This is a genomic window from Natrinema sp. H-ect1 (assembly GCF_041821105.1).
Lineage (GTDB): Archaea > Halobacteriota > Halobacteria > Halobacteriales > Natrialbaceae > Natrinema > Natrinema thermotolerans.
The window spans coordinates 558925-670536 of sequence record NZ_JBGUBA010000001.1; the positions used below are offsets into that span (position 1 = coordinate 558925).

Annotated in this window: 114 protein-coding genes, 2 tRNA genes and 1 pseudogene (2 of these 117 cut by a window edge); 68 read left to right on the forward strand and 49 right to left on the reverse strand. The window is 65.7% G+C overall.

Features of this window, described 5'->3' with window-relative positions; translation table 11 throughout:
• The 3 genes from truD to ACERIM_RS02860 all read left to right on the forward strand — a co-directional run.
• Window positions 1–818, forward strand: partial view of a tRNA pseudouridine(13) synthase TruD gene (gene truD / locus ACERIM_RS02850; RefSeq protein ID WP_373631145.1) — the 3' portion only. Its footprint begins 559 nt before the window's first position; only the last 818 of its 1377 coding nucleotides appear in the window; its start codon lies off the left edge, out of view; it ends in the stop codon at window positions 816–818.
• 147 nt (window positions 819–965) lie between these two features.
• The gene (locus tag ACERIM_RS02855; RefSeq protein WP_373631146.1) at window positions 966–1262 is read left to right on the forward strand and encodes a hypothetical protein; all 297 of its coding nucleotides are present in this window, start codon (window positions 966–968) and stop codon (window positions 1260–1262) included.
• Window positions 1256–1591 carry a hypothetical protein gene (locus ACERIM_RS02860; protein ID WP_373631148.1) on the forward strand — a complete coding sequence of 112 codons (336 nt, stop codon included), beginning with the start codon at window positions 1256–1258 and terminating at the stop codon, window positions 1589–1591. The genes ACERIM_RS02855 and ACERIM_RS02860 overlap by 7 nt, the downstream gene beginning before the upstream one ends.
• 43 nt (window positions 1592–1634) lie before the next feature.
• On the opposite strand, the gene ACERIM_RS02865 is transcribed toward ACERIM_RS02860, so the two are convergent.
• A complete protein-coding gene (locus ACERIM_RS02865; RefSeq protein ID WP_373631150.1) occupies window positions 1635–2156 on the reverse strand; it encodes a hypothetical protein in 522 nt (173 codons plus the stop codon).
• 150 nt (window positions 2157–2306) lie between these two features.
• Here ACERIM_RS02865 and surE (ACERIM_RS02870) point away from each other — a divergent pair, with 150 nt between their 5' ends.
• The 12 genes and pseudogenes from surE (ACERIM_RS02870) (at window position 2307) to ACERIM_RS02925 (ending at window position 12200) form a co-directional block, all read left to right on the forward strand.
• Complete coding sequence (surE, locus tag ACERIM_RS02870; RefSeq protein WP_373631151.1) at window positions 2307–3146, forward strand: 5'/3'-nucleotidase SurE; 840 nt, start codon at window positions 2307–2309, stop codon at window positions 3144–3146.
• Window positions 3147–3227: 81 nt separating this feature from the next.
• Window positions 3228–5051 carry a type II/IV secretion system ATPase subunit gene (locus tag ACERIM_RS02875; protein ID WP_373631152.1) on the forward strand — a complete coding sequence of 608 codons (1824 nt, stop codon included), beginning with the start codon at window positions 3228–3230 and terminating at the stop codon, window positions 5049–5051.
• 3 nt (window positions 5052–5054) lie between these two features.
• Window positions 5055–7340: a type II secretion system F family protein gene (locus ACERIM_RS02880; RefSeq protein ID WP_373631154.1), complete on the forward strand. Its 2286-nt coding sequence runs from the start codon at window positions 5055–5057 to the stop codon at window positions 7338–7340.
• Between the two features lie 2 nt (window positions 7341–7342).
• Window positions 7343–8914 carry an Ig-like domain-containing protein gene (locus ACERIM_RS02885; protein WP_373631155.1) on the forward strand — a complete coding sequence of 524 codons (1572 nt, stop codon included), beginning with the start codon at window positions 7343–7345 and terminating at the stop codon, window positions 8912–8914.
• Between the two features lie 81 nt (window positions 8915–8995).
• Window positions 8996–9751 (forward strand): DUF2103 domain-containing protein, encoded by a 756-nt coding sequence (locus ACERIM_RS02890; protein ID WP_006649460.1) that lies wholly within the window; start codon window positions 8996–8998, stop codon window positions 9749–9751.
• Window positions 9752–9888: 137 nt separating this feature from the next.
• Window positions 9889–10095: a hypothetical protein gene (locus ACERIM_RS02895; protein WP_006649459.1), complete on the forward strand. Its 207-nt coding sequence runs from the start codon at window positions 9889–9891 to the stop codon at window positions 10093–10095.
• Window positions 10096–10170: 75 nt separating this feature from the next.
• Window positions 10171–10437 (forward strand): hypothetical protein, encoded by a 267-nt coding sequence (locus ACERIM_RS02900; RefSeq protein ID WP_006181150.1) that lies wholly within the window; start codon window positions 10171–10173, stop codon window positions 10435–10437.
• An 18-nt stretch (window positions 10438–10455) separates the two neighbouring features.
• Window positions 10456–10590, forward strand: coding sequence for a DNA-directed RNA polymerase subunit P (locus ACERIM_RS02905; RefSeq protein WP_006181151.1), 135 nt, complete (start codon window positions 10456–10458; stop codon window positions 10588–10590).
• Window position 10591: 1 nt separating this feature from the next.
• Window positions 10592–10858: a KEOPS complex subunit Pcc1 gene (locus ACERIM_RS02910; protein ID WP_006181152.1), complete on the forward strand. Its 267-nt coding sequence runs from the start codon at window positions 10592–10594 to the stop codon at window positions 10856–10858.
• Between the two features lie 60 nt (window positions 10859–10918).
• Window positions 10919–11467 (forward strand): annotated as a pseudogene (locus ACERIM_RS02915) (DUF2243 domain-containing protein).
• A gap of 85 nt (window positions 11468–11552) precedes the next feature.
• Window positions 11553–11945: a prefoldin subunit beta gene (locus ACERIM_RS02920; protein WP_015299147.1), complete on the forward strand. Its 393-nt coding sequence runs from the start codon at window positions 11553–11555 to the stop codon at window positions 11943–11945.
• Window positions 11946–12200, forward strand: a complete 255-nt coding sequence (locus tag ACERIM_RS02925) for a hypothetical protein (RefSeq protein WP_006649455.1) — start codon at window positions 11946–11948, stop codon at window positions 12198–12200.
• A 39-nt stretch (window positions 12201–12239) separates the two neighbouring features.
• Here the strand turns inward: ACERIM_RS02925 and ACERIM_RS02930 are convergent, their stop codons facing one another.
• The 6 genes from ACERIM_RS02930 to ACERIM_RS02955 form a co-directional block, all read right to left on the reverse strand.
• The gene (locus ACERIM_RS02930) at window positions 12240–12680 is read right to left on the reverse strand and encodes a hypothetical protein (RefSeq protein WP_373631157.1); all 441 of its coding nucleotides are present in this window, start codon (window positions 12678–12680) and stop codon (window positions 12240–12242) included.
• Between the two features lie 84 nt (window positions 12681–12764).
• Entirely contained in the window at window positions 12765–15092 is a 2328-nt protein-coding gene (locus ACERIM_RS02935; RefSeq protein WP_373631159.1) for an LUD domain-containing protein, read from the reverse strand.
• A 1-nt stretch (window position 15093) separates the two neighbouring features.
• Window positions 15094–15600 carry an LUD domain-containing protein gene (locus ACERIM_RS02940; protein WP_006649452.1) on the reverse strand — a complete coding sequence of 169 codons (507 nt, stop codon included), beginning with the start codon at window positions 15598–15600 and terminating at the stop codon, window positions 15094–15096.
• 173 nt (window positions 15601–15773) lie between these two features.
• Window positions 15774–17084, reverse strand: a complete 1311-nt coding sequence (locus ACERIM_RS02945) for a hypothetical protein (protein ID WP_373631160.1) — start codon at window positions 17082–17084, stop codon at window positions 15774–15776.
• Complete coding sequence (locus ACERIM_RS02950) at window positions 17081–17761, reverse strand: hypothetical protein (protein WP_373631161.1); 681 nt, start codon at window positions 17759–17761, stop codon at window positions 17081–17083. The genes ACERIM_RS02945 and ACERIM_RS02950 overlap by 4 nt, the downstream gene beginning before the upstream one ends.
• 157 nt (window positions 17762–17918) lie before the next feature.
• Complete coding sequence (locus ACERIM_RS02955; RefSeq protein WP_049964768.1) at window positions 17919–18473, reverse strand: GMP synthase subunit A; 555 nt, start codon at window positions 18471–18473, stop codon at window positions 17919–17921.
• Window positions 18474–18619: 146 nt separating this feature from the next.
• On the opposite strand from ACERIM_RS02955, the gene ACERIM_RS02960 reads away from it, so the two are divergent.
• The 4 genes from ACERIM_RS02960 (at window position 18620) to ACERIM_RS02975 (ending at window position 19919) form a co-directional block, all read left to right on the forward strand.
• Window positions 18620–18841: a hypothetical protein gene (locus ACERIM_RS02960; RefSeq protein WP_049905680.1), complete on the forward strand. Its 222-nt coding sequence runs from the start codon at window positions 18620–18622 to the stop codon at window positions 18839–18841.
• Window positions 18842–18920: 79 nt separating this feature from the next.
• On the forward strand, window positions 18921–19058 hold the full coding sequence (locus ACERIM_RS02965) for a hypothetical protein (RefSeq protein WP_006649447.1): 138 nt from the start codon (window positions 18921–18923) through the stop codon (window positions 19056–19058).
• Between the two features lie 173 nt (window positions 19059–19231).
• Window positions 19232–19642 carry a hypothetical protein gene (locus ACERIM_RS02970; RefSeq protein ID WP_373631163.1) on the forward strand — a complete coding sequence of 137 codons (411 nt, stop codon included), beginning with the start codon at window positions 19232–19234 and terminating at the stop codon, window positions 19640–19642.
• Window positions 19643–19670: 28 nt separating this feature from the next.
• Window positions 19671–19919: a DUF6684 family protein gene (locus tag ACERIM_RS02975; RefSeq protein WP_006181165.1), complete on the forward strand. Its 249-nt coding sequence runs from the start codon at window positions 19671–19673 to the stop codon at window positions 19917–19919.
• A gap of 1 nt (window position 19920) precedes the next feature.
• Here the strand turns inward: ACERIM_RS02975 and ACERIM_RS02980 are convergent, their stop codons facing one another.
• Both ACERIM_RS02980 and ACERIM_RS02985 read right to left on the reverse strand, forming a co-directional pair.
• On the reverse strand, window positions 19921–20058 hold the full coding sequence (locus ACERIM_RS02980) for a hypothetical protein (RefSeq protein WP_006649445.1): 138 nt from the start codon (window positions 20056–20058) through the stop codon (window positions 19921–19923).
• A gap of 125 nt (window positions 20059–20183) precedes the next feature.
• Window positions 20184–20924: an NAD(P)H-binding protein gene (locus ACERIM_RS02985; protein WP_049964771.1), complete on the reverse strand. Its 741-nt coding sequence runs from the start codon at window positions 20922–20924 to the stop codon at window positions 20184–20186.
• Window positions 20925–21193: 269 nt separating this feature from the next.
• Between ACERIM_RS02985 and ACERIM_RS02990 the strand changes: the two genes are divergently transcribed.
• The 6 genes from ACERIM_RS02990 to ACERIM_RS03015 all read left to right on the forward strand — a co-directional run bounded on the left by ACERIM_RS02990 (window position 21194) and on the right by ACERIM_RS03015 (window position 27173).
• Window positions 21194–22159, forward strand: coding sequence for an MBL fold metallo-hydrolase (locus ACERIM_RS02990; protein ID WP_373631164.1), 966 nt, complete (start codon window positions 21194–21196; stop codon window positions 22157–22159).
• Between the two features lie 308 nt (window positions 22160–22467).
• Window positions 22468–23727, forward strand: a complete 1260-nt coding sequence (locus ACERIM_RS02995; RefSeq protein ID WP_006649442.1) for an ABC transporter substrate-binding protein — start codon at window positions 22468–22470, stop codon at window positions 23725–23727.
• A 3-nt stretch (window positions 23728–23730) separates the two neighbouring features.
• On the forward strand, window positions 23731–24621 hold the full coding sequence (locus ACERIM_RS03000; RefSeq protein ID WP_006649441.1) for a branched-chain amino acid ABC transporter permease: 891 nt from the start codon (window positions 23731–23733) through the stop codon (window positions 24619–24621).
• Window positions 24614–25732 carry a branched-chain amino acid ABC transporter permease gene (locus ACERIM_RS03005; RefSeq protein WP_006649440.1) on the forward strand — a complete coding sequence of 373 codons (1119 nt, stop codon included), beginning with the start codon at window positions 24614–24616 and terminating at the stop codon, window positions 25730–25732. The genes ACERIM_RS03000 and ACERIM_RS03005 overlap by 8 nt, the downstream gene beginning before the upstream one ends.
• On the forward strand, window positions 25729–26457 hold the full coding sequence (locus ACERIM_RS03010; RefSeq protein WP_373631166.1) for an ABC transporter ATP-binding protein: 729 nt from the start codon (window positions 25729–25731) through the stop codon (window positions 26455–26457). The genes ACERIM_RS03005 and ACERIM_RS03010 overlap by 4 nt, the downstream gene beginning before the upstream one ends.
• On the forward strand, window positions 26457–27173 hold the full coding sequence (locus tag ACERIM_RS03015; protein ID WP_373631168.1) for an ABC transporter ATP-binding protein: 717 nt from the start codon (window positions 26457–26459) through the stop codon (window positions 27171–27173). Before ACERIM_RS03010 ends, ACERIM_RS03015 begins: the two co-directional genes overlap by 1 nt.
• A gap of 50 nt (window positions 27174–27223) precedes the next feature.
• Here the strand turns inward: ACERIM_RS03015 and ACERIM_RS03020 are convergent, their stop codons facing one another.
• Window positions 27224–27700 (reverse strand): acyl-CoA thioesterase, encoded by a 477-nt coding sequence (locus ACERIM_RS03020; protein ID WP_373631169.1) that lies wholly within the window; start codon window positions 27698–27700, stop codon window positions 27224–27226.
• A 126-nt stretch (window positions 27701–27826) separates the two neighbouring features.
• Here ACERIM_RS03020 and ACERIM_RS03025 point away from each other — a divergent pair, with 126 nt between their 5' ends.
• From ACERIM_RS03025 to ACERIM_RS03035, 3 genes are all read left to right on the forward strand, one after another.
• The gene (locus ACERIM_RS03025; protein ID WP_373631170.1) at window positions 27827–27964 is read left to right on the forward strand and encodes a transporter; all 138 of its coding nucleotides are present in this window, start codon (window positions 27827–27829) and stop codon (window positions 27962–27964) included.
• A gap of 92 nt (window positions 27965–28056) precedes the next feature.
• A complete protein-coding gene (locus ACERIM_RS03030; protein WP_373631172.1) occupies window positions 28057–29355 on the forward strand; it encodes an NAD(P)/FAD-dependent oxidoreductase in 1299 nt (432 codons plus the stop codon).
• A 176-nt stretch (window positions 29356–29531) separates the two neighbouring features.
• Entirely contained in the window at window positions 29532–29744 is a 213-nt protein-coding gene (locus ACERIM_RS03035) for a hypothetical protein (protein WP_373631174.1), read from the forward strand.
• On the opposite strand, the gene ACERIM_RS03040 is transcribed toward ACERIM_RS03035, so the two are convergent.
• The gene (locus ACERIM_RS03040; RefSeq protein WP_373631175.1) at window positions 29745–30461 is read right to left on the reverse strand and encodes a metallophosphoesterase; all 717 of its coding nucleotides are present in this window, start codon (window positions 30459–30461) and stop codon (window positions 29745–29747) included.
• A complete protein-coding gene (artA, locus tag ACERIM_RS03045; protein WP_049905668.1) occupies window positions 30458–31531 on the reverse strand; it encodes an archaeosortase A in 1074 nt (357 codons plus the stop codon). Before artA ends, ACERIM_RS03040 begins: the two co-directional genes overlap by 4 nt.
• A 141-nt stretch (window positions 31532–31672) precedes the next feature.
• Here artA and ACERIM_RS03050 point away from each other — a divergent pair, with 141 nt between their 5' ends.
• Complete coding sequence (locus tag ACERIM_RS03050) at window positions 31673–32452, forward strand: MarR family transcriptional regulator (RefSeq protein WP_373631176.1); 780 nt, start codon at window positions 31673–31675, stop codon at window positions 32450–32452.
• A 344-nt stretch (window positions 32453–32796) separates the two neighbouring features.
• Here ACERIM_RS03050 and ACERIM_RS03055 read toward each other — a convergent pair whose 3' ends face one another.
• The 5 genes from ACERIM_RS03055 to ACERIM_RS03075 are packed head-to-tail and all read right to left on the reverse strand — an operon-like array spanning window position 32797 to window position 35005.
• Window positions 32797–33564: a proteasome assembly chaperone family protein gene (locus tag ACERIM_RS03055; RefSeq protein WP_006649431.1), complete on the reverse strand. Its 768-nt coding sequence runs from the start codon at window positions 33562–33564 to the stop codon at window positions 32797–32799.
• A 7-nt stretch (window positions 33565–33571) separates the two neighbouring features.
• Window positions 33572–33751 (reverse strand): RNA-protein complex protein Nop10, encoded by a 180-nt coding sequence (locus ACERIM_RS03060; protein ID WP_006649430.1) that lies wholly within the window; start codon window positions 33749–33751, stop codon window positions 33572–33574.
• Window positions 33748–34548 (reverse strand): translation initiation factor IF-2 subunit alpha, encoded by an 801-nt coding sequence (locus ACERIM_RS03065; protein WP_049964781.1) that lies wholly within the window; start codon window positions 34546–34548, stop codon window positions 33748–33750. Before ACERIM_RS03065 ends, ACERIM_RS03060 begins: the two co-directional genes overlap by 4 nt.
• The gene (locus tag ACERIM_RS03070; protein ID WP_006181191.1) at window positions 34545–34718 is read right to left on the reverse strand and encodes a 30S ribosomal protein S27e; all 174 of its coding nucleotides are present in this window, start codon (window positions 34716–34718) and stop codon (window positions 34545–34547) included. The genes ACERIM_RS03065 and ACERIM_RS03070 overlap by 4 nt, the downstream gene beginning before the upstream one ends.
• A 5-nt stretch (window positions 34719–34723) precedes the next feature.
• Complete coding sequence (locus ACERIM_RS03075; RefSeq protein ID WP_006181192.1) at window positions 34724–35005, reverse strand: 50S ribosomal protein L44e; 282 nt, start codon at window positions 35003–35005, stop codon at window positions 34724–34726.
• 165 nt (window positions 35006–35170) lie between these two features.
• Between ACERIM_RS03075 and ACERIM_RS03080 the strand changes: the two genes are divergently transcribed.
• The 3 genes from ACERIM_RS03080 to ACERIM_RS03090 all read left to right on the forward strand — a co-directional run bounded on the left by ACERIM_RS03080 (window position 35171) and on the right by ACERIM_RS03090 (window position 36210).
• A complete protein-coding gene (locus tag ACERIM_RS03080) occupies window positions 35171–35449 on the forward strand; it encodes an HAH_0734 family protein (RefSeq protein ID WP_006181193.1) in 279 nt (92 codons plus the stop codon).
• 173 nt (window positions 35450–35622) lie between these two features.
• Window positions 35623–36069 carry a GtrA family protein gene (locus ACERIM_RS03085; protein WP_006181194.1) on the forward strand — a complete coding sequence of 149 codons (447 nt, stop codon included), beginning with the start codon at window positions 35623–35625 and terminating at the stop codon, window positions 36067–36069.
• Between the two features lie 66 nt (window positions 36070–36135).
• Window positions 36136–36210: transfer RNA gene (locus ACERIM_RS03090), tRNA-Met, on the forward strand.
• A 266-nt stretch (window positions 36211–36476) separates the two neighbouring features.
• On the opposite strand, the gene ACERIM_RS03095 is transcribed toward ACERIM_RS03090, so the two are convergent.
• From ACERIM_RS03095 to coaBC, 12 genes are all read right to left on the reverse strand, one after another.
• Window positions 36477–37253, reverse strand: a complete 777-nt coding sequence (locus ACERIM_RS03095; protein WP_373631177.1) for an acetoacetate decarboxylase family protein — start codon at window positions 37251–37253, stop codon at window positions 36477–36479.
• Window positions 37254–37259: 6 nt separating this feature from the next.
• Window positions 37260–38627 (reverse strand): alpha/beta fold hydrolase, encoded by a 1368-nt coding sequence (locus tag ACERIM_RS03100; protein WP_373631178.1) that lies wholly within the window; start codon window positions 38625–38627, stop codon window positions 37260–37262.
• 422 nt (window positions 38628–39049) lie between these two features.
• Window positions 39050–39568 carry a hypothetical protein gene (locus ACERIM_RS03105; RefSeq protein ID WP_006649424.1) on the reverse strand — a complete coding sequence of 173 codons (519 nt, stop codon included), beginning with the start codon at window positions 39566–39568 and terminating at the stop codon, window positions 39050–39052.
• Between the two features lie 50 nt (window positions 39569–39618).
• Window positions 39619–40062, reverse strand: a complete 444-nt coding sequence (locus tag ACERIM_RS03110) for a hypothetical protein (protein ID WP_049905675.1) — start codon at window positions 40060–40062, stop codon at window positions 39619–39621.
• Window positions 40063–40064: 2 nt separating this feature from the next.
• Complete coding sequence (locus tag ACERIM_RS03115) at window positions 40065–41417, reverse strand: ABC transporter ATP-binding protein (RefSeq protein WP_373631179.1); 1353 nt, start codon at window positions 41415–41417, stop codon at window positions 40065–40067.
• Complete coding sequence (locus ACERIM_RS03120) at window positions 41414–42751, reverse strand: ABC transporter ATP-binding protein (protein ID WP_373631180.1); 1338 nt, start codon at window positions 42749–42751, stop codon at window positions 41414–41416. Before ACERIM_RS03120 ends, ACERIM_RS03115 begins: the two co-directional genes overlap by 4 nt.
• The gene (locus ACERIM_RS03125; protein WP_373631181.1) at window positions 42751–44484 is read right to left on the reverse strand and encodes an ABC transporter permease; all 1734 of its coding nucleotides are present in this window, start codon (window positions 44482–44484) and stop codon (window positions 42751–42753) included. The genes ACERIM_RS03120 and ACERIM_RS03125 overlap by 1 nt, the downstream gene beginning before the upstream one ends.
• Window positions 44481–45509 (reverse strand): ABC transporter permease, encoded by a 1029-nt coding sequence (locus ACERIM_RS03130; RefSeq protein WP_373631183.1) that lies wholly within the window; start codon window positions 45507–45509, stop codon window positions 44481–44483. Before ACERIM_RS03130 ends, ACERIM_RS03125 begins: the two co-directional genes overlap by 4 nt.
• A gap of 140 nt (window positions 45510–45649) precedes the next feature.
• Window positions 45650–47422 (reverse strand): ABC transporter substrate-binding protein, encoded by a 1773-nt coding sequence (locus ACERIM_RS03135; RefSeq protein ID WP_373631185.1) that lies wholly within the window; start codon window positions 47420–47422, stop codon window positions 45650–45652.
• A 239-nt stretch (window positions 47423–47661) separates the two neighbouring features.
• Window positions 47662–48231: a hypoxanthine/guanine phosphoribosyltransferase gene (gene hpt / locus ACERIM_RS03140; RefSeq protein WP_006181204.1), complete on the reverse strand. Its 570-nt coding sequence runs from the start codon at window positions 48229–48231 to the stop codon at window positions 47662–47664.
• Between the two features lie 116 nt (window positions 48232–48347).
• Window positions 48348–48983 (reverse strand): hypothetical protein, encoded by a 636-nt coding sequence (locus ACERIM_RS03145; protein WP_006649417.1) that lies wholly within the window; start codon window positions 48981–48983, stop codon window positions 48348–48350.
• A gap of 112 nt (window positions 48984–49095) precedes the next feature.
• Window positions 49096–50268 (reverse strand): bifunctional phosphopantothenoylcysteine decarboxylase/phosphopantothenate--cysteine ligase CoaBC, encoded by a 1173-nt coding sequence (gene coaBC, locus ACERIM_RS03150; protein WP_373631399.1) that lies wholly within the window; start codon window positions 50266–50268, stop codon window positions 49096–49098.
• Window positions 50269–50383: 115 nt separating this feature from the next.
• Between coaBC and ACERIM_RS03155 the strand changes: the two genes are divergently transcribed.
• Window positions 50384–50785, forward strand: a complete 402-nt coding sequence (locus ACERIM_RS03155; RefSeq protein ID WP_006649415.1) for a type IV pilin — start codon at window positions 50384–50386, stop codon at window positions 50783–50785.
• A 90-nt stretch (window positions 50786–50875) separates the two neighbouring features.
• Here the strand turns inward: ACERIM_RS03155 and ACERIM_RS03160 are convergent, their stop codons facing one another.
• Entirely contained in the window at window positions 50876–51610 is a 735-nt protein-coding gene (locus tag ACERIM_RS03160; RefSeq protein ID WP_373631187.1) for an FAD-binding protein, read from the reverse strand.
• Between the two features lie 183 nt (window positions 51611–51793).
• Between ACERIM_RS03160 and ACERIM_RS03165 the strand changes: the two genes are divergently transcribed.
• From ACERIM_RS03165 to trkA, 3 genes are all read left to right on the forward strand, one after another.
• Window positions 51794–52990: a M48 family metalloprotease gene (locus tag ACERIM_RS03165; RefSeq protein ID WP_373631190.1), complete on the forward strand. Its 1197-nt coding sequence runs from the start codon at window positions 51794–51796 to the stop codon at window positions 52988–52990.
• Window positions 52991–53063: 73 nt separating this feature from the next.
• Window positions 53064–53585, forward strand: a complete 522-nt coding sequence (locus tag ACERIM_RS03170) for an SRPBCC family protein (RefSeq protein WP_006649412.1) — start codon at window positions 53064–53066, stop codon at window positions 53583–53585.
• Window positions 53586–53721: 136 nt separating this feature from the next.
• Entirely contained in the window at window positions 53722–55059 is a 1338-nt protein-coding gene (trkA, locus tag ACERIM_RS03175) for a Trk system potassium transporter TrkA (protein WP_006649411.1), read from the forward strand.
• Window positions 55060–55063: 4 nt separating this feature from the next.
• On the opposite strand, the gene ACERIM_RS03180 is transcribed toward trkA, so the two are convergent.
• Complete coding sequence (locus ACERIM_RS03180; RefSeq protein WP_373631191.1) at window positions 55064–56116, reverse strand: NAD(P)/FAD-dependent oxidoreductase; 1053 nt, start codon at window positions 56114–56116, stop codon at window positions 55064–55066.
• A 198-nt stretch (window positions 56117–56314) separates the two neighbouring features.
• Here ACERIM_RS03180 and ACERIM_RS03185 point away from each other — a divergent pair, with 198 nt between their 5' ends.
• The 6 genes from ACERIM_RS03185 (at window position 56315) to ACERIM_RS03210 (ending at window position 61918) form a co-directional block, all read left to right on the forward strand.
• Window positions 56315–57085, forward strand: a complete 771-nt coding sequence (locus ACERIM_RS03185; protein ID WP_373631193.1) for a prephenate dehydrogenase — start codon at window positions 56315–56317, stop codon at window positions 57083–57085.
• Complete coding sequence (locus ACERIM_RS03190) at window positions 57078–58625, forward strand: small ribosomal subunit Rsm22 family protein (RefSeq protein WP_373631194.1); 1548 nt, start codon at window positions 57078–57080, stop codon at window positions 58623–58625. Before ACERIM_RS03185 ends, ACERIM_RS03190 begins: the two co-directional genes overlap by 8 nt.
• Window positions 58626–58676: 51 nt before the next feature.
• Window positions 58677–59483, forward strand: a complete 807-nt coding sequence (gene surE / locus ACERIM_RS03195; RefSeq protein ID WP_373631195.1) for a 5'/3'-nucleotidase SurE — start codon at window positions 58677–58679, stop codon at window positions 59481–59483.
• 296 nt (window positions 59484–59779) lie between these two features.
• Window positions 59780–60172 (forward strand): hypothetical protein, encoded by a 393-nt coding sequence (locus ACERIM_RS03200; RefSeq protein WP_006181220.1) that lies wholly within the window; start codon window positions 59780–59782, stop codon window positions 60170–60172.
• Between the two features lie 251 nt (window positions 60173–60423).
• Window positions 60424–60609, forward strand: coding sequence for a hypothetical protein (locus ACERIM_RS03205; RefSeq protein WP_049964802.1), 186 nt, complete (start codon window positions 60424–60426; stop codon window positions 60607–60609).
• 391 nt (window positions 60610–61000) lie between these two features.
• On the forward strand, window positions 61001–61918 hold the full coding sequence (locus ACERIM_RS03210) for a carboxypeptidase regulatory-like domain-containing protein (protein WP_373631196.1): 918 nt from the start codon (window positions 61001–61003) through the stop codon (window positions 61916–61918).
• 656 nt (window positions 61919–62574) lie between these two features.
• On the opposite strand, the gene glmS is transcribed toward ACERIM_RS03210, so the two are convergent.
• Complete coding sequence (gene glmS, locus ACERIM_RS03215; protein WP_373631197.1) at window positions 62575–64383, reverse strand: glutamine--fructose-6-phosphate transaminase (isomerizing); 1809 nt, start codon at window positions 64381–64383, stop codon at window positions 62575–62577.
• A 679-nt stretch (window positions 64384–65062) separates the two neighbouring features.
• Window positions 65063–65695 carry a winged helix-turn-helix transcriptional regulator gene (locus ACERIM_RS03220; protein WP_006650307.1) on the reverse strand — a complete coding sequence of 211 codons (633 nt, stop codon included), beginning with the start codon at window positions 65693–65695 and terminating at the stop codon, window positions 65063–65065.
• A 362-nt stretch (window positions 65696–66057) separates the two neighbouring features.
• Between ACERIM_RS03220 and ACERIM_RS03225 the strand changes: the two genes are divergently transcribed.
• From ACERIM_RS03225 to ACERIM_RS03240, 4 genes are all read left to right on the forward strand, one after another.
• Window positions 66058–67458, forward strand: a complete 1401-nt coding sequence (locus ACERIM_RS03225; protein WP_373631199.1) for a nucleotide sugar dehydrogenase — start codon at window positions 66058–66060, stop codon at window positions 67456–67458.
• 113 nt (window positions 67459–67571) lie between these two features.
• The gene (locus ACERIM_RS03230; RefSeq protein WP_006650305.1) at window positions 67572–68645 is read left to right on the forward strand and encodes a DUF354 domain-containing protein; all 1074 of its coding nucleotides are present in this window, start codon (window positions 67572–67574) and stop codon (window positions 68643–68645) included.
• Window positions 68642–69604, forward strand: a complete 963-nt coding sequence (locus ACERIM_RS03235) for a glycosyltransferase (protein WP_373631200.1) — start codon at window positions 68642–68644, stop codon at window positions 69602–69604. The genes ACERIM_RS03230 and ACERIM_RS03235 overlap by 4 nt, the downstream gene beginning before the upstream one ends.
• Complete coding sequence (locus ACERIM_RS03240) at window positions 69594–71573, forward strand: hypothetical protein (RefSeq protein WP_373631202.1); 1980 nt, start codon at window positions 69594–69596, stop codon at window positions 71571–71573. Before ACERIM_RS03235 ends, ACERIM_RS03240 begins: the two co-directional genes overlap by 11 nt.
• Before the next feature lie 348 nt (window positions 71574–71921).
• Here the strand turns inward: ACERIM_RS03240 and ACERIM_RS03245 are convergent, their stop codons facing one another.
• Both ACERIM_RS03245 and ACERIM_RS03250 read right to left on the reverse strand, forming a co-directional pair.
• Entirely contained in the window at window positions 71922–72500 is a 579-nt protein-coding gene (locus ACERIM_RS03245; protein ID WP_373631203.1) for a metal-dependent hydrolase, read from the reverse strand.
• Window positions 72501–73490, reverse strand: coding sequence for a DUF1616 domain-containing protein (locus tag ACERIM_RS03250; RefSeq protein WP_373631204.1), 990 nt, complete (start codon window positions 73488–73490; stop codon window positions 72501–72503).
• A gap of 381 nt (window positions 73491–73871) precedes the next feature.
• Between ACERIM_RS03250 and ACERIM_RS03255 the strand changes: the two genes are divergently transcribed.
• Entirely contained in the window at window positions 73872–74483 is a 612-nt protein-coding gene (locus tag ACERIM_RS03255; RefSeq protein ID WP_373631205.1) for a hypothetical protein, read from the forward strand.
• Here the strand turns inward: ACERIM_RS03255 and ACERIM_RS03260 are convergent.
• Window positions 74476–75024 (reverse strand): hypothetical protein, encoded by a 549-nt coding sequence (locus tag ACERIM_RS03260; protein ID WP_233274312.1) that lies wholly within the window; start codon window positions 75022–75024, stop codon window positions 74476–74478. The genes ACERIM_RS03255 and ACERIM_RS03260 overlap by 8 nt on opposite strands.
• A 146-nt stretch (window positions 75025–75170) precedes the next feature.
• A complete protein-coding gene (locus ACERIM_RS03265; protein WP_373631207.1) occupies window positions 75171–76874 on the reverse strand; it encodes an asparagine synthase-related protein in 1704 nt (567 codons plus the stop codon).
• A 215-nt stretch (window positions 76875–77089) separates the two neighbouring features.
• Between ACERIM_RS03265 and ACERIM_RS03270 the strand changes: the two genes are divergently transcribed.
• Entirely contained in the window at window positions 77090–78418 is a 1329-nt protein-coding gene (locus ACERIM_RS03270) for a polysaccharide deacetylase family protein (RefSeq protein WP_373631208.1), read from the forward strand.
• A gap of 112 nt (window positions 78419–78530) precedes the next feature.
• Here ACERIM_RS03270 and ACERIM_RS03275 read toward each other — a convergent pair whose 3' ends face one another.
• Window positions 78531–79709 carry a PKD domain-containing protein gene (locus ACERIM_RS03275; RefSeq protein ID WP_373631210.1) on the reverse strand — a complete coding sequence of 393 codons (1179 nt, stop codon included), beginning with the start codon at window positions 79707–79709 and terminating at the stop codon, window positions 78531–78533.
• A gap of 141 nt (window positions 79710–79850) precedes the next feature.
• Entirely contained in the window at window positions 79851–80825 is a 975-nt protein-coding gene (locus tag ACERIM_RS03280) for a glycosyltransferase family 2 protein (RefSeq protein ID WP_373631212.1), read from the reverse strand.
• A gap of 181 nt (window positions 80826–81006) precedes the next feature.
• Between ACERIM_RS03280 and ACERIM_RS03285 the strand changes: the two genes are divergently transcribed.
• Window positions 81007–82287, forward strand: coding sequence for a hypothetical protein (locus ACERIM_RS03285; protein ID WP_373631213.1), 1281 nt, complete (start codon window positions 81007–81009; stop codon window positions 82285–82287).
• Window positions 82287–83345: a glycosyltransferase family 2 protein gene (locus ACERIM_RS03290; RefSeq protein WP_373631215.1), complete on the forward strand. Its 1059-nt coding sequence runs from the start codon at window positions 82287–82289 to the stop codon at window positions 83343–83345. The genes ACERIM_RS03285 and ACERIM_RS03290 overlap by 1 nt, the downstream gene beginning before the upstream one ends.
• Window positions 83346–83470: 125 nt before the next feature.
• On the opposite strand, the gene ACERIM_RS03295 is transcribed toward ACERIM_RS03290, so the two are convergent.
• From ACERIM_RS03295 to glmM, 5 genes are all read right to left on the reverse strand, one after another.
• Entirely contained in the window at window positions 83471–85108 is a 1638-nt protein-coding gene (locus tag ACERIM_RS03295) for a flippase (protein ID WP_373631216.1), read from the reverse strand.
• A 192-nt stretch (window positions 85109–85300) separates the two neighbouring features.
• Window positions 85301–86950 (reverse strand): right-handed parallel beta-helix repeat-containing protein, encoded by a 1650-nt coding sequence (locus tag ACERIM_RS03300; protein WP_373631217.1) that lies wholly within the window; start codon window positions 86948–86950, stop codon window positions 85301–85303.
• 280 nt (window positions 86951–87230) lie between these two features.
• Window positions 87231–87905, reverse strand: a complete 675-nt coding sequence (locus tag ACERIM_RS03305) for a helix-turn-helix domain-containing protein (RefSeq protein WP_006181242.1) — start codon at window positions 87903–87905, stop codon at window positions 87231–87233.
• Between the two features lie 92 nt (window positions 87906–87997).
• Entirely contained in the window at window positions 87998–89680 is a 1683-nt protein-coding gene (locus tag ACERIM_RS03310; protein WP_373631219.1) for an alkaline phosphatase family protein, read from the reverse strand.
• Window positions 89681–89877: 197 nt separating this feature from the next.
• Complete coding sequence (gene glmM, locus ACERIM_RS03315; RefSeq protein WP_373631220.1) at window positions 89878–91215, reverse strand: phosphoglucosamine mutase; 1338 nt, start codon at window positions 91213–91215, stop codon at window positions 89878–89880.
• A gap of 328 nt (window positions 91216–91543) precedes the next feature.
• On the opposite strand from glmM, the gene ACERIM_RS03320 reads away from it, so the two are divergent.
• Complete coding sequence (locus ACERIM_RS03320) at window positions 91544–92089, forward strand: cupin domain-containing protein (protein WP_373631222.1); 546 nt, start codon at window positions 91544–91546, stop codon at window positions 92087–92089.
• Window positions 92090–92192: 103 nt separating this feature from the next.
• On the opposite strand, the gene ACERIM_RS03325 is transcribed toward ACERIM_RS03320, so the two are convergent.
• From ACERIM_RS03325 to ACERIM_RS03345, 5 genes are all read right to left on the reverse strand, one after another.
• A tRNA-Gln gene (locus ACERIM_RS03325) sits at window positions 92193–92295 on the reverse strand.
• 100 nt (window positions 92296–92395) lie between these two features.
• On the reverse strand, window positions 92396–93145 hold the full coding sequence (locus ACERIM_RS03330; RefSeq protein WP_373631223.1) for an HNH endonuclease: 750 nt from the start codon (window positions 93143–93145) through the stop codon (window positions 92396–92398).
• Between the two features lie 88 nt (window positions 93146–93233).
• A complete protein-coding gene (locus ACERIM_RS03335) occupies window positions 93234–94379 on the reverse strand; it encodes a pyridoxal phosphate-dependent aminotransferase (protein WP_049964826.1) in 1146 nt (381 codons plus the stop codon).
• On the reverse strand, window positions 94376–94798 hold the full coding sequence (gene ribH, locus ACERIM_RS03340; protein WP_006650286.1) for a 6,7-dimethyl-8-ribityllumazine synthase: 423 nt from the start codon (window positions 94796–94798) through the stop codon (window positions 94376–94378). Before ribH ends, ACERIM_RS03335 begins: the two co-directional genes overlap by 4 nt.
• A 100-nt stretch (window positions 94799–94898) precedes the next feature.
• The gene (locus ACERIM_RS03345) at window positions 94899–95732 is read right to left on the reverse strand and encodes a DUF4097 domain-containing protein (protein ID WP_373631225.1); all 834 of its coding nucleotides are present in this window, start codon (window positions 95730–95732) and stop codon (window positions 94899–94901) included.
• Window positions 95733–95879: 147 nt separating this feature from the next.
• Between ACERIM_RS03345 and ACERIM_RS03350 the strand changes: the two genes are divergently transcribed.
• From ACERIM_RS03350 to ACERIM_RS03430, 17 genes are all read left to right on the forward strand, one after another.
• Window positions 95880–97082, forward strand: a complete 1203-nt coding sequence (locus ACERIM_RS03350; RefSeq protein ID WP_373631226.1) for a 5-(carboxyamino)imidazole ribonucleotide synthase — start codon at window positions 95880–95882, stop codon at window positions 97080–97082.
• A gap of 102 nt (window positions 97083–97184) precedes the next feature.
• Window positions 97185–97496 (forward strand): hypothetical protein, encoded by a 312-nt coding sequence (locus tag ACERIM_RS03355; protein ID WP_006650283.1) that lies wholly within the window; start codon window positions 97185–97187, stop codon window positions 97494–97496.
• Window positions 97497–97548: 52 nt separating this feature from the next.
• Window positions 97549–98190, forward strand: a complete 642-nt coding sequence (locus ACERIM_RS03360; protein WP_373631228.1) for an AIR carboxylase family protein — start codon at window positions 97549–97551, stop codon at window positions 98188–98190.
• A 274-nt stretch (window positions 98191–98464) separates the two neighbouring features.
• The gene (locus ACERIM_RS03365; RefSeq protein WP_006650281.1) at window positions 98465–98872 is read left to right on the forward strand and encodes an NADH-quinone oxidoreductase subunit A; all 408 of its coding nucleotides are present in this window, start codon (window positions 98465–98467) and stop codon (window positions 98870–98872) included.
• Window positions 98869–99576, forward strand: a complete 708-nt coding sequence (locus ACERIM_RS03370) for an NADH-quinone oxidoreductase subunit B (protein WP_006650280.1) — start codon at window positions 98869–98871, stop codon at window positions 99574–99576. Before ACERIM_RS03365 ends, ACERIM_RS03370 begins: the two co-directional genes overlap by 4 nt.
• Entirely contained in the window at window positions 99573–101228 is a 1656-nt protein-coding gene (locus ACERIM_RS03375) for an NADH-quinone oxidoreductase subunit D (protein WP_373631230.1), read from the forward strand. Before ACERIM_RS03370 ends, ACERIM_RS03375 begins: the two co-directional genes overlap by 4 nt.
• Before the next feature lies 1 nt (window position 101229).
• The gene (locus ACERIM_RS03380) at window positions 101230–102327 is read left to right on the forward strand and encodes a complex I subunit 1 family protein (protein WP_006650278.1); all 1098 of its coding nucleotides are present in this window, start codon (window positions 101230–101232) and stop codon (window positions 102325–102327) included.
• Complete coding sequence (locus ACERIM_RS03385) at window positions 102324–102785, forward strand: NADH-quinone oxidoreductase subunit I (RefSeq protein ID WP_006181257.1); 462 nt, start codon at window positions 102324–102326, stop codon at window positions 102783–102785. The genes ACERIM_RS03380 and ACERIM_RS03385 overlap by 4 nt, the downstream gene beginning before the upstream one ends.
• Window positions 102786–102826: 41 nt before the next feature.
• A complete protein-coding gene (locus ACERIM_RS03390) occupies window positions 102827–103099 on the forward strand; it encodes an NADH-quinone oxidoreductase subunit J (RefSeq protein WP_006650277.1) in 273 nt (90 codons plus the stop codon).
• On the forward strand, window positions 103096–103491 hold the full coding sequence (locus ACERIM_RS03395; RefSeq protein ID WP_373631233.1) for a hypothetical protein: 396 nt from the start codon (window positions 103096–103098) through the stop codon (window positions 103489–103491). The genes ACERIM_RS03390 and ACERIM_RS03395 overlap by 4 nt, the downstream gene beginning before the upstream one ends.
• On the forward strand, window positions 103488–103793 hold the full coding sequence (gene nuoK, locus ACERIM_RS03400) for an NADH-quinone oxidoreductase subunit NuoK (RefSeq protein ID WP_006181260.1): 306 nt from the start codon (window positions 103488–103490) through the stop codon (window positions 103791–103793). The genes ACERIM_RS03395 and nuoK overlap by 4 nt, the downstream gene beginning before the upstream one ends.
• 1 nt (window position 103794) lies before the next feature.
• Window positions 103795–105852 (forward strand): NADH-quinone oxidoreductase subunit L, encoded by a 2058-nt coding sequence (nuoL, locus tag ACERIM_RS03405; protein ID WP_373631234.1) that lies wholly within the window; start codon window positions 103795–103797, stop codon window positions 105850–105852.
• Complete coding sequence (locus tag ACERIM_RS03410; protein ID WP_006650274.1) at window positions 105849–107372, forward strand: NuoM family protein; 1524 nt, start codon at window positions 105849–105851, stop codon at window positions 107370–107372. Before nuoL ends, ACERIM_RS03410 begins: the two co-directional genes overlap by 4 nt.
• Window positions 107372–108898, forward strand: coding sequence for an NADH-quinone oxidoreductase subunit N (locus ACERIM_RS03415; RefSeq protein WP_373631236.1), 1527 nt, complete (start codon window positions 107372–107374; stop codon window positions 108896–108898). Before ACERIM_RS03410 ends, ACERIM_RS03415 begins: the two co-directional genes overlap by 1 nt.
• A gap of 46 nt (window positions 108899–108944) precedes the next feature.
• The gene (locus ACERIM_RS03420; RefSeq protein WP_373631238.1) at window positions 108945–110441 is read left to right on the forward strand and encodes a DHH family phosphoesterase; all 1497 of its coding nucleotides are present in this window, start codon (window positions 108945–108947) and stop codon (window positions 110439–110441) included.
• 272 nt (window positions 110442–110713) lie between these two features.
• Window positions 110714–111055, forward strand: coding sequence for a DUF4870 domain-containing protein (locus ACERIM_RS03425; RefSeq protein ID WP_373631240.1), 342 nt, complete (start codon window positions 110714–110716; stop codon window positions 111053–111055).
• Window positions 111056–111138: 83 nt separating this feature from the next.
• Window positions 111139–111612: the 5' portion of a CBS domain-containing protein gene (locus tag ACERIM_RS03430; protein ID WP_373631241.1), read on the forward strand. It continues 354 nt past the right edge of the window; only the first 474 of its 828 coding nucleotides appear in the window; it begins with the start codon at window positions 111139–111141; the stop codon falls past the right edge of the window.

Here is a 111612-nt window from a genome sequence, read left to right on the forward strand (position 1 = left end):
TCCCCAACTTCTTCGGTCAGCAGCGCTTCGGTAGCCGTCGGCCGGTCACGCACAAGGTCGGCCTCGCGATCGCTCGCGACGACTGGGAGGGCGCAGTGATGGCCTACCTCGGGAACCCAACCGACGCGGAGCCGGCGGGGACCCAGGAGGCTCGTGCGTTCGTTGCGGAGACCCGCGACTGGCAGGAAGCCCTCGAGCGCGTGCCGCACCGCCTGCGCTACGAGCGGTCGATGATCCACGCGCTCGCCGAACACGACGGCGAGCCGGGGCCCGACCAGTACAGGGAGGCCCTCGAGCGGGTGCCCTCGAACCTCCAGCGGCTGTTCGTCCACGCGGCCCAGTCCTACGCGTTCAACCTGATGCTCTCCGAGCGCCTCGAGCGCGGCCTGCCCTTCGACCGGCCCGTCGAGGGCGACGTAGTCTGCTTTTCGGACACCGACGCGCCCGACGGGCTCGCACTGCCTGACACCGACCGGCTCCAGCGGGTCGACGAGCGTCGCGTCGACTCGGTGACCCGCCACTGCGAGCGCGGCCGGGCGTTCGTCACCGCGCCGCTGGTCGGCACCGAGACGGAACTGGCCGACGGCGAGCAGGGCGAGATCGAACGCGCCGTCCTCGACGACCTCGGCCTCGAGCCGGCGGACTTCGACCTGCCCGGGGAGTTCGGCTCGACCGGCACCCGGCGGGCGATCCTCCTGCGGACCGATCTCGGCCTCGAGACCGAGCCGCTGACGCTCGAGTTCGCGCTGCCGAAGGGGTCGTACGCGACCGTCCTCTCCCGGGAGTTCCTGAAAGTCGATCCGATCGACCTCGGGTAAGGCGGGGCTCGAGGCGGAACCGTGCGCTCGAGGCGGCAGTCGTCGTCCGAACGGCCGCGGCGAAGCTTTTAGCACGGTGTCACGAGAAGGAGACGACGAAATGGTCCTCACACGGAATCGATCGGTAAATCGAGGTGGCTGCCCAGCATGATCGGCACGAGCGAGAGCCGCGAGATCGTCGACTGGGAGAAGACGACGGAGGACGGGCGAACGGTGTACGTCATCGAGTACAGCGAGCCGGTCCCGGAGCCGACGGGCCGATCGAAGACGCTGTTCGGCGCGGGCAGCGGCGGGACAGTCCCGGCGGGCGAGCAGTACTTCGAGATGCCCGACGGCGAACGGATTCCCGCGAACGAGGCCGCATTCGACGCCGACGGAACGACGCTGCGGGTCCGCCGCGAGCGCTCGGTGGTCGATCGGCTCCGGCGCTACCTGCCATGGTGACGACCCTCGAGGTGGGTGCGACGGTCATGGCCGGACTGCTCCTCGCGCAGGGCTTGCTGGGAGTCGCCGAGCAGCGACTCTACACGGACGCACAGCGCGCCGGTTCCCCGCTGGTCGTGCGACTCAATCTCTTCGGCTCGCTGCTGGCAGTCGGGATCGGAGTCCTCGCTGCGGCGTGGATACGACGTCGTGGCCTGCCGTCCCCGTGGCACTTCCTGCTTCTCAACGTCTGGCTGTTGCTGACCGTGTTCCTCCGGATCGCGACCTACCGAGCGACCGGCGTCTCGCACAGCCCCGTGATCGACCGGGTCGCCGCGCGGCTGTTCTGACTCGCGGGATCGTCGGCCCGCTGCCATCGCTCGGGCGCGGCGATCAGCCGAGATAGCCCTGCAGCACCGCGCCGAAGCCGGCGGCACCGATACAGAGCGCGAGGAGACCACCGACGCCGGTGACCGCGAGCGCGCCGCTGATCGCCGCGGCGACGAGCAGCCGTTTGAGCCACTCGTCGTTGCGCCCGACCAGCCGATCGGCGATGGCGAGATACGCGATCGCGCCGCCGACCGCCCAGACGAGATACGCCAGCAGGAACAGCGGAATCGCCACGACGATCCCGACGATCGTAACGACGAGCAGCAGTATCAACAGCCCGATCGCAAGCAGCGACACGATGCCGTAGAGGAACGACCCGAACGGGTCCGCGAGGACGTCGTCCATCATCCGGCCCGTGTAGTCGGGCGCGATCGCGACGAGGATCGCGCCGACGACGAGCGTCGTCAGGGCAGCCGTGATCGCACCCCCGAGGAGGCTGTCGGTCGTCCCGACGTCGATGTCGATCCCGGGATCGACCTGCATGATCACCGCGACTGCGAGGGTCGGCCAATCGAACCCGATCATATTGCCGGAACGTCCGGTTGGAATATAAACGGTCGTATCGCTTTGGCACTGGCCCGAGCCGCCGACCCGTTCGTTCGCGCGCGGTCTCCCCGGGGGAATCGACTTCGCTGAACCGAACAGCTACGTAGCTCGCCCCCAATCCACCAGCCAATGGAACTGGACTCGGACCCGCACATCCTCCTGACGAATGACGACGGGATCGACGCGCCCGGCATCCGGGCGCTCCACGACGCGCTCTCGGCGGTCGGCGAGGTGACCGTCATCGCGCCGGACCGGAACCGGAGCGCCGTCGGCCGGTCGCTGTCCTACGGGCGGACGAACTCCTCGAGCGGCGGCGATCTCGAGTTGGACCTCGAGGCCGACTCCTTTACCGCGCCGGTCCCCCACACCGATCACGAACTCGGTTACGCGGTCGACGGCACCCCCTGTGACTGCGCTATCGTCGGTGCGAAAGGACTCGAGCCGAACCCCGATATCGTCGTCTCGGGCTGTAACGAAGGGGCGAACCTCGGCGCGTACGTCTTCTCCCGTTCGGGGACCGTCAGCGCCGCCATGGAGGCCGCGTTCCTCGGGACGCCGTCGATCGCCGTCTCGCTGGACACGCTGGGCTACGACGACGACCTCGAGCCGGCGGCCTTCGAGCGGGCGGGCGAGATCACCGCCGACCTCGTGGCCGGCGCACCCGGAACCGGCCTCTTCGATCGCGTGGATTACCTGAACGTCAACGTCCCGCGTCCCGATCGGGAGCCCAACGGTCACGCGCTGACCCGGCCGACCGAGGTCTACGAGATGGATGCCGCCTTCGAGAACGGCCGGTTCCAGCTGACCAACCGCCTCTGGCAACAGATGGCAAACCGGGACATCCCCGACGGCGAGGATACCGACCGCCACGCCGTCCTCGAGAACGAGGTGTCGGTCTCGCCGCTACGGGTCCCCTACGAGGTCGTCGACACGAATCCGGTTCGGAACGTCCTCGCCGATATCCTGTAGCTGGAGACTGTCGCGGCAGCCGGACCTTCATCGGCCATGACGGTTTAGGTGGTCCGGTCACAAGGGAGACGCAGTTCATCGATGCCGGACGGCAACCATTCGACAGGAGACGGGACCCCAAGCCGCGTTCCCTCGAACCCGCCCAGCGACATCGGCCCGGCCTCGAGCCTCGAGGACGATGGCGACGCCGGCGCTGACGACGCGCTCGAGACGGGGACTGGCCCGGATCCGACCTCGGCCATTGCCCCGGACGACTCCCGATCTGCGGACGCGATCAGAGACGCCGTCCTCGCCGACGTTCGCGCGTCCTTCGACGACCGGCCCGCGGACGCGTTTCCGGGGCGGCCCTCCGACGCGTTCATCGACGAGGAGTTCTTCGATTTCGGCTATCTCGAGGACTACGAGGAGGTCGAGCGCTACTGGGTGAACCGTCCCTACGCCTACGTGACGATCCTCTACGACGAGGCGACCAACACCAACCGGTATCACGTCGTCGAGCCCGACTTAGACGAGTTCGAGGAGTACGTCCGCGAGGACCTCATCCGATCGCTGCGCAGCGACCTGCTGTACAAGGAGTTCGACGGCGAGATCGACCGGGCGGCGACCTTCGACGAGGAGGTCCCTCGCGTCATGCGCGAACACGCGGCTACCGTCGGCGACGGCTCGCTCCACCAGCTGCTGTACTACCTGCGCCGGGACTTCGTGAGCTACGGGAAGATCGACCCCATCATGCGCGACCGGGGCGTCGAGGACGTCTCCTGTGACGGCGCGGACCGGCCGGTCTTCGTCTACCATCACGGCTACCGGGACCTGCGGACGAACCTCTCCTTTAGTGACGAGCGTCTGAGCGCCTACGTCGTCCGGCTCGCCCAGCGGGCCGGCAAACACCTCTCGGTGGCCGATCCGCTCGTCGACGCCGCCCTGCCCGACGGCTCCCGCGTCCAGCTGACGCTGGGCGGCGAGGTGACCACCGGCGGGCCGAACTTCACCGTCCGGAAGTTCGCCGACGTGCCCTTTACGCCCGTGGATCTGGTCAACTGGGGCACCTTCAGCCTCGAGGGGATGGCCTACCTCTGGCTGGCCGTCGAGAACAACGCCTCCGTGCTGTTCGCCGGCGGCACCGGCTCGGGCAAGACGACGAGTCTCAACGCCGTCTCGATGTTCGTCCCGCCCGAGAGCAAGGTCGTCTCGATCGAGGACACGCCGGAGCTGACCCTGCCTCACGACAACTGGATTCAAAGCGTCACCCGCGAGGGGGTCACCGCCGGCGGCCGCGGCTCCGTCTCGATGTTCGACCTCCTGCAGGCCGCCCTGCGCCAGCGACCGGAGTACCTCGTCATCGGGGAGATCCGGACCGAGACCGACGTCGCCCTGACCTTCTTCCAGTCGATCGCCACCGGCCACACGGCCTACACGACCTTCCACGCCGACTCAGTGCGCGGCCTGCTGAGCCGCTTGCAAAACGAGCCACTGAACGTCCCCACGGGGATGATCGGTAACCTAGACATCGTCTCCATCCAGCGCCAGACGACACAGGAGGGGAAACGCGTCAGGCGAAACCGTCGGCTCGTCGAGTTCGGCCACCACGAGGACGGTGGCGATGGGGTCGACCCCCACGAGGTGTTCCGATACGAGCCCGCATCCGACGGGTTCGAGCGGAGCGCCGACTCGCGAGTCCTCGATCGGATCGCTGACCAGCGGGGCTGGTCCCACGGCCGCATCGAGCGCGAACTCGAGCGTCGGGAGGCCGTCCTCGAGTACCTCCTCGACGAGGAGATCACCGACTACGAGCGCGTCGCCCGCGTGATTCAGGGGTTCATCCGGGACCCGGAGTACGTTCTGGAGGAGGTCCGCGCCGGCGATCTCGACCCCGAGACCATCGCGGTAACGGAGGCCGACGACTGAGCCGTGACCGACCGTGACCGAACCGAAGACGCGCCCGACCGCGACGCCGCGCCCATGGCCGAGGACCCCGCCTTCCGCGAACCGGCGGTCGACGAGGAGACGGCCGAGGCCGTCCTCGAGGACGCGTTCGACGACGGCCCGAACCCGCTTGAAGCAGGGGACGGTGATCGGACCACCGGCGACGACGGCGACGCGGAACGCGACGAGTCGGAGGCGGCCGCGCTGTTCGACGCGCTCGAGGGTGACGGGCGAGGCGACCGCCGCGAGGCCGAGCCGGAACCGGAGGAGGCGCTCAGCCAGCCCCTCCTCGAGGAGCGCCAGCTCGGCGCGGAGGAGCGACTCGAGTTGCGCGAGGCCTATGGGCGGGTCCGAGCGTTCTTCAAGACGCGGCCGGAGCGATATCGCGGGCTACAACGGCGGCTCAAGCAGGCCCGGATCCGGGCCACCTACGACACGTATCTGACCGACAGCGTCGGACTTGCCGCGATCGCGGCGATCGGCGCGTGGGTCGTCGCGTTCCTCGCGCTCCTCGGGTTGGCGCTTACCGGGACGCTGGCCGACGTACTGGGGCCGGTGTTCGGCCTCGCCGGTATCACTCGCGATGTCTTCCTGACGGCCCCGCTGCTCGTGGCGGGGCTGGTAGTGCCGGTCGTCTGTTCGACCGTCGCCGCAAGCGCCGTCTGGATCGGTCGGAACTACTACTACCCGCGCACCGTCGTCGCGGCGCGACGCCGCAGCATCGCGTTGAACCTCCCCTACGCGATCACGTTCATGTACGCGCTGACCAGCGGCGGGATGAACGTCATCGAAGTCTGTCGCCGACTGGGCGACAGCGAGGCGGTCTACGGCGAGGTGGCAAACGAGTTCGACCTCGTCGTCCGCGAGATCGACCTGTTCGGCAACGACCTGTTGGGGGCGCTCGACAACGTCCGGACGCTGACCCCCAGCGACGAGTTCCGCCGGTTCCTCGACGACCTGCTGGGCGTCATCGAGTCCGGCGGCGATCTCGAGACGTTCCTCGAGGCGGAATCCGAGGAAGCCATCGACGACGCACTCGAGGCCCAATCGTCGTTCATCGAGACGCTGGGGATGCTCAGCGAGGTGTTCGTCGTCGCGTTCGTCGCCGCACCGCTGTTTCTGATCGTCGTCCTGATGGTCGTGAGCTTCCTCGGCGCGGAGACGGTCGGCGCGATAGCCGTCCTCGTCTACGTCGGCTTCCCGCTGGCGATGGTCGGTTTCTTACTGCTCGTCGATCTGCTCTCGCGGCCGTTCGAGGTGCCGACGGCCACGCTCGCGGATGCGGACGACCGGACGATCGATCCCGAGGCCGTCGCCGACGACCCGCGGTTCGCGGCCTACGAACGGGCCAAGCGCGATACCGGCGTCCGGGCGTTCCTGTCGGACCCGTTCCGGGCGATCCGACGCCAGCCGCGGCTCTCGCTGGCGGTGACGGTGCCCGCCGGCCTCGCCGTCGCCGGCCTCGCGATCCGGTCCGGGATGGCTGAACCGACCGTCGCCGGGGTCCTCGCGGCCCCGCTGCAGTCGACCGTCGGGCTGGCCGTCGCGCCGCTGGTGACCGCGACCGCACCGCTTGCAGTCCTTCACGAGCGCGAGCGCCGGCGGACCGAGACGATCACTGAGCGGTTCCCCGACGTGTTGGGCATCCTCGCCAGCGCGAACCAGATGGGGGTCGACGTCGTCGACGCCTTCGAACTGGTCACGCGGTGGGCCAGCGGGACGCTCGCGGTCGAACTCCGTCGTGTCCGCAACGACGTCGCGTGGAACCACGACCTGACCGGTGCCCTGCTTTCCTTCGCCGACCGGCTGAACGTCCCCCAGCTTACCCGGACGATGACGCTGGTCGCCGAGGGAAGCCGCTCGAGCGGCGACCTCCACGGCCTGCTCGAGATCGCGGCGAAAAACACCCGGGCACAGGCGAAGATCGCCCGGGAGCGCCGTCGCGAGGTCGGTTCCTACGTGGCGATCGTCGTGATCGGGTTTCTGGTCTACCTGCTGGTGATCGTCATGATCAGCGCGAGCTACCTGACGCCGATCGCGGAGTTGGCCGCCGAGTCGGACGCGACGGCGGCCACGGCGGAGAGTCCGGTTTCGCTGGGTGACATTCCCGTCGATGCCTACGAGGCCCTCTTCCTCCACTCGGCGCTCATTCAGGGGTTCGGGAGCGGACTCATCGCGGGGAAATTAGCCGACAACGACGTCGTCAGCGGCCTCAAGTACGGGCTGGGACTGGTCGTCCTCACCGTCGTCGCGTTCTACCTCCTGGTGTAACCATGATGGGACCTCACTCCGACGACCGGCACGGCACCGACTCGCGACCGATCGGGCGGTTCGGCGGCCCCGGATCGGGCTCAAATGCCGATCGGGCCGTCTCGCCGGTAATCGGCGCGATCCTGATGTTCGCGCTCGCGCTCGCCTTGCTCGCGCTCCTCCAGACGACGGCGATCCCCGCACTGAACGAAAACCTCGAGTTCCAGCACAACGACCGGGTCCGAAGCGATCTGGGCGAGGTCGACGGAGCCGTCGATCGGGTGGCCGCGTCCGGCAACGGGGAGACGGTCGCGATCGGGGCCGGACTCCGTTATCCGCCGCGGCTGTTCTTCGTCAACCCGCCGCCGGCGTCCGGGACCGTGCGGACGACCGACGCCGGGACCGTCGCGATCGACAACGCCGCGGCGGCCGGCGAGACCGGCGACTACTGGAACGGCACGCCGCAGACGTTCGGCACCCGCGCGCTCGAGTTCGTCCCCGACTACAACGAGTACGGGGGCGCACCGACGACCGTCGTGGAGCCGTGGGTCCGCTACGACCGGTTCGACGAGCGAGCCGTCACGCGGTCCGAGCAGGACCTCGTCGACGGTCGCCGGCTCGACCTCGTCGCGCTCGAGGGCGAGCGGTCGGTCTCGCGGGCGGACGACGTTTCGGTCGACGTCGACCCGACCAGCGCGCCGGCCCGGACGGTGACGGTTAGCGACCGAGGCGAGCCGATCACGCTGACGCTGCCGAGCCGGCTCTCCGAGGACGAGTGGCGGGACCTCCTCGCGGCCGAACTCGATCCCGCGGGCGATTCCGATGACGACCGGTACGTCACGAGCGTGGACTGTCAAGCGGCCCCGCCCGATCCCTGCGGACAGGTGACCCTGACCCTCGAGGAAGGGGCGACCTACGAACTCCGGCTCGGGGCGGTCGCGGTCGGCAGCGGAGCGAGCCCCGAGGGGGCCGCGTATCTCACCGACATCGAAGGAACGGCGACGGCGATCCCTGAAAGCGGCCGCCAGCGACTGGTTGTCGAGGCCCGCGACCGGTTCGACAACCCCGTCAGCGGCGTGACGGTAACCGGCAGCCTCGCCGGTGACGGAACGGTTCGGCCGGTCGAGCCGGTCACCGACGCCGAGGGTCGGGCGACGTTCGTCTACGAGGCCCCGGCCGACGTGGACGGGACCCGCGACGTCGAGGCGACCCTGCGGTTCGGCGACGGATCCGCACGGACCGTGCCCTTCGACGTTCGGGTGATGGACCGCGGCAACGGCGACGCGTCGTCCGTCGCGCCCAGTGCGACGATCACCGACGTAGTCGCGAATACCGGCGGGAACGACCGCTACGACGTCACGCTCAACGCGACCGACGTCAACGGGGACCTCGCAGGGGCCACGTTCGAACTGCGGGATCCCGACACCGGAACGCTCATCGAACGGGTCGAACGAAGCCTGCGCGGCGACGCGGACACCGCGAGCGCGAGACTAACGGCACGCGGGACCGACCGCCGCAGGAGCTACCGGATCGTCGCGACCGTCACCGACGGGGCCGGCAACGTCGCGAGTGACGAGCGGATCGTCAGCGGCTGACGCCAGCCGCGGCAACGGGCGACCGCCACCGTGCCCGTTCGAACGCAAGTCTGTTTTAGGTCCGTCCCCTCAACGGCGAGTATGGAGTGTCGTCACTGCGCGTCGCCCCTCGAGAAACCCGGGGACTTCTGTCTGGTCTGCCGGGAGGCGAACACGGAAGCGATCGTCCTCGAGGCGGCACGCGACAGGGCGACGATTACGATGCTCGCCGGCGAGCCCGACGAGCGCGATCCGGACGCAACCGACCCCGAGGACCTGGTCCTCGGGGAGACGACGATCACGACGACGCCGGAAGACGGCGAGAACGAGCCGATCGAACTCCGGAACTTCGCGGGGCTGATCGGCGACGAGATCCGCCGCAAGCGCCCCGAGGAGGTCTACGCCGGCGGGACGCGGGCGGTGATCCGCGCCGTCCGCGAGGACGTCCACCACCCGTTCTACCGGGTCGACGACGACGATCCCGTGCAGGCGGTCCTCGAGCGCCGCGGCAATCGTGCGCTCGACGTCGTCGAGACGCCGCCGGCCGAGAAGATCGGCGGCAGCCACTCGACGCTGATCGGGGGCCGAACGGGGATGAGCGCCATCCAGACCGTCGCCGGCCACCCACACGTCAAGAAGGTGATTCCCGGCCCCATCGACGCCGGCGGCAAGGGCTCCCAGTCAGGCATGCGCGCGAAGGTGACCCGTGCCGACGACGGCGGCAACGTTCGCATGCTGCTCCGAGACGGTTCGAGCGTCCAGGAGAACCGCGTCGTCACGACCGCCCGCGACCGCGAGATGGGCGAGCGCATCCGCGAGGACTTGAACGACGTCCTCTCGGACGCGGAGTTTCAGTGACCGCGACGGACCGACTCCGCCGCCGGTCGTCCGGCCGTGACTCTCTCGAGGCAAGTATTGTACCGAATCGATGGAGGAGTCAGTTCCTGCTGGTTGTCGGAGTCTTAATGGGGCGGTCGTAATTAGATATAATTAGCATGCTCGAGCGACCGGACGCGGTACTGACGCTGATCCCCCTGCTGGCAGTCAGCGGCCTCGGGATTCGGACGCTACTTGCGGCCCCGACCGTCGGGACGGGGCTGGTCACTGCACCGCTTGCCGTGGCCGGCTACCTCGCCGCGCTCGCCGTCGTCTTTCTGGAACTGCTCGCGTGGCCGATCGCCGAACGGGTCGGCGGCTCGTGATCGCCGACACGGGGAGTGCAGGGATCGGTGCGACTCAACAGGTTTAAGAATCCGCTGCCGATAGTGACGGTCACTATGGCCAAGAAAGGAAGCGTCGGTAGCGCCGGCCGCTTCGGTGCCCGCTACGGTCGCGTCGCGCGACGCCGCGTCAGCGAGATCGAAGACGACATGGAAAACGCCGAGGTCGACGGCGACGACGTCACCCGCGTCGGGACCGGCATCTGGAAGAACGAGGAGACCGGCAAGGTCTTTACCGGCGGTGCCTACCGCCCCGAGACCCCCGCCGGCCGCACCGCCCAGCGCTCGATCCGCGCTGCCCTCGCAGAGGACGACGACGAATAACTCCCTTCGGTACTCAGTATGAGTTACAAATGCTCCCGCTGTAAACGCGACGTCCAACTCGACGAGTACGGCGGCGTCCGCTGTCCCTACTGCGGCCACCGCGTCCTCCTGAAGGAACGCAGCCGCGACGTCAAGGAAGTCGACGTTCAGTAACGTGGCCGCCCACGAGGCGACCCTCGAGTTCGACTACGACCGGCCATCGCGGGCCGCGCTCGTCGCCGAATCGGTCGCCCGCGAGATCGGCGAGATCGACGACGACCGCTCGCGGACGACCCTCGAACGGACGGACTCGCGCGTTCTCGTCGAGATCGACGCGGACGACGTCATCGCCCTTCGTGCGGCGTTGAACACCTGGTTCTCGCTGATCGACGTCGCGGAACGGACAGCCGACGTCGGCGAGACGGCACTCGAGTCCCGATAGCTCTACGTCCCCTGTACCGGCAGGCAACGGGGTCTTCGTTCCCGTCACCGAACCCGCCCTATGGCCGACCGGAACGGAACGTGGCTCGGGCTCGACGCCGCCGCCAAGCCGCTGGTGATCGCCGGGCTCGCACTCGGCATCGGGCTGGGCGGGTTTTTCGACGGCATCGTCTTTCACCAGATCCTCCAGATCCACAACATGCTCTCGTCGTATCCGGACGCGAGCGTCGCGACTGATCTGGAACTCAACGTGATGGCCGACGGGATCTTCCACCTCGCGACCTACACCTTCACGATCATGGGCGTGGTCCTCCTGTTTCGCGCGTGGCGGCTGCCGTCGGTACCCGGGTCCGGACGAACGCTGCTCGGCGCGTCGATCATGGGCTGGGGCGTGTTCAACCTCGTCGAGGGGCTCGTCGACCACCAGCTACTCGGACTCCACCACGTCTGGCCCGCCGGCCCCGGCCCACTCTTGCTGTGAGACATGCTCTTCCTGCTGTGGGGGCTACTCTTCCTGGGCGGCGGCTACCTCGTGATCCGAACCGACAGTGTGGCCGCGCCGACGGCCGGCGACGACGCCGTCGCGGCCGACGGGCGTGGCCCTGAGTAACGCGGCTCGGGCGGGCGTCGACCGGTTGCGATCGGACCGGAAGACAAAGCTGGTCTTTATCAGTCCGGAGGGCGACGGTCGAGACATGCAAGGAAATCTGCCTCCTGAAGCCCAGGAGAAAATCGAGCAGCTCCAGGACCTGCAGGAGACGGCACAGGAAGTCGCCGTCCAGAAGCAGGAAGCCGAATCGAACCTCACCGAGGCCAAGAACGCCCTCGACGAACTCGAGAACATCGACGAAGGGACGACGATGTACCGAAACGTCGGCGAACTCCTCGTCGAGACCGACTACGAGCAGGCCGAGGAGGACCTCGACGAGAAGGTCGACTCGCTCGAGATCCGCCTCGAGACCTTAGAGAAGCAGGAAGAGCGCGTACAGGACCAGTTCGAGAGCCTGCAGGAGGAACTCGAGGATATGCTCGGCGGCATGGGCGGCGGACCGGCCGGCCCCGGCGGCCCGGGCGCTGGCGGCGCGTAAATGTCACCTGACGAGCCGTCCGACGAGACCGTCGTCCGGACGGCCGCCGACGCCGCGGAGGGCGTCATCTTTTCACAGTACAAACAGTCCGACGTGCGCGATTACGACGTCACCGTCGTCTTCGAGGACGGCGTCTTGGAAGTCGACGTCTACCTCAACGCGCCGGAGGGCGAGGACGAGCCCGACCCCGAGCGGGTCGCCGACGACGCCGCGCTCACTGCGCGACAGGCCGTCGACGACCTGTTCGAGGCCTAACGGCTCACCTCAGCGGTCGGGATCGCCCCTTCTCTCGACTCACCGATCCAGAGAACCGCTACCGACGAACGCGAGTCCGATGGCACCGACGAGCAGCACTACGCTCGCGACGGACTCCGGGAGGGGACCGATGGAGTCACCGACGTACCCGACCGCAACGAGTGCCGCTACGACAGCGGCGGGGATCGGATGTGCCACCAGTTGTTGTTCGAAGGCTCTGAGCCGCCAGTACACCATCTCGAGGCTCGAGGCGACGGTCGCCCCGAGCGGCCGGTTCCCGTCGGGGTTTTCGGCCGGTTCGAACGCCTCGAGATCGCTGTCCTCGACGGTGACGATTTCGCCGGTGTTGACCCGCCGGCCGTCGGCGTCGCCGACCCGGAGCAGGGTCACGGCGTCGCCCGTCCCGACGACGCGGTAGATTCCGCCCGGGTAGTCGCCGTCGGTCGGTCGGACGTGATCGCGCATGGAAAGTGACTGCATACCGGTACGGCGTCGCCGGAACTACGTAATACTGGAGGCTCGACCGCGAGCGGAGACACGGTCGTCACCGAGGCCGAGCGCCCGCTACGTCCGCCGGCCGTCGGGAGCGAGCAACTCGATCGGATGCGGCACCTCCCGCTCGAGCAGCGTCTCGAGCTGGTCGCCACACGACGTGCCGGACGCGACGACGGTCTCGACGTCCTCGACCTGCGTCGCCAGCCGTTCGCCGACGTCCACGCTGAGTTCGTAGTACTCCCGCTTGTAGCCGAAGGAGCCGGCCATCCCACAGCACTCGGCGTCGGAGGTCGTGGGCGCGTACCCACACTGCTCGAGGACGGCCACGGTGGGTGCCTCGAGGGCGAGGGTCCGCTGCTGGCAGTGGGAGTGGTAGGCGATCGGCTCGGCCCCGTCGCCGGTCGACAGCGCCGAGGGATCCGCGCCGTTCTCGAGCAGGCCGTAGACGTACTCGCAGATCTCGTAGCTGTTCTCGCGGAGCCGCTCGAAGGAGGTCTCGGGGAGCAGGCGCTCGTACTCGCGGTGCATGGCCGCCAGATCCGACGGCTCGACGACGACCACGTCCCGATCGGCATCGAGGTCCTCGGCCACGGCGGCGTAGAGCCGGCTGGCCTGCTCGTCCGCCGTCGCGATCATCCCCTGGGAGAGGGCAGCGCGCCCGCTCTCGGGTAGGTCCGGCACACGGACCGGGACCCCCAGCGCCTCGAGGGTTTCGACCGCGGCCTTCCCGCGCTCGACGTCGACGTAGTTCGTGTAGACGTCGGGGTAGAGGACGACCTCGCGCTCGAGGTCGGTCCCGCCGCTCCGAGCGGCGGCTTGGTCCGCCCGTCGGCTCGAGGCGGCGACGCCACCTCGGTCCTCGAACCAGTCGACGAGCGACTCCCGCCGGAAGGTCGGCAGGTCGCGCCGGCGGTCGATCCCGAGGGTTCGCTCGAGGGCCGCGCGGACGGGACCGGCGTCGGCGAGCCAGTTCGAGACGGGTGCGGTCGCGCTGGCGGCCTTCGCGACGGTACCGATGTTGCCGAAGAAGCGCTTGCCGGGATCGAGCCCGCCCGACTCCGCGTCGGGAGTGAGGCCGTCGACGAGGAAGTCGTAGGACTCGGGCTCGCTGCTGCGGTTCACGCGGTCCCGGACGACGGTGTTGATCCACGGGATGTCGATCTTCACCGGGCAGGCGTCGACGCAGTTCGTACAGCCGGTACAGAGGTCGTTGAACTCGGCCGCCGACTCCTGCCCGTGGACGCCGGCCTCCCAGCCGGTGGCGATCCCGCCCGAATACGTCTCGCCGCCGAAGCCGTGGCCGCCGACGGACTGGAAGTTGGCACACGAGTTCGAGCAGGCCCCACAGCGAATGCAGTACAGCGTCTCCCGGAGCTGATCGTCCTCGCGCATGTCCATGCGGCCGTTGTCCAGCAGGACGAGGTGGAAGTCGCGGTCCGGGTCGCCGGTCCCGTCGGTCGCTCCAGCGCCCTCTGCTCCATCCGCGCCGTCACCCGTAATCGGCTCGTCCGGCGAGTCGAAGGAAAGCGTCGGCGAGTCCGTCGGCGGCGACAGCATCGTCACGTACTGGGAGATCGGCTGGCCGGTCGCGCTCTTGGCGATGATGTCGACGAACGGCTCGAGGTCCGACAGCGTCGGGATCAGTTTCTCCACGCCGGCGACCGCGACGTGGGTGTCGGGCGTGACCGCACACTTGCGGGCGTTGCCCTCGTTGGTCACGAGGGTGATCGTCCCGCTGTCGGCGACGACGAAGTTCGCGCCGGTGATCCCCACGTCGGCGTCGGTGATGATCTCGCCGAGGTGGTCCCGGGCGAACCGCGTGAGTTCCTCGGCGGTCTCGAACGGCTCGTCGGGGTCGAATCGCTCGTTGAACAACTCGGCGATCTCCGCGCGGGAGATGTGCATCGCCGGGCCGACGATGTGGGAGGGCGTATCGTCCGCGACTTGGAGAACCCACTCGCCGAGGTCGGTCTCCGTGACGTCGATCCCCTCGGCCGCGAGCGCGTCGTTGAGGTCGATCTCCTCGGTCGTCATCGACTTCGATTTGACGACCGATGGCGTGTCGGTCTCCCCGGCCACCCCGTTCTCCTCGGTCCGGTTCTCGACCACGTCGGCCACGTAGGCGTTCGCGTCCGCGGCGTCGTCGGCGACGTAGACCGTGCCGCCGTTCGCCTCGACGGCCTCGCGGACCGTCTCGATCAGGTCCGGCAGCCGGTCGATGGCATCTTCCTTGATCGCCCTGGCCTCGGTTCGCAGTTCCTCGATGTCGTCGGTCGCCTCGTAGGTCACATTGCGGCGCTCGTTCGAGTGACTGGCCTGTGCGTGGATAGCTTCGCCCTCGGTCTCGAGCAGGTGGCGGATGCGATCGGCCGTCCCCGCGCGCGATCGTTGTGCCATCTTATCGGTCCTCCAGGACGATCACGTCGACATCGCCGGGGCCGTGGACCCCGTGGACGAGGTCGCCCATGTCGGCGGTCGCGCTCCGGCCGGTCGCGAAGACGACACTGTCCCGGCCCGCGTCGAAGCCCTCGGCCAGCCGCTCGAAGCCGGCGCTCAGATCGGGGACGACGTCGCTCTCGGCGACGACGGCCACGTGGCGGTCCGGATAGAGGCTGATCGGCTCCGCCCCGTCGGCCGTCGACTCGACCGCGACGGTGCCGTACTCCGCGACGGCGAACCCGACCGGCGTGACGCCGGTCCGGGCCGCCTCGAGTTCCCCCGCAGTCGGCTCAGTCGTCACGCTCGCGGGGAGCGAGACGCCCTCGAACGGCAGTGACGCGCCGACTGCCGGCTCTTCGACGATCCGTTCGATCCGCTCGCTCGCGTCGGCGGCCGACACGCGCTCGAGGCCCACCTCGAGTCCCTCGAGTGCGCGTTCGAACCGACCGACAGTGTCGACTGTCATCGTCTCCCACATCCGGGCGGACCAGCAAGAGCGTGACGGTCGGGCCGACACCCGCTGGCGACCACCACCCAACGGGATAGCGTCTCGGTTGGATCGACGGCGGATGCTCCCGATCGCCTGGCAGGCCAACTCGACTCGCGGTTTCTCCCCGTCCTCAATCGCGCCCTCGAGCGTTACGAGAGGACCTCACGGAGGACAGCGACGATGTCGGGTGTCGCGCGGGCCATGCCGGCCGTCAGGCAGTACAGGGCAACCGGCGTCCGAACGGCGTTCAACTCGACCGACTGCCCGGTGGCTTCCCGCAGGAGCTGATCGGCACGCTCGAGTCGCTCACACAGGTTCGACGCTACCCAGCGCTCGAGCGCTCCCGCGTCGAGCAGCGATTCGATCGCGGTGATCGCGTCGTTTCGCCGGTCGGCCACGTCGTCGACCGTCTCGATCACGATCGGGTCTCCCGTTTCGATCCGCGACCGGAGGCGCTCGAACCCCTCGATAGCGACGAGATTTCGGGCGGCGTCCCGGACGTAACGGGCCGGTTCCCTAACGGGGGTGCCATCCCCCACGGCTTCGATCTCGTATAATGCGAACTCCAGTACCGTTGCGGATGTCGACTCCGGTTCGATATCCCGGTCGACGTACTCGTGGGGGTCGGCCGACAGCGGGTCGGGCAACACCTCCCGTCTGTCAGACCGACGGTCGGCGAGCGACGCTGCAGCCTCGGAAAGCGCCGCTCGCTCGGCGTCCTCGAGCGAGTCGACGAGCGTCTCGTAGGCATGTGACGCGTCCTCGAATGCCGCGCGGCTGGCCTCAAGACGAGCGGCCATCGCGCCGACAGCGAGCGACGGAGCCGGCTCGTCGACGTCCGATACCGACGCCAGTTCGTCGGCCGCAGTATCAAGCAGCGAAGCGACATCGGCGTGGGTCCATACCGCCGCGATCGGGTCCGAACCGACGAGAAACACCCGCTCCTCGTCGAACGACTCGAGGCTCGTTCGTTGTGCGTCCGTCGCCTCGAGGATCTCCGATCGGGTGCGTCCCTCATCGATCGCTGCCCAGATGCCGGCCGCGTCGGCAGCGCTCCGTCGGGCCAGCCGAAGGCGCTCGAGACGAGCCCCGATCGTCGGTTCGTCGGCGGCCGCGTTGGCGTGTTCACGCGCGTCTTCTCGATTGGACTCGAGCCGCCGCCGAATCACCCCGTTGGGAACCGTTTCGGTACCGATCGGTTCCGGAATCGGCTCGAGTAACATCTCGACTCGTCGCGCGCTGGCTCGGCGGTACTCGTCGGTTACCGACAGGCCAAGCCCGTGACTGACGGTCGGGCGGTCGGTGTCATCGACGAGCGCGGCGAGGCGGTCGCCGTCGAGCGAGGCGGAGAATCCGGGGAGCGCGCTACAGCCGGCGAGCGAGACCGCGAGGGATCCCACCGTCCCGAGAAGCGCGCGTCGTGACGTGACGATACTGGATCGATCGCTGCCGAACGTCATGTCTCGCCGCCCTCCGCGGCCGTTTCGTTGCCGGGGGTCGTCCCGTCGGTATCGTTCGCGTCCCCGGCCGCGTCGGCCGACGAGCCGCAGTCGTCCGGAACGGTCACGTCGAACTGGTCACCGATATCGATCGGGTTCAACGTGTCCGGCACGCGGACGAGCGCCGCAACCCACTCCTTCCCGTCGGCGTCACAGTCGACGTCATACTTGTAGAGCGGGTGACAGAGGGATATGGTAAGGCGGTCGTCGCTCCACGAGACGGCACGCGGTTCCACGCGGCGACAAGTCCCGATCTCCAACTGCACTATGGCGACTGACGCTTCGTCGTAGGCCGTCTCCCGAAGGAATGCCGCCACGTCGTCGCCGGCACCGTCGTCGGCGAACGTGAGGCCGTCGACGAACTGCTCGCCCCAGACGAGATACCGTGCCGGCTGGGACGAGAGGATACTTAGATCGGCGGACCAGTAGCCCACCCCATTCGTCTTGTCGAATTCGACCGGTCGTGTCGGTCCTCGGACGACCGTCGTTTCGGGGTCGCGGTCCTCGCAGTTCGTCTCACACGTTGGGCTCCGATCCTCGAGGAACTGCGCCACTTCCGATTCGGTCGTACAGCCGGCACTGCTCGCGAGCAGTGCGGTCGTCGCACAGAGGAGATCGCGTCGGCTCCGGGTTCCCATCGCATGAAATAATCCATATAAATATCATAAATTTTCCCCTTTGCGGGACGGTGAGATACCGTTCGAAGCCGGTCGATCGGCTGGCGACGTTTACAGCGGTCTTCGCAAGCGCCGCGATCCAGCCCGACGGGCGGCGCTCGAGCAGGGCCGACGACGCCTACCGCGACTCGCAGATCGCCAGAAAGTTCTCGAAGATCTCCTCGCCCTCCTCGGTGTGGGCGACCTCCGGGTGCCACTGGACGCCGTAGAGGTCGCGGTCGGTATCGCTCATCGCCTCGACGTCACAGACGTCGCTTTGGCCGGTCAGTTCGAACCCCTCGGGCAGTTCCGTGACCTCGTCGGCGTGGCTCGCCCAGACGCGGGTCTCGGGGTGTAGCGAGCCCGTCAGCGGGTCGTCGTCGTCGACGATGTCGACGGTCACGTCCGCGTAGCCGCCGTACTCCCCGCTTCCGACGCTGCCGCCCAGTTCCGCGGCGATCAGCTGCATCCCCAGACAGATGCCGAGTACCGGCACGTCCGCCTCGAGGTAGTCAGCGGATTTCCCGATCCGGTCCATGTCCGGACCGCCCGAGAGGACGACGCCGTCGGCATCGACGTCCTCGGGAGGCGTGTCGTTGTCTACGATTTCCGTGTCGACGCCGAGGTCGCGAAGCGCCCGGCCCTCGAGGTGGGTGAACTGTCCGTGGTTGTCCACCACGACGATCTTCGTCATTGGGTGTCCGTAGCGGACGGCCCGATAAAAGCGGTCCGGAACGCGCTCTCGCGAGTCCTCGCGCCGACAGACTGGATCTTATAAAGCGGCCACGGGTGGAGGTGAACGCGTTTCCGAACGCCGCCACCACGTGTTTCGAAGACAGCATGAGCCGACGGCGAACACACGCAGGCGACGTGCGATGGGGCTGGACCTGTCCCCGCTGCGAGACGGACGTCTCGGTTCGGAGAGATCCCGACTCCGACACCTTCCGCTGGGAGTGCGATGCCGACCACTGCGCGGCGGTCGGCTTCGGCTTTACCTCCCGGCGCAGGGCCCGACTCGCCCTCCGAGAGTACCGCGAACGGTATCAAAACGTCTACCGCTGAGCCGATCCCGCGGCGGAACCGCACCGCTCGAGTTGCGCGTTCCGGTACGTTTATGCGTTCGTCACCGGATGCCAACGGTATGGCAGTCGATCTCGGCCAATTCGATCATCCGTCGTGGCTTACCGTGGCAGGAACCGGCCTCGGGTACGCGCTGATCCTCGCAGTACTGACGCTGGCCATGTTCATCGTCCCGTGGCTCGTCTTCTCGGCGCTGTAGGCGACGGCCCTCGATGTCAGTCGGTACCGTCCCACCGCAGGCACTCTTGTGCCACTCGCGGCGACGAACGAGTTCCGGACAGTCGCTCGAGTCCTCTCGGATCCGTTCTCACGACAGTCACGGTCGCTGAGGGGTAGGGCTAGATACTACTCCCTCGACGTGGACGGTCGCCTGTGAGCGACCACACGCAGCGCGTCGAGCCCGAGCGGGCCGACAGGACGAGGCCATGGCCGGTCCTCGTGGCCCTCGGCCTCGCCGGCTCCGAGGTCGGCATCGTCGTCGGCCTCGGTCCCGTCGCCGTCGCCGGTCTCGTCGTGTTCGCCGCCAGCATCGCCGGGATCCTGGCCGATGCCGGCTACGTCGCTCGGCCGCTTCCGTTTGCGGCCAAAACGGGCGCGGCGTTCGTGGCCGTCGGCGCGGTACTTGCCGCCCACGGAACCGGAACGGTGCCGATCACACCCCTCGAGCCACTCTCCGGGCTCGCGAGTCGCGGCGCGGCGATGGTCGTCGCCGGATTCGTGACGATCGGCGGTGCGGGGCTGCTGTTGACGCGGCGACCGGCGGACGAACGTCCAGACCGATAACCACACAACCCACTCGAGGACCAAGACAATGAGCAGACGCGCCTTCGACGCCGAAGTCACGCTCGACCTCGCGGTCAACCTGCTGCCGTTCCTGATCATGGCGTTTTTCGTCGGCGTCTTTGCCGTCTTCAACCCGTGGGGGGTCGATCCGCTCCAGTCGGCGCTCCAGTTTTCGATCCTGTTCGCGACGATGGGGATGCTCGCGGTCGCGACCTATCTGGCCGCGCGGGTGATCGAAACCGACGATCGGACCCGCCACGACACGAGCGACACCTGACTCAGTTGATCACCAACACGAACCCGGTGATCGCCATCAGGACGGCGATGCCGACCAGCAAAAGGAGAAACAGCTCCTTCTCCGCGAGTCGGCCGCGAGCGTCCCGAGCGGTCCCGTCGTCGATCTCGTTCGGAGGCATCCTCACGGCGGCTACACCGCGGCCCCAAAAGAGCGTTTCCCGGGCCGGACCGGGGCGATGCAACGAGCCGGCGTCGGGGGCGGTGGATCTGCTGCGAACGCCGCCGTTCGGGCTCGACGGCGAGGTCAAGCGTGTCGGTGACCGTGTCGGGCCGTGAGGATGTCGTCGGCCCAGTCGACGTCGACGCGGTGGTGTGGTGTTCCCGAGAGTCCGTCGCGGCTGACGATCTCGAACGTCCGGTTCCGTGCGTCGGGGGTAAACGGTGCGGCCGCCATGATCCGTGCGACGTCCGCCCGGGGGATCGAGCCGGTGACGGAGTCCCCGCCCTGGCCGACGACGACGTCGCCGCTTGGCGGATCGTCCGTGAGTCGTCCCGGACGCACGATCGTGTACCCCAGTCCGGAGCGTCGTAGCGCCGCTTCGGCGTCCCGCTTGGCTCGTCGTACACCCCGGAGTGCGAGCCGCGCCGGGAGCGACAGCCCCGCCTTCGAGTCACCCACGCCGATGGCGCTCTCGAGGACGACGTACGAGACGCCCTCGGCGACGGCCGCGGTCGTGAGATTGATCGCGCCGGTCCGGTCGACGAGTTTGCCGCCGGTCAGGTGACGCAGACACGGCGGCGAGCCGAGCGCACAGCAGACGAGGTCACAGTCCTCGACGGCCGCGACGGCGTCGCCCGAGTCGAAGAAGTCGGCGACGACCACCTCGTCGGCCCCGTGGCGCTCGAGCGTGTCGACGTTCCCGTAGGAGCGCGTCGTCGCGCGGACCGTGAGATCGGTCGGTCGGAGGACGGATAGCAGTTCCTCGCCGGTGGCCCCGCTGGCACCGGCGACGAGGACGCGGTCGAGTGGGCGTGAGTCGGTCATCGAATCAGGTACTGGATCGACACGGAAAACCCTCTGCAGCGGTCGGTGGGCATGACAGTCTCCGCCGAGTGCGAGACGCCGGGCGATGCCACGACCGGAACCGAGCGCGTCGTTCGCCGGTGAGGACAGGTCACGAACTTCGCAGTCGGGATGGTCGGCCGGACCGAATCCCGATCCGGCTGGTCGTCGGTCGGCCGATCGTCTCGCCGTCGCGGTCCCCCGATCCGTTACCGCGCCAATTATTAACTGGGGACATGTGGGTAGCCGACATGGATCGAATTTCGCTCGGCAACGACGAGTTCGAGGGTCGGAACAACGCCTACGTTCTCGCCGACGACGCCGCGAGCGAACTCGCGCTCGTCGATACGGGGATCGCGGTCGATCCGGTCCGAACGGACCTCCGCGACGGGCTGGCCGACCGCGGCTACGAGATCGCCGACATCGACGACATCGTCCTCACACACTTCCACGCCGACCACGCCGGACTGGCCGGCGAGATTCAGGCCGAAAGCGGGGCCACCGTCTACGTCCACGAGGCCGACGCCCCGCTCGTCGCCGGGGCGGAAGACGCCGTCGCGGCCGTCGAGGACCACCGTCGCGAACTGCTCGCGGAGTGGGGCGTCCCCGAGGACGCCCGGCGGGAACTGCGTACCTTCTTCGAGTCGGCCGAGATCGAGGGGCCGCCGGCCGAGCCGACGCCCATCGAGGACGGCGAGGTCCTCAAGGTCGGCGGCCACCGCCTCGAGACGGTCCACGCGCCGGGCCACGCGGCGGGCCTGTGCTGTTTCGAGATCGACGGCGGGGACGAGGCGTTCGTCGGCGACGCCTTGCTACCGGTGTACACCCCGAACGTCGGCGGCGCGGACGTCCGGGTCGAGCGCCCCCTCGCAAAGTACGTCGACACGCTGGAACGACTCGCCGACCGCGACTACGACCGAGCCTGGCCCGGCCATCGCGACCCCATCGACGACCCGACTGCCCGCGCCGAGACGATCCTCGAGCATCACCGCGAGCGGGCGGCAACGATCGTCGAGTTGCTGGCCGACCACGGGCCGGCCGATGCCTGGACGATCAGTTCCCACCTGTTCGGCGACCTCGAGGGAATCCACATCGTCCACGGTCCCGGCGAGGCCTACGCCCACCTCGATCACCTCCGCCACGAGGGCTTCGTCACGGCCGATAGCGGCACGTATCGCCTCGAGCGGGAACCGAACACCACGGAACGGATCGTTTGAGCCGCTGACTGACGGCGTCCGAAGTCACAAACACCACACGTATTCACTGTTCTCAAGAGCCGCTCGAGAGCGTCTGAGCCGAAGTATTGTCGGTACCGTAGTAAGAAACTCCACATTAGTGTATTGTTCACAAGATCCTTGCTAACTTCCCTCACCTTTATTACGGGTGACTCGAAACTGGTGGGTGAGAATCGGTAACTCAGTGACACACAATGGTTAACGAAGATAACGATACGATCGATTCAGGTGAGATTGGTAACGGTAGTGTCGGGCGGCGGACGTTTTTAGGGGCTGCAGGTGCCGGTGCGGTGACGACGGCGCTGGCCGGCTGTCTCGGCGGCGTCGACAGTGGCGGCGGCGACGACGGCACGCTGACGATCGGCCATCTCGCCCCAACCGGGATGGCGATGGGGGTGGGGTCGGAACGCAGTGCCAAGATCGCGGTCAACGAACTCAAAGAGGGCGAAGGCATTCTGGACCAGGAGATCGACCTGATCACGGAAAACACCGAACTCTCCACCAGTACCACGACTCCGATCGTCGAGGAGATGATCAACCGTGACAACGTCGACCTCATCGTGGGAACGTTCAACAGCGAGATCACGCAGGGGATCATGGACACGGTCGCCGAGTCGGACGTTCCGTTCATCATCACGGGCTCGGCCGACGTGAATACGATCACCGACTATCACGGCGAGGACTACGAGAAGTACAAGAACATCTTCCGGACCGGGCCGATCAACTCCCACTACCAGGCCGAGGCGATGGCGGGATACGCCGAACACCTCTCGGACAGACACGGCTGGACCGACTTCGCGTTGCTGCCCGAGGAAGCCGCTTGGACGACGATCTTCCGCGATCGACTCCCGGGACTGCTCGAGGATCGCGGCCTCAATGTCGTCTATGACGAGGTTCCCAGCGTGCAGACCTCGAATTTCACGCCGTTCCTCGACGACATCGAAAGCGAGGGCGCGGACGCAGTGATCCGCTTCTTCGCGGCGGGTGGTCGCGGACAGCTCCTCGGGGACTGGGCCGGCGAATACCCCTTCGCCGTGGAGGGCGTTCACGTCGCGTCGATGTCCCCGGAGTTCTGGGACCAGTCGGAAGGCGGCTGTGTCTTCGAGACGACGTCCCAGTCCGGTGGCGGCGGCGTCACCGAACTGACGGGCAACACGATGGACTTCGTCGAGATGTACGAAGCGGAGTTCACCGGCGGCGGTCAGGAGCCGCCGAGCAAGCCGATGTACATGGGGTTCAACACCTACGATGCGATCCACTTCTACGCCAAGGCCGCCGAAGAGGCCGGCACGGTCGACTACGCGGAAGACCTCGACGACATCGTCGACGCGATGTTGAGCATCGAACACAACGGTGCGGCCGCGAACATCTCGCTGGCCGGCGAGGATGCGGACTACCCCAACGACGTCGAAACGACCGAAACCGAAAGCGGCGAGGTCAATTACCCGATGACCCAGTGGCAGCCGACCGATGATGGCGGCAAACAGGAGGTCGTCTACCCGGTTCAAGACCGGTCTGCAAAACACATGAAGCCAAGCTGGATGTCGTAAGACATGCTCGAGTCAATTCTCTCGGTCCTCATCTTGGGGGCGATGATGAGCGCGATCTATGCGCTCGTCGCCATCGGGTTTACCATGATCTTCGGCGTTGGAGGCGTGTTGAACCTCGCTCACGGCGGGCTGATCATGATCGGCGCGTACGCGTTCCTCGTCTCGACCTCCTCGTCGGTGGTCGGTTCGATCGCGGTCCCGACGCTCCTCGGACTCGTCATCGCAACGCTCGTGACGGCAGTCGCTTCCTACGTCCTGTACGGCGGGCTGGTCCGATACATCGAGGACAACGTCGTGATCACGTTCCTCTCGACAGTGATGGTCGCGTTGCTCCTAACGGAACTGATCCACTACGAGTTCGGGAGCAGCCCCCGAACGCTGCTCCCAATAGCCGACGGCACGCTCCATCTCCAGGGCGTCGGAACCCGGATCAACTACATGTACATCCTCGGGTTCGTCGTCTCGTGGATCGCGATCGGGCTGTTGTGGTACTACGTGAGCCGGACCGACGAAGGGCGGTCGATCCTCGCGGTCTCGATGAGCGAACGGGGCGCACAGCTTACCGGTGTGGATCTCGAGTCCGTGAAATCGCGGACGTGGCTGATCGCCGGTGCCCTCGCCGGGCTCGCTGGCGTGTTCCTCGGAACGCTCCAGACGACTAGTCCGGAGATGTGGCTCAACCCGCTCGCGATTGCCTTCATCATCGTCGTGATCGGCGGGATCGGATCCATCAAGGGGTCGGTCGTCGCGGCGTACCTGATCGGCTACCTCGAACAGTTCACGCTCGAATTCCTCGGCACGGGCTACCAGGGAATCTTTTCGCTGGTCGTGCTCGTTGCGGTCTTGCTCCTCAAGCCGGAGGGGCTCTTCGGGAGGGAGTTTGCCCATGAGTAGCGAAACGGACACCGGACGTGGTATCGGCGGACGAGTAAGCGGCGCCGCAGGTCGGGTCGGCGGTGCGGCCGTCGACGGACTCAGTACCGTTACCGAGCCCGTCGATCGGGCACTCCGGCCGATCGCAACCGTCTACAACCGCACGCTCGGTGGCTACTTCGGCGAAATGAACGGCCTCCAGTTCGTGTTGCTGGTGGGGGCGTTCCTCGGACTCGTGACGATCCCGTTCTGGGGGAATTACACCCTAGTGCAGGCGACGTGGCTCGCCTGTATCTGGGGCATCTTCGCGATGAGTTGGGACATCCAGAGCGGATACACTGGCTACATCAGCTTCGGCCACTCGGTGCTGTCCGGCGGTGCGGCGTACACGACCGCGATGTTGCTCAACAACGTCAACGCCGAACTACCGATGCGGATCACGATCCCCATCTCGGTACTGATCGCGCTGATCATTGGGCTCGCAATCGCTCTGCCGTCGCTCCGGCTGAGCGGGCCGTACTTCTCGCTGATTACGTTCGTGGCCGTGTTGATCTTCTACCGACTGATCCGGCCGCTGAGTGAATATACCGGCGGCGAGACCGGACTCGGCGGGATCGAGACGGTGTACAGCACCGATCCGGTGATGCGAACGTACGCGTTCATGATTCCGATGTTGCTCATCGCAGCCGCGCTCCTGATCGTCGCGCGGTCGAACATCGGACTCATCCTCGTGGCGATCCGCGAGAACGAGTCTGCGGTCGAAGCCGCAGGCATCAACGCGACCAAGTTCAAGATCTGGTCGTTCGTTCTCAGTTCGATCCCGATGGGAATCGGTGGCGTCCTGCTGGCACACCGCTTCGGGACCGTCACACCCGGCGCGTTCGTCGTCGTCGACAACAGCATCGAGATGATCGCGATGGCCGTCGTCGGCGGGATGGGCTCGATACTCGGGCCGCTCGGCGGGGCCTTCCTCGTCATTATGCTCGAGGACGTGGTCCTCTCCGGCTTCGAGAGCGAGATCAAGTGGTCGATCCTCTGGTTGATCGTCCTGTTGATCCTCGTGTTCGCCCGTGACGGCCTGTTCCGCAAGCTGTGGCACGGGCTCGATCGACTCGGGGGTGATCGCCGATGAGCGTCCTCGAGGTCGACGGGCTGACCAAGAAGTTCGGCGGGCTCGTCGCCGTCGACGACTTCTCGTTCGAGGTCGGTGAGGGCGAGATCGTCGGCCTGATCGGGCCGAACGGCTCGGGCAAGTCCACGGTGTTCAACTGCATCATGGGCATCTACGGCGTCACCGACGGCGCGATCCGGTTCAACGGGACCGACATCACCGACGACTCGACTCACGAGGTCGTCAACAAGGGACTCTCGCGGGTCTCACAGGAGTCGAACCCGATCGACTCGATGTCGGTTGCGGGCAACATCAAGCTGTTCACGCTGCCGAACAGCATCGTCTCGCTGCGCGGCGGTGCCAGCGAGGAGGAGATCTACGACTACGCCGCTCGCATCGACATCGAGGAACATCTCCACGAAATGCCCGGCGAGTTGCCCCACGCGGACGTCCGCCGGCTCGAGATCGCCAAGTCGCTGGCGACCGAGCCCGAGATGATGCTGCTCGACGAGCCGTTCGCAGGGATGAACCAGGCCGAGATCACCGAACTGGCCGACCAGATCGAGCGGTTCCGCAAGCAAGGGATGTCGATGGTCGTCGTCGACCACAACATGGGCGGTCTGATGGACCTGGTCGATCGGATCGTCGTCCTCAACAACGGCGACTTCCTCGCGGAGGGGACGCCGGAGGAAATCGCCGAGAACGAGCAAGTCCAGGAGGCCTACCTCGCTGGGGAGGGACTCTAATGTCCGCGATACTCGATATCAACGATCTCAACGTCTACTACGGCAAGTCACACGCGCTGAAGGGCGTCTCGCTGTCGATCCAGGAAGGCGAAATCTACGGCGTCATCGGCCCCAACGGGGCCGGGAAGACGACGATGCTGAACGCCGTCGCCGGCTTCCTCGACTACGAGGGATCGATCAGCTACGCCGGTCGCGATCTCGCGGGACAGCCGTCCCAGGAGATCGTCGAGTCAGGGCTCATCTACTGCACCGAGGACCGGGACCTGTTCCCGTACTTCTCGGTCCACGAGAACCTGCTGATGGGCGCGCAGTTCCGCGACGACAAGGCGGCAGTACAGGACGATCTCGACATGGTCTATGACCTGTTCCCGCGGCTGGACGAACGCCGCGAACAGGAGGCCGAGACCATGAGCGGCGGCGAACAGCAGATGCTCGCCGTCGGCCGCGCGCTGATGAGCGACCCCGACATGCTGATGTTGGACGAGCCGACGCTCGGGCTCGCGCCGGTCATCATCGAGGACATCGGTGAGGCCCTCGAGACGCTCCAGCAAGAGGAGGGGCTGACGATCCTGCTGGCCGAGCAGAACTCGACGTTCGCGCTGAACCACGCGGACCGGCTCTCGCTGATCGAGACCGGCGAGATCGAACTGTCGGGCCCGCACGACGAGTTCACGGACAACGACTACGTCCGCGAGGCGTACGTCGGCGTCCACTGATCGGCAGGTTCGAGTCGTCTTTTTCGTCGGTTCGACTGGAAGCGGCGGCGCTAGCCGTCGGTCTCGAGGCCACCCTGGAACGCCGCGACGGCCTCGCGGAACGCGTCGGGGATCCGGGTCGGCTCCTCGGTCTCGGTGTCGACGGCGACCTGCGTGACGGTGCCGTCCGCAAGGACCGCGTCGTCGCGTTGCCGTTTCGCCCGGTACTCGTACTCGAGGCTCGAGGTGCCGATGTCGGCGACCCGGAGTTCGTTGACGATCACGTCCTCGAACTCCGCGCCGGTTCGGTAGTTCAACTCGGTGTTGACGACGTGGATCTGCCAGCCGTCCTCGCGCATGCGGTCGTAGCCGTAGTCGATCGCGCGGAAGAACGCGGAGACGGCCTCGTCCTGAAAGGTGAAGTACTCCCCGTAGAAGACGATTCCCTGCTGGTCGGTCTCGGCGAACCGAACGCGATTCTCGAAGACCGGCTGGAACGCGGGGCCGTCCGCGTCCCGATCCGCGTTCGCCGTGTTGTTTGCTCCCATACCGGCAACGCCGCCGCGACGGGCAAAACCGTACCGGCCACGGCAAGGGGCCACAGTCGACGGTCGCTCGCGCCCCGCTGTGAATGCGTGCCGATACGCTATCCGTCGCGACGGCGTGACCGGCACATGGTCAAGCTCTCGACGCTCGTCGTCCTCGCCGGCGTAGTGATGCTCGTCTTCCCGATCCCGCCGATTGCCAGCGCCCTCGGCGGGGTGGCCGTCATCGTCGTCGGGCTCGCGCTTCGGTTGCTGATGGACAAGTGACGAGGTGTGTGACGGACGCGCGCCCGCCGGCGAACTCCAACGCCTGCACTGTTGGGTCGACTCTTTTATTCGTCGGCGATCGATCAACGGCTATGCACTCGACGCCGCAGGTAGTCGTCGCCGGCGGTGGGCTGGCCGGGCTCGTCGCTGCTCGGCACCTCGCCGCCGCCGGTACAGACGTGACGTTGTTCGAACGCCGCGAGACGACCGGGGGTCGGGTCCGCACCCTCGAGCGGGACGGCTTCCGATTCGACCGGGGCTTTCAGGTCTGCTTTACCGCCTATCCCGCCGTTCGGCGCGAACTCGACCTCACGGCGCTGCACCTCCGCCGGTTCGCGCCGGGAGCGACCGTCGCCGGCCCCGACGGGCTGTCGACGCTCGCGGACCCGCTCAGGGAACCGGGGACGATTCCGGCGACGCTATCGAACCCGTACGTTTCGGCGGGCGACGCACTCCGGGTGGCCCGGCTCTGGTACCGGCTCCGGCGAACCGATCCCGGCGACATCTTCGCCGGGGACGACGAACGGATCGATGACTTCCTCCGTAACCGGGGGTTCTCCAAGCGGTTCATCGAGGGTTTCGTCGCGCCGTTCTACGGCGGGATCACGCTCGATCGGTCGCTGGCGACCTCGCGACGGGTCTTCGAGTACACCTTCCGGACCCTCGCGGCGGGCGAGACGGTGGTCCCGGCCGCCGGCATGGAGGCGATCCCCTCGCAACTCGCCGACTGCGTCCGCGAGGTCGGCGGAACGATCCGAACGGGCGTCACGGTCGAGTCGGTCGCGGCCGACGGCGGGGACGCTAGCGATTCCGCGGGCTCGGTTACGGTCGAAACCGACGCAGAACCCCTCGAGGCCGACGCGGTCGTCGTCGCGACCGACCCGCCGACGGCGCGGGAGCTGACCGGTGTCGAGTCGATCCCGACTGCGGCGCGAAGCTGTGTCACCCAGTACTACGCGCTCCCGTCGGGGACCGATCTGGGGACCGGCCGTCGGCTCCTGCTGAACGCGACCGGGCGGGGGCCGAACCACGTGGTGCCCCACAGTGCGGTCGCTCCCGAGTACGCGCCGGCCGACGCGACGCTGATCAGCGCGACCTATCTCGGAGAGCAGCCGGCGAGCGACGAAGACCTGGCCGAGCGGACCCGCCGCTCACTCGAGTCATGGTCTCCCAACCGGGAGTTCGACGACCTCGAGACGCTGCATACCGAGCGGATCCCGTTCGCGCAGTTCGACCAGCCGCCGGGGATCCACGACCGGCTCCCCGACGCTCGCGACCCCGCGGGCTCGGTCTATCTGGCCGGCGACTACACACAGTGGTCCTCGATTCAGGGCGCGATGGAGAGCGGGCGACGGGCGGCCGAAGCGGTCATCGACGATCTGTCGGGCTGATCCGTCGGTCGACTCGAGCGGCAGCGGCCAGCCGACGGTTGACCCGAGCGCCGGCGACGCGACCGCAGTCGAGCGACCGCAGACATCCGGCCCGACATCCGGCGTGTGTCGTACTGGACAGTCACTCGACGGCCAAACGACTACGGCGCTCGGCGTCGTTCCGTCGACAGGCATCCATGGCCATCGACGAACTCCTCGAGGGGGCGGACCTCACCGGGCGACAGGCGGCGATCATCTTCTTTAGCTTTCTCCTCTTGATCGTGCTGGCCGCCGTGCTGTTGATCACGTTCAGCGACTTCTTCCGGAACCTCGTGGTCACCGTTCAGGTGGCCGTCGTCGCCCCCGCTGCCCGACGGACTCGAGCGGCTGTCTCGGAACGAGTGGAGTGACTACAGGAGCCGTCGGCACCGTCCGAGCGGCGGGAACCACAGCACCTCGTCCGTCGCGGCGTCCCTGACGGCGGGATGGAAGGCGTCGGGGTCACGGACCAGCGGCGACTGGAAGTCCCGACCGCGCATTCCGTTGACAGTCGCGCCGGCCGCGAGGCGGGTAAACGCCGGCAGGACGATCACGTCCGCGCCCTCGTAGCAGTCCGGCCCGTAGAGGAGACAGGGGAGCTTGCGGCCCTCGACCGACAGCGCGGGGTGGTCGTGGCCGACGACGTACCGCTCGGCGGTCGTTGCCGGCTGCTCGTGACCGTGACAGATCACCGTCTCGCCACCGTCCGGCCGGTACTCGGGAACGATCCGCCCTGAGAAGACCTCCTCGAGCATCGTATCGTGGTTGCCCGGCGTAACGACCAACTCCGCACCGGCGTCCGCGACGGTCGCGACGACCGCCTCGAGGTCGCGCTCGAGGCCCCGTGGCAGCCGCGAAAACGAGTGGAGGAGGTCGCCCGCGACGACGACCGTCGCCGGCGCGGTCGCCTCGAGTACCGCCGCGAGCCGGTCGCGAACGTCGGCACCGTCGTCGATCGGCGCGTCGACGCTCGAGTCGGCGGCCTTGCCGAGATGGACGTCCGCGAGGACGAGCGTCTCGGTCGTCGGGAGGAAGATCGACCGGTCGTGGACGGCGAACGGAACGTCGACCTCGACGCCGTCGGTCATCGATCCGCGTCGTCGTCGCCGTCCACGGACGGTCCGCTATCGTGGTTGGCGGACGCGCCCGCGTCGGTTCGCGCACCGCCGTCGGTCCGCATCTCCTGGCCCAAGGCGTCCGCGAGGTCGTACTCCGTGCCGGTCAGGATGTAGAGGACGTCCTCCAGGGGCTCGAGGATCTCGGGGAGGATGCGGAGGACGAGGTAGGTGATACCCAGCAGGGCGACGATCGACAGCGACTGGGCGATGAAGTTGTGGGCGACGATGTAGGAGGTCCGGTCGGCCGGCGCGCCCATGAACTCCGTCGCGATGGTGACGAAGATATCCTGCTGGAACCAGCCCCACGGCGAAGCCAGCCCGATGAAGACGTTCCGGACGAGGTTCAGGAACCAGATGACGCCGACCGCGAGCGGGAAGGCAACCGCTTTCCGCTTGAGCGGCGCTTTGACGGCGGCGATGAGGCCGCCGAAGATGGCCATGCTCCCGATGCCCGTACAGGCCGTGATGATGTAGGTCGTCCGGCCGGTCACCGTCTCGTCGGGATCGAAGGCAAAGCGGCTCTGATAGCCGTTTGCCCCCTCCTCGAGGCCGGGGCTGTGGCCGAGCAGTTCCATCCCGAAGTGGGTCTGGGCAGCGGTCGTCTCGATCAACCACGTGCGGACGACCGGAATCGTCTCGACGGGCAGGTAGATCAGCCCCATGAACGCGACGGCCTTCGAGAGCAGGAGCAGCGACTCCCGGCCGGTGGCAAGCAGATAGCCGGTGTAGGCACATAGCGGCAGCGCTGCCACCGTCAGCAGCGTCTCGATCGGGCTCTTGACCTCGAGGTAGTAGTGGGGAGCAAGCGTCAGCCAAAAGACGCCGAAGACGACCCACGCGCCCGCTGCGAGGTATCGCGCGGGATCGGTAGCCCCGTACCATTGGATGACGGCCGCGACGACGAACGCGCCGATCGCGGTCCAGGCGAGGGCGTCCGACAGGGGAACGGAGCCGATACTCATCGAGAGTACCGTCGCGGGTCCCGCCACGGGGTCGACAACCGTACCGGGGGCCGCGGTCGTCACTGGGAGGGGCGACATAGTCACGTAATCCCGAGGGACTCTCGCGCTATCAACTTGACGCCTCGCGGTCGTGACCGCGCTCCAGTCCGGCGAGACGCGGCGGCCGACCGACGGCGCGACCGCGTACCTTTTTGCATCGCTCCCGCTAACCATCGACACATGGTCGACGTCCTCGACAACAAGCGCACCGCGACGCGGTTTCGGATCCTCGTCCAGATCGCGGAACGCCAACCCGCGGTCAGCCAGGGGGAGATCGCCGGGGAAGTCGGCGTGACGAGTCAGGCGGTCAGCGAGTACATCCGGGAACTCGTCGATGACGGTCTCGTCGAGAAGGAGGGCCGGTCGCGGTATCACGTCACCAACGAAGGCGTCGACTGGCTGTTCCGGACCGCCGACGACATTCGCCGGTTCGCGGACCACGTAACCGGCGACATCCTCGGGGCGATGAGCGAGGCCGCCTACATCGCGACCGACGACATCGAGGAGGGTGATACCGTCTCGCTGTCGGTGAAAAACGGGCTCCTCCACGCGACGCCCGGCGAGGAGGGGCCGGCGACCGGCGTCGCGACCACGGACGCCGCGGCCGGCACCGATGTCGGCGTCACCAGCTTCGAGGGCGTCATGGACTTAGAGCCCGGTTCGGTGACCGTCCTGCAAGTCCCCGGCGTCCGGGCCGGCGGGAGCCGCGCGATCGAGTCCGACACCGTCGCCGACCGCTGTACCGACGCCGACCTCGTCGTCGCTGCCGGCGTCGAAGCGATCGTCGCCTGTCGGGAGGCCGGGACCGATCCGACGGTCACGTTCGCCGCGGGCTCCGTCGCCGCCGACGGGGCCAAGCGCGGGCTCGATGTGACGGCCGTCGCCACGACCAACGAGGTCGGCCGAGTCACCGACGCGCTTCGCGACGCCGACGTCTCCTACGAAGTCCTCGAGGGCTAGTCGCCGTCTTACAGGCGTTCCCGATCGCGAACGCCGTTCTCACCACCGACTGTTGGCACCGGCTGGTTCCACGAAGCCGCTTCGTCCGACTATAGTAGCCACTGAAAGTCATTGCACACCTGATCGAACGACGGCGTTGCGATCAGTGTGTGAATCGTTTCAGCGGCTACTATAGAATCGATTGGTTACGCGAGCGGTTCGTCGAGCAACGCGACGGTCGTACACCCCGAGAACGGGGCGCTCGAGCGGGTCCTCGCGGCGGACACGGAATTAGACGACTGCCCGGTAGACCCTCGTCTCGCACAACAGCCGTAGAAATCGACCGGTACGCGTCCCAGCCCCGCCTAGCCGATGTAACGCAGGTCGTCGTCGGTCGGCACGTCCATCCCCTGTTGCTGTTCCATTTCCTGGATCTTGCCGATGACCTCCTCCATCTCATCGGCCCGTTCGTCCAGGGACTCGTAGTCGAGTTCGAAGCCGAGTACGGCTTCGAGGACCTCCAGTACCGCCCGGGCGCTTTTGGGATCGACGAGGTAGCCGCTGGTCTCGCCCATCAGGCAGGTCGCCTCGAAGCCGCGACGTTCGCCTAGGCCGAGCAGGAGTCCCGAGACGCCGACGATACCGCCCGCCGGCTCGTCTTCGCGGAACTCGACGCCCGCGTCCTCGAGTGCCTCGAGCAGCGACTCGTCGCTGACGGCCCCGACGACGGCGTACTCCTCGATGAGTTCGCCCGTCGGGACGCCGCCTAACGCGTACACCTCGGTCGCACCGAACTCCTCGGCGACGTCGAGGAAGGCATCGGTCAGCGTGTAGTGGCCCGCGTTGCTCTGGGCCTGGTGATCGCCGGTCAGCAACAGGAGGTCACGACCGTCGGGGACCTCGACGGCGTGGATCTCGGCGCAGGTCAGCGACGAGACGCCGTCCTCGACGCTGACCTGTGGCGGGAACTCGCGGGAGTAAATCCGCCGGACGAGCGTACTCTCGCCCTCGAGTTCCTCGAGCAGATGTTCGACAGCCAGCGTGCCGACGTGTCCGACCCCGGGCAACCCCTCGACGAGAACGGGGTCGTCCAGTTCGACCTCGGCAACCGCGTCGATCTCGAGTTCGTCCATACCCCTATCAGCGGTTGCGACGTTTAAGAGAGCGTCGGTACTCGCCATGGGGGTCCGCGGGGTCGAGCGGTGCCGGGGCGCTGTTTTCGGCGTCGGCACCACACTCCGGACAGGTCGCAGAAAGCGTATACACCGGGCGGTCGTGGACGTCCTGCCACGCCGAACACACCCGGATGTCCGATTTCATTCGTCGTCGGTGCGTCGCTCGCGGTGGTACTCGCCCGCACCGCCGTGGCCCTCGATCGCGGCGATCGCTCGATCGGCGCTTTCCTCGAGTTCGGATTCGGCGGTCTTGTAGTTCGGTGCCTGCACCTCGATGCGGTACTCGGGCGCGCCGACGTAGCTTACTTCGAGGTCGACCTCTTCGGGCACTTCGCCGTTGCCCTCGGCGGCTTCCAGCGCCTCGCGGATCCCGTCGACGCCGCTTGGCGATGGGTTCTCGAGGTCGACGTAGCCGGTGACGTTGACGTACGGCACCGAGACGTTCTCGCGTGCGGTGTCGACGATCGACTCGATCTCGTCGTCGTCGAGGTCGGTGTCCGCGAGGGCCTCTTCGCCGTGGATGGCGGCCTGTTTGAAGCCGTCGTAGAGGCCGCCGTGGGCCGCGATCAGTTCGTTCGCGATCGCGGTGTAGACCTCGTCGTCGATCTCCTCGCCGAAGGCCAGTTCCATCCAGTTGTCGGCCTTCTGCTCGTTTTTCCACTCCTGGATCTTATCGGAGCGCTGGTGATCGTTGACGTCTTTCAGCGAGAGGTCGATCTGCTGGGAGCCCTCGTCGACATCGAGGACCTTACAGACGACGATCTGTCCCTCGCGGACGTGGTCGCGGACGTTCTTGATCCAGCCGCTGGCGACCTCGGAGATATGGATCAGTCCGCGTTTCTCCTCGTACTCCTCGAGATCGACGAAGACGCCGAAGTCCTCGATCTCGTCGATCTTGCCGACGACGAGTTCGCCGGGGTCGGGCCAGCCGCTGTATTTCATCGTGACTCGACTGTCTCGACGATCTCGTGGTCGATCTCGGCGTTGCCGCCGGTCGGTCGGGCGAGCGTCGTGCCACAGACGGCACAGGCGACCTCCGTGGAGGCCTTGCCGAAGACGGTCTGTTCGTTCTCGCAGTCACTGCATCGGACGCTGTAGAAATTTCCTGCCATTGGTATCACTCCTGGAACTCGAGTCGGCCGGCGCGCCATCCCTCGCGGAGGTGGGCCTTGCCGCACTCGCTGCAGCGGTATTTGAGGTCGGTCTTTTTCGTGGGCTTTTCGCCGGCGGGCACCTTCGAGAAGCGACCGGAGTTCCCGATCGACGAGGAGTTTCGCCGGGTGCGGCGAGCGTCCCATTTCAGTCCCGAGGAACGGCCGGTTCGGGACTTCTCGACTTCGTGTTCGTGGTGTTCGTTGCAGTGCGGGCAGTACGTATTGAAGCGGCGTGGCATCTGCATGGTTATCTCACTTGGCGTGGGCTAAGACACCGCTGTTTAAAACCCGTTTGGTTCGTCCCCGTCGCCGCCGGCCGTCGGTTCCACAATTGGTCGTCGAGCCGGCCCCGAACGGATCGACACTACCGCTCCGAAGCGTTTAATCGTCTCTCCTGTGAACGCTCGCGTATGAAACAGCTCATCATCCACGGCGATCCCGGCATCCGCAACGGGGCCATCGTTCGGTACGAGGGGGACGAGGGGGAGGCCGAGGTGGTCTGTTTCGGGATCAACCGCAACGGCGAGTACCACGGTCCCGATCGGGTCCAGCTCTGGTGTACCGTCGGCGACGAGGACGAGTACGAGGACTACGAGAAGCGAAACTTCACGCCACATTTCCTCGACGTCGATCGGGTCGACGCCGACGATGTCGAGGTCGTCCGGGCGAAAAGCGACCTAGCGATCTGATCGGACCGAGCGAGCGGCCGCGAGTCGTCCCTCGAACATCGTCGCAGTCCTGCCGGTCCGGCCAACGGAACCGAGCGGCGATCAGTTATTTTCGGTGACTGTCAGCTTCACGGATCGATCGCAAAAGGGAAATCGTTGCCGCCGACACTGGGGAATACGCTCGAGCATCCACGATGAGTGATTCCCTCACAGAGGCCGTCCGGACGCGGGCTCGAGCCCTTCTTTCGACGACGCGGTTCGGGCAGTTCGTCGGCGTCGGGGCAGTCGGCGCGACCGTCGACAACGTCGTGCTGGTCCTGTTGGTCGAGGCTACGTTCCTCGGGCCGGTCGTCGCGAAGCTCCTCTCCTGGGAACTCGGGATCGCGGTCATCTTCGCGATCAACGAGCGATGGACCTTCTCGGAGTACGGGGAAGTCGGACTGGGGCCGCTGGTGAGGCGGTTCCTGCGATCGAACGTCGTTCGCTTTGGCGGCTTTCTCGTGACGCTTGCCGTGTTGACACTGCTGGTCCGTCGCTACGCGATCTGGTATGTCGCGGCGAACGTAGTCGGCATCGGCGTCGGCTTCTTCGTCAACTACACCTGTGAGAGTCTCTACACGTGGCAGGTCCATCAGGACTAACGGTAGAAACCCGCATACGGCGACCGAATCACAACCCTTAACTAGCACACTCGGGTATGAACTGGTAGCGGGATGGGATAGCCAGGAGATTCCGGCGGGCTCATAACCCGCAGATCGGTAGTTCAAATCTACCTCCCGCTATACTTCTGACGCGAGCAAGTTCGTGAGCGTCGAGTATGGCACAGTGGGAGATTTGAACCGGACAGCGCTCGAGCGAAGTGCGAGTGCTGGTTCAAATCTCTCCCCTGGTATTCTGTAGTGACCGAAGCCGCGAGTGACGGGTATCGCACGGTGAGCGCTCGACAGCGGAAGCAAACGTTTCGACCGTGATTCGAATCCCGGCCGCGAGCCGCCATTGCGGCCGTGGTCGAACCGCTGTTCTCCCTCGAAGCGGTCGAACGGTGGGCCTACGGCTCTTCGGCGAGGTAATCGCGGAGCCGGCGGCCCTGCGGGTAGGTGAACGTGACCGTCCCGTGGAGGACCGACGGCGTCGAGAGGGGATCGACGGGAGCGAACCGCTGGAACCCCGACTCCGCGGGGAAATCGAAGTCGATGCGGTCGACGTCGGCCTCGTACAGTTCGCTGACGAAGGGGATCGGGAACTCGAGGAGCTCGCTGATCTGTGCGCGGCTCCCCGTCGGGTCCGGGAGCTGCCGGTGGGCGTAGTAGTGGAGGTGGCCGGTGAGCGTGTCGATTTGATCGTCACCGACGCTCGCTTCGGCTTCAATGACTGGCTCGCCGTCGACCGAGAGCGTCGAGACGAGTTCGCCGTCGTCTTCCGCCCACGCACACGAGCCGGGAAGACTCGGTATTCCGGCGCTTTCGCGGGTATACGCCTGCAGCTGGGGCGAATCGGTCCAGTAGCCCACCCAGAACCGGCCGGGAACCGGCAGTTCGCCCTGCGCGTCACTGACCGCGCGACTGTCGTGATCGGCGACTTCCACCGTCAGATAGGTCAGGGTGTACGGATCGAGATGGGCCGTCTGCTCGGCCGACGGCACTCGATACATGTTCATCTGGACGAGGCCGTTCGGGTGCGGCTCGAGGCCGGGCGGCAGCGCCGCTTCGAGCACCTCGGGGTCGGCCTCGTAGCCGACGATGAGCATCCGCGCGTTCTTGATGAGCTGTGGCGGCGACACGGTCGTTCCCTCGAGGGGATCGGCGGGGAAGTCGTGGTCAGTCATGAACGATCACCTGTTGGCGTCGACGCCGACGTCCTCGGGCGCGAAGACCTCGGGAACCGGTTCATCTCTGACGCCGCGGATGTCGTCGAGAACGGGCTTGAGATAGGCCCGGAACAGTGCCGGGCGTTCGCTCATCGGGAAGTGACCGGTTGCTTTCATCTCGTGGGCGGTCGCTCCCTCGCCGATGGCGTCGGCGGCCTCGCGGGCGTCGTCGGGGTTGGTCAGGTAATCGTACTCGCCGTTCATGAGGTACATTCGGACCTGCGTGGCGTCGATCTCGTCGGCGGACTCGCTGTAGTCGTGGTCCATCGAGTAGTAGTGGAGGTCGCCTTTGAGGACGCCGTTGGCACCCTGTTCGTACAGATAGAGCGTCTCACGGCGCGCCCACTCGGGGGCGTGTGGCGCCATCAGCCCCCACGTCGCGTGGGAGTTGACGTCGTTCGCGTTGACGTGTGGGTGATCGAGCCACTGGATGTAGAACCCAGGTGTGACCAGCCCCGCCTCGAGGCCGATCAGCGCCCGGAACCGCTCGGGGTACCAGTCCGCGAGTTCGAGCGTGACCGTGCCACCCATGCTCGAGCCGATGAAGACCGGCTCCTCGAGTTCGAGCGCGTCGGCGATAGCGACGATGGTGTCGGTGAACCGCTCGGCGGTGAGATCGTACTGGTCGGTCCACCACGATTCGCTCGACGGCGGGACCGACTTCCCGTGGCGCGGCAGGTCGTATGCGATCACCCGGAAGTGGTCGGTGATCTCCGAATCGTTCAGGACGTGGCGCCACTGCTGGTTGTTACAGCCGGCCGTGTGCTGACAGAGCAGGGGGATGCCGTCCTCCGGCCCGACGGCCTCGTAGTAGATACGGTGGTCGACGCCGTCGAGGTCGACGGTGACGTACCGGCCTGTAATGGGCTCGTCCGTCGGCTCTTCCGGTCGGTGCGTCCCCACAGTGGGCGGTTCGCCGCCGTTGTGTGCCGTCCGCATCAACTCGAGCGCACGCTGGACCGACCGGAAGTTCTGGAAGATCGTTTTATGATTGCCGATGAGGTCGAAGTACCCTTCCTCGCCCTTGACCGCGGTCCGGTAGAAGGAGGCAAACACCTCGTTGTGGTGGGCCGCCGGGACCTCGCTGACGAACTCGTCCCAGGCCTCGCGCGGCCCGACGACGCCGAACGACCACGCGTCGTCCAGCCCCGGTGCCCGGACGTCCCGCACCTCGCCGTCCCGCATCTCCAGCAGGAAGTGGTCGTCGCCGATGCCGATAACGAAGTTCTCGTCGAAGGCGTCGCGGCCGTGCTGGGCCATCTCCGGGTCTGCGTTTACGACGTCTCGATACTCCTGCCACCACTCCTCGCTGGCCAGTTCGGTTGGTGCCATACTATGCGTGTTGTTCTCTACCAACATAGCATCGTATGCTACCTCTCTATGATGAGAGAACGGAAGGTCGTGGAAACTGGCGCGAACCCGCCACGAAGGAGAGACCGGACGGCGTCTCGCCACGGAGAGACGGCGGGGACGCAGGCAAGCGCCATCGCGATCGTCGTCCGACGGCACATCCCGTTGACGGATCCGTTGGGGTTCGCCGTACCGCGTCGCCGACTCGGGAGTTTCAACCCGCTTGAATTTTTATCATTCGCTCGCGGGCCCGCGCGCACGTGACATCAGGACGCCGGCTGTGAACCGGGACGAAGACTACACTGATCGGTCGCTCTACAGGCGGAGCAGGCCGAGTGCATCGGGGCTTGACCCCGAGGCGGTTCACGCCACGGAGAGTGCGACGAGAACGGTGGCTCCGACGGTTATGCGTTGCCGGCGATGAAGGGGTCGTACTCGTCGTGTTCGAACGTTCCGAGGATCGTCCCGTCGATCGTCTTGAAGTGGGTATAGAGGGCACCTTCGTCCTCGGCGGCCGTGATCATGCCGTCAGCGCGCGCGAGGTCGTATCGACTGGGGATCAGCATCGATCGCTCGGTCTCCGGGTCGATCAGTTCCGTGACGACGAACATGAACCCGTCTATCTCGGTGCCATACACCAGATACTCGGTGAACTCGTCGCTGTCGAAGGTATCGGTAACGGTCTCGACGTAGTTGTTCGGAATCACGTGCATGAGTCCGAATCGATCGTCTTCGCCCATGTCTCGGCTTACCGTGTCGGTGTGTGCGGCCATGACGGTGACGACGTCCCAGCCCTCGTCGCGACGCTCTTGGGCGATCGCTTCCGTATCCTCGAGCGTCTGTTTCCAGGCTTCCGTCTGGACACCCTGTGGATCCCGGCGTCGGAACGAACCGGGATCGGCAGCGCCGATATCGTCGTGCATACCCCACTGTCCTCAGAGGAGCCGGTTAATTCTTTCCGGAGATGGAGACCTCAGCCGACCCCGAATGCGGTCTCCATGAGAAACGACAGCAACAGCACCAGGAGACTGCCGAGCAGGAGTTTCCCCGGCGGCGTGAGTCGCTTTTCCGGCGGCGGCAGTTGGATCCACCGAAGCGGCGGCAGCGACCGGACGAGCGACTGAAACCGCGTCGAATCGCGGGCAGCCGGTATCGCTCCGGCGACGCCACGGTTCGATGGCGGCCTCACGTCGTCGGGAGACGTCGGCCACAGCCGGACCGTCGCGTACGCGAGGAGGAGCCATCCGGCGACGAACAGCAGGGCCTTCGCACGGACGACTCCGCCACCGGTCGCGACGCCGATGATCAGGGCACCGATACCGGTGAGTGTCGCGACGGCGATCGCGTACGTCATCGCGTCCAGTCCGACGCGCCCGAACACCCGGAGTCGGTCACCGAACCCGTCGCTCGGTGGCATCGTCACCCGTGGCGGTTCTCGATGACGGCATCCGGGGATCGATACTCGTCGGTATGCCGGTGACAGTAGCTCTGGTGGCCGCCATCGCTCATGTCGTGATACGCCGGCGGTTCGTCGTCACAGACGCTGCCAAACGCCTCGTTGAAGACGGCGATCGCCTCGCTCTCGTTGTGATCCCGAGCGAGAGTCGCGATTTCGTCCAGAACCGACTGGACGCGCGCGGGAACCTCCAGGTCCCCGAACAGTTCGTCGTAGGTCTCCTCGACCGTCCCGAAGCGCGTGTCTTTCCCGACTGCCGCGCGGAGTCGATCGCGAACCGAGCGGTCCGCGCGCTGGCGCTCGCTGAGCAGTTCACGAAGCGTATTGAGCCGATTCCAGAGTTCGTCATCGAGATCACGGTACTCCGCCGGACGGATTCGTGCCGGACAGCGCGTGCTGAACGGGCAGCCGGCGGGCGGGTACCGCGGGTTCGGCGGCGTCCCGTGGAGCGTGATTCGGTCGCGTTCGACTGTCGGATCGGGTTCCGGAATCGCCGACAGCAACGCGTGCGTATACGGGTTCGACGGATCGGTGAACAGTTCCTCGGTCGGCCCGATCTCCATGACGTTCCCGAGATACATCACTGCGACCCGGTCACAGAGGTGGTGGACGACGGAAAGGTCGTGTGCGATAAACAGGTAGGTCAGCCCGAACTCGTCTTGGAGGTCCTCGAGCAGGTTGATGATTTCGGCCTGCACGGAGACGTCGAGCGCCGAGACCGGTTCGTCGAGGACGACGAAGTCCGGCTCGAGCGCCAAGGTACGGGCGATACTGATCCGCTGGCGCTGGCCGCCGGAGAACTGGTGGGGATAGCGGTAGTAGTGTTCGCGCTGGAGACCGACGGTATCGAGCAACTCCTTGACGCGCTGGCGTCGCGCTTGCGGCGTCTCCCACTCGTGAACGTCCAGCGGTTCACGGACGATTTCGCCGATCGTCATTCGGTCGTTGAGGCTCGATTCGGGGTCCTGAAACACCATCTGGGCGTTTCGTCGCCACTCGTGGAGATCGTCGCCCTCGAGGGTCGTGATATCGACGCCGTCGAACCGAACCTCGCCGTCGGTCGCGTCCTCGAGTTGGAGGAGCGTTCGCCCCAGCGTCGTCTTGCCACAGCCGGACTCGCCGACGAGGCCGAGCGTCTCGCCACGGTGAATATCGAACGAGACACCGTCGACGGCCTTGACGGGCGTTCCACCGAGGAGGCCGCCGTCCTCGTAGTAGGTCTTTAGCCCCTCGACTTCGATCATCACGTCGCCGTCGCTGTCGGTCGGTACGTCGGTCTCGGTCGCTATCGGCTCCTGGCTCAGTTCGTGACTCATTCGGTATCGCCTCCGGTCCGTCTCGCGTTTCGTCGTCGATGCTGGTCGACCGCCTCGTCCGTCGAACGGTCGCCGGGACAGAGCAAGCACGCCGCGGTATGATCGTCGGTCCCCTCCTCGACCGGGACCGGAACGGGATGAACGGCGTCGCACTCGTCGAACGCCTTCGGACACCGCGGTGCGAACCGACAGGACGTCGCCGGCTCGTTCGGCGTCGGAACGTTCCCTTCGATCGTCTGGAGCCGGTCACCGGATTGTTGTCCCGGAATCGACTCGAGCAGGCCGCGCGTGTACGGATGCCTCGGATCCGAGAACAGCTCGTTCACGCCGGCCGTTTCGACGATTTCCCCGGCGTACATGACGTTTACTCGATCGGAGATCTCCGCGATCACACCCATGTCGTGGGTGATGAACATCATCGAGAGATCCCGTTTCGCCTGTAGATCGGCGAGCAGGTCGAGGATTTGGGCCTGAATCGTCACGTCGAGTGCCGTCGTCGGCTCGTCGCAGATCAGCAACTCCGGCTCGCAGGCAAGCGCCATCGCGATCACGGCTCGCTGACGCATCCCGCCGGAGAACTGGTGTGGATACTCGTTGACGCGGCGACGCGCGTCGGGGATGCCGACGGCCTCGAGCAGATCGATCGCTTCCTGCGTCGCCGCTTCACCCCGCAGTCCCTGGTGGAGCCGGACGGACTCCTTGATCTGGTTTCCGACCGTGTAGACGGGGTTGAGACTCGTCAGCGGGTCCTGGAACACCATCGCGATCCGTCCACCGCGCATGCGTCGCCGCGGTTCGCCGCTGAGACGCGTGATCTCGACGAATCCGTCGGTGATCTCCGTCGGCGTCTCTGGACTTCCGTTGGTGACGAATACACAGTCGTCCTCGTCGACGAGACCGAGTTCGTCGCCGTAGCCGGCGGCGACGACGTCCGCAAGCGGCACGTCACCGGCCCTCTCGCAGCCGAACGCCGCCGGCGTGATATCGATCGTCTCGCGGTCGAACAGGGCAACCGGGTCGTAGTCGGCCGCTACCGTCTCGAGGTCGACGGTGCGATCCGGGAACTTCGAGGCGTACTCTCGAACCGTCTCGAGGTGGTTGAAACGGACGCTACTGCCCTGAAGGGTCCGTCCCGGCGAGTCGACGAGCCCCATGATCGACCGGGCGGTTACGCTCTTGCCCGATCCGCTCTCGCCGACGATGCCGACGGTTTCGCCCCGTCGGATGTCGAACGAGACCCCGTCGACCGCTCGGATAGTCTCCTTGTCGGTGAAAAACGCCGTCTGGAGGTTCCGAACGTCGAGGATCGGCTCGGTTGCCGTCTCCGCCGACATTATCCACCACCTCCGGCTGCTGCGGTACCAGTGTCATCTGTCCCGCCGGTATCCGCCTCCGGATCGATCGCGTCTCGGAGGCCATCACCCAGTGCGTTGAAGGCGGTGACCACGAGGACGATCATCAGCCCCGGGATGGTCGCAACGTGCCACGACGACGTGCCGACGAACGATCGCCCGTCGCTGACGAGTCGTCCCCATTCGGGGGTCGACCCTTCGATACCCAGGCCGAGGAACGAGAGTGCGGCCGTGGAGATGATGATCCCGCCGAGCAGGAGAGAGCCGTAGATCATTATATACCCTGCAATGTACGGGGCCATGTGTTTACGCATTGTGTTGACCGGTGACTGTCCGTAGCTCCGTGCGGCGTCGACCCATTCTTCCTCGGCGACCTGTAACGACGGGCCGCGGATCGTCCGCCACATCCCCGGCCAGTAGACGAACGCGAAGATCAGCCCGAGGAGGAGTCCGCCGTTGAGCGGTTCCGCGATCGGGTGATTCCCCTGGTTGAAGATGACTGATAACATCATCACGAGCAGAAATGCCGGGATCGAGATGATCGTGTCGCTCGCGATCACTGTCAGGACGTCGACGAGTCCCTTGTAGTAGGCGGTCAGCATCGACATCGTGACCGCGATCAGTCCGCCGAGGCCGATCGCGAGCAGTCCGATCACCAGTGACGTCTGCGCGCCGTAGGCAATATGGGTGAGCAAGTTTTGTCCCGATGATGTCGTCCCCAGCGGTGCCCACCGGTCGTAGTCGTCGTAACTCATCGGACCGATGGTGTTTTGCCCGTTCGATTGGCTGTTGAGGTTCGCCTGTCCGGGCGTGGTCGTCGCGACTTCGCCGTCGTCGGTGAGATACTCGACTTCGTACTCGTAGGGAGAGGCGATGTTCTGGTCTGCCGTGGTGGGACTGATGGCCGGTGCCCACAACGCCGTGACGATGAACATGAGTACGACGATCAGGCCGAACTGTCCCCAGTAGTGGGATCGGAATCGACTGAGCGTGTCGTCACGCGGCGTCCAGTCCGCCTGCCGGTAGTGTTCCCGAAAGATCGTATACCCTTTCCAGGTCCAGACGATCACGGCAAGCGCGTAGCCGTAGACGAGTAACGTACGAATCCCCCACGCCACTGCCGGTGAGAGACCGAGGAACGTTCCGTCCCAGCCACCGCCGGGCGTTCTGTGGCCCTGATTGGAGATGACTTCGCGGCTCGTGAGCGTCGGAATCGACGACAGGGTGTTGAACACGCCGTCGATCGCGCCGTCGACGAGTCCGCCGACCGGCGTGAACGCCAGCAGAACCGCGATCGTGGCCAGAACGGCGGTCAGGACGGCCCGCTCGAGGAAGCGGACGATGCGATCGCTCAGACCGACATCGAACCGGTCCGTAGCGGACCAGGACGTGAATCTGGTGACGAGAACGGAGAGTCCGAACAGCAAGAGCAACGTGATCGCGTCGCTGACGAAGTAGCTGACTATCGGAACGGTCGCCTCGCCGACCGAGTCGCCGATCCAGCTGGGTAGCAGCCCCACTAGGCCGATGACGTACTTGACTGCCCCCACGAGCTGGTAGACCCACCCCATGTATCGGCCGAACTCGAGGGCGACCAATACGGCGGTGCCAAGCAACCAGAACCGCGCCGGGTCGGGATTGTCGGCGACGCGTTTACGGAGGGGCCTCGATTCGTCTGTCGTCTCGTTCGGTTCGAAGGATGTACTCATACTCATCGTTCGTACCCCACTCGTGGATCGATGATCGTGTACAGGAGGTCCTGGAAGATGTTCAACAGGATGATGACCAGCGTGAAGATAAACAGCAGCGCCCCGGCAAGCGGTAGGTCTCCCTGGAGCGTCGCCTGGAAGAAGATCTTCCCGAGACCGTTGATGTTGAAGAGATACTCGACGATGACCGAGCCACCGATCAACAGGAACGCCTCGTTCGTGATGACCGGTACCAGCGGAATCAATGCGTTTCTGAAGACGTGTTTCCAGATGATGACACGGTCCGTCAGCCCCTTCGCTTTGGCCGTCTCGACGTAGTTCGAGTTGATCGTCTCGAGGATGGCGGTCCGCCCGATACGGAGTTCCGCGGCCATCGAGGCCGATCCGAGGACCAGCGCTGGCGGAAGGATGAGTTTGATATCACTAGCGATCGTACTCCAATCGATACCGGCCGCCGTAACGAACGTCAGATCGGGCGTTCCTGTGATACTGCTGATATCCGGGCCGAACGTGTACCAATCGAACCCGAACCAGCCACCGCCTTTGGTCTTGCGAAGGACGGCGAGGAGGATGATGCTCAGCCAGAAGTTCGGCATCGCCTGCCAGAGGATACCGCTCACGGAGGCGATGTAGTCGCTCCCGCTGTTGGGCCGCAACCCGGCGTAGAACCCGAGCGGGATACCGATGAACAGCGGGAGCAGGATCGCCCAGAACCCCAGCCAGAGCGTCGGCGGACCCGCAAACGAGATGACGCGGGTCACTTCCATGTCACCGTAAATGACCCAGGACTGACCCAGGTCGAGGGTCAGGAAGTTCGTCACGAAGTCAAGGTACTGTTCCCAGAGAGGGTCGTTGAGTCCGAGCCGTTCGCGCATTCGCGCGGCCTCGGCTCCCGACGCCTCGGGGCCGAGTCGAGCGGCCACGGGGTCGACCGGTCCCATCCGTAATAGTACGAATATGAACGTCATTACGAGAAAGAGGACCGGTACGGAGAGCAGGAGCCGCTTGAAGAAGTATCTCCACCGACTCATGGGTGCTTACGGGCGGTTCGGAGGTCGTTTTTCAAACAATCTTTCATAGATGTCCGTTCGCTTAGTTTTCCCACATGCATCTGAATATTTTGCTTCGTTTTGTCTCAAGAACGGGGATAGGCAGCGGGGTCGCGTCGCCGTTAGGACTCGTCTTCGAGGTTCGCCTGCCAGTCGAGGTAGTAGCCGGTCGCTTCGTTCGGCATCTTCGACGTATCGGTGTTCTTCGGCTCGAAGCCGAAGTGGCCGTACGCGACGTCCGGCCAACTCCAGATCCAGCCGAGCGAGTACATCTCGAGATCGCCGTCCTCACCGCGGTCCTGGAGCGTCGAGAACTCCGTCGTCTTGGTGCTGAGGTCGACGCCGATTCCGGAGAGCCTGCGTTTGATCTCGTCGGCCATGTTCTGGAACGTCGGACTCGACTTGTAGACGGTCGCTTCCATCTCGAACGGATCGTCCTCGGTGAAGCCGGCCTCCTCGAGGAGGTCTTTCGCTTCGCTGCGTTGCATGTCGTTGACGCCGTAGGGCCACTCGTCTTTCCAGTCCTGATAGCCGTCCTGTCCGGTCGGCCACATCGTCGGCGGCGTGAAGCTGAACGCCTCGAAGCCGCGGTTCTGGAGGATGTCGTTGATGAACTCCTCGTGGTTCACGACGTGCGCGACTGCCTTTCGAACGGGTGCGGGGACGTTCGTGACGTTGAACGCGAAATAGAACGTGCCGAGTTCGGGGACCGCGAGGTAGTTCGTGGTCTCGCCGTTCTCGAACTCCCCGTACGTACCGAACTCCCGGTTGTTGTCGTCGGTCTCGGCGTCGATGAGGCCGGGATCGTAGTACGAGGTCGGAATCTCGAAGAAGTCGGCGTTTTTCTCCATCGCGTAGGTGAACTTCGATTCTGGGTCCTCGTTGATTTCCCAGTGGATGGATTCGACGCTCGCGACGGTCCCGTAGAAGTTGTCATTGCGGACGAGCCGAACGTCTTCCCCGGGGTTGAACTCGTCGAACTCGAACGGCCCGGTCCCGTTGGCCATCTTGGTACGGAACTCGTCGTGGCTGACCTCGCCGTCGTAGCCCTCGATGTCGCCGACGAGACCCTCCGGAACGACGGCGAATCCGGTGTGCGTGAGGACGTCTAGGACGGCCGGGTTCGGCTCTTGAAGGGTGACCTCGAGCGTGAGGTCGTCGACGACGTCGATCGCCAGCGAATCGGGGACGATACCGCCGTCGTCGGTCGTTTCGTGTTCGATACCGAGGCCGGTCGTCGAACTGGTAATGAAGTTCGATCGTTCGCTGAACTTGGATTCGGCGAGCCGACGGAACGAGTACTTGACGTCGTCGGCAGTTAGGTCTCGTCCGTCGTGGAACTGGACGCCATCTTTGAGCGTGAACGTCCACGTCAGCCCGTCGTCGGACGTCTCGAAGGAATCGAGCAGTTGATTCTCGACCTCGGCGACGCCGGCCGGATAGTTGGTCAGCGTGTCGTAGAGCTGGACGATGACCTCGCCGGACGCGGTGTCCGTCGACATGATCGGGTCCAGCTCGTCGAAGGAAGCGTTGATCAGGTTCAGTTCCGAATCGCCCTCGACTGTCGTCCGGTTATGTTTCACGTGGTGACGGCCGAGGGAACCGAGCCGGGGAAGCTCGACGTTGTCGTACCAGAAGAATTCACCCTTGCTGTGGTACATCGGGAGCATGACCATGTCGTCCCGCACGGCCTCCTCGATATCGATGTACGCCTCGGTACGCGTTTCTTCCGCGTCGGGACCCGGGTTGTTCACGATGCGCTCCCAGGCCTCCTGTGCTTTCTCGGCGTGTTTTGTCGTCTCGAAGTCCGTTTCCTCGTCTTCCTCGTCGTCGCTGAGGAGGGCCGAACACCCAGCCAGTCCGACCGATGCACTGCCACCAAGGAGAGCAAGCATTTGTCGTCGCGATCGATCTACAGTTGATACATCCGGTATGTCGGACATAAACATGAGTAACCAAGACAATCATTATAAACTTACCGACAACGGGAGAAGGTTGAACTGGGGTTTATTGCACCGATTGGCACACAAATGCACAGATGCGTTCGTTAGCGGAGGTAAAAACAGGAATTCGGTAGCACGGCGGCTCGGGTCCGGGTCGGTTCTCGAAGGCTAACGCGACGTATCGAGACGTCTCAGTTGTCGCCCTCTTCGTCGATGATGACGACTTCGCCGTCGATGACGTCGACGTTGATCAGCGTCTTGACGTCGTAGCCCGCGTCGTCGACCTTGTTCTCGCCGCCGACCTTCTTGATTACCGCGACCGTATCGATGACCTCCGCGCCGATCCCGTCGAGGGCATCCAGTACCGCTGCAAGGGTCCCGCCCGTCGAGAGAACGTCGTCGAGGACCAGCACCCGCTCACCCTCCCGGACGTCGTTGATGTACATCTCGTTCTCCGAGTAGCCGGTCTTCTGGGAGATCGCGACCTCGTCGTCGAGGCCGTACTGGCGCTTGCGGATCACGGTCAGCGGGATGTCGGTCATCAGCGAGACCGCGGTGGAGATGTGAATGCCCATCGCGGCCGGGGTGACGATCCGGTCGACCTCCTCGAGCTGGGCCTTCCGGATGATCCGGATGACGATTTCGCGCAGTAGGGTCGGGTCGAGCTTCGGGACCCCGTCGCTGATCGGATGGACGAAGTAATGATAGCCGTTCTTCTCGATGATCGGGGCCTCGAGCAAGGACTGCTTGAGTTGATCCATGTCGTCGGTGGGACGGTAGCGGAGTAAAACTTGACGATACGCGCGAACGAGAATTGTAGGCGTCGAAACTCGAGCGATTCTCCGTCTCGTCCCGTCGCCACGGCGTCTCGGGCCCCTTACTGCTCGCCGTAGCTGAGTTCGGGTGGCTGCTCGCCGTGGCCGAGCCGCATGTTACGCTCGTGGTAGATGTGTGCGACGGCGGTGACCGTCACCGTCACCGCGATAATCGCCGTCCAGGCGAGGTTCGAGAGGGCGGTCAACGGATAGATCTCCAGCCAGAGCGCGGCGACCAGCGCACAGCTGATCGCACCGAGCGAGAGGTACAGCTCCCGCCAGGCGAACTCCCGGCCGGGGACGATCTCGAGGTAGACGCTGATGTCCCGGGTTCGTTCGGTCGGCTCGATGACGCCCCGATCGGAGTCGAACTCGAGGATACCCGACGTGTCCATCTTCGGGAGGTGTGTCTGTTGCAGCGTCGTATAGACCCGCTTTCGCTGTTCGGGTGTAACTCCCTCGAGGGTCGTCTCGTACTCCCAGGCGGCGATCTGCTGGGCGAGGTCGCCGAGTTCGACGGGACGGTCGTCCTGTTTGAGAAACTGGAGGACGTATCGCCGCCGCTGATTGCGCAGTACTTCGAAGATCTCTCCCTTGGTGAGTTGATCGTCGACCTCGTCACCGTGGTCACTCTCGCTGCCGTCGGCCTCGTCAGCGTCGGCGTCCGGCGGACGGTGTTGTTGTGCCACCGCGATCACCTCGTGCTACCGGTCCCGGCCGGCAGCGCGTGTGGTCCCGTACCCGATCGTATTCCCATCGGTTCGGGCGATGAACTGCACCTATATAATTCTCCTGAACCAACCTATCCGATTACTTCGACGTCTCGTCCGCACCCAGTACCGCCGCGATCGACTCGGCGATCTCGCCGCCTAGTCCGGCCTTTGTCCCCTCGTAGCGGGCGGCATCGCCGGCGTGGACCAGCAGCGCCCGCGTCCGATCGGACCCCATCACGCTCGCGTCGTTGGCGACGACGAAAGCCAGCCCCGCCCGCTCGAGGGTCGTCCGGGCCTGCCCGATCATCGCTTCCTCGTCGCCGGAGGTTTCGGTCTTGAAGCCGACGATCGGCAACTCCGGGAACTCGGCGCGGATCTCGTCGATGAGCTTCGGCGTCGGCTCGAGGTCGAGGGTCAACTCCTGGCCCGAGCGGATCTTCTCGTCGCTTTCCGCGACGGTGTAGTCGCCGATGGCGGCCGCCGACACCAGCGCGTCGGCGTCCTCGCAGGCCGCTCGCGTCGCCGCGAGCATCTCCGCGGCGCTCTCGACGTCGCGAACGTCGGCGTATGGTACCTCGGGGCCGTCGTGGACCAGCGTCACGTCCGCGCCGCGAACGTAGCAGGCTTTCGCGACCGCCCGGCCCATCTTGCCCGACGAGCGGTTCGTGATGATCCGGACGGGATCGATCGACTCGCTGGTCGCGCCGCTGGTGACGACGACCGACGCGCCCTCGAGGGGGCGATCGCCGGCCGCGCGGGCGACGTCACAGACGATCGCCTCCTCGCTGGCGATCTTGGCCTTCCCCTCCTCGAGACGCGGATCGACGAACTCGACCCCCCACTCGGTGACGGTGTCGATGGCCTCGAGGACGCCGGGGTGGTCGTACATCGGTTCGTGCATCGCCGGCGCGATCACGACCGGCGTGTCGGCTCCGAGCGCGGTCGTCGCACAGGTCGTGACCGGCGTGTCGTCGACGGCCCCCGCAATTTTGCCGACCGTGTTCGCGGTGGCGGGCGCGATCAGGAACACGTCGGCCCAGCCGTCGAACCCACAGAGATCGACGTGTTCGACGCCCCCCGTGATCTCGGTGACGACGTCGTTCTCGGTGGCGAACTCGACGGCCCAGGGGTGGACGATCCCCTGTGCGCTATCGGTCATCACGCCGCGAACCGTCGCCCCTCGCCGTCGCAACTCGTGGGCGAGTTCGACCGTCTTGACGGCCGCGATCGATCCCGTCACCCCGAGCGCGACGTTGACTCCCTCGAGCATGCCGGGTACTTCGAAGGGGGTCCCTTTAGGCGTACCGTCGTCCCCTGATCGCACGTCGTTCCCTCCAGAAGCCGCCACCGAAAACCGTTAGTGACTGTGATAGTAAGTGCGTTCAATGCGTTTACCTCGATCATCTCGTGACGACCGGGGCGTCTCGGTCGTCATCGGGACCGTCCTCCTGATCGGGATGGTCACGATGTCGATGGCAGTTCTCGGCGCGACCGTGCTGAGTACTGACCTCGTCGACAGTCCCCCTCGAGCGGAGTTCGTCTATGAAGAAGGGAGCGGAACCGTCACGATCGGCCTGACCGAGGTGCAGCGACTGACCGCCGGTGAAACGGAAATCAAGCTTCAGGACGGTGGAAGTTGCGGTACGTGGGACGGCAGCGGCGATCTCGAGGAGGGCGATGTGACGACTGTAGACAAGGGCGACTGCGGGGAGTCGCTCGACAAGGGCGACGTATTGCAGGTGATCGGTTCGGAGACGTTGCTCGATACCTACGAATTACGCGAGTAGCAACCGTAGCACAGTCGGTGACGACGTGACTGTCGGTTCGATCGACTGTCGAGGACTCCACGATTACGGTGACAGATCGGACGTCTGCGACTACTCCGAAACACTCGGGTGCATCGTCGGCTCCTCGTCTACCGGCTCGGAAAACGCCTCGAGCATGCGCGCTCTCGCGGTCTCATCCCGCTCGAGGCGCTCGTCGTCGTCGATCTCCTCGCAGCCCGGCGGTACCTCACGGCCGCGGCCAGTGAAATAGCCCTCCGGGGTGACCCAGTCGTGATAGAAGTTCGCGTCCGAGTCGTGAACGGCGGCGAGGCCGACCTTCGCGCCGTGGCCGGCCGCGACGATCGCCTGGTGGGGTTCCTCGGCCAGCCGACCCGCGGCGTAGACGCCGTCGACGGCCGTTCGCCCGGCCCCGTCGACGTTCACGAAGTGCTTGCTCCCACGCTGGATGCGACCCACGTCCAGCGGCACGAGATAGTCGCTGTCCGACCACGAGGCCGCGATCACCCGGCGGGCCTCGAGCGGCTCGCCACCCTCGGTCTCGAGGCGAAAGCCCGCCTCGAGGTCCGTCTCGTCTACTGGTTCCGCACGCGTTACGCGCCCGAGTTCGAACTCGGCACCGGCGGTGCGGGCCTGCTCGCGGCTCAGTTGCAGGTAGCGCCGGGCGTCGACTCCGTCGGGAAAACCGGGATAGTTCTCGAGGCTGGCGTTGCGCGCGAGGATCGACTCGCCACCGTCGACGACGAGCGTGTCGAGTCCCGCGCGGGCGGTGAAGATCGAAGCGGCGAGGCCGGCGACGCCCCCGCCGACGATACAGACGTCTCGCATGGCAGCCCGTTGACTCGGCAGTGTATAGAAGGTTGCCGTCGACCGCAACGCCGGACGGGGACCGGTCTCGGCGTTCGAGACCCGCTCGGCTCGAGTCGCGTGGGGACCGCAAAACGCTGTGGCTCGACCCCCGTCATGTGGCTCACCCAACAGTATTTTGAGCCGAACCAGTGAAGTTCCGGTATGTTCGTCGCCGCCTTCCTGATCGGACTCGCGGTGGTTCCGTTCCTCGTCTTTCGCGCGTACGCGACTCGAGTCGAGGCGTCGGACGAACCAATCGAGGACCGACTCCACCGCCTCAACCGCGCCCAGCAGGTCGGCGGGTTCACCCTCCCGGTCGCAGCGATCATCGGGCTGTACGCGCTCGAGGTGATCGACCGAGTACTCGCCGCGATCGGAACGGCCAGCCTCGAGATCGGCGGCTTCGCCGTCCTCGAGTTCGGCGCGATCGTGCTGGTCTCGTTCGGGGTCGTCACGCTGCCGCTCGTTGGGATGGCGCTTGGCGCCTACCCGACGGTGCGCTCGCTCCGGGACACGTCGGCGTCGCTGTGGCGGGTCGTCACGGGCGTCCTCGCGGTGATGGGGATCACTGCCGTCTCCGTCGGGGTCGCGCTGGCGGGCTTTTTCGCGATTCAGTCCGTCTTCGGATCGTCGCTGCCAGTGTTGCTCGCCGGGCTCGGGGCCGTCGTCTTCGTCGGCTTCGGCCTCTCGCCGTACCTGATCCTGCTCTTTCAGGATCGGGTTCCGCTCGAGGGCCAACGCCGCGAGCGCGTCGACCGGCTCTGCGAGGAGGTGGGCTATCGGCCCCGCGGACTCTTCCTGCTCGAGGGGGAATCGACCAAGACCGCAAACGCCCTCGTCGCGGGAACGGTCCCCGGTCTGCGGTACGTCTTCCTGACCGACTATCTGCTCGCCGAGTGTGACGACGACGAACTGCGCGCGATCCTCGCTCACGAGTTCGGCCACGTCGCGGGCCGGCACCTCTGGCAACGTGGCCTCCTGACCGTCGCCGTCTTCAGCGTCTGGATCGCCGGGGCCGACCTCGTCGGCTTCGGCGCGCTCGAGGAGACGCTTGGCTTCCTCGGCTTTTTCCTGCCGTTCATGGGCCTTTATGCGGTGTATCACGTCGTCTTGCTGGGCGGGCTCGCACGCTGGCAGGAGTTCCGGGCCGACGCCTACGCCGCCCGACGCGTCGGCCACGAGGCGACGGTCGCGGCCCTCGAACGCCTCGCGGACGCGAACGACACGCGCCGCGAGGCGGGGCTGCTCTACAGTCTGGCGACCCATCACCCGCCGATCGGCGATCGGATCGAGGCGGTCCGCGACGGGATCGAGGCGACCGACGACGTCCCGGGGAGCGAGACGCCCTCGAGCGGCTGACAGCGGCGCGCGCTCGCGCCAACGGCGTCGATCGGATGGCAATCCTTACTTTCGAACCCGTCGTACGGCCGCCGTGGACCGAATTCTCCTCAGCACGCTCGCCCATCGGTCGCCCGAGGAGGTCTTTCCGTACGTCCGCTCGTTCACCGAGTACCCGCGGTACACGGACCACCTAAAGGAGGTCCGCGTCAACGGCGACGGCGGCGTCGGCTCCGTCTACGACCTCGAGTTGGCGTGGTGGAAGCTCAGCTACACGGCCCGCTCGCGGGTGACCGATATCTCGGCTCCGACGTCGCTCACGTGGCGACTCGTCAACCACCTCGACGCCCGCGGGGAGTGGCGCGTCGAACCCGAGCCGGAGTCGGCACCACCGGACGCCGAGACGGCAAGCCGGATCTACTTCGAGGCCGTCTACGATCCACACTCGGCCAACGAGGATGCCATCTCGCTGCCCAGACTCGTCTCGCTGGACTGGGTCGTCCGGAAGGTCGAGCCGAAACTGCTCAACGAGGCCCGAACGGTCGTCGAGCGGCTGGTCGCGGACATCGAGGGCCGCCAGCGCGACGTCGAGTTAACCGTCCACGAGATGCCCTGACCGAAGGACGCCGCCGGGTCGACGACGCCCGCCGGCCTCGAGAAGCAGGCCGAACCCACTTCCGAACCGCTGCCGACACTGTGGATATGAGCGCCAGCCCCACCGTCTCGAGTCCGCGAACGCGGGTGAGCCATCGATGCGCGTAATCGTCGTCGGCGCGGGGCAGGTGGGCTCGAACATCGCGGCGAGCCTCGACGAGGATCACCACGTCGTGGTCATCGATCGGGACTCGGAGCGGGTCGAGGAGGTCACCTACTCCCACGACGTGTTGACGGTCCGCGGCGACGGGACTGACATCGAGACGCTCCGGGAGGCCGACATCGCGGACGCGGACCTGGTCATCGCCAGTACGGACGTCGACGAGACGAACATCGTCGTCTGCGGAGCGGCCAAAGCGGTCGGCGACCCGTTCACGATCGCCCGCGTCAGGCAGACGAACCTGCTTCGCACCTGGGAGGAATCGATGGGGGCTTTCGGTGTGGATTTCATGGTCTGTACGGACCTCCAGACCGCCGAGACGATCGTCCGAATCGCCGGGCTGCCGGGCGCACACGATGTCGAGACGTTTGCCAGCGGACTCGTCCGGATGGCCGAGTTCGAAATCGGCCCGGAGAGCCCGATCGCCGGCGAGACCGTCTCGGCGGCCGACCGGTTCGAGTCGCTGACGTTCGTGGCCCTGTTACGCGAGGACGAAGTCGTCGTGCCTCGGGGCGAGACGGTCATCAGGGCCGGCGACGCGGCAGTCGTGATCGGCTCCGGGGAGAGCGTCCGGTCGTTCGCGAGTGCGCTGACGCCGGCACCGACCCTCGAGGACGCCCGCGAGGTCGTCATCGTCGGCGGGACGGAGATCGGCTACCAGACCGCTCGGCTGTTCGAGGCCGAGGGGTTCGAGTCGCGACTGATCGAACGCGATCCCGGGCGGGCGCGGGAACTGGCCGAGCGTCTGCCGGACACGCTCGTGTTGGAAAGCGACGCGACGGACATCGACTTCCTCGTCCGGGAACACGTCGACGAGTCCGATATCGTGGTCGCCGCCCTCGAAAGCGACGAGCGGAACCTGCTCGTCTCCCTGCTTGCCAAGCGAATCGGCGTCGAGCGGACGATCGGGGTCGTCGAGTCCGCCGCGTACGTCGACCTCTTCGAGACGGTCGGGATCGACGTCGGGGTCAACCCGCGGCTGGTCACCTCCGAGGAGATCACTCGGTTCACCCGCGAGCAGCGGACCGAAAACGTCGCCATGCTCGAGTCCGATCGCGCGGAGGTCCTCGAGATCGAGATCGACGCCGACAGCGTTCTCTTCGAACGCTCGATTCAGTCGGCGATGGCCGACCTGCCCGACGGGGTGGTCGTCGGCGCGATCAGCCGCGCTGGTGAACTGATAACGCCCCGCGGCGAGACGGTCGTCGAGGGCGGCGATCACGTGGTCCTGTTCGTCGAGACCGCAGTGTTGAACGCGGTCGCCGGGGCGTTGTGATCGATTACCGGCGGTCGGCGACGCGCTCGGCGACCTCGAGGCCGTTGCGCAACGCCGCGTGCAGTCGGGCCTCGCCGGCGACCCAGTCGCCGAGACAGTAGAGGCCGTCGGCCTCGGCCAGTTGGAGGGGGTCGCGGGCGACGCCGGCCTCGGGGAGGGCGTACCGCCAGCCCTGATGGTCGGTCCAGTCGGGCTCGCGCAGCCGGTCGTCCTCGAGCAGGTCGGCGGTCAGGGCCGCCAGTTCGGTCAGGTTCTCCGCCGGTGGTTCGTCGTAGCGGTCGACCGACCACTCGTGGTTGGCCTGGACGACCAGCAGCGACTCGCCGTCGGGGACGTGGCCGGGTTTGCACTCCTCGCGGGCCACCCAGCCCACCTCGTGGGCCTTGTCCGTGTTGACCAGCGCGTAGTAGGGAGCCTCGAGTTCGAAGGGGTAGTGAAAGATCCCGGTCCAGATCGTCCGGAAGGGGACGGCGTCGATGGCATCGACGAGGCGGTCCCGAACGTCGCTCTCCCAGTCGGCCGACCGCAGCAGTTCGGCAGTCTGTGGCGCTGGCGGGTTCAACAGGAGGACGTCGAACGGCCCCCACCGCCGGCCGTCGGTGTCCTCGAGGTGCCAGACGCCGTCAGTACTGCCGTCGGCGTCCCGAATCACCCGTTCGACCCGCGTCTCCCGGTGGATCGTCGCGTCGCTACGGGCGAACAGCCGCTTGGCGATCTGAGTCAGTCCCTGCCGGTACGTCCACTTGTGATCGTCGCGGTCCTCGCCCGGCGATACCTCGCCGTCGGCGTCGAAGGTCCAGACAGGCTCCTCGATATCGACCAGCCCGTCGGTGTCGAGGGCTTCGGTCAGCACGTCGACGACCCGTTCGTCGTCGGACTTGACGTAGTTCGCGCCGTAGTCATAGACCGTCCCGTCGCGGCGTCTGGTCGCGGCCCGCCCGCAGACCCCGCGGGACTTCTCGAGTACCGTTACGTCGGCGTCCGGTGCCGTTCGCTCGAGCGCGTTAGTCGCGGCCGCTGCGCCGGCACCCGCACCGACGATTCCGATCCGTATCATGCTCGACCTTCGGTGGCGCGGCCTCAAGTAGCTCGGCCCAAACAACGACAACCGGACGGGTGAACTATCACTACCGGATGCCGCCGATCGGGGTCGGGCCGTCACGGCGAGTGTGTTTCGAGCGGCCGCCCGTCGCGGTCAGTCACGGAATCGGACGGATCGAACGGCTTTTGCAACGTCGGGGGGTAGGGGCGGGCGATGGACGTACTGATCGTCGGCGCGGGGTCGATGGGGTCGTGGTTCGGGGCGGCGATCGACGCCCGGATCGCGTTCGCCGACGTCGACGACGACGCCGCGGCGGCCGCGGCCGAGACGGTCGGCGGCGAAGTCGCCGACCTCGAGGGCGACCGGACCTACGACGCCGTTTGTCTCGCGGTGCCGATGGCGACGGTCGCCGACGCGATCGCCGCCCAATCCGAGCGGGCCGAGCGAGCGATCGTCGACGTTTCGGGCGTCATGCAGCCCGCGCTCGCGGCCATGGAGCGACACGCACCCGATCGCGAACGGGCGAGCCTGCATCCGCTCTTCGCCCCCGAACGGGCACCCGGCTCGATCGCCGTCGTCCGCGAGCAGACGGGGCCGGTCACCGACGAGTTGCTGGCCGGGCTCGCGGCCCGGGGCAACGACTTGGTCGAGACGACGGCGACCGAACACGACGACGCCATGGAGACGGTCCAGGCGGCGACCCACGCTGCGGTGCTTTCGTTCGCGCTCGCGGCGGAGCCGGTCCCCGATGGGTTCGAAACGCCGATCTATGAGGAACTGGGGCGACTCGCCAGACAAGTGACCGCGGGAACGCCGCGGGTCTATGCGGACATTCAGGCGACGTTCGACGGCGCGGATGCGGTCGCCGACGCCGCCGCCGCGGTCGCCGACGCCGACGCCGACGAACTCGCCGCCCTCTACCGGGAGGCGGCGGCGAACTGGCACGGAACAAGCGATACCCGGAACGAGTCCGAGAATGAGTGACCAACGCGAGGCCGTCCGATCGAACGCGAAGTATCTGCGCAACGTCCGACCGATCGACCCCGACGAGATCTGTGACTACGTCGAGGGCAACCCCCATCCCGCGGTGGTCCGGCAACTCCTCAGGGAGGAGGCCGCCGACCTCGGGCTGATCGAGCGCGACGACGGCACGTTCGTCCCGGTTGCGGACGAACCGGTCCAGCCCCATCGCGGCCCGGTCGAGCGATTCCCCGCCGCTTACGAACGCCGCCTCGAGGATCTGCTGGCGGATCGCTACGGGCCGAACTGGTTCGAGGGTGCCTCGGGCGACTTGCTGCGGTCGACGATCCGGCGGTTCAAGGCCGACTACCTCGAGGGCCGATCGGTCGAGTACGACGACGACGCCGCGGCCGGCTACGCGATCTATCACCTGCCGGCCTACTACGCGGCGGTGCAGTACGCGCTCGACGACCTCGCCGACCGGGGGCTGCTGGGTCGTGATCTCCGCGTCCTCGATATCGGCGCGGGGGTCGGCGGCCCCGCGCTCGGGCTCTGTGACTATCTGCCCGACGACGCCCTGGTCGAGTACCACGCGGTCGAACCCAGCGCCGCCGCGGACGTCCTCGAGACGCTGCTCTCGGAGACCGACCGGAACGTCCACTCGACGATCCACCGGACCACCGCCGAGGAATTCGACTCCGCGGCGGCCGCCGACGGCGAGGGGTCGGCCGGCTTCGATCCGACCGCACCCGACGACGGGTTCGACCTCGTGCTGGCCTGTAACGTCCTGAGCGAACTCGAGGACCCCGTCGCCGTCGCCCGGTCGGCCCTCGAGACGCTTGCGCCCGAGGGGACCCTCCTCGCGATGGCCCCCGCGGACAAGAACACGAGCGTCGGCCTGCGCGAGGTCGAACGGGAACTCGAGGGCGAGCGACTCTGGGAGCGCGACGCGGTCGCGGTGGAGACGAACGACGGGGACGAGAACGGCGACGACCCGGCCGACTACCGTCGCGGCGCGGTGACCGTCTACGGCCCCGCCGTTCGCCTCTGGCCCGGCGAGACGCCGTCGGATCGCGGCTGGTCGTTCGACGTCCGGCCCGACCTCGAGACCCCGTCGTTCCAGCGACGACTCGACGAGGCGACGCCGGCCGACGACGCCGACCACGCCCCCGGTGAGTTCGAGAACGCCGATGTCCAGTTCTCCTACTCGCTGTTGCGCGTCGACGGCCGCCGGCGGATCGACACGTCGTTGGATACCGGCGAGTGGGCGAAGATGGCCGAGATGGAACGCCACGTCACCGAGCGGATCGATCTGGTGGCGGCGAAGCTCAGCCGCTCGCTCTCCGATGAGGGAGCCAACCCGCTTTTCAAGATCAGCGACGGCAGCGAGGACACCGACCACTACGCCGTCGTCACGAACGAGACCGCCCTCAACCGGGACCTACTCGAGGCCGACTACGGCGAACTCTGTTCGTTCGAGGGGGCCCTCGCGCTGTGGAACGACGACGAGGGCGCGTACAACCTGGTCGTCGACGAGGAGACGATCGTCGACCGGATCGCCTGAGCCGTCGCCGGAAGCGGTGGGCTTTTCGCGTCGCCGTCCAACGGGAGCGATATGAGCGACGACCTCGAGATCCTGTTGACCAACGACGACGGGATCGACAGTACCGGCATCAGGGCGCTGTACGACGCCCTCTCGGAGCGCGCCAACGTGACCGTCGTCGCCCCGGCCGACGACCGCAGCGCCTGCGGTCGCTCGCTCTCCCACGAGGTCGAGGTCGACGAACACGAGTTGGGGTATGCGGTCCACGGGACGCCAGCCGACTGCGTCGTCGCGGGGCTGGCCGAACTCGGTCCGTTCCCCGATTTGGTCGTCGCGGGCTGTAACAAGGGCGCGAACCTCGGCGAGTACGTTCTCGGCCGATCGGGAACGATCAGCGCCGCCGTCGAGGCCGCGTTCTTCGACGTGCCGGCGATCGCCACGTCGATGTACGTCCCCGTCGACGGCACCTCGCTGGCCGACACCGACCTGACCGCTGCCGACTACGCCGAGGCGACCCGCGTGACGCGCTATCTGGCCGATCACGCACTCGAGACCGGCGTCTTCGACCAGGCTGCGTATCTCAACGTCAACGTTCCGGTGGCCGACGGCGAGCCCGCCCCGATCGAGATTACCCGTCCCTCGAAACGCTACGAGATGGACGCCGAACGCAACGGCGCACACGTCACACTCAAGGATCGCGTCTGGGAGGACATGAACCCCGAGTCGCTCCCGGACCCCGAGGGTACCGACCGCCGGGCCGTCGTCGAGGGCCGCATCAGCGTCTCGCCGCTGACGGCACCCCACTCGACGAACGCCCACGAGGCGCTCGATGCGCTCGCCGAGACGTACCTCGAGACCGTCCGTTCGACCGACCGCTGAGGCGGTCCCGCGGTTTCGACCCTGCGTCGACTCGAGGCGGGAGAAAGGGTGAACAACTGCCCTCTCAGCCGGCTGGGACGTATCCGTAATCCGTCGGATCGCGTGAGTCGGCAAGCCTGTCGGTCGCTGAAAGTGATAACTGACTTGCGGGTCGCAAGGCCGTCGCTATTCGCCGACGGTCCCGTCACGATAGTCATACCGTAACCGACCGCACACACCAATGTCACATACAAAACATAAAGTCAAGGTAGGTGGGCGTTCAAGCTGTGGTAGTCCCAGCGGAGCGTGATCAACACATGGTATTCAACACACTCTGGACGCGGCTTTCCTCTCTCTGGAGCGGATCGGCCGACGAGGCCCAATCGGACGAGTCCGCGGCGGCGACCGAGGAACCGGACGACGACCCCGACGACGAAACGTTGAGCTACGCCGAAGAGATCGAGTACGGCGTCGACGAAGGCGAACTCCCCGACGAGGACAAGATCCTCAGACTGCTCGTCAAACGCGGCGGCCGCGTCGACCAATCGACCGTTCGCGAGGAGACCGGGTGGGCACAGGACCGCCTCGAGGACGTCATCGATCGGATGGAAGACGACGACCAGATCAGTGCGATCACCGTCGGTCGCAAGCGCGTGATCTGCCGGCGCGGATTCGAACCTAACGGGTATCGATCGCATCTCAACGAGTAGGAACGCGTTCCCAGTCGTCATGTCCGCCGCCCCCTGCCCCGAATCACTCCACATCGGCCCGGTGGTCGCTGCCGGCCACGACTCTCCGACCGGTATCCCACTATGGGTCTCGGACGCAGCCTCCGATTCGCTGATCGAGGCGAGCGGAAACGCCGTCTATCGCGGCTGAACTGCCTCGGTCGCGCCGCTCGTTTTGGCCGGCGACGGAGTAGAAACTTTCATTCAGTTGGTTTGCAAACTCACCCTCGGGGATGGCACACAGAGACGACGTGACACGGGTGCTTGCGACGTGTACAGCGTGTAACTCCGTCTACGCAGCACGGCAGTGGCCGGACGGCGAAATCAAGATTATCGGGCAGGACGGATGTTCTTGCGGCTCGACCGACTTCGAACTCGTCGACGATTCGGCGGACGGAACGGAGAGCGACGCCGGCTAAGATCCGGGCGGCCGATCACGCATGCGGTGGCACCGACGAACGAATCGGCAGCAACGCGGATCGGCACGGCCCAACCCGCCCTCCTCGCCGAGGGCGAGATGGTACCGTGTCCGCCTCGTTCGACTACCGGTAGCCGCTCACCGTGTCGGCCCCGAGGCGATGAGACAGCACTGTCGCAACCGCCGAAGCAGCGGCGAGCCGATCGGTTGCTCGGACTGAAACGGACTTATGGACCGTATAGTGAACCGGTAGACGGTGAACTGTCGGGTAATGATATCTCGAATACCAGTCTCGGACGAACAGCAGTGCCGACGTTCCTCGAGCGGGGCAGTCGGCGAGTCGAGGAGTGTGTAATGCAACACCCAGCAGCGTCTTCCCTCGTTCACCGATAATGCGCCGTAATGCCCGAGAAAACCGGACGGAAACCCGATCGATTCAACGCAGCGTCCAGATTTTGCTCACCGTCACCGGCATCGTCTTCCTGTTGGCCGGGCTGGCACTCGCTGCAAGCGGTGCCTCAGTTAGCAGCGCCATCGGCTCGGTCAGTGACAGCGTGGACGGGTTCGACCAGCCGACCGACGGCGGTGACAATCCATCGGATGACGACACGACAAGCGGCGACGGCGACGACGAGTCCGACGAGACCAGCGACGGAAACGGCGAGACGGAAAGCGGTAACAGTAGCGACGGTGGAGCGGACACCGGGAGCGACAACGAAACCGATGCCAGCGACGATCTCCGTCCGTTGACGACGGTCGTCGAGAATCGGAGCGGGGAGCCGATCGATACCGCCACCGTCACCGTCGACACCGGACCGGACTCGAGCAAGCAGGAGTCGGTCAACGGAAGCGGGGAAGCCGAGTTCTCGCTCGCGGACGGCGAGTACACGGTGACCGCGAACGCCGACGGATACCGGCCCTCGAACGAGACCGTCGGGGTCGACGGCGATGCCGTGACGAAGACGTTGACACTCGAACAACGAAACACCGGCGACGAGAGCAATAGTAGCGGTACTGACGACGACAGCGAGACCGATGGTCACACGCTGTCAGTGGCCGTCGAAGACGAGAACGGCGATGCGATCGATAACGCGACCGTACAACTCGAGGAGGACACCGGGTTCCTAACCACCGGCGAAACCGACGAGAAAGACGTCGGCGACGACGGGACGGTCGAGTTCACGGCCCTCGAGGACGGCGAGTACACGGTGACTGCGTCGGCGGACGGCTTCGAGCAAACGGCACGAGACGTCGAGATCGACGGCTCGGACGACGAGATTACACTGACGCTCGCGTCGAACGGCGGGTAATCGAATCGGCTGCCGGTCTCGGTGTGTCACGCGGGGTCGGCTCTCTTGTTGCGGTTCCGGCTCGTTGCACTCGAGTCCGGTGATCGACCGACTCGGTCGGCGTCTTCTTGATCGGCCGTCGAGCCACTGTGTGCCGACCCTCAACCTCCGTCCGTCGAACCGCGAGCCGATCGCATCGTACATCGAACGCGACAATCGCGGGCGTAAGCCGCCGTCGCGGACGCTGTCACAGTCGCCGTCGGAGCCACGCGTGATCGGTCGGCGATCGTCCGCCGCGTTCGCGTCTCGAATCTGGCGACGGGATCGAGTACGACAGTCCGAGTGAGCGACCGCGCCGCCACCGCCGCCTCGAGTGGACGCGTTAGCCACGTGCATCTTTCGCCGGCTCGGACGGGACGATGACCTGGGCCCGGTTCAGGTGGCGGTCGATGTCGCTTCGCTGGACTCACTGGTACCGAGTCGTCGCGCCGAGGACGGCGCTGCTCCACCGGCCGAAGCCAACGGTCGGCGCTCCGCGATTCCGTGTGCGACTCGAGTCGGGCCGTCGCTTCCGTCTCTCAGTCCCATCGTTCCGTCGCCGCACTGCTAGAGAAAGTTCTCGGTTTGGACCGGGTATCGAACAGCGCGCAAAAGGAGTTAACGACCGCGTGAGGCGATCACTCGACCGTCACGCTCTTCGCGAGGTTCCGCGGTTTGTCGATCGGGCGGTCGAGCTGTGTCGCGGCGTGATAGGAGAGCAGTTGTAACTGGACGTTCGCGAGCAGCCCCGTCCAGACGGGGTGAGTATCGGGAACCGACAAGTGGGCGTCGGCGATGTCGACGAGGGGATGGTCGTCCGGTCCGACGGCGACGATCGGCGCGCCACGGGACTTGGCCTCGATCGCGTTCGTCTTCGTCTTCCCGTCGGCATCGCCGGTCGCGACCGCGAACACCGGGGTCTTCCCGGTCACGAGCGCGAGCGGGCCGTGTTTGAGTTCTCCGGCAGCGAATCCCTCCGCGTGTTCGTAGGTGATCTCCTTGAACTTCAGCGCCCCCTCGAGCGCGACCGAATGGGCGGGGCCGTTCCCGATGAAGAAGAACGACTCGCTGTCGATGGTGTCCGCGGCGAGGGGTTCGGCCTCGCTCGTCTCCAGGACGGTCTCGACCTGCTGGGGGAGGTCCGCGAGCGCCTCGAGCATCGCCGCTCGATCGTCGGCGGCGGTCGCCGTCGGGACGTCGCCGGCGATGCGCTGACTGAGCAGCGTGAGCGTGACCGCCTGCGAGGAGTAGGTCTTCGTCGCCGCGACGCCGACCTCCGGGCCGGCACGGATGTAGACCGCGTCGTCGGCTTCACGCGCGGCCGTCGACCCGACGACGTTGGTGACGGCGAGCGTCCGCGCGCCCCGGTCGGCCGCCGTCCGAACGGCGTCGAGGGTGTCGGCAGTCTCGCCGCTCTGGGTGACCGCGACGGCGAGCGTGTTCTCGTCGACCGGCCCCGACGTGGACTCGTACTCGCTCGCACGCAGGACCTCGGTTCGGATCCCGGCCTCGCGCACCAGTTGGCCGCCGTACATCGCGGCGTGATAGGACGTCCCGCAGGCGACGAACTGGACGCACTCGACGTCCTCGAACGAACCGGCCGGGAGGTCCTCGAAGGCGACGTCGCCGTCCTCGATCCGGCCCTCGATCGTGTTCGCGAGGGCCGTCGGCTGTGTGTGGATCTCCTTGCGCATGTAGTGGTCGTACTCGCCTTTCCCCGCGTCCTCCGGATCCCAGTCGACGGTGTCGACGGCCCGCTCGACCGGATTGCCGTCGAGATCGGTTATCCGGTAGGCGTCCGGATCGAGGACGACGAGATCACCGTCCTCGAGGTAGATCACGTCCTCGGTGCGCTCGAGAAACGCCGGGACGTCGCTGGCGAGGTACCACTCCTCGTCGTCGAGCCCGAGAACCAGTGGCGATCCCTTTCGCGCGGCGTAGACCGCCTCCTCTCCGTCGACGATGGCGGCGATCGCGTAGCTTCCCTCGAGGACGTCGACCGCCCGACGAACCGCTCGTTCGGTGTCGCCGGTCTCCGCCCGATACTCGTCGATGAGATGTGGGATGACTTCAGTGTCGGTGTCGCTCTCGAACTCGTGGCCTTCCGCCCGGAGGGAGGTCTTGAGTTCCTCGTAGTTGTCGATGACGCCGTTGTGAACGACGGCGACGTCGCCCGCGGTGTCCGTGTGCGGGTGGGCGTTCTCGTCGGTCGGGGGCCCGTGCGTACTCCAGCGCGTGTGGCCGATCCCCATGTTCCCGTGTGGCTGGGAATCGAGCTTCGATTTGAGGCGGGACACCTCGCCGGAACACTTGTGGACTTTGACGCCGGACCCGTTCTGGACGGCGATCCCAGCCGAGTCGTAGCCCCTGTACTCGAGGTTCTCCAGGCCCGAGAGGAGCGGTTCCGCCGCGTTCCCGTGACCGATGCGCGCGATAATACCGCACATTAGCCACTCACCCCCGTTCGTGTGACCGTCGGCGGCTGCACCGCACCACCCGGCCGGTGCGCACCGGCGTACTCGTCGAGCGGGACGGACGAATCGAGTCGGTTCGAGACCGCTGCCTTGCGTTCAGTCCTGTTCCGTGTCATTGGTATCTCCGGTCCGAGCCGCCCATCGCGGACGGTCGGGCTCCGTTTCCCCCGTGGACGATAGCGGCCATTACTATAGCACGAATAAGACGGTACCGCGAATACGACGCCGGCTATCGACTGTATAAGACGCGTTCGTCCGCCGCGTTCCGACCCCGCAGCCGATCCTGTTTCCCCTGTACGAAGCACGGACGACTGCTCGAGTCGCTCCTGTCGTAGCAGTGATCGATCCGTCGCTCCCGCGGCTACTGTCGGCGACCAGCGGCGTCGTGCATCGACGGGGCGGTCACGGTACCTATCGGAGCCGTGCCCGTCGACAGGGACGGCACATCGGAACGAAACGGCCGAACGGTGTCCCGATCGGCTTCGGTCGGCAGCAAATAGCGGCTTCGGGGTCGACTACACGATCGAACGTCGTTACAGACGCCGATGACGTGGTCCGACGACGGCGGGAGCCACGTCGCCGCCGGTCGTCGGTTCGGGGACGCCGGTCGTCGTCCGACCCGGACGACGGCGCTGACAGGAGTGACCGGCGCTCAGGCGGCCGGACTCTCGGCGTCGTCCGACTGCGTCTCGTCGCCGACCGGTCGCTCAGCGAAGACGATGACGTTCTCTCGTCCGAGCGATCGCTTCTCTATCGTCCCGTCGGCGTGCATTCGGGAACAGATCCTGCTCACCTTCGACTTCGACCAGCCGGTCTCCGCCGCGATTGTCCGCTGGCGAATGCGGCCGTCGTTCGCGATGAGCAATCGGACTACCGTCCCCTCGTCGCTCAGGAGCCTCGGTGGCGTTTCGGGCGAGAGATACGAGCCGGGTGGCTCGCGGTCGGCAGTGGCTGCGTCGGACGGGTCGTCCGTCGCTCCCGTCGGATCCGTACCGAGCGCGAGCGACGGCAGCTCGAGTTCGCGCTCCGACAGCGCGTCTGCAATGCGAATCCCGACGAGGGCACTGATCAGCAGGGACAGAATCACGATCAGGGTAGCTTCCCAGAACGACGTCACGCGAAGCAGTTGGATCACGGCCAACGGTCCACCGGATCGACCGCCGACTCCGGGGGGGATCGCGTGTACGTCCTGGTGGGAGATCGACGTCGGGCCGGCGTCGATCGAGACGACGGTGTGAATCGATTCGAACCGGGCGCCGACACCGATCTGAGGATGGGAAACCATGAGTACGCGATTCTGTGACGGTCGGTGCGTGATCGAGTCCGATGGGGTGGACTCGCCGACCGCACTGGAGTTCCGAGCCGTGGCCCCTTCATTATGAATCCATATGGGCGAGTTTAATAACGTTCTAAGCGCTCAGACGGCCGTTCAGGCTCGACCGGTCGCTGCCGTCGACAACCCCGACACGGCCCGGTCTCACTCCCTCTCACGCTTGCAGTCGCTTAGCCGCGGTATAGTAAACCCCCGACAGCGACTTGCGGATTTTACGGCACGGCCCGCGGACCGCGTGCGGACCGCGGGCGCATCGGTTTCGGACATCGCCGTCGCACGCGGTCGTGTGACGGTCCAGCGACAACGCATCACCCATGACTACGATAATCAGCGATACGGAGGAGACAGCGGACGAGGGAACGAGCGGCCAGTACGCGTTCGAAACGAGCGATGAGGGAACCGCCCTCGAACACCCGACGGACCGGTCCACGCGCGAAGCGACGATCTGTGTCGTCGGACTGGGGTACGTCGGACTGCCGCTTGCGGTCGGGTTCGCCCAGTCGGACTACCGCGTGATCGGATACGACGTCGACGACGTGACCGTCGGCCGACTCCAGGAGGGTGTCGACACGACCGGTGACCTCCCGGACGAGGCGATTCAGGACGGCGATATCTCCTACACGACGGACGCGACCTCGATCGCCGAGGCCGACTACGTCATCATCGCCGTTCCGACGCCGATCGACGACGACGAGCGCCCGGACCTCGGCTACGTCGAGAGCGCGGCGGCCACCGTCGGCTCGAAGATGGAACCCGGGACGACGGTCGTCCTCGAGTCGACGGTCTACCCGGGGACGACACGCGAGGTCCTCGCCCCGGCACTCGAGGACGCGTCCGGACTGACCGCCGGCACGGACTTCTTCGTCGGTTACTCCCCGGAACGCGCCACACCGGGCGACGACGAACACGGTCTCGCAGACGTCGTCAAGGTCGTCAGCGCACAGAACGAGAAAGTGCTGGAAGACCTCGCGACGCTGTACGAGTCGGTCGTCGACGCGGGCGTCCACCCCGCCCCGTCGATCGAAGTCGCCGAGGCCTGCAAAGTCGTCGAGAACGCCCAGCGGGACCTCAACATCGCGTTCGTCAACGAACTCTCGATGGCGCTCGACAACATGGACATCGACGGTCGGGCCGTTCTCGAGGCCGCGGGCACGAAGTGGAACTTCCACGATTACCGACCGGGACTGGTCGGCGGCCACTGTATCCCGGTCGATCCGTACTTCTTCGCGTACCGATCGGCACGGGAGGGCTTTGACCCCGAACTCATGCAGACGAGTCGGCAGGTCAACGAATCGGTCCCCGATCACGTCGCGGAGCTGACGATCAAAGCGCTCAACCAGAGTCACAAGACGCTCCGCGAGAGTCGCGTTCTGGTACTCGGACTGGCGTACAAAGCCGGCGTCGGAGACATTCGCAGTTCGAAGATCGACGCCGTCATCGACGCCCTTCAGGAGTACGACATCGATATCGCCGGGTACGATCCGTTCGCCGACGGCGACGCGGCCCGGGAATCGTTCGGCATCGAGGTCCAGGAACAGCTCGCGTTCGAGGGCTTCGATGCCGTCGTCCTCGCGACGCCCCACGCGGAGTTCGAACAGTTGGATCTCGAGTCGGTAGCGAGGAAACTCACCGACGACCCCGCACTGATCGACGTGACCGGGACGGTCGGCGAAGACGCCGCCGTCGATGCAGGATTCGTCTACCGGGGGTTGTGAGGCGATGCGAGACCAGCGATACGTAACCGGGACGGTGACGGGCCGTACGGCCACCCGACCATCGCCGGGCGGAACCGCTGTTCCAGCCTGTGCGGAGATGGGGGTGTCGTGACATGCGTGTCATGATAACGATCCAACACCCCGGTCACGTCCACTTCTTCCGACACGCCATCGCGGAGCTAGAAAATCGGGGTCACGAGATCCACGTCTTCGCCCGCGAGAGCGACGTCGCCGTCCAACTCCTCGAGGCGTACGACATCGACCACGAGGTACTGGCCGGCGACGCCGATTCGCTGGTCTCGCTGGCGGCAGTCCAGGCGACGTACGAACTCCGACTGCTCCAGCGGGCGCGGCGACTCGAGCCGGACGTAATCACGGCCATCGGCGGCGTCGCCGCCGCCCACGTCGCGTCGGTGGTCGGCGCGAAGAGCCTGGTCTTCTACGACACCGAACACGCGACCCTCGTTACGAAACTCAGCTATCCGTTCGCGGACGCGATCTCGACGCCGGAGTGTTACCGAGACGATATCGGCCCGAAACAGGTGACGTATCCGGGCTATCACGAACTCGCCTATCTCCACCCCGAGCGGTTCGAGCCCGATCCGACCGTCCTCGAGGCCGTCGGTCTCGCGCCCGAGGAGTCGTTCGCCGTGGTTCGGCTCAGTAGCTGGGCGGCCTCCCACGACGTCGGCCACGGCGGTTTCGACGACCCGCACGCGGTCGTCGATCGGCTCGAGGCGGCGGGCCTGCGGGTCTTGCTCACCGCGGAGGGCGAGCCGCCGGCGGCCCTCGAGTCCTACCAGTTCACGACGGCACCGGAGCGAATGCACGACCTGCTCGCCTCCGCGGACGTCGTTCTGAGCGAGGGGGCGACGACCGCGGCCGAGGCCGCCGTCCTCGGCACGCCGGCCGTCTACGTGAACCCCCTCTCTCTGGGCTACACGGCAGAACTCGACGCGGAGTACGGACTCCTGTTCGAGTACACCGGCGAGGAGAGACACGTCCGCGGCCTCGAGCGGGCGGTCTCGGTCCTCGCGGAACCCGACGACACGTGGGCCCGCCGGCGCGAGCGCCTGCTCGCGGATCGGATCGACGTGACGGATCTCGTCGTGCAACAGCTCGAGACGATCGCACAGACGCGGACGGCCGACCGACCCGCTCCCGCAGCGAACCCGGACCGATCATGAACGTCCTCCAACTGGTGACTTCACGGCGACCGTTTTTCGACCAGCAAGTATCGGCCCTCGAAGATCGCGGCGTCGACTGCACGGTCCTCGAGGTCCCGGGCCGACACAGCGGCGATTCGGGCCGGTCGCCCGCGGCGTACGCACGGTTCTATCCGACCGTCCTCTCGGCAGTCCGTTCGTCGTCGTTCGACATCGTTCATGCGAACTACGGCCTCGTCGCGCCGTTCGCGCTCGCACAGCCGACTCGGCCCGTGGTGGTGACCCTGTGGGGAACGGACCTCATGGGCCAGCAGTCGTGGCTCCGTTCGGTCAGTCGGTACGGTGTCCGACGGGCGGACGCCGCGGTCGTCCCGAGCCGGCCCATGTCGCGGGAACTCGAGACGGATCACGAACTGATTCCGTTCGGCGTGGACACCGACCTGTTTCGGCCGATGTCTCGAGCGTACGCGCGCGAGTATCTCGGGTGGGAGACCGACCGACCGGTCGCGCTGTTCCCGTACGATCGGACACGAGCGGTGAAGGACTTTCCGCGGGCTCGGCGACTCGTCGAGCGGGCCGAGGTCGACGTCGAACTCCGAACGGTCACCGGCGTCGATCACGCGGAGATGCCCTACTACATGAACGCGAGCGACCTCCTGCTTGTCACGTCGAAACGCGAGAGCGGTCCGATGGTCGTCAAGGAAGCCGCTGCGTGTGATCTGCCGGTCGTCTCGACCGACGTCGGCTTCGTCCGCGAGACGGTCGGCGACGTGACGAACTGTATCGTCAGCGACAACGACGGTGCCCTCCTGGGCGGCCTCGAGCGGATCGTCGAAACGGGCGACCGAGCCCACAGTCGCGATGCCGTCGACGGACTGTCGGTCGATTCGCTCGGCGAGCGTCTCTCCGGGCTGTATCGCCGAGTACTCGACCGGGAGGAAGCGACGGGCTATCCGACGGGGGTCAGTCATGACGTATAGCTCGCTGTCGGAACTCCGGCCGTTGCGACTCGACACCGTCGCAGCGATCGTCGGACTCGTCCTCGCGCTCGTACTGTTCCCGCTCAGATTCCTCGCGTCACAGATCTACATCCAGACGGTACCGATCGTCCTCGGGACCGCGTGTGCGCTGTATCTCCTCTCGCTGTATCAGCGCGACGACGCGCGGGCCGTCCCGACCCTGCCGTCGCCGGTAACGATGGCGCTTCCGGGCATCGTTTTCGCCGGACTCGCCGCACTCGTGATGCTGACGGTCGTCCAAGGAGCCAGAACGCCCCTCTTTTTCGGGGCGGCAAGCGTCGTCGGGACGCTCGTCGTCGCCCAGATCGTCTTCGCAAGCGACCGGGACCTCCATCCGGGGCTGTTGTTGCTCCAGATCGTCTGCTTCGCGGTCGTCTTCCGGTTTACCGCGCTGTACGTGACGCCCGGCTACATCGGGATCGACATCTGGACTCATCGCGAACTCGTCGAGTCGATCCTCACGGAGGAGTCACTGAGTGCGATCTCCCACGACAAACACTACGGATCGCCGTTTTACCACCTGCTGGTCGCCGCCTCGTCGTTGCTGTACGACGTTCCGATCCGCGCCGCGTTGTACCTCTCCGTCGGCCTCGTGATGCCGCTCTCGGTCCTGCTCGTCTACGCGACGACGAACTTGCTCGTCACACAGCGGTGGGCGGTACTGGCGACGGCCCTCTACGCGTTCGCGAGTCACGTTGTGCGGTGGGGGACACATCACATTCCCACGAGTCTGGGGCTCGTCTTCTTCCTCGCGATGTTGTACGCGCTGCTCAGGGTGATGCGGATCGAGTACTCGATCCGGGACTTCTCGTTGCTGTTACTGCTGAGCGTCGCCGTCATCCTCACCCACCAGGTATCGACGTTCATCATGCTCGTCTTGCTGCTGGCGGCGTTTATCGCTCAGGTCGTGTTCGTCGTCGGCCCGTTCGGGCTCACGCGCCTCGATACGAGCGTGTTCCGAACGAAAAAGCCGGTCAACCTCGTCGGGCTCGTCGTCTTCAACCTCGGGCTGACGATCTTCGTGTGGTCGCTGACGCCGTACCGGCAGGAGTCGTTTCTAGCGACCGTGTTGAGCTACTTCACGCAGACGCTCAAAGAGAGCGCCGGCTTTCTCAACACCGCAGGCGAGTCCTCGTCCGACGGCGGCGAGGCGGGGACCGAGGCCGCACAGACGCTGCTGGACCAGATCGTCCCCTACGTGGACGTCCTGGGCTTTCTGTTCCTGCTCGGTGTGACGTTCGTCGGGTGTCTGTACGTCGTCCACAGGCGACGCGCCGAACAGTCGGTGTTTACCCTCCTGCTGGCGGCGGCGTTCATGTTGGTGTTCGTCCTCGGATTACCGATGTTCGGCGTCCGGACGTTCATCCCGACCCGCTGGTTCGCGTTCCTCTACGCGCCGATGGCTATTCTCGGCGCGATCGGGTTGCAGACGCTGCGCGGGAACCTGTCGCCGTCGCTCGCCACCGCCGTCCTGTTGGTCGTCGTCCTCGCCTATCCAGGTGCAATGTTTCTCGCCCCGGAAAGCAACGCCGACGATCCGGTGTTTTCCGACCACCACGAGCGCCTCGCATACGACGAGTCGGAACTCGCCGCGGCCGAGTCGATCGCCGAACTGACCGGCTCGCCACAGGGCGACGAGATCCGGCCGGATCAGCAACTCCACACCGACCACCCGTATCAGACGCTGTTCAAACGGACCGGCGCGTATCCGTCGACGACGACCGCGACGGTTCCCGAAGGCGGTAGAGCGGACCACGACTACACGGTCTATCGATCGGCCCAGTCGACCGATGCCACGTACGTCACGGACTCGGACGAGAACGCACGGATTGCGGACCTCTCACGGACGCAGCTCTGCCGGCCGGAGCAAGCGACGGTCTACACGAACGGCGACGTGACGATGTGTACGCCGTCCCCGGCGGAGAGCTAATCGCTTCCCCGTTACCGGGCCGGCGTCGTCGACGGCATCGGATCGGACTCGAGCCACGGATTCGACGACGAGCGAAATAGCGCTTCTGCCGTCGCGTTTCGTCGGTGGTAGTTCGGTCGCTGAGCGACCGATCGCGGCCCTTTCGTTGCCCGGCGGCTCAAGAACAGTGACAGTTCGAGGCCGAGCGGCCGGTCACCCCACCGCGACGATGAGTCGATCGGTACCGTTGTCGACGTCGACTCGATCGCTCTCGCTCCGGTCGGGCTCCATCGAACGACTGCGAGAACGGACACAGTAGCACACAAAGCGACTCGAGTCAAGACACTCTTCTGCGGGCAGCCAACCCGCTCAGCGAGCCCGACGGGCGCGCAGTAGTCGCCACATGTCAGCCGCGACCGGCGCGCCGTCGGCGACCCACAGCGAGAACACCGCAAGCCCCAGTAGTACCTGAAACAGGACCTGCAGCGTCATGCCGCCGGCGAGAAGCAGGGTCACGTACCGGCCGACGTACAGACCGAGATGATCGAGAAACCCCCCGTGAGCGGTCGCTGGCGGCGACGCGATCGGCCAGAGGACGGTCCGGGGATCGACCGCCCCATCTCTGAGCAGTTGGCTGAGCAGGTCCGCAAACGGGTGAGAGAGATACGCGATCGAGAACGCACCTGCAAGCGTTCGACGGCCCCACCGGGCGGCCACCGCGTACGCACCGAGACAGACGATCGGCGCGACGAAGATCGAGTGGCCGACGGAGTAGCCGGCGTCTGTCAGTCCGACCGTCCAGGCGAGGGGTTTGTCGAGCAGGTCCGGGAACTGTGAACCGACGGCGACGGCGAGTACCCCGCACGCCGAGGGCGGCTCTCGAGCGATCGCCCTCGCGGCCAGCGAGTAGAGAACGTACGCGACCGCGAGGTGTTCCCACGGCCACATCTATGTCACCTCGATCGGCAGGTGAATCGCACGATAGGCGTTCTCCGTCGTCGGCTCCGCCGGCGGTTCGCCCACGTAGAGCAACAGGGTCACCCGTAGGTCGTCGCCCCGCATCGACGGCGTAATCTCGAGGGTCTGTCCGTGGGAGTCGCCGGCGGCGACCGTCGCAGTCCGCCTGTCTACCTCGGTCGATTCGCGGACGGTCGTCGCGTTCTCCTCGTAACTCACCCGCTGGAGCAACGCCACCGTCGTGTAGGTCCGTTCTTCGTGTTCCCGGTTCGTGATCGTCGCCTGCAGTTCCTGTCGCTCGCCCGCAGTATAGGTCGACTCGTACATCGTGTCGGTCTCGCCCGTGACGTTCTCGGTTTCGACCGAAAACTCCGTGAACCCGTCGTGTTGTGGCGGATTCGCAAGGGCGAACCCACCGCTCGCGAGCAACAGGACGAGCCCGATCACGATCGCCAGGTTGTACGGTCGACGGCTGGTCCGCTCGTACGGACTCGGCCGTCCGCGATCGAAGAACGGGGAGACCGACGAAATCGACGGCACGAACCGTCTATCGGCCGGACAACGGTAGCGAGAGACGATCGCGAGGAGCGCGAGGACGACGGTGAGTATAGAGAGACCGAGGAGGATCGGTTTCAACGCCACACCCCTAGGGGTTACGGTCGCGAAAAGGGCAATCGCGGGAACGAGGGCAACGCTAAAGACGACTGATAGGATCGTCCGCTCGATCGCCTCGAGCCCGCCACTGACCAGCAACGGATTCCCGAGTCCCGTCTTCTCGTCGTCGAAGGATTGGTACTCGTCGTTCGGTTCGTCCGGAAAGAGTGCGGAGACGAGCGCATACCCGGGTAGAAAGAGGACGAGGGGAATCGTCAAGACGATTCGTTCGATACCGGAGAGACCCGAAATGATCCCGAACGTGAGCCCGCCAGTGACTGCGATGACGACCGCGAGATCGAAAAACCACCAGTCGGTGTCGCTCATTTCCTCGTCACTAGCGGGTGGTGATGGTTTATTATCGCCAGAATAAGCCCGACCCATCGGGTCGGATCGGCACCGAACCATAACGAAGCCGACAGTGAATAGCCGCCCACTCACAACAGTGGATTTCGTGAACGTCACGCGGTCATGAACGGTCCAAAACTCGCTATAAGATTCCGAACGATGTATCCACATTAGACGTGAAATAAATACCCTATTGGATAGTTCATATAGTGGTTTTCAACCCCTATAAATTCCAATATCGCGGTTTTAAAAACACAGAAAATACAGGTAGCGTCCCGTGAAAATACATAAAATCAGTAATTCTCGGATACACGGTTTCTATGCTTTATTACCTCCCTCTGACTACGGAAGACTGGCGAAATGAAAGCGAAACATATCAGCTCCGAAGAGAAAAGTTGGCAGGGGACGACCGACGACGCTCAGGACGCGGCTGACGAAGCTGATAACCCCTCCGAGGAGCCACCGTTTTCGAAAGACGAGATCTTCCATCTCCTCCAGAACGAACGTCGGCGCATGGTTCTCCGGTATCTCCGGGGCACCAACGGGCCCGTACGCATGCGCGACGTCGCAGAACAGGTCGCCGCGTGGGAACACGATACTACCGTCGAAGGACTCACGTCTACCCAACGCCAGCGCGTCTACATTCCGCTGTACCAGTCCCATCTCTCGAAACTCGACAACGCGGGCCTGATCGAGTATCAGAAGAACCGCGGGATCGTCGAACGAAAGCCCCTCGCCGATCGCGTCGACACGTTCCTCGAGCTGGATCCGTCCGAGGACTCGCCCGACGAGACAGCCGCTGAGAGTCCCGACTGGCAGGATTCCTATATCTTCGCGACGGTCGTCTCCTACGCGATCCTCCTCGGTGCAGTGATGGAGATGCCGTTCACTTCGCTTCTCTCAGGAATCGGCTTGAGCGCACTCATCCTGTCGCTGTTCACCGTGCTTACGATCCGCCGGCTCGTCAACTGACGGCGGCTGCCGTCACACTGCCGAGGGAGAACAACCGGCGCAAGGTCTGCGGTTCGATCTGTGCGCTCGTCACAACCACACCGAACGCGAGTACGACGAGCAGTACACCGATGGAGATCGCGACGAGTACGGCCGGCGAAACCGAGCGAGTCCCGTCGACGGGCGTCGCCGAGCGCTCGACCAGTCCCTGTGTTTCGTCGAACTCGATGGCTCCCGATGCGTCCAGTGCCGGCAGCCGCTCCTCGTGGAGGCGCTCGTGGACGGCCGCCCACGTTTCGATCGGCGGGTCGGCTGGTTCGACCAACGCGTCGGTAATTTCGTCGACGGTGGCGGGCATGGCCATCTCGTCGAGGACGGTCACGAGAGCGGCGTTGGACTCCGGAAGGAACTCCCCCACCCGAGTATCGGTGTCGTCTCCCGCCAAGAAATCGCAGCCCGGGGCGTAGACCGTCGTCGACCCGGCATCAGGATCGGACTCCTCGGACCGCTCTTCAGCGGAATCCGCCGACGAAGAGCGCAACCAAGATGGCGTCAGACGCATATTCCAGGCTAACTCCCCGTGGTATATAAGGTTTCTCACGGTTTATTTCCCATAAACTGAATAGGTGGCTGTTAGGCGCTGTTCACGGGAGTTCGCCGCGGCCGCACATATCGGATAATAGACCTGTCTCCGCTGTGGCTCTCTGGTTATGCGACCGCTGGATCCGAGGGTCGAAGCCAGGAGCGCAGTCGCATTGCTCCCTCTGGCCGGAACTCGAGCCACCCGCGGAGGTCGATGACCCTGAGCTTGTGACGGGTCGGGAGGCTGTGGACGTGCGGTAGGTCGCCCAGATGCCGCTGATCAAAGTCGTGTCGTTCGAAGAGTGCCTCCCGGTCCGGCCAGGGAGGTTCGAACGACGAAAGAAACGGGGTCTTCCGGCGGACGAAGCCTTCGATCTCGTTGAAAAGCGTCGTATCGTGTGGACGGTCCGGCGGTCTGTGTCGCAAGATGTCGTCGTCGATCCGTTCGCACGCCCGGAGGAACGTCTCCGTCGTTCGGCGTTCCGGCGGCGTCCGGAGATGCCAGTCGATCAGGTCCCGATCGGCCGCCAGAAACGACGTCAGGAAGTTATCTGAGAGGTGATTGTGAAACGGCATCGATGGCTGATTGGCGATTCCACAGCAGGTCAGTGCGTTCTGTATCCGGTCCGCACGCGACCGTCTCGAGTCGAACTCGTCGCGGATCGCCCCTCGGACGAACGCGTCCGGATCGACGGCGAACGAGGTCCGCTCGGCGAGATCGAGGCTGGTTTCGCGGCTGTACCCGAACTTCTCGAGCAAGGCATCGACGGGGTCCGGGTCGGACTCGAGGCGACCGGTCGGAACCCGCTTGCCGAGGACGTCGACGGTGTTCTCGGCGGTAAAGTGGCCCCGGAAGAACGTATCACAGAGGAGGCCGTGATACATCGTATCGACATCGATCTCGTCGGTGTAGCCCGCGTGATGGATGTGCAACGACTCCTTGATCCCCTGTGAGTACCGGCGCTTCGACTCGTCGGGTCGGAGGTACCGCTCGTCCGGCGGGAAGGCGGTGTGGCTCGCGCCGTATTGTGCGGCGACCGCTCTCGCGCCGCGGACCTCCTGTGCGTCTAGCGATCCGACCGTGTAGCTGTGGGCTATCTCGGGGAGTTGCGAGAGGATGATCCGCGAGTCATAGCCCGCCGAGAGGAGGACGCCCTTTCGGCCGGGGAGGACCGATCGCCGACGGATCGCCCGCTCGAGGCGATCGGCGAGTTCCCCGACCGCGTCGAAGTCCGCTGCCGGCTGGGGATCGTAGACGAACCGGTCGAGCGGGTCGATCGCCGTCGACGTGAGCCGGCTGTCGAGCGGAACCCGACGGAGTTCCGAGAGCGGCGTCTTCTCGCCCAGGGCCACCCCCAGATGCAGGAACTCGAGGACCCCGTCTCGGTCGAGCGTCGGCTCCGTGACGGTTCGACCGACCGAAGCGGCGTCGGTTCCGAAGATTCGAGGTCCCGGTTCGTCGGTGTAGAAGCACTCGCGGGAACGGACCGGGTCCGTGGCGATAACCGCCTCGTCGGTCGGCTCGGCGTCGATCACGGCCAGATACGAGCCGTTGAGATCACGGAGCGCATCGATACCGTCCGCCCGGTAGCGCTCGAGGAGCCAGCGAGCCGCGTTCGGGTCGTCCGTGGGGACGTACGATTCGCCCCAGACGAGACAACGGCCCTCATCGCCGGTGTACGTGGCGCTCCAGCCCGGAACGCCGAGGTCGGAATCCCTGATTCCGACCGTGAGCGTCGGCCCGGCGAGTACCTCGTCGAAGTCGTCGCTGGATCGAAACTGCTCGAACGTGTCGATACCGCCGAATACACCGAAGAGTTCCCTGTTCATCGTCGAAGACCACCTCGCGGACGGCGTCCGGATGCGGGGACGGGGCCGAACGGCCGTCCGCACGTCCGCCTCCGTAGCTTTCCTCCGACCGAGCGTGCAATTACTATGCGACAGTTAAGCACCGGTTCGACGGGTCCGGGTCGATCCCGACGACGGTCGATCCGGCCTATCGGATCTATAATAATGGGATCGCTGTCGGTAGCATCGGCTCGCCAATGACACGGAAACGCGCCACGCGACGTCGGTTCCTCGCACTGTCCGGTGCAGTCGGTGCCGTCGGAATGGCCGGCTGTGCGGATCGTATCGAGTCGGCGGTCGATCGGGTCGACACCGGTTCGTCGAACGGGACTGATGCGCCGGACGACTCGGCCACGCCGGGGCTTGCGGACGGCGTCCCAGCGCTCGAGACGGCGTTCGATAGCCGGGACCGGTTCCGGCAGCCGGGCGAATCGCTGGACGACTTCGGCGATCTCGACGCCTGGACAGTCGTTCAGGGCTCGGGAACGGCCGACACCGACGTCGTTTTCGACGGCGAACAGAGCTTCAGGCTCGAGTCAAACGGGAGCGAGAACGTCATCGCGGAACGGAGCCTCGACGGCGAGGACCTGACGGCGACGGATCTGTCCGTCGCGGTGCGAACGACGACGCCCGACAGTATCGCCGTCAACCTGCGTCTCGTCGACCAGTTCGGGAGCGAGAAGGTCTACTCCCTCCGTCAGATCAGGTATCGCGCGCCCGACGTCGGCTGGTTCAGAACGAGCCCCGGCGTCTTCCAGCAAAGCGAGCCCGAGCCCTCGCTGGATTACCTCGATCGGCTCGAGGTGCAGGTGCTGCACTCGATGCCGGAGGCAGAAGTCTGGATCGACGACCTGCGCACCCACGAGACGCCCGATCAGGGCTACGTCATGTTGAGTTGGGACGACGGAACGCTCGACTACTACGAGACGGCCGCGCCGCTGCACGACGAGTACGGGTTCCCAGCGGTGCAGGCACCGGTGCCGCGGTGGGCCGAACAGGGTGTTGACGGGCACATGTCGATCCCGGAACTGCAGGAGCGACAGGAGGCAGGCGATCAGATCGTCGTCCACGGAACCCACGACCCGATCCACGAACTCGACGACGGGGAGACGATCGACGAACGGCTCAGGCGGGACAAACAGTGGTACATCGACAACGGCTTCGAGGGGGCGAACTACATCGTCCATCCGCACAACAGTTTCGACAAGACGAGCCTCGAGCGGACGACCGACTATCACTACTGTGGCGGGTTCAACCAGGCCGGCAACGTCAACACGACGAGCGTCTACGGCTTCGATCCGCTCGCCCTCCCGCGGACGATCGGGCACGACCTCAACATCTCGAAGCGGTGTATCGATCTGGCTGCCAAACACAACCAGTGTACGATTCTGAACTTCCACACGTTCGAGGCCAACAACACGATGGCCGAGGACGACTACGAGTCGTTGCTCGAGTACATCGACAGTGCTGACATCGAGGTCATCACGTTCGACGACCTCTGGAAGCTGCGTGTGGCCGACCACTGATTCGGGCCCACGAGAGCGTTTCGTCGAGCGGGAGTCGCGTACCGAATCGACCGACAGCGGGTAACGATGCGTCTCTGTTTCGAGGCAGGTACTGGACTGCAACGAGAAGCGGTTAGCAGTCCGTCGAGAGCGTGAGCCGATCGACGTCAGTCGCTCCGTCGTCGTCGACGACGCGCAACGCCACCGGGTGGTCGCCGGTCGCGCTGATCGTCACGTCGATCGTCTCCCCGGTCTCGTCGAACGAGCCGGTATCACCGAGACGCCACTCGTAGCGGACGAGTTCACCGTCCGGGTCGGACGACTGTGACGCGTCGAGCGTGACCGTCTGCCCGGGCTCGAGCGTCGTGTCGGAACCCAATGCCGGGGCGGTCGTGATCCGTGCAGTGGGTGACTCCCCGGTCTGGCCCTCGTCGTCGGTGCCGTCGTCGACCGGTTCCGAGGGCTCCGCGTCGTCCCGGTTCTCGGGAGGACTGCCGTCGCCGGCGTCCTCGAGCAACAGCTCGCCCGCGAGGAGTCGGTCGACGATCGCCGTGTGCCACCGGACGCGGGTGTCCAGTTCGACGCCCGTCGAGAGCGTCTCCGCGAGGAACGCATCGGCCCCCAGATCGCGGGCGGCTTTGTGGACGAGCAAGCCGGTCGGATCGCTCTCGGGGCTGGAGAACGGCCCGAGCCGGAACTCGAGTTCGGGGTCGTCGACGAAATTCCGGGTCACGGCGTCGGCGACGGCGGCAGCGGTGTCGGCGGCCGCATCGCTCTCGCCGTGAAAGATCGCCTGGCCGACGCCGTCCATGGGATCGCCCGCGTAGATGCCCGTCGACTCGTGGAGATCGACGACGACGTCCGGGTCGTATTCGGTGATGACGTCCCAGATGGCCCCTGCGAGTTCCGTTCCCGGGGGTTCGCCCTCCGGGAACTGTCGATTGAGGTTGTTTCCGTCGTCATCGTTTCTCGTCCCGCGTTCGATGGCGACGGCGTTGGCCGCCGGGATCACGACGAGCGTGCCGGCGTCGATCGGCCAGTCGGCAATCCGGCCGGCGGCCGTATAGCCCGCGACTTCGTTCCCGTGGATCCCGCCGACGACGACCGCCGTCGGTCCCTCGGCGTCCGCGGTCGTCACGTACACCGTCGTCTCTTCGGGCGTCCCCTCGCGAACGACGAACGACGCTCGAGAAACGGTCCCCGCGTCCGATCGGGCGGTATCGCCGACGACGCTGGCGGCGCTTGCACTCGCGAGTACACAACTGGCTGTGACGGCCAATACGGATCGTCGTGAGTGGATATCACGTCTCATCCGGTCGACCCGTCGGTTCCGAACGGGTTTACTACAGGTGCGATAACCGATGGAAACAGTACCGTTTCAGTTCTGCAACCGTCCCGTCGTGCGTCGATTCGCGCTGCTCGGTGCCGATTCGAGACGATCGGTGGGGGCCGCTCACTCGGAACGCGTGTGCCGTCCGAGCGTGATTACGACCAGCAGGGCGACGAGCGCCGCGACGATCGGTCGCGATCGCCGTCGAAGCCCGGCCCCGGCGACCCAGCAGACGCCGGGATACGTCCGCGGCGACGCCCCAGCCTTGCGGAAGTGCCAGAGGGCCCGCAGGAACCGCCCCTCCGCGAAGTACCGCTTCGCGATGATGAGTTCGTGCCTCGAGCGGATCTCGTAGCCCTCAGCCTCGAAACGCTCGACCTCGGATTCGTAGGCCGACAGGTACTGTCGGCTCGCAGTTCTCGTCACGTCCGCGGGCGGATGGCCGGTCTCGTTGCGGCGAACGAGTGCCGCGTCGACGTACGCGAGGTTCCCGTACTCGAGGACGCGCAGACAGAACTCCGGGTCCTGGAACCGGTCGAGGTCCTCGTCGAAGCCGCCGACCTCTCTGGCGACCTCGGTGCGGACGAGCAGCGTCGACCCCGCGCCCGGCTGGACGTTGTCCGCGAGGATCTCGCCGATCAGTTCTTCGCCACCTTCTCTCGTCGGTTCGTCGTCCGAGCGAGCGAGTACGGACGCGGCGACCGACCGGAGCCGTCCGCTCGCGCCGGACAGATCGTACGCCGTCCCGCAGTAGGCGCCGACCCAGTCGCTCGAGCGATCCTCGAGGGCCGCGAGCTGGCGTTCGAGTTTCGCGGGCTGCCACTCGTCGTCCGAGTCGAGGAAGGCGACGTACTCGCCGCGAGCGTGGTCGAGTCCCGTGTTCCGGGCGACGTTCGCGCCTCGGTTGGTCGCGTGGATTACGGGCCGCACCCGCGGGTCCTCGTACTCGGCCAGCACCGACTCGGTGTCGTCGGTCGAACCGTCGTCGACGACGACCACCTCGAGGTCGTCGATCGTCTGTGCGAGCGCGCTGTCGATCGCGCGCGGAAGCGTCGCCGCTCTGTTGTACGTCGGGATGATGACGCTGACGCGAGTCATTTCCCGGCAGTTCCGGCGCGTCTCGGATTATTATCGCGTCGATAAACGCCACCACCGGACGGCTGCGGCCGCGTCGACTCGCCCCCTCGGCGACCGGCCGGCTCGAGATCGACGGCGTTCGATCGTGATGCCCGCACTAATAGCCGTATAAGCAAGGGCGAACGGTTCGTCGACGCGGTCGATGACGAACAGAAACCGCCGATCGTTCGTAACGACGGTTGCAGCGGCCGGAACGCTCGGCCTCGCCGGCTGTCTCTCGCGGATGCGGGAGTGGCGTGGCGCGGACGGCGAGCCGGCGACATCCCAGTCGAGCGACGGGAACGACGGCGACGAGGCCGGCGACCGACTGTCCCTTCCGGGGGACCCGATCGACCGCTTCGAGAATCTCGGCCGATGGACGCCGATGATCGACGCCGGGCAACTCGAGGCCGGGACGGCCGACCCGTACGTCGGCTCGCAGTCGGCCCACCTCACGGCCGCCGAGGATACCGAGTATGCAGCCGTCTACAGGACGATTCCGGACGGACTGGATCTGAGCGACAAGAGCCTCTCGCTTGCCGTCAGCTTCACCGGCCGCGAACAGCTGCACCTTACGCTCGAGTTGTTCGCACCGAACTCGCGCAACGTCCACGCCATGCAGCGTACGCTCGTCGGACCGACCGATCGATGGGTCCGGGTCGACTTCGGGACCGATCGAGTCGAGGGCCAGCCCGACCTGACCGACGTCCGGGAGGTACGGCTGATCGCCCGCCGTCGTGCCGACTCAACCGGCCCGATCGACTGTCGGGTCGACGACCTCCGTGCGGTCGACCGTCCCGAAACCGGCGCGGTCATGCTCCTGTTCGACGGCACGCTCGAAAGCCACTACACGGCCGCGTTCGAGCAGCTGCAGGCGTACGGCTTCGCGGGCGTCGAAGCGGTCATCCCGGAGGCCGTCGGCGAAACGGGACGGCTCACGAACGCTGCACTCTCCGAACTCGATGCCGCGGGCTGGGATATGGCTGCCCGGCCGCGAACCGGCGCGCGGTCCCTCGACGAGTTCCCGCCGGAAACACAGGACGAGCTGATTCGGGGGACGAAAGCGGCCCTCGAGAGCCGCGGCTTCGCGGACGGTGCGAAGCACTTCGTCACGCCGCGAAACGTCCTGGGCTCGACTGCCCGCGATCTCGTCCGGGAGTACCACGAGCAGGCGTTCCGGTTCGGTGGCGGTCCGAACGGGTTGCCGCTTACCGACCCACACAACGCGGGTTTCTTCGCCGGCGATGCCGGCGACGTGACGAAATCCTACGTCGACTTCGCCGCCGAGTACGGACAGCTCGCGGTCTTGCACTTCGAACACATCGGCGAGAACGGGATGAGCGAGCGCGCGTTCGCGGACCTGCTCGAGTACGTCGACACGCAAGACGTCGACGTCGTCACCGCGACCGACCTGCTGGAGAGGACGAGCGGAGGCGATCGCTGATGTACCGGGACGCGAGCGTCGGCGTCGTGTTGCCCGCCTACAACGAGGAGGGGTTCGTCGGTGACGTGATCCGCGAGATGCCCGCGTACGTCGATCGGATCTACGCGATCGACGATCGGTCGACGGACGGCACCTGGGACGAGATCCGCGAGGCTGCCCGGGCGGACGCGACCGCGGCCGAGCGCGGCGACGGCGAGACCGTCGATCGGCTCGTGGCCGACGGCGGTGCGTCCGCGCTCACGAACCGGGCGGCGGTCCACGACGCCATCGGCCGCGTCGTCCCGATCAAGCACACGGAAAACCGCGGTGCCGGCGGGGCGATCAAGACCGGCTATCTCGCCGCGCTCGCGGACGGCGTGGACGCGACGGTCACCGTCGACGCGGACGGGCAGATGGACCTCTCACAGATGCAGCGGCTCCTCGATCCGATCGTCGACGGTGGGGCCGACTACGCGAAGGGCAACCGGCTCCTGTCCCGGGAGTACCGGGACGCGATGCCACGATTTCGGTTCGTGGGCAACGCGGTTCTGACCTTCCTGACGAAGATCGCCTCCGGCTACTGGAAAACGATGGACCCCCAGAACGGATATACGGCGATCTCCCACGACGCCCTCGCGGCGATCGAGGTCGAGAACCTCTACGAGTACTACGGCTACTGCAACGATCTGCTGGTGAAGCTAAACGTCCACGGGATGCGCGTCGCCGACGTGGCGATGCCGGCCGTCTACGGCGACGAGGAGTCGAGTATTACGTATCGGCGGTACATTCCCAAGGTCTCGTCGATGTTGCTTCGCAACTTCCTGTGGCGGCTGAAAACGAAGTACCTCGTATTGGACTTCCACCCGCTCGCACTGTTTTACCTCTTCGGAGCGGCGACGGCGACGATCGGCGTCCTCGGCGTCGGCATGGTCGTTTCTGCCGCGCTCTCGAGTCCCGGCACACCGGCCGTCGGGAGCGTGACGAGCCTGCTGTTGTTCGTCGCCGGAACGGCGTTTCTCCTGCTGGCGATGGTGTTCGACATGGCCGAAAGCGACAGCCTCGAGACCCAGATCCAGTAACACCGGACACGCGCAGGATCGGGTACGTACGCAGCTGTCCGAAGTCTCGACGGCCCCGGTATCACGACAGTGATCGATTGGAAAGGGTAACCGGGCTCGAGAGTCCGTGGTACGTACCGACTTGGTCAGGGCGCGACGCTCCCGATCCCGGAGCCGAGTAGCCCCAGTGTGAGCCCCGAGACGAGCAGGGATAATCCGACGACGAACAGCAGACTGTGTAACCTGTTTTGCTCCCGTTGTTTCGTCCCGCCGGCCGCGAGCCAACCGCGTATTGCGTCCGCCTTCGCGCCGAGCGGGTCGGGGAACGTCGACAGCACCTCGAAGGGCTCGGCCGGATCGAGTGCGCCGACGAGCAGTGCGAACACGACGAAGATCACGAAGCCGGCGGGCGGAACGACCGCGAGTGCGAGCCACGGGTTCCCGATGACCGTCGAGAGGGTGACGATCGGGACGGCTGCGAGGACGGTCGCCAGTATCGAACGCCCGAGCCGGGCGTCCGAGAGGGGATCGAAGCCGACCAGTCGAGCGCTCCAACAGTGGAACAGAAACATCGATCCGTATCCGACGCTGGTCGCGACAGCGGCACCGTGCATTCCGAAGCGGGGGATCAGAGCGACGTTGAGGACGACGTTGATCACGGCCGCAACGCCGGTGGCCGCGACCGGATATCGGAGCATACCCTTCCCCTGTGAGATCGCCAGGATCGGGCGTGCAAGGGCAAAGCCGAGCGATCCGGGAAGTAACAGCAACAGGGGCGTGATCGCCGGCGTGGCATCCGCGCCGAAGTAGATCGGCACGGCGATATCAGCTAACGCTGCGAGACCGACCGCCATGACGGCCGTCAGCAAGAACGTGTACCGCGTCGTCCGGGACGCGAGATCCGAAATCTCCCGGAGCCGGTTTTGGGACCATAGTTCCGATGTCGAGTGGACGAACACCGTCTGAAGGGCCATCGGGATAAACCAGAGGAACTCGGCGAGCGTGAGCGCCGCCTTGTAGTTTCCGACCGCGGAACTCTCCGTGAACCGCTGGAGCATCACGATGTCGATGTGATAGAGCGACATCAACAGGAAGACCAGGGCGATGCTCATCGAGTTGAACGTGAGCATCTGTCTCCGGGGAAACCGCTCCGTCGGGCGACTGAAGAGACACGACAACGAGACCCGCTGATGGACGAGGGCTAACCCGATGGCGGCAACGAGCGTACTCGCGACCAACTGTCCTGCAAGCGCGCCGAACACCCCGGCACCGAGGTAAACCAGCGGCACTGCAACGACGACGAATCCGACCTTGTCGATGATCTTCAGCGGTTCCGAGTACCGCTCGAGGCCGAAGCCCATGAGCGTCTTCCGGGCGTAATCGCGGAACTGCGCCGTCACGACGAGTGCAGCGAGGACGTAGAAATAGCTCGTCAGTTCGGGTCCGAACGCCCGACTGACGAGTCCGACCCGCGTCGCAACCACTAGCAGGAGGGCCCCGAGGACCGAGAGCGAGATCGCCAGCCGCAGGTAGAAGCCGACGACGTGTTCGCTCCAGTTGGCCGCGGCGCGGTCCTCCGCGAGGAATTTCCGGACGCCGTCGGTGACGCCGGAGCTGACGAAGATCATGTAGATCGCGAAGACCGACAGCAAAAACGCGTACTCGCCGAAGGCCGCTGCACCGAGTAGCCGGTACAAAAGCGGCGTCGAGAGCGCAGTGACGACGAGAACGACTACTTTGGCACTGACGACCGAAACGACGCCGCTCGCGATACTCCTGTTCACGGTCTCCCCCCGGGACGGTCGACCGCCCCTCTCGCCAACGATCGGCCTCGGTCCGACGGAGTCACTGTAGCGAGACGGTGGCGACAGCGTGGCGTTATTATACGGGCGTTAAACGTGGCCAAGCGGCGGCATGGAACCGGAATCGCCGACCGGTAGCTGCCACCTCGCCGCGGCCCCGAACCCGGGCGCTCGTTACTGGTACGTGTTCTCCCAGGTCGTGACGCCGCTTGCACCGAGGTCGCGAATCCCGTCGACCAGCCGGTTCTTCTTGAACGTGGGGTTCGTCGACGAGGAGTAGAGACAGACGGCTTCGTGGCCACCCGATGACTCGAGCGTCGAGTCGCGAACGAGTGCGTCGGAACCGAGATCGACGAACGGATACTGACTGGCGCGGAGATCGCTCTGATAGACCGTCAGGTCCGCCCCCGTGTTGACGATGGCGTTTCGGTCCACCCCATCGCGCCCATGCTGGGCGACATCGACGTGGCTGAACCGACAGTTGTCGCGTTCACAGCGGATCCCGTCTCGGAAGCCGCTGGCGTCGCCCGCCTGCCCCGTGATCGTGAGGTATTCGGCGAGTACCTGCTCGGTCCTATCGCTGTCCCGAATCCAGAGCGGATAGCCGCCCGCGGTTTCGTGGGTGATCTCCGTCTCGACGATCGTCGCCTCCCCGCATTCGGGGGAGACGACGATGCCGTGGTTCACGTCCGACCCTTCGAGGTGCAGGCGGGTGTTGTCGATCCGTGCGCTCTCGCAGGTGTTCATCACCGAGATCGCGTGACTGGTCGGTTTGGGCGAGGTGATTTCCACGGCGGCACCGTGGATCTCGATGTTCCGTCCGCTTTCGATCCGGATGCCCCGCTGGGACACGTCTTCCGGACGCGTCGAATCGACTTCGACGGTCGGCCATCGGATCTCGCTGTCTCGGCCGCCGACGCGGACGTTCGCACCGTTGCTGTTCCGGAACCAGCCGCCGTTGACGATGATCGTCCCGTCACCGCCCGCGGCGTAGAGCCCGTTGTTCGGAAACCCGCCGAGCCAGCAGTGTCTGAACTCGAGCGTGCCCGCGTTCTGGTTCGCTTCGATCCCGATCGGGCCGCGCCAGCGGTTGCCCGCGTTCGGGGTGTTTTCCACCCACGCGCCGCCGTCCGGCGCTCGGAACCGCTCGACGATCCCCCGACCGTCGGGGTCGGTGACGTTGAACAGCCCCGGCCCCCACGTCCCGCTGTCGTGGAAGCCCCGAACCGTCACGTCACGCACCTCGAGGCGGTCGGACGCGTAGGCCTCGATCGTTCGGATTCCCGTCTCGGGAGCCGACTGATCGACGTCGAACCCCTCGAAGCGGAGGTGACCTCCGGGACTGTACGAGACGCCGAGGCGGAACAACCGATACTGTGGCCCGTCGAAGTCGTGGTAGTTCGCCGGAATCAGCGTCGCGTTCTCGCCGACGACGCCGAAGTTCTCGAACCCCGTGAACCTGAACTGTTCGTCCATGAAGTACTCCCCCTCCGGGAACACGAGTAGCGTGTCGTCACCCCGAAGCTCCTCGAGAACGGGCGTAATCGACTCGGTGCCCGTCGCGTCCGCCCCGGCCTCGGTCACGTCGACGACGGTCGCGTAGTCGTCGTAATACTGGCCGTACGGATCCGTCGATGCACTGACAGTCGACGTGAGTCCGACTCCGGCGACACACGCCGCGACCGCCCCTCCCAGGAACCGGCGACGCGAGCGTGTCCGTGAACTTACCTCCTCGAGGGATCGCCGACCGTCCTCCCTGGCGGCCGACCGAGAACGACGAGAACTGGTACGATTCGAGCGCTGCAGATCATTTCCATCCGACATTGAGAGTCACTCTTTCCTGAGTGATGATGGGGTCCAGTATCTATGGATTCGGATGGCAAGCTTTTAAGTTCGAGAGCCGATCACCCCGAACTGATCGCGAGAGTTGATAGTTAAGCGACAGTATCTGGCTACCCGAATATTTGTATCTTCGATTCGGGGCTTCGGAAATCCGACTGTCGATAAGGGCCGCTATTGGGCCTCTTTGAGGCGTATTCCGGTCGGCCATAGTGGACCCAATATCGTCTCCGATGTAAACTAGTGTCATTTTCTAACTAATTGTTCAACCGCAATCGTTCTCGAACGCTTCGGGCGGGCGGCCGTTTTCGATCGTGGCGCCGATCAGCGTCGAAATCGCGCGCCGAAGCCGCTGGGAGACCGCCGAATCCGAAACCCCGAGCCGTTCGGCGAGGTCGTCCTGTGTGACCCCGCGTGGCACCTCGAAATAGTCGTCGTAGTAGGCCATCATGAGGATCTCGTACTGTCGGTCGGTCAGGAAGTAGGTCCGGTCGTCCGAGACCGACGAATCGTACAGTTGGTTCACGCGAAACGAGATCCCACGGTCGCGACAGTGGGCGCGGAACGCGGACAGCGCGTCCCGGTCGGGAAGGGAAACCCGCGTGACCCAGCCGCCCTCGTCGCTCGCGATCGTGAAGACGAACAGCCCGGCCGCAGCACAGCGATCGGGCACGATCTCGAGGTCGGTATCGACGGCGACGCGATAGATCGCCCGATTGTCGAACGCGGCGACACGCGTCGGATTCGAGACGGTCGGATCGGCCGCCATCGCTTCCTCGAGGGGGGCATGTTCGTCGCTGAACGCGGAGACGAACTGCAGTCGTCGCTCGTCGACCGTCGTCTCGTACTCGTATCGGATCGGCACGCCGGAACAGCGCTCGATCGTCGGTACCAGCGGCAGATCGTCGTGGACGAGATGGACTTCTGCGATAACTCCCATTGCGATCCAGATATCGTATTCGGTCGTCGGGGCCGCCTGCCTATACTTATACTACGCATAAGCGGCTTGCAACGGCCCGAACCGTCAGCGACTCAGTTCATGTAGCCGAGGTCGGCCAACCGATCGGTTACCGCCTCGTCCGTCGCCGGCCGGGACTCGTCGTCCCGATCCGCGTACGCCGGATAGGTGGCCGACCCCACGGAGTCGACGACGGGAACGACGCTGCCGTCCATGCGGTCGCTGTAGGGGACTCCCATCGCGGCCATGATCGTCGGCGCGACGTCGAAGAGGTGGGCCCGCTCGAGCGAGGGACTCTCGTCGATCCCCTCGCCCGCCGCGACGAAGATCCCGTCGAGCTTGTGATTCCAGGGCTCGGCGGGACCGAAGTAGTCGCCGTCGGCCAACTGCTCGGAGAGCATGTGTTCGAAGTCGGCGGGGATCGTGACGATGTCGACCGTTTCCTCGATCTCGTCGCCGTGGAAGTACTGCTCGCGGGGCGCGACCGTCTCGAAGAACGGCTCCCCGTTCGGGGTTTCGATGGCCTGTAGCGCCCGGATGAGTTCCTCGCGCAGTTCCTCGTATTCCGACTGCGGAACGACGCCGTTCGGATCCCGCCCCTCGAGGTTGATGCGGACCCCGAGTTCGGTCCGCGCACGGACGTAAGCTGCCGATTCGGCGAAGTCGACCTGTTCGTTGGCCGTTCTGGAGACGCCGCCCGGAGCGTACTCGATGGCGACGTCGGCTAGCCCGACCCGCTCGAGCGCCGCTCTGATGCGGCGGGCGGTGATCCCGAACCGGGCGGCGATCGAGGCCGCGCGTGCGACCGTGCCCGGCTCCCAGGTGTCGACCGTCTCGCCCTCGCGGAGTCGCCGCCGCATCGGCGTCCACGACGGCATTCCCTTGCCGCCGGTGGTCGTCTCGAGGTAACCCATATCGCGCAGATACTCGTTGACCCGGAACTCGTAGCCCTCGTACTGGCCCATCCCGTGGTCGCTCACGAGGAAGACGCGGTCCGGGTCACAGGCCTCGAGGATCGCCCCGATCTGCTCGTCGGTCGTCTCGTAGACGCGATCGACGTGCCGTCGCTCCCCGCTGAACTCGTGAAAGACCGTGTCGGTCTTCTGGAACTGGACGAAGCCGAAGTCCGGGTCGTACTCGTCGACGAGGTAGCGAAACGCCCGACCGCGCATCCGGACGAGTGATCGGTACTCCTCGATCTTTGCGTCGTCGGACAGCGAGTCGTCGTCGCGCGTGTAGCTCGGGTACACGCGGTACTCGCCGATCGCGTCGCGGACGTCGTCTAAGAGTCCGGCGGGGTGACACGGCGGGTCCTCGGGGCCGAGGAATCCGGGGATCACCGCCCCGTCGAACTCGTCGGGCGGGTGGGTGACCGGCGCGTTGACGACGACGCTCGAGCGGCCGTGGCGATCCAACAGCGTCCACAGGGGATGCTCGCGGACGTCGTCGTTGCTCGTCACGTGCCAGTCGTAGCCGTCGTAGCTGACGAAGCCGACGACGCCGTGTTTCCCGGGATTGACACCCGTATAGATCGACGGCCAGGCGCTCGGCGTCCACGGGGGGATCTGCGACTCGAGGGGCGCAGTCACCCCCTCGGTGCAGAGCCGTTCGATGGTCGGTATCCGATCGGCCTCGAACAATCGCTCGAAAACCGGAAGACACCCAGCATCGATACCGATGAGCAGCGTCTCCAGCCCGGTCGATTCGGCCTCGGTACTCCCTGCTGTCGCGTCGTCGCGGCGAAACGTCCGAGTCATCGGCTCAATTATCCCTCATTGTCACGTTCGTGTTCGCTCGACTGCTGCGGACATCCCACCGCAGCATCGTTGTTCGTTCCACCACGTCTCTATCCGGCAACGTCGCAGACGGATCACTTCATTATCACTCCGTTAAACACGCTCTCGGCCTCGAGAACGGCCGATAGACGCACTCGCGACCAGCACGAGATCGCCGCTCACGGTCGGAGTCCCGACACGGTCGTGATCGCGCTCTCGAGGAGTCCGATACCGTCCGCTTCCAGTTGTTCGGCTCGAAACTCGTCCCGTGCCTCGGCCGTGAGCCGGATGATCGGTTCGGTTCCGCTCGCCCGAAGAAGCAGCCAGCCGTCGTCGACACCGACGTAGACGCCATCGAGCAGATCGACGTCGTCGTACCGATCCCGGGCGTCCTCGCGAACCCGGTCCATCACGGCCCGTTTCTCGTCGACCCTGACGGACGTACGACGGATTGGATACGTCTCGACGCCGTCGACGAGCGACGAGAGCGGTCCCCGCGCGGCGACGAGTTCGACGAGTTTGCACGCCGCGAGCGGCCCGTCCGGACACGGCGTTTCGGCCGGCCAGATCCACGCGCCGCTGGGTTCGCCGCCGAAGACGACCCCCGGTTGCACAGCGCGTTCCGCCACTGCGCCGTCACCGACCCGCGTTCGGGTCACAGAGGCACCGGTCCTCGAGAGCGCGTCGTCGACGGCCCTGCTCGTCCCCACCGGCACGGCGACCGTGTCGCCCGCGGTTGCAGCCTCGCGTGCGAACAGGGCGAGGAGGACGTCTTTCGGGACGAACGTTCCGGTCTCGTCGACGGCTACCATCCGGTCGGCATCGCCGTCATGTGCAATGCCGAGGCTCGCGGCCGTCGTCGCCACGACCGACGACAGGTCGCCGAGCGTCTCCCGCGTCGGCTCGCTCGGCCTGCCCGGAAAGCGCCCGTCCCGTTGCCCGTTCAGCGTCACGACGTCACAGCCGAGATCCGCGAGTACGCGGGCGGTGATCCCCCCGGTCCCGTTTCCGATATCGACGACGACGCTCGGTGGATCGTCGATCGACACGGACTCGGCCACCGCCGTCGCATGTCGCTCGAGCGCGCCCTCGAGCGATTCGAGCGACCCGTGTCCGTCCCAGGGGCGGAGGTCGTACTCGTCGGTTTCGACGCGCGTCGCGATCGCCTTGCGTTGCTCGAGATCGAAGGCGGTCCCGGAGGCAGCCCGAAGTTTGATCCCGTTGTCCGACGCGGGATTGTGCGAGGCCGTGACGATGAGACCCGCGTCCGCGTCGGTTCGCTGGACCGCCCGGGCGACCGTTGGCGTCGGCACGATGCCGGCCTCGAGAACGTCCGCGCCACACTCCCGTACCCCGGCGATCAGCGCATCGGTTAGGACCGCGCCGCTCTCCCGGGCGTCTCGTCCGACGACGACGCGATCGTAGCCCTCGGAGGCCACGGCACGACCGACCGAGAGCGCGAGTGCAGCCGTCATCTCTTCACCGACCGGTCCACGGATTCCGCTCGTTCCGAACATATCCTCTCTCCTCGAGGACGCGAGGATTACTATGGAGTTGTTAGCGCCGGCCGCTCGGCCATTGCGGATCGGAGTCCGTGACCGGAGCGGTCTCCCGGATGTGCTGTCCGTCCGGTCGGCGGTATTCGATCGGGTTTCGTTCAGTACGGTTGCCCTGACCGGCCAGTCCTACTCGAGAGCGCGCAGGTCGGCGTCGGTCTCCATCTGGAGCGACACCTCGCTCTGTTACACGACAGTAGAACACGCCATCACCGTTTACGAACGGCGCTCACGACGATTGATGACGGGGCATAAGAACAATACCGTTCGCGTCGTTTGACACCTAGTCATGGATCAGAAAGACGACTCGGAGCTAACACCGGAAGACCTTGCCCACAAGCACCTCCCCGAGCAAACGATGTACAAGGTTCAGACGCCGGCGGCGCACGGCGCGGATTCCGAGGCCGTACGGCATTCGCCACTGATCATCAGGACGAACGAGTTCCGACTCCTCTACTTCGAACTCGAGCCATCCGGACGGATCGACTGGCACACGCACGTTCCCGGACTCGATGAAGTGAACCTGTGTCTCGAGGGGCGAGCCAAGTACACACTCGAACGCGAAGACGGGAGCCATCAAGTCATAGAAATCGGCCCGATGGAGTTCGTCTACGTCCCCGGAGGCGCCCGGCACAAGATCGAAGTGATCGGCGAGCAGGCCCACAGGTCGCTGTCGGCTGCCAAATTCGATACCGCCGCCAGACTGGAGGCCCTCAAGGACGAGTCGGGAACGGAGAACACGGATGCTGACGATCCCGAGTGGCAGGACGCGCTCTTCGTCGATCGAAAACGTGACGAGGTGGTCGCCAAAGACGAGACGCTTGTCTCGAAATAGCCGACCCCGGCGTTCAGTTGTTTATCCTCACTCTACCGGAGATCTCAGAACGGGTTCGAACCGCCGGGATACTCACGTCTCACGGGTTTGGTCGGCGCAAAAGTAGTCCCGGGCGGATTCGAACCGCCGTCATGGGCTTGCTTCCGTGACGGAACGAACCGAACACGTCCAAAGGCCCATATGATTGGCCACTACACCACGGGACTCCTTGTTTCACTCGTCGTCCCGTGTCGTTCGCAAATCCATCGGATTTGCTCACCACCACGGGACTTCACTTCCGGCATACGAAACCGCCGCACAATAGTGTTACTTTTCGCCGGCGGACGAAACGGCTATTTGACCGTCTTCGGCGCGTCGGTGACAGCTCCGACAGAGCGTCACCACGTTCTCCAGTACGTGTGCGTCCTCGGGGTCCTCGAACGACCGAACGGGCTCGAGGTGATGCACGTCCGGGTTTCGGTCGAGTTCCGCCGCCTCAACGCCACAGTGTTGGCACTCGTAATCGTCTCGCTCGAGCGCCTGCCGTCGAACCTGCCACCACGACCGGCCGTATTCGATCGGCCCGCCCTCCCACTGGTGGTGGGCCGGGCCGACGACGTTCGCCGACAGCCAGTCGCCGTAGCACGAGAGCGTACAGAAGAACCCTCGTTCCTGCTCGTCGATCCGTGCCGGTCGCACCTCGAGGTCGTCGCCACACGACTGACAACCGACTGTTACTCGCTCCGCTTTTACCGACGGATTGTCCGGGAGCAGCCCCTCAGCAGCTTCGACGCAGTCCGAACAGTAGACGCCCGGTTTGTCGGACGGATAGTATTCGAACGTCGACCCACAGCGCGTGCAGTCGGTCAGTTCCGTCGCGTCGCGCCAGTTCCCGTTGTGTTCGCCGGCGTTCGGATCGCAGTCGTCGCAGTACTCACGACGTGCTTTCGGATCGTAGAACGCGAGCCCGCAGCCGCTGCACGTCCGATTCGGAAGCGGGTCGCCGTGTACCTTCGTGTGGTGCTGGCGCATCCCCCGTTCGGTCGACAGGGACTTCCCACACGTCGGACAGTCCATACGGGGCGTGGCCGCGCCTTCGGATATAAACCCGCGGCCGATGACGATCGACAGAAAACGAGTCGCAGTATCGAGATCTCGAGAAGCGCTACAGGTAGCCTTCCTCTGCCAGCCGCTCGATACCCTCCTCGAGCCGTTCCTCGCTCGCGGCGTAGGAAATCCGCGCGTAGCCGGGCGTGCCGAAGGCGCTGCCGGGGACCGTAGCGACGTGGGCGTCCTCGATCGCGCCCTCGCACCACGCTTGATCGTCCTCGTCGACCGGCAGCATCATGTAGAACGCCCCCTCGGGTTCGGCGACGTCGACGCCGTGGTCGTCGAGCAGGTCGATGACGAGGTCGCGCCGGTCCTCGAAGGCGTCGACCATCTCGGCGACCGGCTCCTCGGTCTCGAGGGCCTCGAGGCCGGCGTGCTGGACGAAGTTCACGGCCGAGGAGACCGAATGGCTGTGGAGCTTGCCGGCCTGGTCGATCAGCTCCTCGGGGCCGGCGAAGTAGCCGAGCCGCCAGCCGGTCATCGAGTAGGCTTTCGAGAAGCCGTTGACGGTGACTGTGCGGTCGGCCATCCCCTCGAGGGTGCCGAGGCTCGTCGGTTCGACGCCGTAGGTGATCTCCTTGTAGATCTCGTCGGAGATGACGGTGATATCGTGTTCGACGGCGAGATCGCGAACGCCCTCGAGCGCGGCGTCGGAGTAGACCGCGCCGGTGGGGTTCGAGGGGGAGTTGACGACGAGCAGTTCGGTCTCGTCGGAGACGGCGGCCGCGAGATCGTCGAGGGCGGGCTCGAGCTGGAAGTCGGTTTCGGCGAGGTCGACGCGGGTGAGGTCGCCGCCGGCCATCTTGACCATGGCCTCGTAGGAAACCCACGCGGGGTCTAACAGGACGACCTCGTCGCCGTCCTCGACGAGCGCCTGGACGATCTCGTACAGCGCCTGCTTCGCGCCGGGCGTGACGATGATCTCGTCGGTCGTGTGTTCGAGGCCGTCGGCGGCCAGCTTGTCGGCGATCGCTTCGCGCAGTTCGAGGATGCCGGCGGAGGTGGTGTAGCCGGTGTGGCCGGCGTCCATCGCTGCCTTCCCCGCCTCGACGATGTTCTCGGGCGTGGGGAAGTCGGGTTCGCCGACCGAGAGGTCGACGACGTCTGCGCCCTCGTTCTCGAGTTCGGTCGCGAGTGCGGAGATGGCAAGCGTTGCGGACGGTTCGACTCGGGATACGCGGTCGGTGAATTCCATCGTCATTGTTGGGAATCGGAAGCCGGTAGTTCGTCGACGAGATCGAGCGCCCCCTCGACGGCTGTGGCCGCGTTCTCGACGCGTTCGCGGGCCTCCGCGGCGGACATTCCTGGCCCGGTCACGCCGAGGGTCACGGGCGTGTCACGCTCGAGACTCACGTCGGAGAGTCGCTGGGCGGTGGCGTCGGTGATCACCTGATCGTGGTCCGTGTCACCGGTGATGACGGTGCCGACGACGGCGACGGCGTCGACGGCATCGCGGCGCGCGAGCCGGTCGGCTGCAAGCGGCGCGTCGTACGCGCCGGGGACCTGGACCGTCTCGTACACCTCGGCACCAGCGGCGGTGGCCGCCTCGAGGGCCTCCTGCTCCATCTGCTCGGTGATCGGGCGGTTAAACTGCGCGACCACCAGTCCGAGCGTGATCATACGCGAGCGGTAGGGAGGGCGGGTAAAAGAGGTACCGTTCTCCGGCGGTCGACGGGGCCGCCCAATGGCGAACGGAGCCGCCGCGACGGCGGCTGCGTGACTAGTCGTCGGCCTCGCGTTGCACCGTCACGGAGCCGTTGGTCGTCTCGAGACGGAGCCGCCGGCTGCCGTCGCCGAGCGTTACCGTCGCGTCGTCCCCGTCGTCGGCCGTCACGCCGTCGAACCCCTCGAACGACACTTCACCGTTCGTCGCCGATGCGGTGACGGTCGCGTCGATCGACGGCGGGGTACGGACGGTGATCGAATCGTTGGTGGTCTCGGCGGTCAAGTCCCCGCCGTCCGCTACGAGGGTTACGTCGATGTCGCCGTTAGTCGTCTCCGCCAGAACGTCGCCGCTGACCTCGGAGACCGTTATCGAACCGTTGGTGTTTTCGCTGGTCAGATCACCGTCGACCCCTTCGATGTCGATATCGCCGTTGGTCGTCTCAGCGACCACCTCGCCGGTCGCGTCCCGGACGGTGACGTCGCCGTTGGTCGTCTCGCCTCCGATCACGCCCACCTCGGCCGGCACCGTCGCCTCGAGGTCGAATTTCGGATCGGGACCGATCAGGAACGGGACGTCCTCGCTGGCGGTCTCGACCGTGAGTCGGTCGTCGCTCCGCTTGGACTCGAGGGTCAGCGACTCGAGGGTTCCCTCGGTAGGGGCGGCCTTGTGGCCGCGGATCTCGAGCGCGGTCGCGTCGTCCGCGGCTCCCTCGACGGTGACCGAGCCGTTCTCGGTGTCGAGCGACACCTCGCGTATCCCTTCGGTGTCGAACGTTTCGGTGACGGTTTCCGTTTCCCCTCGACCGGTCGCGAGACAGCCCGCGAGCGACGCGAGCGCGCCGAGGCCGCCCCCGGCGAGTACCCGGCGTCGGGAGACTCGTCGTTGCATGTTCGTGTCTGTGGGTTGCCAGCTCGATATATACTCCCTTCGGGTTTCCGACCCGGGTGTTCTCCCCGAGGGTTTTTATACGAGAACGGACCCGCGAGCGGTGGTGTTTGAGAATTCTTAAGCGCGGGCGACGAGAATCGGGGCGTAATGACGACGCTTCGAACGCCGGGTCCAACGGTCGGCGTGGTCGGTGGAGGACAGCTCGGGCGAATGCTCGCCGAGGCGGCCGCGCCGCTGGGCGTCGAGGTGATCGTCCTCGATCCGACGCCGGACTGTCCGGCGGCACCCGTGGCCCGCGAGCAGATCGTCGCCGAGTTCGACGACGAGGCGGCGATCCGCGACCTCGCGACGCGGGCCGATGTCCTCACGTTCGAGATCGAACTGGCCGACCAGCAGGTCCTCGACCGCGTCAGCGAGGAGACGGGGACCCCCGTCCACCCCGACCCCGCGACGCTCGAGACGATCCACGACAAACTCGTCCAGAAACGCGAACTCGAGGCCGCAGGCGTCCCGGTCCCGCCGTTCCGCGCGGTCTCCGACGCCGATGACGTCCGAGCGGCGATCGACGACTACGGCGCGCCGGTGATGCTCAAAGCCCGGACCGGTGGCTACGACGGCCGAGGGAACGTCCCCGTCGAGTCGAAATCAGAGGCAGAAGACGCCCTCGAGTCGGTCGCCGGCCCCGCGATGGTCGAATCGTTCGTCGACTTCGAGCGCGAGGTCTCGGTCATCGCGGTCAAGGGAGCCGCCGAACGGAGTTCGGCGAATCGCGAGGACGGACCTCGCAACGACAACGAAATCGCGACGTTCCCGATCGGCGAGAACGTCCACGAGGCGGAGATCCTTCGGGAGACGATCGTCCCCGCGCGATCGAGCGAGGCCGTCACCGAACGCGCCCACGCGATCGCGCGCGACGTACTCGAGGTGATGGACGGGCGAGGCGTCTACGGGATCGAATTTTTCGAAGCTTCGGACGGCGAGGTCCTGCTCAACGAGATCGCCCCGCGCCCGCACAACTCCGGCCACTGGACGATCGAGGGCGCACAGACCTCGCAGTTCGAACAACACGTCCGGGCCGTGCTGGGCTGGCCGCTGGGCTCGACCGCGCTGCGCTCGCCGACCGTGATGACGAACCTGCTCGGCGACGTAGAGGAGGAACGGCCCGCGCAACTGAGCGACCTCGACGAGATCCTCGAGACGCCCGGTGCGAACCTCCACTGGTACGGGAAACGGGAGGCCAGACCGCTCCGGAAGATGGGACACGTGACGGTGACCGGACGGGACGACGAGGGCGTCGACGAATTGCTGGAGCGGGCGGTGTCACTCCGCGAGTCCGTCACGTTCGAATAGCGACGCCACGCGGAATCGTTACGAACGTGTTCGCCCGAAACGACGGTCTCGAGCGCCGTACCGTAGAAAGCGTTTTACCGATCGCTCTGTTATTGCGTGGACATGATAGATAGCGAACGCGTCTTCGAGCGGCTTTCGGAGGGCCGCGGATCGGGCATCGACCTCGATCCCGAGCCGACGAGAGCGGACCTCCGTGATGTCGTCCAGGCGTTCAAAGCCGACGGGCTGTGTGGCCGGCGGGTCGCCGAGCAACGGCTCGTCCCGTACTTCATCGCAAACGACGGCTACGGGCAGCGCGAACTGAGCCTTCTCGAAGACGTCCTGGCCGAGGAGTACGAGGGGACCGATCTCTGCCTTCGCACGCGTCGCTCCGAGTGTAGCCGGCTCCGCGGCGGCTGTAAGGGGTCGCGCTGACACGGACCGCGAAGCCGTTCCTTTCATTGCGGCTGGGACGAAACCCCGGCGTATGACCGCATCGGCAGTCGAGGACCTAATCGACCGGCTACACGAGGAAGCGACCCAGGATCGACCGACTGCGGAGACGCCCGACGTGGGAATCGTCATGGGCAGCGATTCCGACCTCGAGACGATGATGACCGGCGGGAAGCGCCGAGGGGCCTACGATGCCTTCGTCGAGGAACTCGGGTTCGCCGAGCAGACCGACTTCGAGAGCCCACCCGACGAGCGGTTTACCTTCGAGACCTACGTCACCTCGGCCCACCGGACGCCGGACTTAATGACGGCTTACGCCGAGACGGCCGAGGAGCGCGGGCTCGAGGTGATCATCGCCGGGGCCGGCGGGAAGTCGGCGGACCTCCCGAACATGACCGCCTCCATCGCGTACCCGCTGCCGGTGATCGGCGTTCCGGTCCAGGAGAAGTCCGTCGACAGCGTCATCGGGATGCCGACGGGCGCGCCGTTGGTCGCGGTCGACGCCGGGAAGTCGTTCAACGCCGCGCTCTCGGCCGCCCAGATCCTCGCCCGGCAACACGACGCGGTCCGCGATCGGCTGGTCGCCTACCACGAGGACCTGCGGGCGGGCGTCGGCAACGTCTCTCGAGACCTCCACGACCGGGGGACGCCGGCGTTCCGGGATCGAGAGGAGTAGTCGCCGTCGCCTGCCGACGGCAGTGACCGTTCGGTCATCCGAACGGATTCGGCAGGAAGATATTACCGCCATAGCGCCGTTAAACCGGCCGTTTTCGGCCGTGAGTAATAGCCTGTTACCGGTTCGTTCGCTATTCATAGGGACACATATAGTATAAGGTGATTAATTACGAGGGTTCCGCGTTCGCTGAAGTCGCGTCTCGGCCCGTGTTTCCCCGAAAAACGAAGAATCAACCCTTATGTGCGTGCGGTTTGAAGCCCCGAACGTTACGGAGATGAATGATTGGATCGCCATCGGGGCGCTGGCACTCGTCGGGGTACTGATACCGCTCGGGATGATGTCGGTATCGTCTCTCCTGCGACCCACCGTGCCCGAAACGAGCAAACGCGCCACCTACGAGAGTGGCGAGATTCCGACCGGCGGCACGCGCATCCGGTTCAACATTCAGTACTACATGGTTGCGCTTCTGTTCGTCGTCTTCGATATCGAGACCGTCCTGTTGTTCCCGTGGGCGGTTGCCTACCAGGATGCCCTCGCGTCGCCGGAAATCTCGCTCGTCCGCGCGCTCGGACCGATGCTGCTGTTCGTCGGTATCCTGCTGGTCGGACTCGCGTGGGCGTGGCGCACAGGCGCAGTACAGTGGGCCCGGACGGCCGAACAACTGAAGGCTGACAGACAATGAGCAGCGACCAACCACGCCAGTCGATCTACGACAGCACCGCACCGTCGACGGACACCCGCGACTCGCGGATCGGTGAGGGTGCCGACGACCGCTTCAACTCCAAGCTTCGGGAGGCCTTCGGCTCCACGCCGTTCATCCTCACGAAGTTCGACAAGTTCATGAACTGGGTGCGGGGCAACTCCATGTTCATGCTCCAGTTCGGGATCGCGTGTTGCAGCATCGAGATGATGCACACCTACGCGATCAAACACGACCTGGACCGCTTCGGGGCCGGCGTGCCGCGGGCCTCGCCCCGACAGGCCGACGTGATGATCGTCCCCGGGACGATCGTCTCGAAGTTCGGCCCCCGAATGAAGCGGGTCTACGACCAGATGCCCGAACCCAAGTTCGTCGTCGGCATGGGCTCGTGTACCATCTCCGGGGGCCCCTTCCAGGAGGGGTACAACGTCGTCAAGGGCGCCGAGGAGATCATCCCCATCGACATCCACGTCCCCGGCTGCCCGCCCCGGCCGGAGGCGCTCGTCTACGGCATCGCGAAGCTCCAGGAACGGATCCGCAACGGCGAGTCCACGCCCGTCGTGGTCAAGCCCTACGAACTCGAGGAGTTCGGCGACCTGCCACAGGACGAACTCGTCCAGAAACTCGCCGACGACATCGACGAGGAGGATCTGGTCATGCGTTACAACTGGGCTGATTCGCCATGAGTACGGGACTCGAGCGCGGCCCGGCGATCGAGGTATCGGAGGACGACCTTGAGGCGCTGATCGGCGATCGCGCGCTCGCGCGCGACGACCACCTGAACGCGCCGGGGTTCGTCGTCCGGCCGGACGACGTCCAATCGGTCCTCTCGGACCTGCGTGACGAGGCCGGCTTCGACCACCTCGCGAACCTCACGGCCCAGCAGTACGCCGACCGGTACGAGTCGATCTACCACCTCCGGAAGTACGCCGACCCGACCCAGGAGGTGTCGGTCGTCGTGCCGACGACCACCGACGACCCGGTCAGCCAGACCGCCGAACCGGTCTTTCGCACCGCCGACTGGCACGAGCGGGAGGCCTTCGACCTCGTCGGGATCGACTACGAGGGCCACCCCGATCCGCGACGGATCCTCCTGCCCGAGACCTGGCAGGGCCATCCGCTCTCCGAGGACTACAACCAGGAGAAGCCGCAGTTGGTGACCCTGAGCGAACACGCCAACCCGGTCCAGCCGGACCACCACGACGACGAGTCGGACACGATGTTTCTCAACATCGGTCCCCACCACCCGGCGACCCACGGGGTCCTCCACATCGAGACGGTCCTGGACGGCGAGACGGTCGTCGACGTCGACCCCGACATCGGCTACCTGCACCGCTGCGAGGAGCAGATGTGCCAGCAGGGGACCTACCGGCATCAGATCATGCCCTACCCCGACCGCTGGGACTACGTCTCGGCCGGCCTCCTCAACGAGTGGGCCTACGCGCGCACGGCCGAGGACCTCGCGGACATCGACGTCCCCGAGTACGCACAGGTCATCCGGACGATGGGCGCGGAGCTGTGCCGGATCGCCTCGCACATGCTCGCGCTCGCGACCTTCGCACTCGACGTCTACGGCGACTTCACCGCCATCTTCCAGTACGGCATGCGCGACCGCGAGGTCGTCCAGGACATCCTCGAGGATCTGACCGGCCAGCGGCTCATGTTCAACTACTTCCGGTTGGGCGGGGTCGCCTGGGACCTGCCAGAACCCCGCGAGGAGTTCATCGAAAAGACCCGCGACTTCCTCGACGGACTGCCCGCGAAGGTCGACGAGTACCACGACCTGCTGACCGGCAACGAGATCTTCCAGGTCCGGACCCACGACACCGGAATCCTGGAACCGGAAGTGGCCAAACAGTACGGCTGTACCGGCCCTGTCGCCCGCGGCTCCGGCATCGACTACGACCTCCGCCGGGACGACCCCTACGGCTACTACGACAACCTCGAGTGGGACGTCGTCACCGAGGACGGCTGTGACAACTACTCTCGGGTCCTCGTTCGCATGCAGGAGGTCGAGGAGTCCGCGAAGATCATCGAGCAGTGTCTCGACCTGCTCGAGGACTGGCCGGAGGACGAACGCACTGTCCAGAGTAACGTGCCGCGGACGCTGAAGCCGGACGCGGACACGGAAATCTATCGCAGCGTCGAGGGCGCGAAGGGAGAACTCGGGATCTACATCCGCTCGGACGGGACCGACAAGCCGGGCCGGTTCAAGATCCGGAGTCCGTGTTTCCACAACCTCTCGGCGCTGCCCGAGATGTCCGAAGGCGAGTACATCCCGGACCTGATCGCGTCGCTTGGCAGCCTCGATATCGTCCTCGGGGAGGTGGACCGCTAGTATGCCCGGCACACAGACAGCGACCGCGACGCCGGCGCTGCCGCTGCAGGACACGGTCTTGCTCCCCGAACGGATCGGCGAGCTGACCGGCCTTGACGGATTCGGGCTCGGCGGCGAGTTGCTCGCGGCCTTCCTCGCGGCCTTCCTCATCGGGAACCTGATGCTGGCGATGACCGGCGTCGCGGGGCCGTGGGCGAAGCGAAAGATCACCGCCGCATTCACCGACCGGATCGCGGTCAACCGGCTCGGGCCGGCCGGCCTCTTCATCATCGTCGCCGACGCCGTCCGGCTCCTGTCGAAGGAACTGGTCATCCCGGAGAACGCCGACCGCCCGGCCTACGACCTCGCGCCGATCGTCGTCGCGTCGTCGGCGCTTTTGGGCTTTGCCGTCATCCCGATGGGTAACGGGATCCACCTCGCGGACCCCGAAGTCGGACTGGCGTACGTCTTCGCCGTCTCGGGGATCGCGAGTCTGGGCCTGGTGATGGCCGGCTACGCGTCGGCGAACAAGTACTCGATGCTCGGCGGGCTCCGGGCGGTGGCACAGAACGTCGCCTACGAGATCCCGCTGGTCATCACCGGGATGTCGGTCGTGATCTTTTCCGGGTCGCTGCAGATGGGGACGATCGTCGCCGAGCAACACGAAACGCTCGTGACGATCGCCGGGATCGACATCCCGACGTGGTACGCGCTGATCAACCCCTTCGCGTTCGTCCTCTTTCTGGTGGCGAACTTCGCGGAGGTCGGTCGCAACCCCTTCGACACGCCGGAGGCACCGACCGAGATCGTCGCCGGCTACCAGACCGAGTACTCCTCGGTCTACTTCGTGCTGATCTACCTCGGGGAGTTCCTCCACATCTTCCTCGGCGGGGCGATCATCGCGACGATCTTCCTCGGCGGCCCGGCCGGCCCCGTCCTGCCGGGCATCGTCTGGTTCATCATCAAGATCTGGGCGGTGTTCTTCGCGACCCAGTGGCTGCGCTCGGCGGTGCCACGGGTTCGAATCGACCAACTGATCGAGATCGGCTGGAAGGGCCTGCTCGTGTTGGCCTTCGCCAATCTCGTCTTGACCGCGGTAATCGTGGGGCTGATAGCATGATCGGGATACTCAAATCGATGGCAACGACGATGAAACACGCACTGGACGGCTCCACATTCACGGTGGAGTACCCGGAGACCGCACCGGACGTCTCGCCGCGCTTTCGCGGCGTCCACAAGTTCAGTCAGGAGCGGTGTATCTGGTGTCGCCAGTGTGAGAACGTCTGTCCGAACGACACGATTCAGATCGTGACGAACGATCAGCGACAGGGCGAACAGTACAACCTCCATATCGGACAGTGTATCTACTGTCGGCTCTGTGAGGAAGTCTGCCCCGTCGACGCCATCCTCCTGACGGAGAACTTCGAGTTCACCGCGGACACGAAACACGACTTCGTCTACAACAAAGAGCAGTTGAAGGCCGTCCCGTGGTACAAGGACATCGACCCGCTCGCCTCCCGCGAACCCGATCGCGGCGCGTGGGTCGGTGAAGGCGAGGGGGAGGTCGACTACCAGTAACGGGTCCGCCCGTCCCGTAAACGGGCACTATCAACACAACCATGAACTACGAGCTGATCGCGTTCGCGCTGTTCGCCGGGGTGACGCTGGCCAGCGCGGTGGGTGTCGTGCTCATGCAGGACCCGTGGCATTCGGCGCTCCTGCTGGGCGTGGCGCTGCTCAGCGTGGCGGTCCACTACGTGATGCTGGCGGCCGAGTTCGTCGCCATGATGCAGGTCCTCGTCTACGTCGGCGGGGTCCTCGTCCTCATCACGTTCGCCGTCATGCTGACCCAGCGCGACGACACCGAGACGGACGAGGTGGTACAGGCATGACGACCGGCCCGAAACTCCGACTCGGAAAGACGCTGGTCCCGGGGCTACTCGCCGTCGGACTGTTCGCCGTGATGGCGTTGATTACACTCAACGCCTCGTTCGGCGGCATGGAAGGGTTCCCCGAGGGGATCTCGGTTACGGCCGAACTCGGCTACGCACTCTTCGGCTACGACGAACTGCAAACGGTCGGCGGGACCGAACCGTTCCTCGCCGCCGTCTTGCTCGTCGCCGTCGCGCTCGACGCCGCGCTCGACGCCTCGCTCGTCCTCGCGAAACGCGAGGAGGGCGGCGAACCCGTGTCCGCGCTCTCGAGTGCGGACGAGGCCTCGAGCGAGACGCCGGAGCCGGCCGTCGCCGACGGTGGCACGGAGACCGGAGGTGACGACCGATGACCGTCGACGTACAGTACTACGTGCTGTTGTCGATGGCGGTGTTCTGTATCGGTCTTTTCGGCGTCCTGACGCGTCGTAACGCACTGTTGTTCCTGATGTCCGTCGAGTTGATGCTGAATGCGGCCAACATCAACTTGATCGCGTTCGCGTTCTATCACGGCAACCTCACTGGCCAGCTGTTCGCGCTGTTTACGATGGCGCTGGCCGCTGCCGAGGTGGCCGTCGGGCTCGGGATCATTCTGGTGCTGTATCGCAACTTCCGTGACGTCGACGTCACGGTACCGACGACGATGAGGTGGTAAGATGGCAGCAACAGCAACAGGACCGTTCGGATTCGCACCGGCGATCGCAGTGTTCCCGCTCGTGGCGTTCGTGATCACGCTCCTGTTCGGGAAGCACTTGCCGAAGAAGGGCGCGCTGCCGGGCATCATCGCGACCGGCGGGTCGCTCGTCGTCTCGCTGGTGATGGCCGCGGCCGTCGCAGGCGGCGACGCACATCACACGGAACTGTACGAGTGGACGGCCGGCGCAGCGGCGAGCGAAACCGGCGCGGAGACGATCGCCTTTACGTTCGGGATCCTGATCGATCCGCTCTCGGCGCTCATGCTGGTGATCGTCTCGCTGGTCGCCCTGCTCGTCCACGTCTTCAGCCTCGGCTACATGAACGCCGAAGGGGAGACCGGGCTGCGGCGGTACTACGCCGAACTCGGGCTCTTTACGTTCAGCATGCTCGCGTTCGTCTTCGCGGACAACCTGCTGATGGCGTTCATGTTCTTCGAACTCGTCGGCCTCTGTTCGTACCTGCTGATCGGGTTCTGGTTCCGCACGGAATCGGCCCCATCGGCCGCGAAGAAGGCGTTCCTGGTCACTCGCTTCGGTGACTACTTCTTCCTGATCGGGGTCGTCGCCATCGCGGCGACGTTCGGCACGGTCGGCTTCGCCGGCGAGGGCTCGTTCGTCACGGCCGCAGAGACGGCGATCGAGGACGGAGCAACGTTGTTCGGCTTCGACGCCCAGACGTGGGTGACGATCACCGGGCTGCTCGTACTGGGTGGCGTGCTGGGCAAGTCCGCGCAGTTCCCCTTCCACACCTGGCTGCCCGACGCGATGGAGGGTCCGACCACCGTCTCCGCGCTCATTCACGCGGCGACGATGGTCGCGGCCGGGGTCTATCTGGTCGCACGGATGTTCGGCTACTACGCGCTCTCGCCGACCGCGCTGTCGATCATCGCCTTCGTCGGCGGCTTCACCGCCCTGTTCGCGGCGACGATGGCCGTCGTCAAAGACGACGTCAAGCAGGTGCTTGCCTACTCGACGATCAGCCAGTACGGATACATGATGCTCGGACTGGGCGTCGGCGGCTACGTCGCCGGCGTCTTCCACCTGATGAACCACGCCTTCTTCAAGGCCTTACTGTTCCTCGGTGCCGGCGCGGTCATCATCCTCATGCACCACGAACAGGACATGTGGGAGATGGGCGGCCTGAAAGACAAAGCGCCCGTCGTCTACTACACGTTCCTCGCTGGCGCGCTCGCGCTCGCAGGGATCGTCCCGTTCTCCGGCTTCTGGTCGAAAGACGAGGTACTGTTTGACGCGCTGGCCGTCGGCCTCTCCGAACCAGTCATCCTCGCGGCCTACGCGATGGGACTGGTGGCCGTGTTCTTCACCGGCTTCTACACGTTCCGGATGGTCTTCCTGACCTTCCACGGCGAACCTCGGTCCGACACCGCCGAGGACCCCCACCCGGTTGGGTGGGCGGTCAAGGTCCCGCTGCTCGCGCTCGGGACCCTTGCCGCCGTCGCTGGCCTCGTGAACATGGCCCCGATCGCGAAGCTCGCGGGGGTCGACATCACGTTCCTCGAGTTCTGGCTCGACGGCGAGTACGGCTACGTCGAGGGGCTGACCTACCACCACTACCACGAGACGGTCGCCGAGATGGCCTTCGAAGAATCCTACATCGGCTCCGAGACGACGACGATGCTGCTGAGTGCCGGCCTCTCGCTCGGGCTCGCACTCGCCGGCGCGTTCACGGCACACACGCTGTACAACGTGCCCGACCCGGACCGCCACACGACGAAACTCGGCGGCGCCTACAGCGTCCTCAAAAGCAACTACTACCAGGACGAGTATCAGGTCTGGCTCGCCGAAGGCTTCACCCTGCCGCTGGCGCGGGCAGCCGACCGGTTCGACCAGACCGTCATCGACGGCGTGGTCAACGGCACCTCACAGATCAGCCTGTTCGGCAGCGACTGGGTGAAACGGATCCAGACGGGTATCGTGACTAACTACGCGGCACTGTTGGTGGGCGGGTTCATCGCCTTACTGCTCGTCCTCGGCTATCTCGGAGGGTGGTTCGCATGATGATCGAAGCACTGATCGCGGTCGCACTGATCGGCGCGCTCGTTACGTTCGTCGCGCCGAATCGCATCGCCGGCAAGCTGGCCTTCGCGATCAGCCTCGTGCCGGCGGCCCTATCGCTGTGGCTGTTCGGGGCCTTCGACGGCAGCGGGAACGCCCTCCGGGGCGGCGAACTCGCCTTCGAATCACAGGCGGCCTGGCTCGAGATCGGCGACTACTCGATTTCGTGGTTCGTCGGCCTCGACGGGATCAGCCTCCCGCTGGTCGTCCTGACGACGATCCTCTGTACGCTCGCGATCGTCAGCTCGTGGACCCCGATCGACGAACGCCAGTCGCAGTTCTACGGACTGATCCTGTTCATCGAGGCGATGCTGATCGGCGTCTTCTCGGCGCTTGACTTCTTCCTCTGGTTCGTCTTCTGGGAGGCGGTCCTGATCCCGATGTACCTGCTGATCGGGATCTGGGGCGGCCCGCGCCGGAAGTACGCCGCGATCAAGTTCTTCGTCTACACGAACGTGGCGTCGCTGGTCATGTTCGGCTCCTTCGTCGCGCTGGTCTTCGGACTGGGCGACGTGACCTCCTTCGCACTGCCGGAGGTCGCGACCGCGATGCTCGAGGGCGGCCCTGACGGCCTGTTCGGTCTCAGCGGAACGACCCTCGCGTCGGTCGTCTTCATCGGCCTGTTCCTCGGCTTCGCGGTGAAGGTGCCGATCGTGCCGTTCCACACGTGGCTGCCCGACGCCCACGTCGAGGCACCGACGCCGGCCTCGATCCTGCTGGCCGGCGTCCTGCTGAAGATGGGGACCTACGCGCTGTTGCGGTTCAACTTCACGATGTTCCCCGACCAGGTCGAGGCCTACGCGGTGCCGATCGCGGCGATCGCCGTCATCAGCGTCATCTACGGCGCGATGCTGGCGCTTGCCCAGACCGACCTGAAACGGATCGTCGCCTACTCCTCCGTGTCGTCGATGGGCTATGTCATCCTCGGGCTGGTCGCGTACACTCAGTTCGGGGTCGGCGGTGCGACCTTCCAGATGATCTCCCACGGGCTGATCTCCGGACTGATGTTCATGGCCGTCGGGGTCATCTACAACGCGACCCACACGCGGATGGTCACCGACATGTCCGGGCTGGCAGACCGGATGCCGATCGCGGTCGGCGTGCTGATCGCCGGCGCGTTCGGCTACATGGGACTCCCGCTGATGAGCGGCTTCGCCGCCGAGTACTTCATCTTCTTCGGCTCCTTCGGCTCCGAGCTGCTGTCGTACTCGGCGCTGTTTACCTCGCTGGCGATGTTCGGCATCGTCATCGTCGCGGGCTATCTCCTGTTTGCGCTCCAGCGGACCGTCTTCGGCCCGTATCGACTCGAAACCGACTACGAGGTCGGCCGCGCCCCGGTTCACGACGTCGCGTCGCTGCTCGTGTTGCTCGGACTCGTCGTCCTGCTTGGCGTGGCCCCCGACCTGATCTTCGACATGATAACCGACGCAATCGATCCGATCGTCCAGGGAGGTGACCTCTGATGGCGGTCATCGACCTCCCCCAGTGGCTGGCGCTCGCACCGGCACTGATACTCGCCGCGACGGCGCTCGTGCTGTTCGTATTCGACAGCATCAACCCGCACTCGACGAACCGAACCGTCCTCTCCGGGACGACCGTTATCGGCGCGTTGGCCTCGCTGGCCGTCGCCGTCTGGTACGCCGCCGCGGGCGTCGGTGCGACGGGGATCGAGAACTACGGCGTCATCGACATCATGGACGGCCAGTTCGTCGTCGACCAGCTAGCGCTGTTCTTCATGATCGTCGTGGCGATCGTCACCGCCTTAGTCGCGGTCGCGAGCCACGACTACCTGCAGGACCACACCTACCAGGCCGAGTACTACTCGCTGCTGGTCCTCGCGGCAACCGGAATGTCGATGATGGCCGTCTCGAACAGCCTCGTGACGGTCTTCATCGCACTCGAACTGACGAGCCTGCCGTCGTACGCCCTGGTTGCGATCTTGAAGGACAACCGTGGCAGCGTCGAAGCCGGCCTGAAGTACTTCCTGATCGGCGCGCTGTCGTCGGCGATCTTCGTCTACGGCGTCAGCCTGGTCTACGGCGCGACCGGCTCCTTGCAGCTCGAGGCGATCGCGGCGAACCTCGACGCGGCCGGTGAAATGGGCGGTCTGCTCGGACTGGGCATCCTCATGTTGATCGGCGGCATCGCGTTCAAGACCGCGAGCGTGCCCTTCCACTTCTGGGCCCCCGAGGCCTACGAGGGCGCGCCCGCACCGATCTCCGCGTTCCTCTCCTCGGCCTCGAAGGCCGCCGGCTTCGTCCTCGCCTTCCGCGTGTTCACGACCGCGTTCCCGCTCGAGGCGACGACGGCGGTGATCGGCGTCGACTGGACGTGGGCCTTCGTCATCCTGGCGATCGTCACGATGACGCTCGGCAACTTCGCAGCGGCGACCCAGGAGAACGTCAAGCGGATGCTCGCTTACTCCTCGATCGGCCACGCGGGCTACGTGCTGATCGGACTGGCGGCGCTCTCGACGTCCTCCGGCGACCTCGTCATGGGCGCGGCGATGATCCACCTGCTGGTCTATGGCTTCATGAACACGGGCGCGTTCCTGTTCGTGGGGCTGGCCGAATACTGGGGCGTCGGCCGTACCTTCGAGGACTACAACGGGCTCGCGACCCAGGCACCGGTCGCCTGCGCCGCGATGGCCGTCTTCATGTTCAGCCTCGCGGGTATCCCGCCCTTCGGCGGGTTCGGGAGCAAGTACCTCCTGTTCAGCCACACGATCGAGGCAGCCACCGAGAACACGGCGCTGCTCGCCGCCGCCGCGGCGCTCGTGATCAACAGCACGCTCTCGCTGTACTACTACTCCCGGCTGGTCAAGGCGCTGTGGATCGAGGAGCCGCTCCTCGAACGGGACACGCTCGCGAAACCGACCGGCCTCTACGCGGCGATCGTCGCCGCCGCCGTCGTGACCGCGGTCATCCTCGCGGCGTTCGGCCCGATCGCCGACGTCGCGACCGAGGCGGCCGCGACGGTCGTCGGCTGAGCCGCACCCGGTAGCTTTTACCCGCCGGGGTCGCAAGCCGCGACAAATGTGTTTCCGGCTCGTGCTCGGCTGCGGCTCCGTCTGTCGGGGAGTCATCGATCATCTCGCCGAGCGCGACGGCCGACTGCTCGTCGTCACCGACGACGCGGGCGTCGTCGAAACGCTGCGAGACGAGAGCATCCCGGCTCGAGACGGTGATCCGAGCGATCCAGCGACCGTCGCCGCCGTCGACCAACCGGACGTGATCTTCGTCGGCAGCGACCGCACCGACGTCAACCGGGCCGCGCTCGAGGCCGCACGCGATCGGTTCCCCGGGGCCGCGATCGTGGCCTATCTGGGCGGCAACGCGACGGCCGCGGATCGAGAGCGCTTCGACGCCCTCGCGGACAGAGTCGTCGGCCCCGCGAGCGCGCTGTCGGAGTGGGTCCTCGCGGAAGCGGCGAGCCCGTCGGCCGAGTCGGCGATCGAACTCCGAGACCAGCTTTCCGGGATCGACGGCCGGCTCGCGGTCATGGCCCACGACAACCCCGATCCCGACGCGATCGCCAGCGCGGTCGCGCTGGCCGACATCGCCGAGTCCGTCGGCGTCCCGGCCGACGCCTGCTACTTCGGCGACATCTCCCATCAGGAGAACCGGGCGATGGTCAACTTACTCGAGTTGGACCTGCGGAACCTCGGACCCACGGAGTCGCTCGAGGAGTATTCGGCCTTCGCGCTGGTCGACCACTCCCGGCCGGGGGTCAACGACCAGCTCCCCACGGAACTGCACGTCGACATCGTCATCGACCATCACCCGCCGCGCGGGCCGGTGCCCGGCGAGTTCGTCGACCTCCGTCAGGGTGCGGGCGCGACCAGTACCGTCCTGACCGAGTACATAGAGCGGTTCGATCTGGGGTTCGATCCGTCGACGGCGACGGCGCTGTTGTACGGCATCCGTGTCGACACGAACGACTTCACCCGCGAGGTCTCCCCCGCCGACTTCCGGGCTGCGTCGGTGCTGTCGCCCCACGCGGACGCGTCGGTCCTGCGCCAGATCGAGCAGCCGTCGCTCGAGGGCGACACCCTCGAGACGATCGCGCGGGCGATCAAGAACCGGATCCAGCGCGACTCGGTCGCGGTGGCCAGCGTCGGCCGGATCGGCGACCGGGATGCGCTGCCCCAAGCCGCCGACCAGCTGCTCGCGATGGAGGGCGTCGAGACGACGCTCGTCTTCGGCTTCAACGACCAGATGGTCTACGTGTCGGCCCGCTCGCGGGCCGCCGACGTCGATCTCGGCGAGACGCTCCGGGACGCGTTCGACCGGATCGGCAGCGCCGGGGGCCACGCCGACATGGCCGGCGCACAGCTCGAGATCGGCATTCTGGGCAGCGCCGACGACGAGGCGGAGATCGAGTCGATCGTCAGCGTCGTCGAGGAGGTGATCACCAACCGCTTCTTCGAGGCGATCGAGACGCGGCCGGGGGTCCCGGTCGGGGCCTACACCCAGACCAGCGAGTGGCTGTTCACGAAACGTGGCGAGCCGGACGGCGGCGAGTCGGTCTGACGCGATAGTTGTGGTGTAGTGTTAAGAGGGATGCTATTAGTCCACTTCCGCCTCATCGAAGTTGAAGTATATCTCGGTATCTCTGCACGTTCGACCTGAGCCGGAAAATGGATCGTAATAGTATATTCCACCTTTTGCAACAGTGCCTTTGGCCTGCCCCTTAGATTGTTAATATCACATAAGTACAAAAGTATTTGTGAGACTGTTATTGATATAAATATGTGTCCACAGAGTCATCAACAGCCAATCCCGAGCGGAGAACGTGGTTAGGTGTGGGCGTACACGTTATTGGACTGTGTTTCTCGGTCCTCGGAGTAGGACTCGTATATCTCGTCTCGAGTACCGATTTCGATAGCCGGAACGCGAAAAACGCCTTGAATTGGCATATTCCGTTCTTCATCGCGTGGAACGGGAGCGCGGTCGTCGCATTCATCGGCGTCGGTCTCGCGTCCGCCGGATCGGTCGGATCGATCGTTCCTCGACTCTTGCTCCTGCTCGGGTTGTTCGGGCTACTGGTACTCGGTCTCGCCAATCTCGTCGTCTGCTTCGTGGCGACGGGTAAAGCGTTCAACGGAGAATCGTGGGAGTATCCCGTCGTCCCCGAACTCGTTTAAGGAACATCCGACCGTCTGAAGCGCGACCCACGACCGGCCACCCGGAAGACACGCTTTTCCACGCGGGGGTCCTCGACCCATCCATGGAGGTCGTGTCGGACCGAACGAAGCCCAAGGTCAAAGACTACATGACGCGCGACGTCGCGACGGTATCGCCGGACGAAACCGTCGGCGAGGTCTCGGCCCGGATCGCGGAGAGCGACGAACACAGCGGCTTTCCGGTCTGTGAGCGCCGCCGCGTCGAGGGCTTCATCAGCGCCCGCGACCTGCTGCTGGCCGACGACGACGACCCGATCTTCACCGTGATGGCGACCGATCTGCTCGTCGCCCACCCCGACATGAAGGTGACCGACGCCGCGCGGGTCATCCTCCGGTCGGGCATCCAGAAGCTCCCCGTCGTCGACGACGCGGGCAACCTCGTGGGGATCATCTCCAACGCCGACGTCATCCGCAGCCAGATCGAGCGGGCCACTCCGGAGAAGGTCGGCAAACTCAAGCGGACCTTAGAGCAGATCCACGAGATCGAACTGGCCGAGGAACGGCGTACCATCGCCCTC

Bases quoted from the DNA above. Each gene is read 5' to 3' on its own strand.
- ACERIM_RS02855 (WP_373631146.1), top strand. From the start codon at position 966: ATGATCGGCACGAGCGAGAGCCGCGAGATCGTCGACTGGGAGAAGACG.
- ACERIM_RS02860 (WP_373631148.1), top strand. From the start codon at position 1,256: ATGGTGACGACCCTCGAGGTGGGTGCGACGGTCATGGCCGGACTGCTC.
- ACERIM_RS02865 (WP_373631150.1), bottom strand. From the start codon at position 2,156: ATGATCGGGTTCGATTGGCCGACCCTCGCAGTCGCGGTGATCATGCAG.
- surE (WP_373631151.1), top strand. From the start codon at position 2,307: ATGGAACTGGACTCGGACCCGCACATCCTCCTGACGAATGACGACGGG.
- ACERIM_RS02875 (WP_373631152.1), top strand. From the start codon at position 3,228: ATGCCGGACGGCAACCATTCGACAGGAGACGGGACCCCAAGCCGCGTT.
- ACERIM_RS02885 (WP_373631155.1), top strand. From the start codon at position 7,343: ATGATGGGACCTCACTCCGACGACCGGCACGGCACCGACTCGCGACCG.
- ACERIM_RS02890 (WP_006649460.1), top strand. From the start codon at position 8,996: ATGGAGTGTCGTCACTGCGCGTCGCCCCTCGAGAAACCCGGGGACTTC.
- ACERIM_RS02895 (WP_006649459.1), top strand. From the start codon at position 9,889: ATGCTCGAGCGACCGGACGCGGTACTGACGCTGATCCCCCTGCTGGCA.
- ACERIM_RS02900 (WP_006181150.1), top strand. From the start codon at position 10,171: ATGGCCAAGAAAGGAAGCGTCGGTAGCGCCGGCCGCTTCGGTGCCCGC.
- ACERIM_RS02905 (WP_006181151.1), top strand. From the start codon at position 10,456: ATGAGTTACAAATGCTCCCGCTGTAAACGCGACGTCCAACTCGACGAG.
- ACERIM_RS02920 (WP_015299147.1), top strand. From the start codon at position 11,553: ATGCAAGGAAATCTGCCTCCTGAAGCCCAGGAGAAAATCGAGCAGCTC.
- ACERIM_RS02925 (WP_006649455.1), top strand. From the start codon at position 11,946: ATGTCACCTGACGAGCCGTCCGACGAGACCGTCGTCCGGACGGCCGCC.
- ACERIM_RS02930 (WP_373631157.1), bottom strand. From the start codon at position 12,680: ATGCAGTCACTTTCCATGCGCGATCACGTCCGACCGACCGACGGCGAC.
- ACERIM_RS02935 (WP_373631159.1), bottom strand. From the start codon at position 15,092: ATGGCACAACGATCGCGCGCGGGGACGGCCGATCGCATCCGCCACCTG.
- ACERIM_RS02940 (WP_006649452.1), bottom strand. From the start codon at position 15,600: ATGACAGTCGACACTGTCGGTCGGTTCGAACGCGCACTCGAGGGACTC.
- ACERIM_RS02945 (WP_373631160.1), bottom strand. From the start codon at position 17,084: ATGACGTTCGGCAGCGATCGATCCAGTATCGTCACGTCACGACGCGCG.
- ACERIM_RS02950 (WP_373631161.1), bottom strand. From the start codon at position 17,761: ATGGGAACCCGGAGCCGACGCGATCTCCTCTGTGCGACGACCGCACTG.
- ACERIM_RS02955 (WP_049964768.1), bottom strand. From the start codon at position 18,473: ATGACGAAGATCGTCGTGGTGGACAACCACGGACAGTTCACCCACCTC.
- ACERIM_RS02960 (WP_049905680.1), top strand. From the start codon at position 18,620: ATGAGCCGACGGCGAACACACGCAGGCGACGTGCGATGGGGCTGGACC.
- ACERIM_RS02965 (WP_006649447.1), top strand. From the start codon at position 18,921: ATGGCAGTCGATCTCGGCCAATTCGATCATCCGTCGTGGCTTACCGTG.
- ACERIM_RS02975 (WP_006181165.1), top strand. From the start codon at position 19,671: ATGAGCAGACGCGCCTTCGACGCCGAAGTCACGCTCGACCTCGCGGTC.
- ACERIM_RS02980 (WP_006649445.1), bottom strand. From the start codon at position 20,058: ATGCCTCCGAACGAGATCGACGACGGGACCGCTCGGGACGCTCGCGGC.
- ACERIM_RS02985 (WP_049964771.1), bottom strand. From the start codon at position 20,924: ATGACCGACTCACGCCCACTCGACCGCGTCCTCGTCGCCGGTGCCAGC.
- ACERIM_RS02990 (WP_373631164.1), top strand. From the start codon at position 21,194: ATGGATCGAATTTCGCTCGGCAACGACGAGTTCGAGGGTCGGAACAAC.
- ACERIM_RS03000 (WP_006649441.1), top strand. From the start codon at position 23,731: ATGCTCGAGTCAATTCTCTCGGTCCTCATCTTGGGGGCGATGATGAGC.
- ACERIM_RS03005 (WP_006649440.1), top strand. From the start codon at position 24,614: ATGAGTAGCGAAACGGACACCGGACGTGGTATCGGCGGACGAGTAAGC.
- ACERIM_RS03010 (WP_373631166.1), top strand. From the start codon at position 25,729: ATGAGCGTCCTCGAGGTCGACGGGCTGACCAAGAAGTTCGGCGGGCTC.
- ACERIM_RS03015 (WP_373631168.1), top strand. From the start codon at position 26,457: ATGTCCGCGATACTCGATATCAACGATCTCAACGTCTACTACGGCAAG.
- ACERIM_RS03020 (WP_373631169.1), bottom strand. From the start codon at position 27,700: ATGGGAGCAAACAACACGGCGAACGCGGATCGGGACGCGGACGGCCCC.
- ACERIM_RS03025 (WP_373631170.1), top strand. From the start codon at position 27,827: ATGGTCAAGCTCTCGACGCTCGTCGTCCTCGCCGGCGTAGTGATGCTC.
- ACERIM_RS03030 (WP_373631172.1), top strand. From the start codon at position 28,057: ATGCACTCGACGCCGCAGGTAGTCGTCGCCGGCGGTGGGCTGGCCGGG.
- ACERIM_RS03035 (WP_373631174.1), top strand. From the start codon at position 29,532: ATGGCCATCGACGAACTCCTCGAGGGGGCGGACCTCACCGGGCGACAG.
- ACERIM_RS03040 (WP_373631175.1), bottom strand. From the start codon at position 30,461: ATGACCGACGGCGTCGAGGTCGACGTTCCGTTCGCCGTCCACGACCGG.
- artA (WP_049905668.1), bottom strand. From the start codon at position 31,531: ATGTCGCCCCTCCCAGTGACGACCGCGGCCCCCGGTACGGTTGTCGAC.
- ACERIM_RS03050 (WP_373631176.1), top strand. From the start codon at position 31,673: ATGGTCGACGTCCTCGACAACAAGCGCACCGCGACGCGGTTTCGGATC.
- ACERIM_RS03055 (WP_006649431.1), bottom strand. From the start codon at position 33,564: ATGGACGAACTCGAGATCGACGCGGTTGCCGAGGTCGAACTGGACGAC.
- ACERIM_RS03060 (WP_006649430.1), bottom strand. From the start codon at position 33,751: ATGAAATCGGACATCCGGGTGTGTTCGGCGTGGCAGGACGTCCACGAC.
- ACERIM_RS03065 (WP_049964781.1), bottom strand. From the start codon at position 34,548: ATGAAATACAGCGGCTGGCCCGACCCCGGCGAACTCGTCGTCGGCAAG.
- ACERIM_RS03070 (WP_006181191.1), bottom strand. From the start codon at position 34,718: ATGGCAGGAAATTTCTACAGCGTCCGATGCAGTGACTGCGAGAACGAA.
- ACERIM_RS03075 (WP_006181192.1), bottom strand. From the start codon at position 35,005: ATGCAGATGCCACGCCGCTTCAATACGTACTGCCCGCACTGCAACGAA.
- ACERIM_RS03080 (WP_006181193.1), top strand. From the start codon at position 35,171: ATGAAACAGCTCATCATCCACGGCGATCCCGGCATCCGCAACGGGGCC.
- ACERIM_RS03085 (WP_006181194.1), top strand. From the start codon at position 35,623: ATGAGTGATTCCCTCACAGAGGCCGTCCGGACGCGGGCTCGAGCCCTT.
- ACERIM_RS03095 (WP_373631177.1), bottom strand. From the start codon at position 37,253: ATGACTGACCACGACTTCCCCGCCGATCCCCTCGAGGGAACGACCGTG.
- ACERIM_RS03100 (WP_373631178.1), bottom strand. From the start codon at position 38,627: ATGGCACCAACCGAACTGGCCAGCGAGGAGTGGTGGCAGGAGTATCGA.
- ACERIM_RS03105 (WP_006649424.1), bottom strand. From the start codon at position 39,568: ATGCACGACGATATCGGCGCTGCCGATCCCGGTTCGTTCCGACGCCGG.
- ACERIM_RS03110 (WP_049905675.1), bottom strand. From the start codon at position 40,062: ATGCCACCGAGCGACGGGTTCGGTGACCGACTCCGGGTGTTCGGGCGC.
- ACERIM_RS03115 (WP_373631179.1), bottom strand. From the start codon at position 41,417: ATGAGTCACGAACTGAGCCAGGAGCCGATAGCGACCGAGACCGACGTA.
- ACERIM_RS03120 (WP_373631180.1), bottom strand. From the start codon at position 42,751: ATGTCGGCGGAGACGGCAACCGAGCCGATCCTCGACGTTCGGAACCTC.
- ACERIM_RS03125 (WP_373631181.1), bottom strand. From the start codon at position 44,484: ATGAGTATGAGTACATCCTTCGAACCGAACGAGACGACAGACGAATCG.
- ACERIM_RS03130 (WP_373631183.1), bottom strand. From the start codon at position 45,509: ATGAGTCGGTGGAGATACTTCTTCAAGCGGCTCCTGCTCTCCGTACCG.
- ACERIM_RS03135 (WP_373631185.1), bottom strand. From the start codon at position 47,422: ATGCTTGCTCTCCTTGGTGGCAGTGCATCGGTCGGACTGGCTGGGTGT.
- hpt (WP_006181204.1), bottom strand. From the start codon at position 48,231: ATGGATCAACTCAAGCAGTCCTTGCTCGAGGCCCCGATCATCGAGAAG.
- coaBC (WP_373631399.1), bottom strand. From the start codon at position 50,268: ATGCTCGAGGGAGTCAACGTCGCGCTCGGGGTGACGGGATCGATCGCG.
- ACERIM_RS03155 (WP_006649415.1), top strand. From the start codon at position 50,384: ATGCGTTTACCTCGATCATCTCGTGACGACCGGGGCGTCTCGGTCGTC.
- ACERIM_RS03160 (WP_373631187.1), bottom strand. From the start codon at position 51,610: ATGCGAGACGTCTGTATCGTCGGCGGGGGCGTCGCCGGCCTCGCCGCT.
- ACERIM_RS03165 (WP_373631190.1), top strand. From the start codon at position 51,794: ATGTTCGTCGCCGCCTTCCTGATCGGACTCGCGGTGGTTCCGTTCCTC.
- trkA (WP_006649411.1), top strand. From the start codon at position 53,722: ATGCGCGTAATCGTCGTCGGCGCGGGGCAGGTGGGCTCGAACATCGCG.
- ACERIM_RS03180 (WP_373631191.1), bottom strand. From the start codon at position 56,116: ATGATACGGATCGGAATCGTCGGTGCGGGTGCCGGCGCAGCGGCCGCG.
- ACERIM_RS03185 (WP_373631193.1), top strand. From the start codon at position 56,315: ATGGACGTACTGATCGTCGGCGCGGGGTCGATGGGGTCGTGGTTCGGG.
- ACERIM_RS03190 (WP_373631194.1), top strand. From the start codon at position 57,078: ATGAGTGACCAACGCGAGGCCGTCCGATCGAACGCGAAGTATCTGCGC.
- surE (WP_373631195.1), top strand. From the start codon at position 58,677: ATGAGCGACGACCTCGAGATCCTGTTGACCAACGACGACGGGATCGAC.
- ACERIM_RS03200 (WP_006181220.1), top strand. From the start codon at position 59,780: ATGGTATTCAACACACTCTGGACGCGGCTTTCCTCTCTCTGGAGCGGA.
- ACERIM_RS03205 (WP_049964802.1), top strand. From the start codon at position 60,424: ATGGCACACAGAGACGACGTGACACGGGTGCTTGCGACGTGTACAGCG.
- ACERIM_RS03210 (WP_373631196.1), top strand. From the start codon at position 61,001: ATGCGCCGTAATGCCCGAGAAAACCGGACGGAAACCCGATCGATTCAA.
- glmS (WP_373631197.1), bottom strand. From the start codon at position 64,383: ATGTGCGGTATTATCGCGCGCATCGGTCACGGGAACGCGGCGGAACCG.
- ACERIM_RS03220 (WP_006650307.1), bottom strand. From the start codon at position 65,695: ATGGTTTCCCATCCTCAGATCGGTGTCGGCGCCCGGTTCGAATCGATT.
- ACERIM_RS03225 (WP_373631199.1), top strand. From the start codon at position 66,058: ATGACTACGATAATCAGCGATACGGAGGAGACAGCGGACGAGGGAACG.
- ACERIM_RS03230 (WP_006650305.1), top strand. From the start codon at position 67,572: ATGCGTGTCATGATAACGATCCAACACCCCGGTCACGTCCACTTCTTC.
- ACERIM_RS03235 (WP_373631200.1), top strand. From the start codon at position 68,642: ATGAACGTCCTCCAACTGGTGACTTCACGGCGACCGTTTTTCGACCAG.
- ACERIM_RS03240 (WP_373631202.1), top strand. From the start codon at position 69,594: ATGACGTATAGCTCGCTGTCGGAACTCCGGCCGTTGCGACTCGACACC.
- ACERIM_RS03245 (WP_373631203.1), bottom strand. From the start codon at position 72,500: ATGTGGCCGTGGGAACACCTCGCGGTCGCGTACGTTCTCTACTCGCTG.
- ACERIM_RS03250 (WP_373631204.1), bottom strand. From the start codon at position 73,490: ATGAGCGACACCGACTGGTGGTTTTTCGATCTCGCGGTCGTCATCGCA.
- ACERIM_RS03255 (WP_373631205.1), top strand. From the start codon at position 73,872: ATGAAAGCGAAACATATCAGCTCCGAAGAGAAAAGTTGGCAGGGGACG.
- ACERIM_RS03260 (WP_233274312.1), bottom strand. From the start codon at position 75,024: ATGCGTCTGACGCCATCTTGGTTGCGCTCTTCGTCGGCGGATTCCGCT.
- ACERIM_RS03265 (WP_373631207.1), bottom strand. From the start codon at position 76,874: ATGAACAGGGAACTCTTCGGTGTATTCGGCGGTATCGACACGTTCGAG.
- ACERIM_RS03270 (WP_373631208.1), top strand. From the start codon at position 77,090: ATGACACGGAAACGCGCCACGCGACGTCGGTTCCTCGCACTGTCCGGT.
- ACERIM_RS03275 (WP_373631210.1), bottom strand. From the start codon at position 79,709: ATGAGACGTGATATCCACTCACGACGATCCGTATTGGCCGTCACAGCC.
- ACERIM_RS03280 (WP_373631212.1), bottom strand. From the start codon at position 80,825: ATGACTCGCGTCAGCGTCATCATCCCGACGTACAACAGAGCGGCGACG.
- ACERIM_RS03285 (WP_373631213.1), top strand. From the start codon at position 81,007: ATGACGAACAGAAACCGCCGATCGTTCGTAACGACGGTTGCAGCGGCC.
- ACERIM_RS03290 (WP_373631215.1), top strand. From the start codon at position 82,287: ATGTACCGGGACGCGAGCGTCGGCGTCGTGTTGCCCGCCTACAACGAG.
- ACERIM_RS03300 (WP_373631217.1), bottom strand. From the start codon at position 86,950: ATGTCGGATGGAAATGATCTGCAGCGCTCGAATCGTACCAGTTCTCGT.
- ACERIM_RS03305 (WP_006181242.1), bottom strand. From the start codon at position 87,905: ATGGGAGTTATCGCAGAAGTCCATCTCGTCCACGACGATCTGCCGCTG.
- ACERIM_RS03310 (WP_373631219.1), bottom strand. From the start codon at position 89,680: ATGACTCGGACGTTTCGCCGCGACGACGCGACAGCAGGGAGTACCGAG.
- glmM (WP_373631220.1), bottom strand. From the start codon at position 91,215: ATGTTCGGAACGAGCGGAATCCGTGGACCGGTCGGTGAAGAGATGACG.
- ACERIM_RS03320 (WP_373631222.1), top strand. From the start codon at position 91,544: ATGGATCAGAAAGACGACTCGGAGCTAACACCGGAAGACCTTGCCCAC.
- ACERIM_RS03330 (WP_373631223.1), bottom strand. From the start codon at position 93,145: ATGGACTGTCCGACGTGTGGGAAGTCCCTGTCGACCGAACGGGGGATG.
- ACERIM_RS03335 (WP_049964826.1), bottom strand. From the start codon at position 94,379: ATGACGATGGAATTCACCGACCGCGTATCCCGAGTCGAACCGTCCGCA.
- ribH (WP_006650286.1), bottom strand. From the start codon at position 94,798: ATGATCACGCTCGGACTGGTGGTCGCGCAGTTTAACCGCCCGATCACC.
- ACERIM_RS03345 (WP_373631225.1), bottom strand. From the start codon at position 95,732: ATGCAACGACGAGTCTCCCGACGCCGGGTACTCGCCGGGGGCGGCCTC.
- ACERIM_RS03350 (WP_373631226.1), top strand. From the start codon at position 95,880: ATGACGACGCTTCGAACGCCGGGTCCAACGGTCGGCGTGGTCGGTGGA.
- ACERIM_RS03355 (WP_006650283.1), top strand. From the start codon at position 97,185: ATGATAGATAGCGAACGCGTCTTCGAGCGGCTTTCGGAGGGCCGCGGA.
- ACERIM_RS03360 (WP_373631228.1), top strand. From the start codon at position 97,549: ATGACCGCATCGGCAGTCGAGGACCTAATCGACCGGCTACACGAGGAA.
- ACERIM_RS03365 (WP_006650281.1), top strand. From the start codon at position 98,465: ATGAATGATTGGATCGCCATCGGGGCGCTGGCACTCGTCGGGGTACTG.
- ACERIM_RS03370 (WP_006650280.1), top strand. From the start codon at position 98,869: ATGAGCAGCGACCAACCACGCCAGTCGATCTACGACAGCACCGCACCG.
- ACERIM_RS03375 (WP_373631230.1), top strand. From the start codon at position 99,573: ATGAGTACGGGACTCGAGCGCGGCCCGGCGATCGAGGTATCGGAGGAC.
- ACERIM_RS03380 (WP_006650278.1), top strand. From the start codon at position 101,230: ATGCCCGGCACACAGACAGCGACCGCGACGCCGGCGCTGCCGCTGCAG.
- ACERIM_RS03385 (WP_006181257.1), top strand. From the start codon at position 102,324: ATGATCGGGATACTCAAATCGATGGCAACGACGATGAAACACGCACTG.
- ACERIM_RS03390 (WP_006650277.1), top strand. From the start codon at position 102,827: ATGAACTACGAGCTGATCGCGTTCGCGCTGTTCGCCGGGGTGACGCTG.
- ACERIM_RS03395 (WP_373631233.1), top strand. From the start codon at position 103,096: ATGACGACCGGCCCGAAACTCCGACTCGGAAAGACGCTGGTCCCGGGG.
- nuoK (WP_006181260.1), top strand. From the start codon at position 103,488: ATGACCGTCGACGTACAGTACTACGTGCTGTTGTCGATGGCGGTGTTC.
- nuoL (WP_373631234.1), top strand. From the start codon at position 103,795: ATGGCAGCAACAGCAACAGGACCGTTCGGATTCGCACCGGCGATCGCA.
- ACERIM_RS03410 (WP_006650274.1), top strand. From the start codon at position 105,849: ATGATGATCGAAGCACTGATCGCGGTCGCACTGATCGGCGCGCTCGTT.
- ACERIM_RS03415 (WP_373631236.1), top strand. From the start codon at position 107,372: ATGGCGGTCATCGACCTCCCCCAGTGGCTGGCGCTCGCACCGGCACTG.
- ACERIM_RS03420 (WP_373631238.1), top strand. From the start codon at position 108,945: ATGTGTTTCCGGCTCGTGCTCGGCTGCGGCTCCGTCTGTCGGGGAGTC.